103 protein-coding genes and 4 tRNA genes (2 of these 107 only partly in view) are annotated in these 111,455 nt (G+C 64.9%); 43 read left to right on the top strand and 64 right to left on the bottom strand.

The features are described 5' to 3' along the window. From ACFQ3C_RS02395 to ftsW, 4 genes are all read right to left on the bottom strand, one after another. Positions 1–150, bottom strand: the 5' end (the start) of a protein-coding gene (locus ACFQ3C_RS02395) for an APC family permease (RefSeq protein ID WP_380788829.1). It extends 1,041 nt beyond the left edge of the window; the window shows 150 of its 1,191 coding nt (coding positions 1–150); the start codon lies at positions 148–150; the stop codon falls past the left edge of the window. Between the two features lie 101 nt (positions 151–251). Next, the gene (gene murC, locus ACFQ3C_RS02390) at positions 252–1,649 is read right to left on the bottom strand and encodes a UDP-N-acetylmuramate--L-alanine ligase (RefSeq protein WP_380788828.1); all 1,398 of its coding nucleotides are present in this window, start codon (positions 1,647–1,649) and stop codon (positions 252–254) included. Continuing rightward, on the bottom strand, positions 1,646–2,764 hold the full coding sequence (locus ACFQ3C_RS02385; protein ID WP_380788827.1) for a UDP-N-acetylglucosamine--N-acetylmuramyl-(pentapeptide) pyrophosphoryl-undecaprenol N-acetylglucosamine transferase: 1,119 nt from the start codon (positions 2,762–2,764) through the stop codon (positions 1,646–1,648). Before ACFQ3C_RS02385 ends, murC begins: the two co-directional genes overlap by 4 nt. After that, on the bottom strand, positions 2,761–3,927 hold the full coding sequence (gene ftsW / locus ACFQ3C_RS02380; protein ID WP_380788826.1) for a putative lipid II flippase FtsW: 1,167 nt from the start codon (positions 3,925–3,927) through the stop codon (positions 2,761–2,763). Before ftsW ends, ACFQ3C_RS02385 begins: the two co-directional genes overlap by 4 nt. A gap of 130 nt (positions 3,928–4,057) precedes the next feature. On the opposite strand from ftsW, the gene ACFQ3C_RS02375 reads away from it, so the two are divergent. Then, complete coding sequence (locus tag ACFQ3C_RS02375; RefSeq protein ID WP_380788825.1) at positions 4,058–5,239, top strand: BaiN/RdsA family NAD(P)/FAD-dependent oxidoreductase; 1,182 nt, start codon at positions 4,058–4,060, stop codon at positions 5,237–5,239. Positions 5,240–5,459: 220 nt separating this feature from the next. Here the strand turns inward: ACFQ3C_RS02375 and murD are convergent, their stop codons facing one another. From murD to mraZ, 9 genes are read right to left on the bottom strand one after another with little or no spacing between them, the layout of a single operon-like run. After that, positions 5,460–6,863, bottom strand: a complete 1,404-nt coding sequence (murD, locus tag ACFQ3C_RS02370) for a UDP-N-acetylmuramoyl-L-alanine--D-glutamate ligase (protein WP_380788824.1) — start codon at positions 6,861–6,863, stop codon at positions 5,460–5,462. Further along, complete coding sequence (locus ACFQ3C_RS02365) at positions 6,860–7,306, bottom strand: ACT domain-containing protein (protein ID WP_380788823.1); 447 nt, start codon at positions 7,304–7,306, stop codon at positions 6,860–6,862. Before ACFQ3C_RS02365 ends, murD begins: the two co-directional genes overlap by 4 nt. Then, entirely contained in the window at positions 7,306–8,388 is a 1,083-nt protein-coding gene (gene mraY, locus ACFQ3C_RS02360; protein ID WP_380788822.1) for a phospho-N-acetylmuramoyl-pentapeptide-transferase, read from the bottom strand. Before mraY ends, ACFQ3C_RS02365 begins: the two co-directional genes overlap by 1 nt. Beyond that, positions 8,388–9,833, bottom strand: a complete 1,446-nt coding sequence (locus ACFQ3C_RS02355; protein ID WP_380788821.1) for a UDP-N-acetylmuramoyl-tripeptide--D-alanyl-D-alanine ligase — start codon at positions 9,831–9,833, stop codon at positions 8,388–8,390. The genes mraY and ACFQ3C_RS02355 overlap by 1 nt, the downstream gene beginning before the upstream one ends. After that, positions 9,830–11,326 carry a UDP-N-acetylmuramoyl-L-alanyl-D-glutamate--2,6-diaminopimelate ligase gene (locus ACFQ3C_RS02350; protein ID WP_380788820.1) on the bottom strand — a complete coding sequence of 499 codons (1,497 nt, stop codon included), beginning with the start codon at positions 11,324–11,326 and terminating at the stop codon, positions 9,830–9,832. Before ACFQ3C_RS02350 ends, ACFQ3C_RS02355 begins: the two co-directional genes overlap by 4 nt. 23 nt (positions 11,327–11,349) lie before the next feature. Then, positions 11,350–13,134: a peptidoglycan D,D-transpeptidase FtsI family protein gene (locus tag ACFQ3C_RS02345; RefSeq protein WP_380788819.1), complete on the bottom strand. Its 1,785-nt coding sequence runs from the start codon at positions 13,132–13,134 to the stop codon at positions 11,350–11,352. Further along, on the bottom strand, positions 13,131–13,481 hold the full coding sequence (gene ftsL / locus ACFQ3C_RS02340; RefSeq protein ID WP_380788818.1) for a cell division protein FtsL: 351 nt from the start codon (positions 13,479–13,481) through the stop codon (positions 13,131–13,133). The genes ACFQ3C_RS02345 and ftsL overlap by 4 nt, the downstream gene beginning before the upstream one ends. A gap of 1 nt (position 13,482) precedes the next feature. Continuing rightward, positions 13,483–14,475, bottom strand: coding sequence for a 16S rRNA (cytosine(1402)-N(4))-methyltransferase RsmH (gene rsmH, locus ACFQ3C_RS02335; protein ID WP_380788817.1), 993 nt, complete (start codon positions 14,473–14,475; stop codon positions 13,483–13,485). A 3-nt stretch (positions 14,476–14,478) separates the two neighbouring features. Further along, a complete protein-coding gene (mraZ, locus tag ACFQ3C_RS02330; protein WP_380788816.1) occupies positions 14,479–14,982 on the bottom strand; it encodes a division/cell wall cluster transcriptional repressor MraZ in 504 nt (167 codons plus the stop codon). Positions 14,983–15,877: 895 nt separating this feature from the next. Here mraZ and ACFQ3C_RS02325 point away from each other — a divergent pair. Further along, on the top strand, positions 15,878–18,295 hold the full coding sequence (locus tag ACFQ3C_RS02325) for a DEAD/DEAH box helicase (RefSeq protein ID WP_380788815.1): 2,418 nt from the start codon (positions 15,878–15,880) through the stop codon (positions 18,293–18,295). Between the two features lie 93 nt (positions 18,296–18,388). Here ACFQ3C_RS02325 and ACFQ3C_RS02320 read toward each other — a convergent pair whose 3' ends face one another. Further along, the gene (locus ACFQ3C_RS02320) at positions 18,389–19,459 is read right to left on the bottom strand and encodes an Mrp/NBP35 family ATP-binding protein (RefSeq protein ID WP_380788813.1); all 1,071 of its coding nucleotides are present in this window, start codon (positions 19,457–19,459) and stop codon (positions 18,389–18,391) included. Between the two features lie 238 nt (positions 19,460–19,697). Between ACFQ3C_RS02320 and ACFQ3C_RS02315 the strand changes: the two genes are divergently transcribed. Continuing rightward, on the top strand, positions 19,698–19,934 hold the full coding sequence (locus ACFQ3C_RS02315; protein ID WP_380788812.1) for a DUF1127 domain-containing protein: 237 nt from the start codon (positions 19,698–19,700) through the stop codon (positions 19,932–19,934). Between the two features lie 496 nt (positions 19,935–20,430). Here the strand turns inward: ACFQ3C_RS02315 and ACFQ3C_RS02310 are convergent, their stop codons facing one another. Next, positions 20,431–22,797, bottom strand: a complete 2,367-nt coding sequence (locus ACFQ3C_RS02310; RefSeq protein ID WP_380788810.1) for an ATP-dependent helicase — start codon at positions 22,795–22,797, stop codon at positions 20,431–20,433. A 135-nt stretch (positions 22,798–22,932) separates the two neighbouring features. On the opposite strand from ACFQ3C_RS02310, the gene ACFQ3C_RS02305 reads away from it, so the two are divergent. From ACFQ3C_RS02305 to ACFQ3C_RS02290, 4 genes are all read left to right on the top strand, one after another. Continuing rightward, the gene (locus tag ACFQ3C_RS02305; RefSeq protein WP_380788809.1) at positions 22,933–24,069 is read left to right on the top strand and encodes an alpha-hydroxy acid oxidase; all 1,137 of its coding nucleotides are present in this window, start codon (positions 22,933–22,935) and stop codon (positions 24,067–24,069) included. Positions 24,070–24,231: 162 nt separating this feature from the next. After that, positions 24,232–27,678 (top strand): pyruvate carboxylase, encoded by a 3,447-nt coding sequence (locus tag ACFQ3C_RS02300; protein ID WP_380789111.1) that lies wholly within the window; start codon positions 24,232–24,234, stop codon positions 27,676–27,678. After that, positions 27,675–28,064, top strand: a complete 390-nt coding sequence (locus ACFQ3C_RS02295; protein WP_380788807.1) for an MAPEG family protein — start codon at positions 27,675–27,677, stop codon at positions 28,062–28,064. The genes ACFQ3C_RS02300 and ACFQ3C_RS02295 overlap by 4 nt, the downstream gene beginning before the upstream one ends. 113 nt (positions 28,065–28,177) lie before the next feature. Next, positions 28,178–28,252, top strand: a tRNA-Gly gene (locus ACFQ3C_RS02290). A gap of 264 nt (positions 28,253–28,516) precedes the next feature. On the opposite strand, the gene ACFQ3C_RS02285 is transcribed toward ACFQ3C_RS02290, so the two are convergent. Next, the gene (locus ACFQ3C_RS02285; RefSeq protein ID WP_380788806.1) at positions 28,517–28,756 is read right to left on the bottom strand and encodes an Lrp/AsnC ligand binding domain-containing protein; all 240 of its coding nucleotides are present in this window, start codon (positions 28,754–28,756) and stop codon (positions 28,517–28,519) included. 162 nt (positions 28,757–28,918) lie between these two features. Between ACFQ3C_RS02285 and hisB the strand changes: the two genes are divergently transcribed. Then, entirely contained in the window at positions 28,919–29,506 is a 588-nt protein-coding gene (gene hisB / locus ACFQ3C_RS02280; protein ID WP_380788805.1) for an imidazoleglycerol-phosphate dehydratase HisB, read from the top strand. 6 nt (positions 29,507–29,512) lie between these two features. After that, positions 29,513–30,151 carry an imidazole glycerol phosphate synthase subunit HisH gene (hisH, locus tag ACFQ3C_RS02275; protein ID WP_380788804.1) on the top strand — a complete coding sequence of 213 codons (639 nt, stop codon included), beginning with the start codon at positions 29,513–29,515 and terminating at the stop codon, positions 30,149–30,151. A 21-nt stretch (positions 30,152–30,172) separates the two neighbouring features. On the opposite strand, the gene ACFQ3C_RS02270 is transcribed toward hisH, so the two are convergent. Together ACFQ3C_RS02270 and ACFQ3C_RS02265 are read right to left on the bottom strand one after the other, a co-directional pair. Beyond that, a complete protein-coding gene (locus ACFQ3C_RS02270) occupies positions 30,173–30,562 on the bottom strand; it encodes a DUF2147 domain-containing protein (RefSeq protein ID WP_380789110.1) in 390 nt (129 codons plus the stop codon). Between the two features lie 87 nt (positions 30,563–30,649). Beyond that, positions 30,650–31,039, bottom strand: a complete 390-nt coding sequence (locus ACFQ3C_RS02265) for a DUF2147 domain-containing protein (RefSeq protein WP_380788803.1) — start codon at positions 31,037–31,039, stop codon at positions 30,650–30,652. A 131-nt stretch (positions 31,040–31,170) separates the two neighbouring features. Here ACFQ3C_RS02265 and hisA point away from each other — a divergent pair, with 131 nt between their 5' ends. The 4 genes from hisA to ACFQ3C_RS02245 all read left to right on the top strand — a co-directional run bounded on the left by hisA (position 31,171) and on the right by ACFQ3C_RS02245 (position 33,421). Beyond that, positions 31,171–31,893: a 1-(5-phosphoribosyl)-5-[(5-phosphoribosylamino)methylideneamino]imidazole-4-carboxamide isomerase gene (gene hisA / locus ACFQ3C_RS02260; RefSeq protein ID WP_380788802.1), complete on the top strand. Its 723-nt coding sequence runs from the start codon at positions 31,171–31,173 to the stop codon at positions 31,891–31,893. Between the two features lie 15 nt (positions 31,894–31,908). Next, positions 31,909–32,256: a hypothetical protein gene (locus ACFQ3C_RS02255; RefSeq protein WP_380788801.1), complete on the top strand. Its 348-nt coding sequence runs from the start codon at positions 31,909–31,911 to the stop codon at positions 32,254–32,256. A 78-nt stretch (positions 32,257–32,334) separates the two neighbouring features. Next, a complete protein-coding gene (gene hisF / locus ACFQ3C_RS02250; RefSeq protein WP_380788800.1) occupies positions 32,335–33,099 on the top strand; it encodes an imidazole glycerol phosphate synthase subunit HisF in 765 nt (254 codons plus the stop codon). Between the two features lie 10 nt (positions 33,100–33,109). Then, on the top strand, positions 33,110–33,421 hold the full coding sequence (locus ACFQ3C_RS02245) for a phosphoribosyl-ATP diphosphatase (protein ID WP_380788799.1): 312 nt from the start codon (positions 33,110–33,112) through the stop codon (positions 33,419–33,421). A 53-nt stretch (positions 33,422–33,474) separates the two neighbouring features. Here ACFQ3C_RS02245 and ACFQ3C_RS02240 read toward each other — a convergent pair whose 3' ends face one another. The 3 genes from ACFQ3C_RS02240 to rlmB all read right to left on the bottom strand — a co-directional run bounded on the left by ACFQ3C_RS02240 (position 33,475) and on the right by rlmB (position 35,275). After that, complete coding sequence (locus tag ACFQ3C_RS02240; protein WP_380788798.1) at positions 33,475–33,948, bottom strand: CoA-binding protein; 474 nt, start codon at positions 33,946–33,948, stop codon at positions 33,475–33,477. A 220-nt stretch (positions 33,949–34,168) separates the two neighbouring features. Further along, positions 34,169–34,471, bottom strand: coding sequence for a hypothetical protein (locus ACFQ3C_RS02235; RefSeq protein WP_380788797.1), 303 nt, complete (start codon positions 34,469–34,471; stop codon positions 34,169–34,171). 24 nt (positions 34,472–34,495) lie between these two features. Then, on the bottom strand, positions 34,496–35,275 hold the full coding sequence (rlmB, locus tag ACFQ3C_RS02230; RefSeq protein ID WP_380788796.1) for a 23S rRNA (guanosine(2251)-2'-O)-methyltransferase RlmB: 780 nt from the start codon (positions 35,273–35,275) through the stop codon (positions 34,496–34,498). Between the two features lie 168 nt (positions 35,276–35,443). Between rlmB and ACFQ3C_RS02225 the strand changes: the two genes are divergently transcribed. Beyond that, positions 35,444–35,527 (top strand) — tRNA-Tyr (locus ACFQ3C_RS02225). A gap of 311 nt (positions 35,528–35,838) precedes the next feature. Then, on the top strand, positions 35,839–36,753 hold the full coding sequence (locus ACFQ3C_RS02220; RefSeq protein WP_380788794.1) for a hypothetical protein: 915 nt from the start codon (positions 35,839–35,841) through the stop codon (positions 36,751–36,753). Between the two features lie 21 nt (positions 36,754–36,774). Here the strand turns inward: ACFQ3C_RS02220 and ACFQ3C_RS02215 are convergent, their stop codons facing one another. The 3 genes from ACFQ3C_RS02215 to ACFQ3C_RS02205 all read right to left on the bottom strand — a co-directional run bounded on the left by ACFQ3C_RS02215 (position 36,775) and on the right by ACFQ3C_RS02205 (position 39,821). Further along, on the bottom strand, positions 36,775–38,304 hold the full coding sequence (locus ACFQ3C_RS02215) for a pyridoxal phosphate-dependent decarboxylase family protein (protein WP_380788793.1): 1,530 nt from the start codon (positions 38,302–38,304) through the stop codon (positions 36,775–36,777). A 121-nt stretch (positions 38,305–38,425) separates the two neighbouring features. Continuing rightward, positions 38,426–38,710, bottom strand: a complete 285-nt coding sequence (locus ACFQ3C_RS02210) for a nickel-binding protein (protein WP_380788792.1) — start codon at positions 38,708–38,710, stop codon at positions 38,426–38,428. Between the two features lie 25 nt (positions 38,711–38,735). Next, entirely contained in the window at positions 38,736–39,821 is a 1,086-nt protein-coding gene (locus ACFQ3C_RS02205; RefSeq protein ID WP_380788791.1) for a PLP-dependent cysteine synthase family protein, read from the bottom strand. Between the two features lie 257 nt (positions 39,822–40,078). Here ACFQ3C_RS02205 and ACFQ3C_RS02200 point away from each other — a divergent pair, with 257 nt between their 5' ends. Both ACFQ3C_RS02200 and ACFQ3C_RS02195 read left to right on the top strand, forming a co-directional pair. Further along, positions 40,079–41,629, top strand: coding sequence for a winged helix-turn-helix domain-containing tetratricopeptide repeat protein (locus ACFQ3C_RS02200; protein ID WP_380788790.1), 1,551 nt, complete (start codon positions 40,079–40,081; stop codon positions 41,627–41,629). A 199-nt stretch (positions 41,630–41,828) separates the two neighbouring features. Further along, a complete protein-coding gene (locus ACFQ3C_RS02195) occupies positions 41,829–42,245 on the top strand; it encodes a c-type cytochrome (protein ID WP_380788789.1) in 417 nt (138 codons plus the stop codon). A 456-nt stretch (positions 42,246–42,701) separates the two neighbouring features. On the opposite strand, the gene ACFQ3C_RS02190 is transcribed toward ACFQ3C_RS02195, so the two are convergent. Then, a complete protein-coding gene (locus tag ACFQ3C_RS02190) occupies positions 42,702–44,501 on the bottom strand; it encodes an ABC transporter ATP-binding protein (protein ID WP_380788788.1) in 1,800 nt (599 codons plus the stop codon). Between the two features lie 249 nt (positions 44,502–44,750). Between ACFQ3C_RS02190 and ACFQ3C_RS02185 the strand changes: the two genes are divergently transcribed. Then, the gene (locus tag ACFQ3C_RS02185; protein WP_380788787.1) at positions 44,751–45,755 is read left to right on the top strand and encodes a hypothetical protein; all 1,005 of its coding nucleotides are present in this window, start codon (positions 44,751–44,753) and stop codon (positions 45,753–45,755) included. A gap of 75 nt (positions 45,756–45,830) precedes the next feature. On the opposite strand, the gene ACFQ3C_RS02180 is transcribed toward ACFQ3C_RS02185, so the two are convergent. After that, the gene (locus ACFQ3C_RS02180) at positions 45,831–46,244 is read right to left on the bottom strand and encodes a VOC family protein (protein WP_380788786.1); all 414 of its coding nucleotides are present in this window, start codon (positions 46,242–46,244) and stop codon (positions 45,831–45,833) included. A gap of 113 nt (positions 46,245–46,357) precedes the next feature. Between ACFQ3C_RS02180 and ACFQ3C_RS02175 the strand changes: the two genes are divergently transcribed. Further along, positions 46,358–47,650 (top strand): O-acetylhomoserine aminocarboxypropyltransferase/cysteine synthase family protein, encoded by a 1,293-nt coding sequence (locus ACFQ3C_RS02175; RefSeq protein ID WP_380788785.1) that lies wholly within the window; start codon positions 46,358–46,360, stop codon positions 47,648–47,650. A 119-nt stretch (positions 47,651–47,769) separates the two neighbouring features. Here ACFQ3C_RS02175 and ACFQ3C_RS02170 read toward each other — a convergent pair whose 3' ends face one another. Continuing rightward, entirely contained in the window at positions 47,770–48,537 is a 768-nt protein-coding gene (locus ACFQ3C_RS02170) for an SIMPL domain-containing protein (RefSeq protein WP_380788784.1), read from the bottom strand. A 198-nt stretch (positions 48,538–48,735) separates the two neighbouring features. Here ACFQ3C_RS02170 and ACFQ3C_RS02165 point away from each other — a divergent pair, with 198 nt between their 5' ends. Continuing rightward, a complete protein-coding gene (locus tag ACFQ3C_RS02165; protein ID WP_380788783.1) occupies positions 48,736–51,360 on the top strand; it encodes a hypothetical protein in 2,625 nt (874 codons plus the stop codon). A 286-nt stretch (positions 51,361–51,646) separates the two neighbouring features. Then, the gene (locus ACFQ3C_RS02160) at positions 51,647–52,654 is read left to right on the top strand and encodes a hypothetical protein (protein ID WP_380788782.1); all 1,008 of its coding nucleotides are present in this window, start codon (positions 51,647–51,649) and stop codon (positions 52,652–52,654) included. Between the two features lie 373 nt (positions 52,655–53,027). On the opposite strand, the gene hppD is transcribed toward ACFQ3C_RS02160, so the two are convergent. Then, positions 53,028–54,122, bottom strand: a complete 1,095-nt coding sequence (gene hppD, locus ACFQ3C_RS02155) for a 4-hydroxyphenylpyruvate dioxygenase (RefSeq protein ID WP_380788781.1) — start codon at positions 54,120–54,122, stop codon at positions 53,028–53,030. A 145-nt stretch (positions 54,123–54,267) separates the two neighbouring features. On the opposite strand from hppD, the gene ACFQ3C_RS02150 reads away from it, so the two are divergent. Both ACFQ3C_RS02150 and ACFQ3C_RS02145 read left to right on the top strand, forming a co-directional pair. Further along, positions 54,268–54,723: an Lrp/AsnC family transcriptional regulator gene (locus ACFQ3C_RS02150; RefSeq protein WP_380788780.1), complete on the top strand. Its 456-nt coding sequence runs from the start codon at positions 54,268–54,270 to the stop codon at positions 54,721–54,723. A 21-nt stretch (positions 54,724–54,744) separates the two neighbouring features. Further along, the gene (locus ACFQ3C_RS02145; RefSeq protein ID WP_380788779.1) at positions 54,745–56,622 is read left to right on the top strand and encodes a monovalent cation:proton antiporter-2 (CPA2) family protein; all 1,878 of its coding nucleotides are present in this window, start codon (positions 54,745–54,747) and stop codon (positions 56,620–56,622) included. 9 nt (positions 56,623–56,631) lie between these two features. On the opposite strand, the gene cobT is transcribed toward ACFQ3C_RS02145, so the two are convergent. Further along, entirely contained in the window at positions 56,632–57,648 is a 1,017-nt protein-coding gene (gene cobT / locus ACFQ3C_RS02140) for a nicotinate-nucleotide--dimethylbenzimidazole phosphoribosyltransferase (protein ID WP_380788778.1), read from the bottom strand. A 79-nt stretch (positions 57,649–57,727) separates the two neighbouring features. On the opposite strand from cobT, the gene cobS reads away from it, so the two are divergent. Continuing rightward, complete coding sequence (cobS, locus tag ACFQ3C_RS02135) at positions 57,728–58,489, top strand: adenosylcobinamide-GDP ribazoletransferase (protein WP_380788777.1); 762 nt, start codon at positions 57,728–57,730, stop codon at positions 58,487–58,489. A gap of 58 nt (positions 58,490–58,547) precedes the next feature. Here cobS and ACFQ3C_RS02130 read toward each other — a convergent pair whose 3' ends face one another. The 5 genes from ACFQ3C_RS02130 to ACFQ3C_RS02110 all read right to left on the bottom strand — a co-directional run bounded on the left by ACFQ3C_RS02130 (position 58,548) and on the right by ACFQ3C_RS02110 (position 63,631). Then, positions 58,548–59,057 carry a CarD family transcriptional regulator gene (locus tag ACFQ3C_RS02130; RefSeq protein ID WP_380788776.1) on the bottom strand — a complete coding sequence of 170 codons (510 nt, stop codon included), beginning with the start codon at positions 59,055–59,057 and terminating at the stop codon, positions 58,548–58,550. Positions 59,058–59,381: 324 nt separating this feature from the next. Beyond that, a complete protein-coding gene (fdxA, locus tag ACFQ3C_RS02125; RefSeq protein ID WP_380788774.1) occupies positions 59,382–59,720 on the bottom strand; it encodes a ferredoxin FdxA in 339 nt (112 codons plus the stop codon). A gap of 65 nt (positions 59,721–59,785) precedes the next feature. Next, on the bottom strand, positions 59,786–60,160 hold the full coding sequence (locus ACFQ3C_RS02120; RefSeq protein WP_380788772.1) for an RNA-binding S4 domain-containing protein: 375 nt from the start codon (positions 60,158–60,160) through the stop codon (positions 59,786–59,788). A gap of 12 nt (positions 60,161–60,172) precedes the next feature. Beyond that, entirely contained in the window at positions 60,173–63,094 is a 2,922-nt protein-coding gene (locus ACFQ3C_RS02115) for a helicase-related protein (RefSeq protein ID WP_380788770.1), read from the bottom strand. A 15-nt stretch (positions 63,095–63,109) separates the two neighbouring features. Then, positions 63,110–63,631 (bottom strand): tetratricopeptide repeat protein, encoded by a 522-nt coding sequence (locus tag ACFQ3C_RS02110; protein ID WP_380788768.1) that lies wholly within the window; start codon positions 63,629–63,631, stop codon positions 63,110–63,112. A gap of 120 nt (positions 63,632–63,751) precedes the next feature. Between ACFQ3C_RS02110 and ACFQ3C_RS02105 the strand changes: the two genes are divergently transcribed. Beyond that, the gene (locus ACFQ3C_RS02105; protein ID WP_380788766.1) at positions 63,752–64,042 is read left to right on the top strand and encodes an SCP2 sterol-binding domain-containing protein; all 291 of its coding nucleotides are present in this window, start codon (positions 63,752–63,754) and stop codon (positions 64,040–64,042) included. A gap of 3 nt (positions 64,043–64,045) precedes the next feature. After that, a complete protein-coding gene (locus ACFQ3C_RS02100) occupies positions 64,046–65,017 on the top strand; it encodes an alpha/beta fold hydrolase (protein ID WP_380788764.1) in 972 nt (323 codons plus the stop codon). A 25-nt stretch (positions 65,018–65,042) separates the two neighbouring features. Here ACFQ3C_RS02100 and ACFQ3C_RS02095 read toward each other — a convergent pair whose 3' ends face one another. Next, positions 65,043–65,873: a fumarylacetoacetate hydrolase family protein gene (locus ACFQ3C_RS02095; RefSeq protein ID WP_380788762.1), complete on the bottom strand. Its 831-nt coding sequence runs from the start codon at positions 65,871–65,873 to the stop codon at positions 65,043–65,045. Between the two features lie 141 nt (positions 65,874–66,014). On the opposite strand from ACFQ3C_RS02095, the gene ACFQ3C_RS02090 reads away from it, so the two are divergent. The 3 genes from ACFQ3C_RS02090 (at position 66,015) to ACFQ3C_RS02080 (ending at position 70,520) form a co-directional block, all read left to right on the top strand. Next, positions 66,015–67,037, top strand: a complete 1,023-nt coding sequence (locus tag ACFQ3C_RS02090) for a ligase-associated DNA damage response exonuclease (protein ID WP_380788760.1) — start codon at positions 66,015–66,017, stop codon at positions 67,035–67,037. Further along, on the top strand, positions 67,034–68,623 hold the full coding sequence (locus ACFQ3C_RS02085) for an ATP-dependent DNA ligase (RefSeq protein ID WP_380788758.1): 1,590 nt from the start codon (positions 67,034–67,036) through the stop codon (positions 68,621–68,623). The genes ACFQ3C_RS02090 and ACFQ3C_RS02085 overlap by 4 nt, the downstream gene beginning before the upstream one ends. Positions 68,624–68,687: 64 nt before the next feature. Beyond that, positions 68,688–70,520, top strand: coding sequence for a M3 family oligoendopeptidase (locus tag ACFQ3C_RS02080; protein ID WP_380788756.1), 1,833 nt, complete (start codon positions 68,688–68,690; stop codon positions 70,518–70,520). Positions 70,521–70,606: 86 nt separating this feature from the next. On the opposite strand, the gene ACFQ3C_RS02075 is transcribed toward ACFQ3C_RS02080, so the two are convergent. The 3 genes from ACFQ3C_RS02075 to ACFQ3C_RS02065 all read right to left on the bottom strand — a co-directional run bounded on the left by ACFQ3C_RS02075 (position 70,607) and on the right by ACFQ3C_RS02065 (position 73,129). Beyond that, positions 70,607–70,876, bottom strand: a complete 270-nt coding sequence (locus tag ACFQ3C_RS02075) for a DksA/TraR family C4-type zinc finger protein (RefSeq protein ID WP_380788754.1) — start codon at positions 70,874–70,876, stop codon at positions 70,607–70,609. A gap of 78 nt (positions 70,877–70,954) precedes the next feature. Continuing rightward, positions 70,955–71,851: an RNA polymerase sigma factor RpoH gene (gene rpoH, locus ACFQ3C_RS02070; protein ID WP_380788752.1), complete on the bottom strand. Its 897-nt coding sequence runs from the start codon at positions 71,849–71,851 to the stop codon at positions 70,955–70,957. A gap of 252 nt (positions 71,852–72,103) precedes the next feature. Next, a complete protein-coding gene (locus ACFQ3C_RS02065; RefSeq protein ID WP_380788750.1) occupies positions 72,104–73,129 on the bottom strand; it encodes an RluA family pseudouridine synthase in 1,026 nt (341 codons plus the stop codon). Here ACFQ3C_RS02065 and ACFQ3C_RS02060 point away from each other — a divergent pair. Then, a complete protein-coding gene (locus ACFQ3C_RS02060) occupies positions 73,128–73,427 on the top strand; it encodes a DUF6476 family protein (protein WP_380788748.1) in 300 nt (99 codons plus the stop codon). The genes ACFQ3C_RS02065 and ACFQ3C_RS02060 overlap by 2 nt on opposite strands. Before the next feature lie 13 nt (positions 73,428–73,440). Here ACFQ3C_RS02060 and ACFQ3C_RS02055 read toward each other — a convergent pair. Together ACFQ3C_RS02055 and ACFQ3C_RS02050 are read right to left on the bottom strand one after the other, a co-directional pair. Continuing rightward, positions 73,441–73,517, bottom strand: a tRNA-His gene (locus tag ACFQ3C_RS02055). Positions 73,518–73,560: 43 nt separating this feature from the next. After that, complete coding sequence (locus tag ACFQ3C_RS02050; RefSeq protein ID WP_380788746.1) at positions 73,561–74,043, bottom strand: GNAT family N-acetyltransferase; 483 nt, start codon at positions 74,041–74,043, stop codon at positions 73,561–73,563. Positions 74,044–74,124: 81 nt separating this feature from the next. On the opposite strand from ACFQ3C_RS02050, the gene ACFQ3C_RS02045 reads away from it, so the two are divergent. Continuing rightward, positions 74,125–74,313 (top strand): DUF6324 family protein, encoded by a 189-nt coding sequence (locus ACFQ3C_RS02045; RefSeq protein WP_380789109.1) that lies wholly within the window; start codon positions 74,125–74,127, stop codon positions 74,311–74,313. A gap of 1 nt (position 74,314) precedes the next feature. On the opposite strand, the gene ACFQ3C_RS02040 is transcribed toward ACFQ3C_RS02045, so the two are convergent. After that, positions 74,315–74,770 (bottom strand): MmcB family DNA repair protein, encoded by a 456-nt coding sequence (locus ACFQ3C_RS02040; RefSeq protein ID WP_380788744.1) that lies wholly within the window; start codon positions 74,768–74,770, stop codon positions 74,315–74,317. Positions 74,771–75,103: 333 nt separating this feature from the next. Continuing rightward, the gene (locus ACFQ3C_RS02035) at positions 75,104–75,433 is read right to left on the bottom strand and encodes a hypothetical protein (RefSeq protein ID WP_380788742.1); all 330 of its coding nucleotides are present in this window, start codon (positions 75,431–75,433) and stop codon (positions 75,104–75,106) included. 252 nt (positions 75,434–75,685) lie between these two features. Here ACFQ3C_RS02035 and ACFQ3C_RS02030 point away from each other — a divergent pair, with 252 nt between their 5' ends. Beyond that, positions 75,686–76,228: a sigma-70 family RNA polymerase sigma factor gene (locus tag ACFQ3C_RS02030; protein WP_380788740.1), complete on the top strand. Its 543-nt coding sequence runs from the start codon at positions 75,686–75,688 to the stop codon at positions 76,226–76,228. Then, a complete protein-coding gene (locus ACFQ3C_RS02025) occupies positions 76,225–76,920 on the top strand; it encodes an anti-sigma factor (RefSeq protein WP_380788738.1) in 696 nt (231 codons plus the stop codon). Before ACFQ3C_RS02030 ends, ACFQ3C_RS02025 begins: the two co-directional genes overlap by 4 nt. A gap of 12 nt (positions 76,921–76,932) precedes the next feature. Here the strand turns inward: ACFQ3C_RS02025 and ACFQ3C_RS02020 are convergent, their stop codons facing one another. The 6 genes from ACFQ3C_RS02020 to ACFQ3C_RS01995 all read right to left on the bottom strand — a co-directional run bounded on the left by ACFQ3C_RS02020 (position 76,933) and on the right by ACFQ3C_RS01995 (position 82,099). Then, positions 76,933–78,000 (bottom strand): NAD(P)H-dependent flavin oxidoreductase, encoded by a 1,068-nt coding sequence (locus ACFQ3C_RS02020; RefSeq protein ID WP_380788736.1) that lies wholly within the window; start codon positions 77,998–78,000, stop codon positions 76,933–76,935. 81 nt (positions 78,001–78,081) lie between these two features. Continuing rightward, entirely contained in the window at positions 78,082–78,573 is a 492-nt protein-coding gene (nusB, locus tag ACFQ3C_RS02015) for a transcription antitermination factor NusB (protein WP_380788734.1), read from the bottom strand. Next, positions 78,570–79,121 carry a 6,7-dimethyl-8-ribityllumazine synthase gene (locus ACFQ3C_RS02010; protein WP_380788732.1) on the bottom strand — a complete coding sequence of 184 codons (552 nt, stop codon included), beginning with the start codon at positions 79,119–79,121 and terminating at the stop codon, positions 78,570–78,572. The genes nusB and ACFQ3C_RS02010 overlap by 4 nt, the downstream gene beginning before the upstream one ends. Before the next feature lies 1 nt (position 79,122). Then, positions 79,123–80,259, bottom strand: coding sequence for a 3,4-dihydroxy-2-butanone-4-phosphate synthase (ribB, locus tag ACFQ3C_RS02005; RefSeq protein ID WP_380788730.1), 1,137 nt, complete (start codon positions 80,257–80,259; stop codon positions 79,123–79,125). A 106-nt stretch (positions 80,260–80,365) separates the two neighbouring features. Then, positions 80,366–81,352, bottom strand: a complete 987-nt coding sequence (locus ACFQ3C_RS02000) for an MBL fold metallo-hydrolase (protein ID WP_380788728.1) — start codon at positions 81,350–81,352, stop codon at positions 80,366–80,368. Positions 81,353–81,499: 147 nt separating this feature from the next. Continuing rightward, a complete protein-coding gene (locus tag ACFQ3C_RS01995; protein WP_380788726.1) occupies positions 81,500–82,099 on the bottom strand; it encodes a riboflavin synthase in 600 nt (199 codons plus the stop codon). A gap of 189 nt (positions 82,100–82,288) precedes the next feature. Between ACFQ3C_RS01995 and ACFQ3C_RS01990 the strand changes: the two genes are divergently transcribed. The 3 genes from ACFQ3C_RS01990 to ACFQ3C_RS01980 all read left to right on the top strand — a co-directional run bounded on the left by ACFQ3C_RS01990 (position 82,289) and on the right by ACFQ3C_RS01980 (position 86,934). After that, the gene (locus tag ACFQ3C_RS01990; protein ID WP_380788724.1) at positions 82,289–83,614 is read left to right on the top strand and encodes a capsule biosynthesis protein; all 1,326 of its coding nucleotides are present in this window, start codon (positions 82,289–82,291) and stop codon (positions 83,612–83,614) included. A 137-nt stretch (positions 83,615–83,751) separates the two neighbouring features. Beyond that, the gene (locus ACFQ3C_RS01985) at positions 83,752–84,888 is read left to right on the top strand and encodes a polysaccharide biosynthesis/export family protein (RefSeq protein ID WP_380788722.1); all 1,137 of its coding nucleotides are present in this window, start codon (positions 83,752–83,754) and stop codon (positions 84,886–84,888) included. Positions 84,889–84,894: 6 nt separating this feature from the next. After that, positions 84,895–86,934: a capsular polysaccharide biosynthesis protein gene (locus ACFQ3C_RS01980; protein WP_380788720.1), complete on the top strand. Its 2,040-nt coding sequence runs from the start codon at positions 84,895–84,897 to the stop codon at positions 86,932–86,934. A 48-nt stretch (positions 86,935–86,982) separates the two neighbouring features. On the opposite strand, the gene ribD is transcribed toward ACFQ3C_RS01980, so the two are convergent. The 12 genes from ribD to ACFQ3C_RS01920 all read right to left on the bottom strand — a co-directional run bounded on the left by ribD (position 86,983) and on the right by ACFQ3C_RS01920 (position 101,022). Further along, positions 86,983–88,080: a bifunctional diaminohydroxyphosphoribosylaminopyrimidine deaminase/5-amino-6-(5-phosphoribosylamino)uracil reductase RibD gene (gene ribD, locus ACFQ3C_RS01975; RefSeq protein WP_380788718.1), complete on the bottom strand. Its 1,098-nt coding sequence runs from the start codon at positions 88,078–88,080 to the stop codon at positions 86,983–86,985. A gap of 10 nt (positions 88,081–88,090) precedes the next feature. Next, positions 88,091–88,558 (bottom strand): transcriptional regulator NrdR, encoded by a 468-nt coding sequence (gene nrdR / locus ACFQ3C_RS01970; RefSeq protein ID WP_380788716.1) that lies wholly within the window; start codon positions 88,556–88,558, stop codon positions 88,091–88,093. 161 nt (positions 88,559–88,719) lie between these two features. Continuing rightward, positions 88,720–89,160 carry a hypothetical protein gene (locus tag ACFQ3C_RS01965; RefSeq protein WP_380788714.1) on the bottom strand — a complete coding sequence of 147 codons (441 nt, stop codon included), beginning with the start codon at positions 89,158–89,160 and terminating at the stop codon, positions 88,720–88,722. A gap of 30 nt (positions 89,161–89,190) precedes the next feature. Further along, positions 89,191–89,628 carry a hypothetical protein gene (locus ACFQ3C_RS01960; RefSeq protein ID WP_380788712.1) on the bottom strand — a complete coding sequence of 146 codons (438 nt, stop codon included), beginning with the start codon at positions 89,626–89,628 and terminating at the stop codon, positions 89,191–89,193. Positions 89,629–89,774: 146 nt separating this feature from the next. Then, positions 89,775–91,766, bottom strand: a complete 1,992-nt coding sequence (gene rpoD, locus ACFQ3C_RS01955; RefSeq protein ID WP_380788710.1) for an RNA polymerase sigma factor RpoD — start codon at positions 91,764–91,766, stop codon at positions 89,775–89,777. A 158-nt stretch (positions 91,767–91,924) separates the two neighbouring features. Further along, positions 91,925–93,907, bottom strand: coding sequence for a DNA primase (gene dnaG / locus ACFQ3C_RS01950; protein ID WP_380788708.1), 1,983 nt, complete (start codon positions 93,905–93,907; stop codon positions 91,925–91,927). Between the two features lie 90 nt (positions 93,908–93,997). Further along, the gene (locus ACFQ3C_RS01945; protein WP_380788706.1) at positions 93,998–94,327 is read right to left on the bottom strand and encodes a hypothetical protein; all 330 of its coding nucleotides are present in this window, start codon (positions 94,325–94,327) and stop codon (positions 93,998–94,000) included. 39 nt (positions 94,328–94,366) lie between these two features. After that, positions 94,367–94,945 (bottom strand): sarcosine oxidase subunit gamma, encoded by a 579-nt coding sequence (locus ACFQ3C_RS01940; RefSeq protein ID WP_380788704.1) that lies wholly within the window; start codon positions 94,943–94,945, stop codon positions 94,367–94,369. Next, the gene (locus ACFQ3C_RS01935) at positions 94,938–97,868 is read right to left on the bottom strand and encodes a sarcosine oxidase subunit alpha family protein (RefSeq protein ID WP_380788702.1); all 2,931 of its coding nucleotides are present in this window, start codon (positions 97,866–97,868) and stop codon (positions 94,938–94,940) included. The genes ACFQ3C_RS01940 and ACFQ3C_RS01935 overlap by 8 nt, the downstream gene beginning before the upstream one ends. Further along, on the bottom strand, positions 97,865–98,137 hold the full coding sequence (locus ACFQ3C_RS01930) for a sarcosine oxidase subunit delta (protein ID WP_380788700.1): 273 nt from the start codon (positions 98,135–98,137) through the stop codon (positions 97,865–97,867). The genes ACFQ3C_RS01935 and ACFQ3C_RS01930 overlap by 4 nt, the downstream gene beginning before the upstream one ends. A 58-nt stretch (positions 98,138–98,195) precedes the next feature. Beyond that, positions 98,196–99,449 carry a sarcosine oxidase subunit beta family protein gene (locus ACFQ3C_RS01925; protein WP_380788698.1) on the bottom strand — a complete coding sequence of 418 codons (1,254 nt, stop codon included), beginning with the start codon at positions 99,447–99,449 and terminating at the stop codon, positions 98,196–98,198. A 187-nt stretch (positions 99,450–99,636) separates the two neighbouring features. Further along, the gene (locus ACFQ3C_RS01920; protein ID WP_380789108.1) at positions 99,637–101,022 is read right to left on the bottom strand and encodes a Glu/Leu/Phe/Val family dehydrogenase; all 1,386 of its coding nucleotides are present in this window, start codon (positions 101,020–101,022) and stop codon (positions 99,637–99,639) included. Between the two features lie 482 nt (positions 101,023–101,504). Between ACFQ3C_RS01920 and ACFQ3C_RS01915 the strand changes: the two genes are divergently transcribed. From ACFQ3C_RS01915 to ACFQ3C_RS01905, 3 genes are read left to right on the top strand one after another with little or no spacing between them, the layout of a single operon-like run. Further along, positions 101,505–103,244, top strand: coding sequence for a TadE/TadG family type IV pilus assembly protein (locus tag ACFQ3C_RS01915; RefSeq protein WP_380788696.1), 1,740 nt, complete (start codon positions 101,505–101,507; stop codon positions 103,242–103,244). Continuing rightward, entirely contained in the window at positions 103,241–103,807 is a 567-nt protein-coding gene (locus ACFQ3C_RS01910) for a TadE/TadG family type IV pilus assembly protein (protein WP_380788694.1), read from the top strand. The genes ACFQ3C_RS01915 and ACFQ3C_RS01910 overlap by 4 nt, the downstream gene beginning before the upstream one ends. Then, positions 103,804–104,358, top strand: coding sequence for a TadE/TadG family type IV pilus assembly protein (locus ACFQ3C_RS01905; protein WP_380788692.1), 555 nt, complete (start codon positions 103,804–103,806; stop codon positions 104,356–104,358). The genes ACFQ3C_RS01910 and ACFQ3C_RS01905 overlap by 4 nt, the downstream gene beginning before the upstream one ends. Before the next feature lie 34 nt (positions 104,359–104,392). Here ACFQ3C_RS01905 and ACFQ3C_RS01900 read toward each other — a convergent pair whose 3' ends face one another. Further along, on the bottom strand, positions 104,393–104,920 hold the full coding sequence (locus ACFQ3C_RS01900) for a hypothetical protein (RefSeq protein WP_380788690.1): 528 nt from the start codon (positions 104,918–104,920) through the stop codon (positions 104,393–104,395). Between the two features lie 97 nt (positions 104,921–105,017). Then, entirely contained in the window at positions 105,018–105,605 is a 588-nt protein-coding gene (locus ACFQ3C_RS01895; protein ID WP_380788688.1) for a TetR/AcrR family transcriptional regulator, read from the bottom strand. 146 nt (positions 105,606–105,751) lie between these two features. Between ACFQ3C_RS01895 and ACFQ3C_RS01890 the strand changes: the two genes are divergently transcribed. The 4 genes from ACFQ3C_RS01890 to ACFQ3C_RS01875 all read left to right on the top strand — a co-directional run bounded on the left by ACFQ3C_RS01890 (position 105,752) and on the right by ACFQ3C_RS01875 (position 109,614). Then, positions 105,752–106,129: a hypothetical protein gene (locus tag ACFQ3C_RS01890; RefSeq protein ID WP_380788686.1), complete on the top strand. Its 378-nt coding sequence runs from the start codon at positions 105,752–105,754 to the stop codon at positions 106,127–106,129. A gap of 133 nt (positions 106,130–106,262) precedes the next feature. Next, positions 106,263–107,549, top strand: coding sequence for a homoserine dehydrogenase (locus tag ACFQ3C_RS01885; protein WP_380788684.1), 1,287 nt, complete (start codon positions 106,263–106,265; stop codon positions 107,547–107,549). Between the two features lie 100 nt (positions 107,550–107,649). Beyond that, on the top strand, positions 107,650–109,395 hold the full coding sequence (recJ, locus tag ACFQ3C_RS01880) for a single-stranded-DNA-specific exonuclease RecJ (RefSeq protein WP_380788682.1): 1,746 nt from the start codon (positions 107,650–107,652) through the stop codon (positions 109,393–109,395). A 144-nt stretch (positions 109,396–109,539) separates the two neighbouring features. Further along, positions 109,540–109,614: transfer RNA gene (locus tag ACFQ3C_RS01875), tRNA-Glu, on the top strand. A gap of 222 nt (positions 109,615–109,836) precedes the next feature. Here the strand turns inward: ACFQ3C_RS01875 and ACFQ3C_RS01870 are convergent. Further along, positions 109,837–111,261, bottom strand: a complete 1,425-nt coding sequence (locus ACFQ3C_RS01870; RefSeq protein ID WP_380789107.1) for a gamma-aminobutyraldehyde dehydrogenase — start codon at positions 111,259–111,261, stop codon at positions 109,837–109,839. A 44-nt stretch (positions 111,262–111,305) separates the two neighbouring features. Further along, positions 111,306–111,455, bottom strand: the 3' end of a protein-coding gene (locus ACFQ3C_RS01865; protein ID WP_380788680.1) for an ABC transporter permease. The gene runs 660 nt beyond the window's last position; only the last 150 of its 810 coding nucleotides appear in the window; the start codon falls outside the window, past its right edge — the gene reads right to left on this strand; it ends in the stop codon at positions 111,306–111,308.

The raw sequence follows: 111,455 nt of genomic DNA, 5'->3' as shown, positions 1-111,455 counted from the left end.
CGCCGCCAGCGCAAAGGACAGTGGCGCCCAGATGCCGGCGGCCCCGGCGGCGGCCCCGGTCAGCACATAGATGCCCGCGCCCACCATGATGCCCACGCCATAAGCCGTCAGCAGGCCCGGCCCGATCCGTCGCTTCAATGCCTCAGCCATGGCCAGCCCTCCGCCAGCACGTCCGCTGTTTCTTCTTGCTCCAAATATCCATCACGCTCCGGTTCCGCGCAAGCCATCGGGCGCGGACCGGGCGCACGCGCTCAGCCCTGCAGCCGGGCGGGCAGGTTGTTGGCCCAGGCGCTGATCGTGCCCGCCCCCAGGCAGACGACCATATCGCCGGGCCGCGCCTGTTCGCGCACCAGCCGCAGCAGGTCATCCTCATCCGTCACGGCCCGCGCGTGGCGATGCCCGTGCCGGATCAGCCCGGCCACCAGATCGTCGCGGCTGGCCCCCGCGATGGGCGCCTCGCCCGCCGCGTAGACCTCGGCGATGGCGACGACATCGGCCTCGTTGAAACAACCGCAGAAGTCTTCGAACAATGCGCTCAGCCGGGTATAGCGATGCGGCTGGTGCACGGCGATGACGCGGCCCTGCGTGGCCTGGCGGGCCGCCTTCAGCACGGCCGCGATCTCGACCGGGTGATGGCCGTAATCGTCGATGATGGTGACGCCGCCCACCTCGCCCACCTTGGTGAAGCGCCGGTTGACGCCGCCAAAGGCCGCCAGCGCACCGCGGATCTCGTCACCCTTCATGCCCAGATGCCGCGCCACGGCCACCGCCGCCAGCGCGTTCGACACGTTGTGATCCCCCGGCATCGGCAGGGTGCAGCCCTCGATCACGATATCCTCGGCCTGCAATGCGATGTCGAAATGCGCCACACCCGCCTCATAGCGCAGGTTCAGCGCGCGCACATCGGCCTGGGCGTTGAACCCATAGGTGATCACGCGCCGGTCCGTGATACGGCCCACAAGGCTGCGGACCTCGGGGTGATCGGTGCAGCAGACCGCCACACCGTAAAAGGGAATATTCGAGACGAAATCCACAAAGCCCTGTTTCAGCCTTTCGAAATCGCCCCAGTGTTCCATGTGTTCCGGATCGATATTGGTGACGATGGCGATGGTTGCGGGCAGCCGGTTGAAGGTGCCATCGCTCTCGTCAGCCTCGACCACCATCCATTCGCCCTGCCCCATCCGCGCGTTCGAGCCGTAAGCGTGGATGATCCCGCCATTGACGACCGTGGGGTCGATCCCGCCAGCCACCAGCACCTCGGCCACCATCGTGGTGGTCGTGGTCTTGCCATGGGTGCCCGCGATGGCGATGTTGGATTTCAGCCGCATCAGCTCGGCCAGCATCTCGGCCCGGCGCACGACGGGCAGGCCCATGCGGCGCGCCTCGTCCAGCTCGGGATTGCCCGGCTTGATCGCGCTTGAGATCACCACGACCTGCGCGCCGGCGAGGTTCTCGGCCGCCTGCCCTTCGAAGATGGTGGCGCCAAGCCCCGCCAGACGGTCGGTGATCTTGGTTGTCTTCTGATCGGACCCCTGCACGGTATAGCCATGGTTCAGCAGCACCTCGGCGATGCCGGACATGCCGATCCCGCCGATGCCCACGAAATGGATGGGACCGACGTCGCCGGGAAGTTTGGTTGCCGCGTTCATTCTGCGCCTTTCGGGGTCTTGTGGGTCTGGACCAGCGCCTCGACCATATCGGCCAGGGTCTGGGCGGCATCGGGCCGCCCGCAGGACAGCGCCGCGCGGGCCATATCCTCGGCCCCTTGGGGATTGTCCAGTACCAACATCATCTGATCGGCCAGAACCTGCGCGTCCAGCCTGCTTTCGGGGATCAGGATCGCGGCCCCCGCATCAACCAGTCCGCGCGCATTGGCGGTCTGATGATCGGCGGTGGCGGCGGCAAAGGGGATCAGGATCGCGGGGCGACCGATCACGCTCAGATCCGCTACGCTCGAGGCGCCGGCACGGCTGATCACCAGCTGCGCCTCGCTGATCCGGCGCGGCACATCCTGGAAGAAGGGTTTCACCTCGGCACTGATGCCGGCCTGGGCATAGGCGTCCTCGACCCGGTCGACATCCTCGGCACGGGCCTGGTGGCTGACGCGCAGGTTGCGGCGCACCGCATCCGGCAGGGCCGCCACGGCGGCGGGCACCACATCGGACAGGATGCGCGCGCCTTGGCTGCCGCCGATCACCAGCAGCGACATGGGATAGTCGCCCGGCGCGATATAGCCCGCCCCGGCGCGTTCCAGCACCGCCGCGCGCACCGGGTTGCCCACGTCGACGCCCGCGACGCCCGCAGGCAGATCGGTGGGCCAGGTGCCGCAGGCCACCTGATGCACACGCGGCGCAAACAGGCGATTGACCCGGCCCAACACGCCGTTCTGTTCATGGATCATGCGCGGCAGGCCCAGCAGCGTTGCCGCCGCCATGGCCGGGATCGCGGGATAGCCGCCAAACCCCACCACCGCAGCAGGCCGGTCGCCCCGCATCCGCCAGGCCGCGCCCAGGATGCCACCCAGCACGCGGAACGGCACCAGCGCCTTGGCTGGCAGACCGCCCCGCGCGAAGGTGGCGCTGGCGATCTGTTCGACCTCGACCGCATGGGGAAAGCCGCCGGTGTAGCGCGCGCCGCGCGCATCCGTGCTCAGCTTCACGCGCCAGCCGCGCCGCAGCATCACCTCGGCCAGGGATTGCGCCGGGAACATGTGCCCGCCGGTGCCGCCTGCCGCGATGACCAGAAGGGGCGCGTCGCGGTTCATCTGATCCTCCCCCTCAGGATGTCTCCGATCTCGCCCTGCGGACGGGTGCGGGTGAAGGCCAGCAACATGCCCACCGCAATCCCCCCCGCAATCAGCGAGGAGCCGCCATAGCTGACGAAAGGCAGCGTCATGCCCTTGGCGGGCAGCAGCCGCACGGCCACGCCCATGTTGATCAGCGCCTGCACGCCGAACATGCAGGCAAGGCCGGTGCCCGCCAGACGGATGAAGGGATCGCGTTCCCGCATCAGTCGCAGCAGCGACCGCACGACCACGCTGGCATAAAGCACGATGACGCAAAGCACCAGGATCAGACCGTATTCCTCGGCCGCGACCGCGATGATGAAATCCGTATGGGCATCGGGCAGCGACCACTTCACCTCGCCGCCGCCAACGCCGACACCGAAGAATCCGCCCTCCTGGATCGCATTCGTGGCATAGCCAAGCTGCGTGCGCGGATCCAGCTCTGGCGTCAGGAACCCGTCGATGCGGCGCGCGAAATGCTCGGAATTCTCATAGGCGAAAGTGCCGCCCAGCACGACAAGACCGGCAATGGCGACCAGCAGCACCATCGGCGCGCCGGCCACGAAATACATCACGCCCCAGCCGAACAGGATCAGCGCCGCCTGCCCGAAATCGGGCTGAAACGCCAGCAGCAGCACGATGGCCGCCGCCAGCATCAGCGACCACAGCCGCCCCGGGGGGCCGTTGATCTCTTGCCCTGCGGCCAGCATCCATGCGGCCACGACGATGAAGCCGGGCTTGAGGAATTCGGAAGGCTGCACGCTGGCAAAGCCCAGCGAATACCACCGCATCGCGCCCTTGCCGAAATCGGTGCCGAAGAACGGCAGCCCGATCAGCGAGATGAATGCCACGAGAAACCCGATGACCGCCAGCCGCCGGACCAGCAGCGGCGACATCATCGAGGTGAGGAACATCGCGATCAGCGCCAGACCGCCGAACATCGCCTGCCGTTCGACATAGTGAAAAGGCGCAAGCCCGTTCTTCGAGGCCAGCGGCGGCGAGGCGGCAAAACCCAGCAGCAACCCGATCCCGAACAGGATCAGGATGCAGGACATCGACCAGCGGTCGATGGTGCGCCACCATTTGGGAAGAACAGGCTCCGCGTTCCTGACCGGAACCGAGCCATAGACCATCTCTGTCATGGATTACCGCCGTACACTGCCTCGAACATCGCCCCTTTTCGGGGTCTGTCGCGAAGTGTAGCGCGAAAATATCCGCAATGAAAGCCTTATCCCCTTGCCTTGGCGGGCAAATCGCGCCACCTGCCCGTCCATGCAGGTTGACACGCTGATCCTTGGTGCCGGGGCCGCGGGGCTGATGGCGGCCGCCCATGCGGGGGGCCGGGTGCTTGTCGTGGACCACGCCAAGGCGCCGGGCGAGAAGATCCGCATCTCGGGCGGGGGGCGGTGCAATTTCACCAATCTGCACGCCAGCCCCGCCAATTTCATCAGCCGCAACCCGCATTTCTGCAAATCGGCGCTGAAACGCTATACCCAGTGGGATTTTCTCGATCTGGTGGCGCGGCATGGCATCGCCTGGCATGAAAAGACGCTGGGCCAGCTGTTCTGCGACAACTCGGCCAAGGATATCGTGGCGATGCTGCTGGCCGAGATGAAGACGGCGGGCGCCGATCTGTGGCAGTCCACCGCGATCCTGTCGGTCGCCCGTGACGGCGCGGGCTTCAACGTGACGCTGGAGCGTGATGGCCGGCAGGTCATGGTGCAGGCCGCCAATCTGATCGTGGCGACGGGGGGCAAGTCGATCCCCAAGATGGGGGCCACGGGCCTGGCCTATGACATCGCGCGCCAGTTCGGCCATGCGGTCACGGACACGCGCCCTGCCCTTGTGCCGCTGACCTTTCAGCCCGAGCGTTTCGCCCCCCTGGCCGGGGTGGCGACCTCCGTGACCGCCGCCTGCGGCCAGACCAGCTTCGCCGAGGCGATGCTCTTCACCCATCGCGGCCTGTCGGGTCCCGCGATCCTGCAAATCTCAAGCTACTGGGTAGAGGGTGACAGCATCACCGTCAACCTGATGCCGGACGCCGACCCCTATGAGGCGCTACGCAGCCAGCGGCAGGCCAGCGGGCGGCGGCAACTGGGCACGGTTCTGGCGCAGATGCTGCCCACGCGGCTGGCTGATCATCTGGCCACCGAATGGGCGCTGGCGGGCAACCTTGCGGATCAAAGCGACGCCAAGCTGCGCGCGCTGGCCGACCGGCTGACCGGATGGGCCCTGACCCCCACCGGATCCGAGGGCTACCGCACCGCCGAGGTGACGCTGGGCGGCATCGACACCGACGGGCTTTCGTCGCAATCCATGATGTCCAAGACCGTACCGGGCCTTTATTTCATCGGCGAGGCGGTGGATGTCACCGGCTGGCTGGGCGGCTACAACTTCCAATGGGCCTGGTCGAGCGGTGTCGCGGCGGGCCGGGATATCGCGGCAAAGGGATAAGGCCGCGCGGGCGCCGACACACGGGGTGGCAAAGCAACGCCAACGCGAAGGCACTTTATGGCTGCCCGGTCATCCAACCGCAGTTCATGCCGGAACGCTTGCAAAATCGCCGCCCCGATGGGGCATGCCTGCGATCGCGCGGCGGTGTCGCGCACCTTGATTCCGCACGGGGATTCCGCGCGGGAGCGAGGTGTCGGGAATGACACCTCGACAGCGCGCCCTACCCCTGCAATCCCGCCCTGACGCGTGCTGCGAAATCCTCGCCGCGTTTCTCGAAGTTGTCATATTGGTCGAAGCTCGCCGCCGCCGGGGCCAGCAGGACCACCTCTCCGGGTTGGGCATCGCGCATCGCGCTGGCGACAGCCGACTCCATCGTGGTGCAGACTTCGGTCTCGACCTCGGGCAGTTGCAGCGCGAAACCCGCCGCCTCGCGCCCGATCACATAGGCCTTGACCACCGATCCCAATGACGCGCGCAACCCGTCAAGCCCGCCCTCTTTCTCAAGCCCGCCGCAGATCCAGCGGATCTTGTCAAACGCCGCCAGCGCCTTGGCGGCGCTGTCCACATTGGTGGCCTTGCTGTCATTCACATAGCGCACGCCATGCGCCTCGGCGATGGTCTGGCTGCGATGCGGCAGGCCGGGGTAGCTGGCCAGCCCCGTCTCGATCACGCGCGGGGCCAGACCCAGCGTGCGGCAGGCGGCATAGGCGGCGCAGGCGTTCTGATGGTTATGGGCACCGGGCAACCCCTGCATGGGACGCAGGTCGATGGCGGCCACCTGCTTACCCTTGCGCCATTCGGCCAGAAAGCCCTTGCGGGCGAACACGTCCCAGCCCGGCCCCGACAGCTTGCGCGCGGCCGAGACACGGATGACCCGGTCATCCCCCGGCCCTTCCGAAAGTTGATTGGCCAGGTACAGCCCCTCGACCTCGTCCACGCCGATGACCGCGCGGTCCGGCCCGCCTTCGGCGAAAAGCCGGCGCTTGGCCGCGAAATAGCCACCCATCCCGGCGTGACGATCCAGATGATCGGGGCTGAGATTGGTGAAGACCGCCACATCCGGCGTCAGCGCACGGGCCAGATCGGTCTGGTAGCTTGAGAGTTCCAGCACCACCACGCCGCCGTCACCCGGCGGGTCGATGTCCAGCACCCCGCGCCCGATGTTGCCGGCAAGCTGCGCCTCGCGGCCGGCCTGTTCCAGGATATGATGGATCAGCGCCGAGGTCGTGGATTTCCCGTTCGATCCGGTCACCGCAACGACACGCGGCGCGGTATCGAAATCATCCCATTCGGCCACGGCGAGCGAGCGGAAAAACAACCCGATATCGTTGTCCACCGGCACCCCCGCCTCATAGGCGGCGCGGATCACGCGGTTGGGTTCGGGGTAGAGATGCGGAATGCCGGGGCTGACGATCAGGCTGGCGATATCGTCAAAGGCGCCGGGGCGCGTCAGGTCGCGGATCGTGAAACCCTCGGCCTCGGCCTTGTCGCGCGCGCTGGCATTGTCATCCCAACAGACCGGCTCCGCCCCGCCCGCCACAAGGCTGCGCGCCGTCGCCAGACCCGACCGGCCCAGGCCCAGCACCGCCAGTTTCTGCCCCTCATGCCCGCGCACCGGAATCATGTTCTGGTCCTTTTCTGTTGCGCCGCCGCGCCCTGTTTCGCCAGTTCCGTCAGGATCACCATCGCCCGCGCCGCATCGCTTTCGGGCACGAAGGCATGATCGTGATGATAGGCCGCCACCATGTTGCAGGCGATGCCGTGATCCGCAAGCGCCCTTGCCACGGCGGCGGTCAGGCCGACCCCCTCAAGCGCTGAATGCACCGACAGGGTGATGCGGGCCATCGGCGGGCCATCGGACACGCCCGCGCGGCAGGCCGCATCCTGCGGCAGGATCAGCGACAGCCCCTCGGCCTCGTGGAAACTGGCCAGGGCCGCCGCCCGCGTTGCGGCATCCGCGGCCCCTTCGGTAAAGGTACAGAACTGATAGCTCTGCGGATCAAGCACCGGGGCCATGCCCGCGATCATGGCGTCCCTGTCCCGGACCGGACCGCCCGATGCGGCCATCAGCGCACCTTCAGCGTGGCCAGACCGATCATCGCCAGGATCAGCGAAATGATCCAGAAGCGGATCACGATGGTCGATTCCGCCCAGCCCTTTTTCTCATAGTGATGATGGATCGGGGCCATCAGGAAGACCCGCTTGCCGGTGCGCTTGAAGTAGAGCACCTGGATGATCACGCTCAGCGCCTCGACCACGAACAGCCCGCCGACGATGGCCAGCACGATCTCGTGCTTGGTGGACACCGCGATCGCGCCCAGAGCGCCGCCCAGGGCCAGCGAGCCTGTGTCGCCCATGAACACCGCCGCAGGTGGCGCGTTATACCACAGGAAACCAAGCCCACCGCCGATCAGCCCGGCGACGAAGATCAGAATTTCCCCCGTGCCGGGGACGTAATGCACATCCAGATATTCGGTGAAATCGACGCGCCCGACCGCATAGGCGATCACGCCCAGCGTGCCGGAGGCAATCATCACCGGCATGATGGCCAGACCATCCAGCCCGTCGGTCAGGTTCACCGCATTGGCCGCGCCCACGATCACGATCATCGCGAAGGGCACGAACAGAAAGCCAAGGTTCAGCAGCGTTTCCTTGAAGACCGGGAAGGCCAGCTTGTTGGTCAGCGCCTCGGGGTGATACTGCGCCGCCCAATAGCCCGCGATGGCCGCGACCAGCAGACCCAGCGCCATGCGGATCTTGCCCGGCACACCGCGCGTGTTCTGCTTGGACACCTTGGCATAGTCATCGGCAAAGCCGATGGCGGCAAAGGACATGGTGACGAACAGCACGATCCAGACAAACGGGTTGTCCAGCCGCGCCCAGAGCAGGGTCGATGTCAGCAGCGCCCCCACGATCAGCAAGCCCCCCATGGTGGGTGTACCGGCCTTGACGAAATGCCCCTGCGGTCCGTCCTCGCGGATCGGCTGGCCCTTGCCCTGCCGGCGCCTGAGCACGTTGATCAGCGGGCGCCCGAACAGGAAGCCGAAGATCAAAGCGGTCATGAAGGCCCCGCCTGCCCGGAAGGTGATATAGCGAAAGAGGTTGAAGAAATCCCCCCCGTCCGACAGCGCGGTCAACCAATACAACATTACTCTGTCCCCTTGTCTGATTGAGGCGCGGGATGGCCCAGTTTACGCAGCGCGTCAACCACAAGGCTGACCTTGCTGCCCTTGGACCCTTTCACCAGCAGGATATCCCCCGCATCGACAAGACGATGCGCGCGCGCGGCCAGCGTTTCCGCGCTTTCGGCCCATTCGCCGCGCTTGGCCTGCGGCAGCGCCTCCCACAGATGAAGCATGCGCGGGCCGACGCAATGGACCAGCGACAGCTTGGCCACATACGGCAGATCCGCCAGCGCGCGGTGCATCGCCGCCTCGTCAGGGCCAAGTTCCAGCATGTCGCCCAGCACGGCGATCCGGCGGCCCTGGCGCACGCGGCCCAGGCCGTCGCGCGGCAGCGTCGCGGCCAGCACCTCGAGCGAGGCCGCCATCGAGGTCGGGTTCGCATTGAACGCATCATCGATCAGATCGAAGTAAAGATCGTCACTGAGCGGATCGAGCATGTAGCGCTCGCGCGTGCCGCGTCCTGCGGGCGGCTCCCAGCTGCCCAGGTCATTGGCCGCCATCACCGGATCAAGCCCCAGCGCATCGGCCACGGCCAGCACGCCCATGCCATTGACCGCGAAATGCCGCCCCGGCGCCTGCACCTTGAACAGGACCGGGCGGCGCCAGGCGCGGCCATGCACCACACTGGTCTGGTCGCACAGGGTGATATCGGTCACGCGGTGATGCACCTGCGGGGTTTCGCCAAAGGTGATGGTGCGCGCCGCAAAGCGCCGCGCCCAGTCCAGCAGGATCGGCGAGGTATCCAGATCCCCGTTCAGCACCGCCACGCCCCCCGGTTCCAGCCCGGTCAGGATGGAGGCCTTTTCATGGGCGATGCCCTCAAGGTTCTCGAAGGCTTCCAGATGGGCGGCGGCCACGATGGTCACCATGGCCACATGCGGCCGGGCCATCTGCGCCAGCGGCGCGATCTCGCCGGGGTGGTTCATCCCGATCTCGATCACCGCGAATTGGGTATCGGCGGGCATCCGGGCCAGCGTCAGCGGCACGCCCCAATGGTTGTTGTAGCTGGCTTCGGCCGCATGGGTGCGCCCCTGCCCCGACAGGACACAGCGCAGCATCTCCTTGGTCGAGGTCTTGCCGACCGAACCCGTCACCGCGATCACGCGGGCCTTGGTGCGGGCCCGCGCCGCGCGGCCCAGATCCTCCAGCGCGCGCAGAACATCGGGCACGATCAGCAGCGGCGCATCCGCGGCCACATCGTCGGGGCGATGCGTGACCAGCGCCGCCGCTGCCCCCTTGGCCAGGGCCTGCGCCACGAAATCATGCCCGTCCCGCGCCGCCTTGAGCGCCACGAACAGATCGCCGGGCCGGATCGTGCGCGTGTCGATGGACACGCCATGCGCCTGCCAGTCGCAAGTGGTCTTGCCACCCGTGGCGGCCACAGCATCGGCTGCGGTCCAAAGGGTCATGCCAGCCTCCCGTCAAGGGCAGCCACTGCCATGCTGGCCTGTTCCACATCGTCGAAGGGCAGCACCATGTCGCCCACGGTCTGCCCGGTCTCATGCCCCTTGCCCGCGATCAGCAGCGCATCGCCCGGCCCCAGCGCCGCGACACCGCGCAGGATCGCCTCGGCGCGGTCGCCGACCTCAAGCACATGGGCGCGCGCAGCGGCAGGAATGCCGGACAGCACGGCCGCACGGATGGCGGCCGGATCTTCGGATCGCGGGTTGTCATCGGTCACGATCACCTGGTCGGCATTCTCGGCCGCAGCCTGCCCCATCAGGGGCCTTTTGGTGGTGTCACGGTCGCCACCCGCGCCGACAATGGCGATCAGCCGCCCCATCACATGCGGGCGCAGCGCCTTGAGGGCGGTCGCCACCGCGTCGGGGGTATGGGCGTAATCGACAAACACCGCCGCCCCGTTGGACCGCGTCGCCGCAAGCTGCATCCGTCCGCGCACGGTGGTCAGGTGCGGCAGGGTTTCGAAGACGCGGTCGGGATCGGCGCCGCAGGCGATGACCAGCCCCACGGCCACAAGGATGTTTTCCGCCTGGAACCCGCCCAGCAGCGCCAGGTCGGCGCTATAGCTCTTGCCCCGGAACCGGCAGAGGATGGTCTGCCCCGTGGCGTCGAAACGTTGCGACACCAGTTGCAGATCCGCGCCCTCGCGGCGGCCCACGGTGATGACCTCTTGCCCGCGGGTGCGCGCCACCTTGGCCATATCCATGCCGCGGCTGTCATCGACATTGATCACCGCCGTGCCATCCACGCCCAGAACGCGCGCAAAAAGCCCGGCCTTGGCGTTAAAATAATCCGCAAAATCAGCGTGATAGTCCAGATGGTCCTGGGTCAGGTTGGTAAAGCCCGCAGCCCGCAGATGCACCCCGTCCAGTCGCCGCTGCGCCAGCCCGTGGCTGGAGGCTTCCATCGCCGCATGGGTCACGCCCGCCGCGGCGGCCTGCGCCAGAACGCGGTGCAGGGTGATCGGTTCGGGCGTGGTATGGCGCAGAGGCGCTTCATACGCGCCCTCGACCCCGGTGGTGCCCAGGTTGACGGCGGCAAGGCCCATCTCCTCCCAGATCTGGCGGGTGAAGGTCGCGACGGATGTCTTGCCGTTGGTGCCGGTCACGGCCACCATCGTGGCGGGCTGGGCTGCGAACCACAACGCGGCCGCACCGGCCAGCGCCTGGCGCGGATCCTCGGCCACGACAATCGCCGCATCCGCGGACCCAAGCGCATCGGCGGCCAGACGCGCGCCATCCGCATCGGTCAGGATGGCAGCCGCCCCCTGTTCCAGCGCGGTGGGGATGAAAGAGGCCCCATGCACGCGTGTTCCCGGAAGGGCCGCGAAAAGATAGCCTGCGCGCACCTCGCGGCTGTCCACGGCCAGGCCCGTGATCTGCGCGTCGCGCCCGGATTTGGCGGTAAGGCCAAGCTGCGCCAATGATTTTGCCTGCCCCACCCGATACCCCTGCGCGTCGCGTCTCAGTTTGATGTCAGCGTTATACCAGTCAATTCCGCGGGTTCAATCTCGGGGCGCAGGCCAAGCAGCGGTGCCACGCGGCGGATCACCTCGGCGGCCACGGGCACGGCGGTCCAGCCCGCGGTGCGGCGCGGCTCGGAGCCGGATGTCTCGACGGCCTCGTCCAGCGTCACGATCAGCACGTATTTCGGATCATGTGCGGGGAAAGTCGCCGCGAAAGTCGCCAGCACCTTGTCGGTCTCGTAGCCGCGCCCGTCGATGCGCGGCTTGTCGGCGCTGCCGGTCTTGCCGCCCACGGCATAGCCCGGCACATCGCCGAAACTGGCGGTGCCCTGGCTGACGGTCAGGCGCAGCATCCGCCGCAACTGTTCGGATGTCTTTTCCGAGATGACGCGCGGGCCGAATTGCGGGCCGTCCTGCTTCAGCAGGGTCGGTTCCACCCGCGTGCCGCCATTGACCATCGTGGCATAGGCCGCGGCCAGATGCAGCGGCGTGGCGGAAATGCCGTGACCGTAGGAAATGGTCATCGTGGACAGTTCCGACCAGCGCGGCGGCAACAGCGGCCGCCCGCCACGGGCCTCGACCATCTCGAACCTGGTGGTCTCCAGCAGGCCAAGCTGACCCAGGAAATCGCGCTGACGATCCGCGCCGATCTCGATCGCGATCCGCGCGGTGCCGACGTTCGATGACTTTTCGATCACCTTGGACACGGTCAGTTCCGGGCCATAGTTGCGGAAATCGCTGATCCGGTGGCGGCCCCATGTCATCGGGGATTTGGTGTTGATGATCGTGTCGGGGGTGACCATGCCAAGCTCAAGCGCCTGGGCCACGGTGAAGATCTTGAAGGTCGAACCCAGCTCATAGACCCCCTGCACCACCCGGTTGAACAGCGGACTGTCATCGGGGCGGCCCTGCGTCGGCAGCGCGGGGCGGTCGTTGGGGTCGAAATCGGGCAATGAGGCAATCGAGATCACCTCGCCGGTGTGCACATCCATCAGCACGGCGGCCGCACCCTTGGCGTTCAGCAGGCGCATGCCGCCCGACAGCACCTCTTCGGTGGCGGCCTGGATCGTCAGGTCCAGTGACAGTTCCAGCGGTTTGCCCGCCTGCGCCGGATCGCGCAACTGTTCGTCGAACTGACGCTCGACCCCGGCCACGCCGATCACCTCGGCGGCATGGACGCCCTCGCGGCCGAACCCGGCCCCGCCAAGCACATGCGCCGCCAGTCGGCCATTGGGATAAAGCCGCATGTCGCGTGGCCCGAACAACAGCCCCGGATCGCCGATGTCATGCACGGCCTGACGCTGTTCGGGGCTGAGGCGGCGCTTGATCCACAGGAATTTGCGGGTGCCGGTGAAATCCTCGACCAGCTTGTCGCGGTCCAGATCGGGGAAAATGCGGGCAAGTTCGGTCGCGGCATGCGCGGGGTCGATCATCTGCGGCGGCTGGGCATACAACGAATAGGTTTCGAGGTTCGTGGCCAGTACCCGGCCCTGCCGGTCAACGATATCGGCGCGCAGCGCCTCTATCTCGGCGCCGGCGGCGCTGGCGCGCGGCTCTGACGGCTCGGATGCGGCCAGTAGCCCCATCCGCGCACCCACCATCGCGAAGGCGCAGACAAACAGGACGCCCAGCACCAGCAGGCGCCCCTCGGCGCGCTGGCGGGCGCGGTCGCGCATCTCCTCGTGCCGCAGGCGCAGGTTCTCGCGTTCGATCGCATCGGGGTTTTCCCCCTTGGCGCGGGCTTCAAGGACACGGGCCAGCGGGCGCAGCGGTGTGCGGATCATGGCCGGACCTCCGTGTTGGACACTTCGATCGGATCGGTAATCGGCAGCAGGACCTCTTCGGCCGGCGGAAAGGCCACCTGGTCGATGCGGCCGAACTGCTCGGGCGCCATCGGCATCAGGCCCAGACTGTCGAAATTCAGATCCGCAAGGTCGCGCAACCGTTCGGGCCGGTTCAGATAGGCCCATTCCGCGCGCAGCACCGCAAGACGCGCGCGCGAGGCGCCGATATCGCGCTGCAACTGTTCGGTCACGTCCAGCGCCTGTTGGGTGCGATAATTCTCGCGGTAGGCCCAGAAGGCCAACCCGATGACGGCACAGGCGGTCAGCACGAACAGCACGGAGCGCATCCTAGAAATCTCCCTTGATCATTGGCATCCCCAAGGCGGCAGGGTCGGTGGGTCCGGCAGGGGCCTCGGTGCGGATCGCGACGCGCAGCTTGGCGCTGCGCGCGCGTGGGTTCTCGGCCAGTTCCTGATCGTCAGGGCCGATGGCCTTGCGCGTGGTCTGGCGGAATTGTGCATCGGTTTCAGCCTCTTGCGGAGCATAGCGATTGGCGCGCCCGGCCGTGCCGCTGCGCGCTTGCAAGAAGCGTTTGACCATCCGATCCTCGATCGAATGAAAGGTGACGACCGCCAGCTTGCCGCCGGGCTTCAACGCCCGCTCTGCCGCGGCAAGCCCGGTTGCCAGTTCGCGATATTCGTCGTTCACGGCAATCCGCAGCGCCTGAAAGCTGCGGGTGGCGGGATGCGATTGCCCCGGCTTGGCGCGCGGCAGGCATTTCTCGATCAGGCCCGCCAGTTGCAGCGTCGTGGTGATCGGCGCCTCGGCGCGGGCCTTGACGATGGCGCGCGCGATGCGGCGGCTGGCGCGTTCCTCGCCGTAATGAAACAGGATATCGGCGATCACGCCCTCATCGGCGCCATTCACGATATCGGCGGCAGACGGGCCGGACTGGCTCATCCGCATGTCCAGGGGGCCATCCTTCATGAAGGAAAAGCCACGCTCGGCCAAGTCCAGCTGCATCGAGGACACGCCAAGATCCAGCACCACACCGTCAAGGTCATGGCCGTATTCGTCCATGCGGGAAAATACGCCCTCGACCATCTCGATCCGGTCGCCATAGGCCGCAGCCCAGCTTGCCGCCATCTGAAAGGCCAGCGGATCGCGATCCACCGCGATGACGCGTGCGGCGCCCGCCTCCAGCAGCCCGCGCGTATAGCCGCCCGCGCCGAATGTGCCATCCAGCCAGACGCCGGTGACAGGCGCCACCGCCTTCAGAAGCGGACGCAGCAGAACCGGGATATGAGGGGCATTGTCAGGGGTTGGCGCGGCAGCGGCCATGGCTCAATCCCCTTTCGCATTATCCAGATAGATGAGCGGATCGAAATCCTCGGGCAACTCGTCAAGCCATGCCTCGGCGCGGGCCAGCTCTTCGGTCTCGTAGGTTTCGGGCTTCCAGATCTGGAAGGTGTCTCCGGCCGCGATGAAGAAGGCCTCGTCCTCGATCCCGATCTTGGCGCGCAGCTTGGCCGGAAGAACGATGCGTCCGGTCTCGTCCACAGAGGTGGGATAGGATTGCCCGTGGAACATCCGTTCCAGCATCTTGCGCTGCATCCCGCCGCGCGGCAGCCCGGCGATCTTGGCGTCAACCTCGGCGATCGCCTCCATCGTGTAGCATTCCAGGAACTTGCGACGGTGATCGCCATAGACGATGACCAGCTCGGGGTTCAGGCCTTCGGTCCAGTTCGGATCACCAGCTTCAAGCACACGACGAAACAGGGCCGGGATAGACACCCGCCCCTTGCCGTCCACCTTGTGCTGGCTCTCGCCTCTGAACCTGCGAACCACTGTCCCGTGATCCCTCTACCTTGTCCCCCCGAAAATCCGAACCGTCAAAACATCGACCGTTTAATGGAAAACGGCGGATTGAGCTGCTGCCACTGCTCAATCCGCCGCCCTCGTCCCGCTTGGCGGGGTGTCCGACTGCGCGCGCCACCTGGGGGGATGTCTGCTCGCTCGCGCGCCGGATCTCTCAGATCGATGAAAAGCGGGTGCCTGTATGAAACCTGACTTGGGATTTTTACTTCGGGGTCTTTGGCGCCCCTTGTTTGTTCCCGTCCTCATCGTGTTTTCATGGATAGAATGGGAATTCATGGTACGCAACAAAAATATTACCCCGATTCCCACATGATCTTGTTCGCCAGCCCCCTGAAAAACAACATCTTGCGCGAAATTCGCTCAGGCATATACCTTCTGTAGGTGTACGTGGAAAACCAGACACTAAATGTTGATGTGAGCCCATCGCGGTGTACCGGCCCATGATTTCCCAAAAAATTTGCGCTCAGGACATTCACCTTCCCCACACATCGCCTCGGACAGGTCTGCACAGGCCTGGAAACTGCGGATTTACGCCATAATCACGCCGAAAACACGGGAAATCGCGACCAAGTGATTCGTTTTGCCCCGCCGCGCCGCAGGCCGCAGTCACGCTAGCCGCCGATCATGTCCCATAAATTCCCATGGACCGCTTCCAGCCTGCCCTGACCGCGCGCAACCGGCACCGTTGACCCCGCGCAGCCTTTGCCCTGTCACCCGATCCACGATTGCGCTATACATTCGGCAACGAAGGCAGTAAGGCCCAGCGCTTGACCATCCTTCCCCAGCCTATGACACAAGGCGCGCGCGGCCGGTCGCGGGATATCCCGCCCCGCCTCTGCCCGCGCCCAAGGACCCGAGTGATCCCATGACCCTGCCCTACCCGACGACGAAACCTCTGGCCGACGCGCTGGAGCGGCGCGGCTATGTGGAACTGACACCCGTTCAGATCGAAATGATGCGCCCCGACCTGGTCGAGGCCGATCTGCTGGTGTCCGCGCAGACCGGATCGGGCAAGACCGTGGGCTTTGGCCTGGCCATTGCGCCCACTCTTCTGGGCGAAAGCCATGTCCTGCCACCCGCCGCGGCCCCGCTTGCGCTGATCATTGCGCCCACGCGTGAACTGGCGTTGCAGGTGAAACGCGAATTCCAGTGGCTCTACCAGGATGCGGGCGTGGTCATGGCCTCTTGCGTGGGGGGCATGGACATGCGCGACGAGCGCCGCGCGCTGGACCGCGGCGCCCATATCGTCGTGGCGACACCGGGCCGCCTGCGCGACCATATCATGCGCGGGTCGATCGACCTCGGAACAATCCGCGCCGTCGTGCTGGACGAGGCCGACGAGATGCTGGACCTGGGCTTCAAGGACGATCTGGAATTCATCCTCTCCGAAGCGCCCGAGACGCGCCGCACGCTGATGTTCTCGGCCACCGTGCCGCGCGGCATCGCGGAACTGTCGAAGACATATCTCAAGGACAATGCCGTGCGCGTGGCCACCACCACCGGCGCCACGCAACATGCCGATATCGAATACCGCGCGCTGACGGCCGCCTATGACGGCACCGAGGGCGCGATCATCAACCTGCTGCGCTACTACGAGGCGCAGAATGCCATCGTCTTCTGCAACACCCGCGCCACCGTGGCGCGTCTGGTCGCACGTTTCGCCAATCGCGGCTTTTCCGTCGTGGCCCTGTCGGGTGAACTCAGCCAGGCCGAACGCACCCATGCGCTGCAAGCCATGCGCGACGGGCGCGCCCGTGTCTGTGTGGCCACCGATGTGGCGGCGCGCGGCATCGACCTGCCGAACCTGGAACTGGTGATCCATGCCGAACTGCCCAGCAATTCGGAAACGCTGATGCACCGCTCGGGCCGGACGGGCCGCGCCGGGCGCAAGGGGGTGTCCGCCCTGGTGGTCACGCCCAAGACCCGCGCCAAGGCGGAACGGCTGCTCAAATTCGCCAAGATCACTGCCGAATGGGCGCTGCCGCCTTCGGCTGACGAGGTGCGCGCCAAGGATGAGGAACGCCTGATCAACGATCCGGTCTGGCTGGAGCCGCTGAACGAGGGCGAGGAGGATTTCGTCGCCCGCATCACCGCCACCTATACGGCAGAACAGATCGCGGGCGCCTATCTGCGCCTCTTCTACAGCCGCCATTCCGCACCCGAAGAATTGCCCGATCCCGATATCCGCCCCGAGCGCAAGCGCGACGCTGCCCCGCGCAAGACCTTCGGGCCGTCCAGATGGCTGCGCCTGTCGGTCGGCGCCAATGAACGGGCCGAGGCGCGCTGGCTCTTGCCGACATTGTGCAAGGCGGGCGACATCACGCGCGACGATATCGGCGCGATCCGGGTGCAGGCCGATGAAACCTATGTCGAACTTCTGGCCTCGGCCCTGCCCGGCTTTCTGAAGGCACTCGGCCCCGATGCGGCACTTGACGGTGGCGCCAAGGTCAGCGTGATGGACAGCGCCCCCGACCTGGCGTCGATGCCGCGCGTCGCCGCCCCGCCGCGCGCTGACCGTGGCGACCGCCCCGACCGCAAGCCGCATCGCGGCGCCGACCGTCCCGAGCGCACGGAACGCCCTGCCCCGGTGCGCCGCGCCCCGCCCCCGGCCGAAGCCGCGGCCTGGGCCGATGTGCCCGACCGCTTGCCCCCCGCCGAGGTCGCGCCGGCATCCGAGGGCATCAAATCGCATCGCCCGAAGCCCGCCCGCGCCCCCGAAGAGGATCGGCCCCGCCCCGCGAAACCCGCAGGGGTCAAGTCCGCCCCGAAGCCGGAAGGCTTCAAGTCGACCGGCTTCAAATCCCATGGCAGCGGCGCGAAACCGGCCCGCTCCGAAGGGATGAAATCGCATGCCGCAAAACCGCGCAGCGACAAGCCGCGCGAGATGGACCCCGAGGTGCATCGCGGCTTTGACAGCCCCAAACCACGGGCCGACAAACCCTATGGCAAACCGGGGGCAAAGCCAGGGGCGAAACCCTATGGCAAACCGGGCGACAAACCCTATGGCAAGCCCGCAGGAAAACCCGCAGGCAAGCCCGGTGACAAACCTTATGGAAAATCGGCCGGAAAACCGGGTGACAAACCCTATGGCAAGCCGGGCGGCAAACCTTGGGAGAAATCCGGCGACAAGCCGGCAGGTGCCGCACCGGCACGCAATGCCGCCGCCAACACCTCGGCACGGCTGGGACCGGGCGGCAAGCCCCTGCCCGCCGGCAAGGGTGGCAAACCGCGCAGCGGCGCCCCGGCACGCGGCCCCAACGCGGTGCCGCGCCGCAAGCCCTGATCAACCGCGCAACAAACAGCCTGACAAACCGAAAGGCGCGCGACATATGCCGCGCGCCTTTCATCTTTCCCTAAATACTCATGATCCGACGGCTCAGGCCATGCCACCGTCGATCAGGCGACGCGCCAGCGCCGCATAGCTCTGCGCCGCTGCGGTCTCGCCCGCCGCGATCGGCGTGCCCCCATCCCCCGCCAGCCGCGTCTCCAGGTCGATCGGCAATTCGGCCAGTAGCGGCACGCCCATCTTCTCGGCCTCGGCCTTCACACCGCCATGACCGAAGATCGGCGTCTCATGCCCGCATTTCGGGCAGCAGAAGACCGACATGTTCTCGATCAGGCCCAGCACCGGCGTCTTGAGCGTATTGAACATGTCGATGGCCTTGCGCGCATCCAGCAGCGCCACATCCTGCGGTGTTGACACGACGATGGCCCCGGTCAGTTGCGTGCGCTGGCACAGGGTCAGTTGCACATCGCCCGTACCGGGCGGCAGATCGACCAGCAGCACGTCAAGTTCACCCCAGGCGACCTGCCCCAGCATCTGCTGCAGCGCGCCCATCAGCATCGGACCGCGCCAGACCACCGCCTTGTCCGGGTCCAGCATCAGCCCGATCGACATCATCGTGACGCCATGCGCATGCAGCGGGGTGATCGTCTTGCCATCCGGGCTGGCCGGGCGCTGACTGACGCCCATCATGCGCGGCTGGCTGGGCCCGTAGATATCGGCATCCAGCAGCCCGACGCGCCGCCCCTGCCGGGCCAGCGCCACCGCCAGGTTGGATGACACCGTGGATTTGCCCACACCGCCCTTGCCCGAGGCAATCGCCAGGATCCTGTCCACGCCCGAAGGTTTGGTGGGCCCTGCCTGCGGGGTCGGATGCCCGCCGATCTTCAGGCTGGGTGCTGGCGGCTTTTCCGCCGGACCATGGGCGGTCAGCGCGACGCTGACGCTATCGACGCCGGGGATGCGCGCGACGATCTGTTCGGCGGCGACGCGCAGCGGCTCCATCTGGCGCGCGATTTCAGGGCTGGGCGCCTCGATCACAAATCGAACGGCCCCCTCGGAAAGGGTCAGTGCCCGCACCATGTCGCGGCCGATCAGGTCGCCACCATCGGGCAAGGCCAATTGGCGCAGGGCCTGTTCGATCGTCTCTTTCGTGACTGCCATGCCGTTTTCTCCATTTTCGATTCGCCATAGGTGGCAGCTTTCTCGGCCGAGACAAGAGCCACGCGAGATTCGCTTATTTCGCAGGCATCCTGCCCAAATAATAGGTCAGTCTTTCATATGCATTTGCTGCATGGCAGCATTGCGCCAATGGGTATTGTGCTGACGCAGCATCGACGTATCTTGAACACAACAGAGCGAACCCCATATCGCTACCGAGCATGAACGAAAGTGACCGAAAATGGCTTATACATCGGATCTTCGCCTTGCACAGCCCCGCGCCGCTGAAACCGGCCTGGGTGGCAAGCTGCAGGCGATCATGACCGACCTCGCGCAGCGCTACGCCCGTTACCGGGTGTTCCGCGACACCGTCAACGATCTGGCGATCCTGCCGAACAGCGTGCTGGCCGATATGGGCCTGAACCGTTCGCAGATCCGCTCGGTCGCCTATGAATACGCCTACGGGGCGAAAAAGTAACATCGGGATCAGGTGCCCCTCTCCTCCTCCCTGGGGCATCTGTGAACTAGCGGCGGCATCCTCTCCTCCTCCCTGGATGCCGCCGCGCCTTAAAAGAATACGAAAGACTTCCTCCTCCTCCCTGAGGTCTTTCGTTACCAAGAGCGGCGACACCTTCTCCTCCTCCCTGGGTGTCGCCGCGCCTTGACAAGATTGCGAAGCCCTCTCTCCTCCTCCCTGAGGGTCTTCGTATGCAAGAGCGGCGGTATCCTCTCCTCCTCCCTGGATACTGTCGTCCCTACTGACACGCTGGCTCTCCTCCTCCTCCCTGAGGGCCACGTAGCAAGAGCGGCGGCACCCCTCCTCCTCCCTGGGTGTCGCCGTTTTCTTTTTGGGGGTGGGGTATCAGATCAGCACGGAACTGGCGCAAAGCGTCGCAACCCCGGCGCGTGCCGCGCGGGTGTCAACCTCGCTGATCCATGGAAGGCCAATCAGAACGGCCGATCAGAACGGCCAATCAGAACGGAATATCATCCGCCCCGGTGACAAAGCGCGCGACAACCTTCTTGGTTCCGGCCTTGTCAAAGGCGATATCCAGCTTGTCGCCTTCGATCGCCTCGATGACGCCATAGCCGAATTTCTGGTGGAACACGCGCTCGCCCACCGCATGGGCGCTGACGGCCTGCAGGTCGATCACCGTATCGCGCGACTCGCGCGGCTGGCTGACCGGGCGTTGCGCGCTGCGGCTTTGCAGCCGCTTCCAGCCCGGCGAGTTGTAGACATTGGCCTCGGCCACGCGATCCTCGATGCCCGAGCGCACACCCCCGCCCAAGCCCCCCATGCCGGCAGCCCCGAAGCCACCACCATAAAGGCCCGGCGGGGTCAGCACCTCGACATGATCTTCGGGCAATTCGTCGATGAACCGCGAGGGCAGCGCCGATTGCCACTGACCGAACACACGCCGGTTGCCCGCGAAAGAGATCGTGCAGACCTCCTCGGCGCGGGTGATGCCGACATAGGCCAGCCTGCGTTCTTCCTCCAGCCCCTTGGTGCCGCTTTCATCCATCGAGCGTTGCGACGGGAACAGCCCGTCCTCCCAGCCCGGCAGGAAAACGGCGGGAAATTCCAGCCCCTTGGCGGCATGCAGGGTCATGATGCTGACCTTTTCGCCATCCTCCGAGGATTCGTTGTCCATGATCAGGCTGACATGTTCCAGGAACCCTTGCAGGTTCTCGAACTGCTCCAACGCCTTGACCAGTTCCTTGAGGTTCTCAAGCCGCCCCGGCCCCTCGGGCGTCTTGTCGGCCTGCCACATTGCGGTATAGCCGCTTTCGTCCAGGATCATCTCGGCCAGGTCGACATGGCTGATATCGGGATCACCCGCCATCCGGCCCCAGCGGGCGATATCGCTGACCAGCTGGCCCAGCGCCACCGCCGCCTTGCCGGTGATCGCCTTGTCGCCCACCGCGATCTGCGCGCCCTGCACCAGCGGCACGCCATTGTCGCGCGCGATGCGCTGGATGGTCTGCTGCGCCTTGTCGCCCAGGCCGCGCTTGGGCGTGTTCACGATCCGCTCGAAGGCCAGATCGTCGGCGGGGCTTGTCACCACGCGGAAATAGGCCATGGCATCCCGGATCTCGAGCCGTTCGTAGAAACGCGGGCCGCCGATGACCCGGTACGGCAGGCCGATGGTCAGGAATCGATCCTCGAAGGCGCGCATCTGGTGGCTGGCGCGCACGAGGATGGCCATGTCATCGAGGGAATACTGGCGCATCCCGCGGGTGCCGCGTTGCAGCGCCTCGATCTCCTCGCCGATCCAGCGGGCCTCCTCCTCGCCGTCCCAATGGCCGATCAGGCGCACCTTCTCGCCGTCCTGCTCCTGCGTCCACAGCGTCTTGCCCAACCGCCCCTGGTTGCCCGCGATCACCCCCGAGGCGGCAGCCAGTATATGCGGGGTCGAGCGGTAATTCTGTTCCAGCCGGACAACCGTGGCGCCGGGAAAATCCGTCTCGAACCGCAGGATGTTGCCCACTTCGGCCCCGCGCCAGCCATAAATGGACTGATCATCGTCACCGACGCAGCAAATGTTGCGATGCCCGCCCGCCAGCAGCCGCAGCCAGAGGTACTGCGCCACGTTGGTATCCTGGTACTCGTCCACCAGGATATAGCGGAACCGGCTGCGATACTGTTCCAGCACATCGTCATGTTTCTGGAAGATATGGACCATATGCAGCAGCAGATCGCCGAAATCGACGGCATTCAGATCCCGCAGCCGGGCCTGATAGGCGGCGTAAAGCTCCATTCCGCGGTTATTATAGGCCCCGGCCTCGGCGGCAGGCACCTTTTCCGGCGTCCAGGCGCGGTTCTTCCAGCCGTCGATGATCCCCGCCAGCATCCGTGCGGGCCAGCGCTTGTCGTCGATATTGGTCGCGGCCAGAAGCTGCTTGAGCAGGCGAAGCTGATCATCGGTATCCAGAATCGTGAAATTCGACTTGAGCCCGACCAGTTCGGCATGGCGGCGCAGCAGCTTGACGCAGACCGAATGGAACGTGCCCAGCCAGGGCATCCCTTCGACCTGCTGGCCCAGCATGGTGCCCACGCGCTTTTTCATCTCGCGCGCGGCCTTGTTGGTGAAGGTCACCGCCAGGATCTGATCGGGCCGCGCCTTGCCCATCGCCATCAGATGCACGATCCGCGCGGTCAGCGCCTTGGTCTTGCCGGTGCCGGCCCCGGCCAGCATCAGCACGGGACCGTCCAGCGCCTCGACCGCGGCGCGCTGCGCGGGGTTCAACCCCTCAAGGTAGGGGGCTGCAGGCCGTGCGGCCATGGCACGCGCCGAAAGCGGCACAGCGGATGTGGCGGGCATGTCGTCAAAATGGCTCATGCGCGCGATCCTAGCGCGCGACAGCGCCAAGGGGAAGTGAAGTTCTTGTTATGTTCCGGCGATATTTTCCCAGCACCCGGTTTTGCGAAAACTCGGATATGGACAAATCAGGGAAGGCTCAGACAAATGCGCGCCATGGATCTGTTTCAACGCTACCCCGCCCTTTCCGATCTCAAGGCACAGGCCCGGCGCCGTATGCCCTGGTTCGTCTTCGAATATCTCGACAGCGCCACGGGCAGCGAATCCGTGCTGCGCCGCAACCGCGCGGATCTGGACAGCGTGCTGCTGATGCCCTCGATCCTGCATGGCGAATTTCAGCCCGACATGTCGGTCAGCCTCTTCGGCAAGACCCATGCCCTGCCCTTCGGTGTCAGCCCGGTGGGCATGTCGGGCCTGTTCTGGCCGGATGCCGAACGGATCCTGGCGCGCAATGCCACCAAGGCGGGCCTGCCCTATGGCCTGTCCACCGTGGCCAGCCGCACACCCGAGGACGTCGGCCCCCATCTGGATGGCAACGGCTGGTTCCAGATCTATCCGCCGCGCGATACGGGCATCCGCGCCGACATGCTGAAACGCGCCCGTGACGCGGGCTTTTCCGCGCTGGTGCTGACCGTCGATGTGCCCGTAGCCAGCCGCCGCGAACGGCAGACACGTTCCGGCCTGACATCGCCCCCGCGCCTGACCCCGCGCCTTCTGGCGCAGGTGGCGCGCTGCCCGGCCTGGGCGCTTGGCACCGCGCGGCTTGGCATGCCCCGCATGCGGCTGATCGACGGCTATGCGGGGCAGTTGACCGGCCTCAGTTCCACTGAACACGCAGGCTACATGCTGCGTACCTCGCCGGATATGGAGTATCTCAAGGCGCTGCGTGATGCCTGGGACGGCCCCCTGATCGTCAAGGGCGTGCTGGATGCGCGCGATGTGCCGATGCTGGAAAAGGCCGGGGCCGATGCGGTCTGGGTCAGCAACCATGCCGGCCGGCAGTTCGATGGCGCACCCTCGACCATTTCCATGCTGCCGGGGATCCGGGCGGCGACAAAACTGCCGGTGATCTTCGACAGCGGGATCGAGGGCGGTCTGGATATCCTGCGGGCCATCGCCCTTGGCGCCGATTTCGTCATGATGGGTCGCCCCTGGCATTACGCCCTTGGCGCCCTGGGCGAGGCAGGCCCCGCCCATCTGATCGAGATGCTGAAAAAGGACATCGCGTCCAACATGGGCCAGCTTGGCACCCATGCCCTGCGCGACCTGCCGGGGCGGCTGATGCCTGCCTAGGTTCCGACAGGTCTCCTTGTCGCTTTCGGGCAAGGCGGAAATCTTGCAGATTGTTACAGTCGCGCCATGCCCGCACTTGCGCTGCAATGCAGCATGCGGCTACGCATGGGCGCAGTCAAGGGAACCGGGTCACCGGATCGTCACGTCAGCAAGGAGCAGACCATGGCCGAGTTCAAGAAGATCCTCATTGCCAACCGGGGTGAAATCGCCATTCGCGTCATGCGCGCCGCCAACGAACTGGGCAAGCGCACCGTGGCCGTCTTCGCCGAGGAAGACAAGCTGAGCCTGCATCGCTTCAAGGCCGATGAGGCCTACCGCATCGGCGAGGGGCTGGGCCCGGTTGCCGCCTACCTCAGCATTGACGAGATCATCCGCGTGGCCAAGCAATCGGGTGCGGATGCGATCCATCCGGGCTACGGCCTGCTGTCCGAAAACCCCGATTTCGTGGATGCCTGCACCGCCAACGGCATCACCTTCATCGGCCCCAAGGCCGAAACCATGCGCGCTCTGGGTGACAAGGCCAGCGCCCGCAAGGTGGCGATGGCCGCAGGCGTGCCCGTGATCCCCGCGACAGAGGTGCTGGGCAGCGACATGGACAAGATCCGCGCCGAGGCGGCCGCAATCGGCTATCCGCTGATGCTCAAGGCCAGCTGGGGCGGCGGCGGGCGCGGCATGCGCCCGATTCACGGTGAAAAGGAACTGGCCGAAAAGGTCATGGAAGGCCGCCGCGAGGCCGAGGCCGCCTTTGGCAATGGCGAGGGGTATCTGGAAAAGATGATCCTCAAGGCGCGCCACGTCGAGGTGCAGATCCTGGGCGACAGCCACGGGCAGATCTATCACCTGTGGGAACGCGACTGTTCGGTGCAGCGCCGCAACCAGAAGGTCGTGGAACGCGCGCCCGCCCCCTACCTGAGCCAAGCCCAGCGCGAGGAACTGTGCGAACTTGGCCGCCGCATCTGCGCCCATGTGAATTACGAATGCGCGGGCACTGTCGAATTCCTGATGGATATGGACGACGACAAGTTCTACTTCATCGAGGTGAACCCCCGTGTACAGGTCGAACATACCGTGACCGAGGCGGTGACCGGCATCGACATCGTGCAGGCGCAGATCAAGATCGCCGAAGGCAAGACCCTGGCCGAGGCCACAGGCAAGGCCGCGCAATCGGACATCCATCTGAACGGCCACGCGCTGCAGACCCGGATCACGACGGAAGACCCCCAGAACAACTTCATCCCAGATTACGGCCGCATCACCGCCTATCGCGGGGCCACCGGCATGGGCATCCGTCTGGATGGCGGCACCGCCTATTCGGGCGCGGTGATCACGCGCTTTTATGACAGCCTGCTGGAAAAGGTCACCGCCTGGGCGCAAACGCCCGAGGCTGCGATCGCCCGGATGGACCGCGCCCTGCGCGAATTCCGCATCCGCGGCGTCAGCACCAACATTGCCTTTGTCGAGAACCTGCTGAAGCACCCGACGTTTCTGAACAACGAATACCACACCAAGTTCATCGACGAGACGCCCGAGCTGTTCCAGTTCCACAAGCGCCGCGACCGGGCCACCAAGATCCTGACCTATATCGCGGATATCACCGTGAACGGGCATCCCGAAACCGCAGGCCGCCCCAAACCGCCGGCCGAGGCGCGCCAGCCGCGCCCGCCGAAATCCGCGCCCGGCGCGTTGCGTGAAGGCACCAAGACCCTGCTGGAACGCGAGGGGCCCAAGGCCGTGGCCGACTGGATGCTGGCGCAGCAGCGCCTGCTTCTGACCGACACGACCATGCGCGACGGGCATCAATCCTTGCTGGCCACCCGCATGCGGTCCATCGACATGATCCGCGTGGCCCCCACCTATGCCGCCAACCTGCCGGAACTTTTCAGCGTCGAATGCTGGGGGGGTGCGACCTTCGATGTGGCCTACCGCTTCTTGCAGGAATGCCCCTGGCAGCGCCTGCGCGACCTGCGCCGCGCCATGCCGAACCTGCTGACCCAGATGCTGCTGCGCGCCTCGAACGGGGTGGGATACACGAACTACCCCGACAACGTGGTGCGTGAATTCGTGCGCCAGGCCGCGGAAACCGGCGTGGATGTGTTCCGCGTCTTCGACAGCCTCAACTGGACCGAAAACATGCGCGTCGCCATGGACGCGGTGCTGGAGAACGAGCGGATCTGCGAGGCCGCGATCTGCTATACCGGCGATATCCTTGACCCGGATCGCGCCAAATATGACCTGAAATACTATGTCGCCATGGCGAAAGAGCTTGAGGCGGCCGGCGCGCATGTCCTTGGCCTCAAGGATATGGCGGGCCTTCTGAAACCGGCCGCCGCCCGCATTCTGGTCAAGGCGCTCAAGGACGAGCTGACGATCCCGGTGCACTTCCACACACATGACACCAGCGGCATCGCCGGCGCCTCGATCCTGGCCGCCGCCGATGCGGGCGTCGATGCGGTGGATGCGGCGATGGATGCCTTTTCGGGCGGCACCTCTCAGGCCTGCCTTGGGTCCATCGTCGAGGGGCTGCGCCACACCCCGCGCGACACCGGGATCAGCATCGACCGCGTGCGCGAAATCTCGGATTACTGGGAACAGGTGCGCGCGCAATACGTGGCCTTCGAGGCCGGCCTTCAGGCCCCCGCCTCCGAAGTCTATCTGCACGAGATGCCGGGCGGGCAGTTCACCAACCTCAAGGCGCAGGCCCGCAGCCTCGGGCTTGAGGAAAAATGGCCCGAGGTCGCCCGCACCTATGCGGATGTGAACCGGATGTTCGGCGATATCGTCAAGGTCACGCCCTCGTCCAAGGTGGTGGGCGACATGGCGCTGATGATGGTCAGCCAGGGCCTGACCCGCGCGCAGGTCGAAGACCCCGCCACCGATGTGGCTTTCCCGGATTCGGTGATCGACATGCTGCGCGGCAACCTGGGCCAGCCGCCGGGCGGCTTTCCCCCGGCGCTGGTCGCCAAGGTGCTGAAAGGCGAGAAACCGAACACCGAACGCCCCGGCAAGCATCTGCCCCCCGTCGATCTGGACGCGGCCCGTGCCGATCTGGAAAAGCAGCTTGAGGGCAAGAAGGTCGATGACGAGGATCTGAACGGATACCTGATGTATCCCAAGGTTTTCCTGGATTACATGGGCCGTCACCGCGTTTATGGCCCGGTCCGCACCCTGCCCACGCGCACCTATCTCTACGGGATGGAGCCGGGCGAGGAGATCACCGCCGAGATCGACCCCGGCAAGACCCTGGAAATCCGCCTGCAAGCCGTGGGCGAGACGACCGACGATGGCGAGGTCAAGGTCTTCTTCGAACTGAACGGCCAGCCCCGCGTGATCCGCGTGCCAAACCGTCTGGTGAAATCCCAGACCGCCGCCCGGCCCAAGGCCGAATCCGGCAACCACGCCCATATCGGCGCGCCGATGCCCGGTGTCGTGGCCAGTGTCGCGGCCACGCCGGGCGCGAAGGTCAAGGCGGGCGATCTGCTGCTGACGATCGAGGCGATGAAGATGGAAACCGGCATTCATGCCGATCATGACGCCACGATCAAGGCCGTGCATGTGACGCCCGGCGCCTCGATCGACGCCAAGGATCTGCTGGTGGAGTTCGAGGCATGATTCCGCATATCACGGCGCTTTATGCGGGGCTTCTTGCGCTGCTTTATGTCGGCATCAGCGGCTGGGTGATCCGCGTGCGCGTGCAGCAAAAGGTCTATGCCGGTGACAAGGGCGATCCGGTCATGGCCAATGCCATGCGCCTGCATGCGAATTTCGCCGAATACGTGCCGCTGGCGCTGATCCTGCTGCTGCTGGCCGAAATGCAGGGCGCGCCCGCGCTGGCCCTGCATGCTTTGGGGGCTGTCCTGCTGCTGGCGCGGATCATGCATGCGCTTGGGATGGCCCGGCTGCCGCATACCTCGGCCCTGCGCGGCGGCGGTGCGGCCATGACATTCGGCGTGCTGCTTGTGGGCGGCGCGGCCAATATCGCCCATGCGCTGTTCTGATCCGGGGTGTTTTGAAAGCCTGCGGTGAGCTCGGAAAAAGTTTTTGCGAAAAGCCGCAATTTTCCTCTTGCGGGTCACGCGCAGAATTTATATCTCACGCCTCACCCAAGGAAGCGGGCGTAGCTCAGGGGTAGAGCATAACCTTGCCAAGGTTAGGGTCGGGCGTTCGAATCGCCTCGCCCGCTCCAATTATCAAAAAAGCCGGTCCTCGTGGCCGGCTTTTTTGTTTTTGGCGCTTTGGGATTTAATGCTGAACCGTGACACAAGCCGTGCGACCGCCGACACGCGGGGTGGCGGTGCAACGACAATTCGGGGCAGTTTATCCTCGCCCCGCCATCGAACCTCGGTTCATGCCGGAACACATGCAAAATCGCCGCCCCGATGGGGCATGCCTGCGATCGCGCGGCGGTGCTGCGCGCCTTGATTCCGCGCGGGGCGCTGCCCTCGCCCCCTCAGAAAGCCTTGAAGGTCAGCGTGGTCAGCGAACGCTCGATTCCCGGAATATCCAGCAGGTGATCGTTGATGAACTTGCCCACATCCTGCCCCTCGGGAATATAAAGCTTCATCAGCAGGTCATATTCGCCGCTGGTCGAATGCAGCTCTGAATGGATCTCGCGCAGGGCGATATCCTCGGCCACCTGATAGGTTTTTCCGGGTTTGCAGCGCAGCTGGATGAAGACGCAGGTGCTCATGTCTCAACTCTTTCCTGTTTTCCCGCCAGAGGCTGGCACAGCCGGCACCGACGGGCAATGGCCGAATGGACACGCCGCGGCATCTGGTGCCGCCCGGCCCCTTCCCCCGCCCGCCCCATGCGCCTATAAGCGCCCTGACCAAGCAGGACCGGAGCCAACCCCATGCGGACCGCCACCATCACGCGCAAGACGGCAGAGACCGATATCACCGTCCAGATCGATCTGGACGGCACCGGGCGCTACGACAACCAGACCGGCGTGGGCTTCTTCGACCACATGCTGGACCAGTTGTCGCGTCACGCGCTGATCGACATGACCATCCGTGCCACGGGCGATCTGCATATCGACGATCACCACACGGTCGAGGATGTGGGCATCGCGCTGGGACAGGCGCTGACGCAGGCCCTTGGCGACAAGCGCGGCATCCGCCGCTACGGCAGCTGCCTGCTGCCCATGGATGACGCGCAGGTGCGCGCGGCGCTTGACCTGTCGGGGCGGCCCTTCCTTGTGTGGAACCTGGATATCCCCACCGCCAAGATCGGCACATTCGACACCGAACTGGTGCGCGAATTCTTCCAGGCCCTCGCGACCCATGGCGGCATAACCCTGCATGTGGACCGCCTGCACGGCTTCAACAGCCACCACATCGCCGAGGCCGCATTCAAGGCTGTCGCCCGCGCCCTGCGCGAAGCGGTCGAGCCTGATCCCCGCCGTGCCGATGCCATCCCCTCCACCAAGGGCACGCTGTAGGCTGGCATGAGCACCGTCATCATCGATTACGAAAGCGGCAACCTGCATTCCGCCGAAAAGGCCTTTCAGCGCATGGCGGATGAGGTGGGTGCCGGTCAGGTCATCGTGACCTCTGACCCCGATACCGTGCGCCACGCCGACCGGATCGTGCTGCCCGGTGACGGGGCCTATCCCGCCTGCCGGCAGGCCCTCTTCGATCACCGTGGCCTGTTCGAGGCGATGGAAGAGGCCGTGATCACCCAGGCCCGCCCCTTCCTTGGGATCTGCATCGGGATGCAGATGCTGGCGACGCGCGGGCTGGAATATACGCCCACCCCCGGCTTTGACTGGATCCCCGGACAGGTCGAACGCATCACGCCCGCCGATCCCGCGCTGAAAGTGCCGCATATGGGCTGGAACGATCTGGTGATCGACCATCCGCACCCGGTCTTTGACGGGATCAAGACGGGCGATCACGCCTATTTCGTGCACAGCTACCACATGCATGTGGCCGAACCCGCGCATCTGCTGGCGCATGTGGATTATGCCGGGCCGATCACCGCCATCGTCGGCCGCGACAATATCCTCGGCATGCAGTTCCACCCCGAGAAAAGCCAGCGAGTCGGACTGCGGATGATCGGGAATTTTCTGCGCTGGCAGCCCTGATCAGGGCCGCCAGCCGCAAGGTCACTTGAGCCGCGACCAGCTGCCACCGTCGCGGCAGATGCCCAGCACGCAGCCGCTGACCTTCAGCGTGTCGCCGGTCAGTTCCAGCCGCGAATTATAGGTCTTGTCGCGATCGGGCGACCAGACCTTGCCCTTGTAGGACCCGCCTCCCGCATTCACGGTCTCGGAAATGATCTGCCTGCCGGTGTTGGGGCTGGCCATCTCCTTGCCGGCGCTGTCGAAGCTTTTCACCAGCGTGCCGCAGATCTGCTGCCCGCAGGGGGCCACCTCGATCAGGCCGGTATTGCCATTGTCATCGGGCGCCGTCCGCCATGTGCCCAGAAGCGGCTCTGCCAGCGCGCCCCCTGCCCCCATGATCACCAGAACCGCCGCCATCATCGTCTTGCGCATGCCATCATCCTCCCTGATGCCTGCCGCGATCTTGGCCTGCGCCCCTGCACCGATCAAGCCTGACATCGGGTCAAATGCCGTCAGGAATCACTCCACCCGGCGCCAGCGGCCTCCGTCGCGGCAAATCCCCAGAACGCAGCCACTGACCTTGAGGCTATCGCCCTCTAGCAGCAACCGCGAGGCATAGGTCTGGTCCCGATCCGGCGCATAGATCTTGCCGCGATATTCGCCGCCACCGGTGGCGCGGGTTTCGGTCAGGATGAGCATGCCGTTTTCCGGATTTGCCACTTCCTTGCCCGCAGGATCCAGCGAGACCACCAACGTCCCGCACAGCGCCGCACCGCAGGGGGCGATCCGGACATGACCCATGGTCCCGTCATCCTGTGGCGCCGTGCGCCATGTGCCCAGAAGCGGCTCGGCCAGACTGGTCCCGGCGGTCGCCATCAGGATCAGGGCCGCCATCGTGAACTTACCCATGTCGTCACCTCCTACCATACTGCGCCAAATGTGCGGCGATATGCCTGTCCGATCAAGAGGCACCGCCGCGCGTTGCATTTTCCCGCCACTCATGATCAAAGCGCGCCAATCCCGGACAGACAGGTGCGCCCATGATCCTTTATCCCGCCATCGACCTCAAGGACGGCAAGGCCGTGCGCCTCTACAAGGGCGAGATGGACCGCGCCACCGTCTTCAATGACGATCCGGCAGCGCAGGCGATGGAATTTGTCGCGGCAGGCTGCGAATGGCTGCATCTGGTGGATCTGAACGGTGCCTTCGCAGGCGCGCCGGTGAACGCCGCCCCGGTCGAGGCGATTCTGGAACGCACAGGCGTTCCCGCACAGCTTGGCGGCGGAATCCGCGACATGGCCACCATCGAACACTGGCTGTCAAAGGGCCTCGCCCGCGTGATCCTTGGCACTGTCGCCGTCGAGAACCCCGCCCTGGTGCGCGAAGCCGCCCGCGCCTTTCCCGGACAGGTCGCTGTCGGCATTGATGCGCGCGATGGCCGTGTCGCCACCAAGGGATGGGCGCATGAGACCGATGTGATGGTCACCGATCTGGCCCGCAGCTTTGAAGACGCAGGCGTGGCCGCGATCATCTATACCGATATCAACCGCGACGGCGCGATGCAGGGCCCGAATATCGACGCCACCGCCGCATTGGCCCGCGCGGTCAGCATCCCCGTCATCGCCTCGGGCGGCGTGTCGTCCCTGGCCGATCTTATCGCCCTGCGCGACTGTGGCGCGCAGCTCAACGGCGCGATCTCGGGCCGCGCGCTCTACGACGGTGCCCTCGACCTGCGCGAGGCGCTGGCCGCGCTGAAAGCCTGACGGACAAGCCCGGTCATGACCGTTGTTCTGGTATTGGTATTCCTCCTGGTTCCCTTTCTGGTCTGGCGTTACTTTCGCGCCCGCCGCGTGGCGATTGCCGTGATCACCCTGTGGCTGGGCCCGGTGCTGTTCCTCATCGGCTTCGACCTTGCCATGTCGGGTTGCGCGAATGTGCCCTATACATCCGTCGCCGGTTACCTTGATTGCCCGACCAGGGCGCATGAGCTGGCCTATGCCGTCTTCGGCCTGCCTGCCGGGCTCATGGTGGTGCTCATGCTCTCGCATGGCCTCGCAAGCCTCGCCCTCTTCCTGACACCCCTGATCCTTGGCATCGGGCTGGAACTGATCCTGCGCCGCCGTTAGCGGCCCGCCGCGCCGTTGCATCGCCTGCCCGCCCAGAGTAAACGCAGGGGCGTCCCCGTGGAAAAAGGCCCGCCCCGCATGCTCAAGGTCCGTATCATCCCCTGCCTCGATGTCGCCGATGGCCGCGTGGTCAAGGGTGTGAACTTCGTCGATCTGCGCGATGCGGGCGACCCCGTGGATGCGGCCCGCGCCTATGACGCGGCCGGCGCGGACGAGCTGTGTTTTCTGGATATCCACGCCACCCATGAAAATCGCGGCACCATGTTCGACGTGGTCCGCCGCACCGCCGAGCAATGCTACATCCCGCTGACCGTGGGCGGCGGCGTACGCACCCCCGCCGATGTGCGCGCCCTGCTGCTGGCCGGCGCCGACAAGGTCAGCTTCAACTCCGCCGCCGTGGCTGATCCCGATGTGGTGGCCAAGGCAGCCGATCAGTTCGGCAGCCAGTGCATCGTGGTGGCCATCGACGCCAAGACCGTATCCCCCGGCAAATGGGAGATTTTCACCCATGGCGGGCGCAAGCCCACGGGCATCGACGCCGTGGACTTCGCCCGTCTGGTCGCGTCCAAGGGCGCGGGCGAGATCCTGCTGACCTCGATGGACCGCGACGGCACGCGCGCCGGCTTCAACCTGCCGCTCACCCGCGCCATTTCGGATGCGGTGGATATTCCCGTCATCGCCTCGGGTGGGGTCGGCAACCTCGATCACCTGGTCGAAGGCGTGACGCTGGGCGGGGCCTCCGCCGTGCTGGCGGCCTCGATCTTCCATTTCGGCGATTACACTATCGGCCAGGCCAAGCGCCACATGGCCGCCGCCGGGATCCCGATGCGACTTGATAGCTGAGGCTGAACCAATGACACTTGATGACCTCGCCACCCTGATCGCCGCCCGCGCGGATGCCGACCCGGATACCAGCTGGACCGCAAAGCTGCTGTCCAAAGGCCCCGAGAAATGCGCCGAGAAATTCGGCGAAGAAGCGGTGGAGGCCATCATCGAAGCGGTCAAAGGCGACCGCGACGCCCTGACGTCCGAGGCCGCCGATGTCCTTTTCCACCTGCTGGTGATGCTGCAATCGCGCGGCGTGGCGCTGTCGGATGTCATGGCCGAACTCGCGCGCCGTCAGGGCACATCCGGCATCGTCGAAAAGGCCGGTCGCAAGGGCTGACAGCCCCGCATTCTTCTTGCTTCAAATATCCATGCGCCACATGCGCCGCAGGATCACAGCTTCGACGAAATCACTCCGGTCGCGAAGCCGCCCATACGCAATTCGCCGAACAGCCGCTGGTATTCGATCTTGGGGCAGCGGTTCATCACCACATCGACGCCGCGCGCGCGCGCAAGGGCGGCGGCCTCTTCGTTCTCGACCCCGATCTGCATCCAGACGGTCTGCAGCTTCGGGAAAAGCCGCAATGCCTCTTGCACGATCGGCGTCACATGTTCGGACCGGCGGAAGATGTCCACCATGTCGACCCCGCCCTCGATATCCGCCAGATGCCCCATCACGGTCTGGCCGAACAGCCGTTCGCCCGCATGACCGGGATTGACCGGGATCACCGTGAACCCTTTCAGCGACAGGTAGCGCGCCACGTAATAGCTGGGGCGCACGGGGTTCATCGACACGCCCACCACCGCGACGCGGCGGGTGCGTTTCAGGATATCCTTCAGGAAGGCGTCGGAATATGTCTCGCTCATGGGGATGACCTTATCGCCTCGCCCCCCGCCCGAGAAGGCCCGCAACGGCGCTTTACAGAAAAAAGCGCCCAAGGAAAGCCTTGGGCGCCAGTCACGGAACGAGGGACAGTGAAGAAAGCGCGCATGTTCCGATCACGCGCCTTCCGATTAAAGATAGGAAGCATGAACGGAATATGAAGATGCGGTAATAAACCTGTGATCCGCGCGCGATCCGGCCGGATCAGTCGAAGACATGCTCGATCAGGTCAAATATCTCGCCCGCAAGCCAGCGCGCCGCACTTTTGCGCTTTTTCGGCTTGCCGTAATGCTTGGTCGGCCCCGGCCGATTGCGCGGCCCGCCACGTTCGGGTTGCGGGGTGACAACGGGATGATCCTGCACCACCTCGGCGCGCAGGGATTTCATGTTGTGCAGCGGCGCCCCGCAAGAGGCACAAGACAGCTCGTGCCGTTCCTTGCCCCGCAACACCAGCGCGGCGCGGGTGCCGCAATAGCAGCAGGTCGCCACTTTCGTCCCATAACTCATGCGCCGTCCTTCAATACCCGTCTCTCAATGCTCCATGGAAGCATATAGGGCAACGGCCGCCGCATTTGAGACGTTGAGCGAGCCGAATTCCCCCGCAAACGCGATTTTGACCAGTTGGTCGCAGGTCTCGCGCGTTCTTTCGCGCAATCCCGGCCCCTCGGCCCCCAGGACCAACGCCACGGGACGGTCGCGCCGGCCTTCCAGCGCCTGTTCGATGGTCTGTTCTGCCGTGCCGTCCAGCCCCAGCAGGATATAGCCCATGGCGCGCAGCTCCTGCATCGTGTCGGCCAGGTTCTTGACCCGCAGATAGGGCTGCCGCTCCAGCGCGCCGCTGGCGGTCTTGGCCAGCGCGCCGGTCTCAGGCGCGGAATGATGCCGTGGCCCGATCACCGCACAGGCGCCGAACACCTCGGCCGAGCGCAGGATCGCCCCCACGTTATGCGGATCGGTCACCCGGTCCAGCAGGATGACACGCGGCACCCGCCCCGGCACACCGGCGCAGATATCGGCGACCCGGCCCCAATCCAGCGGCCGCACCTCAAGTGCGGCCCCCTGGTGCACGGATTGCGGATCAATGGGAACCGAGAATTTGCGCGGATCGACCACTTCGGCCTCGATCCCGCTGGCGGCAATCGCCTCGGCCAGTTTGTCGCGCGCGTTCAGCGTGACCACCAGCCGCAGCTTGTCACGCGCGGGGTTCATCAGCGCATCGCGCACCGCATGCAGGCCGAAAAGCCAAAGTGTTTCATTGGCATCGGCCTTGCGGGCCTGTTCTTTTTCGACGACCCATTTGGGTTTTTTCATCGGTTTCGCCCCCGTCCGGTTCGCGTCTGTCACATTGCGCCTGTTCATGCGCTGCGGGTCGCGCATCTGCAAGGTTTTTCACGCCGGTCGGCTCGACGGTTTTTCCTGTTGACGTCCCCCAAGCGGAGCATTAATCAGCCCCTCACGCGACGGGCAACCGGCGCAAGTGGGCGACAGGCCGCAAGGTGTGGCAGGGGACTGTAACTCCCTCGCGGAGACGCACGCCTGGTTCGATTCCAGGGTCGCCCACCATTTTCCTCCCTAAAGCAAATATGCGTCGCGAAAGCGATTGAACTGGCGCGTCCCGTCGGCGTGTATCCGGTTGTCCTTGGGGGTGTCCGGCCTGATCCATGCCGCATATGGGGGCTTCGCGGGGCCGGTTTGCTTCAGTGACTCAACCGCCACAGTTGATTTGAATGATCCACAGGGCCGGCCGGACGCGTTGAAGATTTCAAGATGATCTGCCAATACTCAATTTAAAGACGATTAAAATACAAAAATAAAAATCCAGGCTTGTTTATGCCTGGCAATAAAAACCGAGCAACTAATACAGGAGAAATCTGATGAAAAACCGTTTGACGATTGTGATGGGCGTGCTTGCCGCATTCACCCCCGTAATGTCTTCCGCGCAGGAAGTCTCTGGCGCGGCGACGTTGGGACTGGCCGAGACAAGCTCGCCATCCGGCGTGCCTGATTATTCGGCCATGTCACTGGATGGCAAGCTGGACGTGACCTATGCCGGAGTTCTCTCTTTCGGGGCGAATATTTCCACAGGCAAAATAGATATCGACGGGGTTTCCGAAGACCTGAGCGCCACCATCATCGGTCTGAACGCAGGCTTTCCGCTGGGCAGCATGTGGAATGGCGGCGCCTATTACGAACATGCCGAACTGGATGTCGACGGCCTGGGCAGCGAGTCGATAAATTCCTATGGTTTGTTCGTAGGCTACAAGAGCGACCTGATGGCCCTGGAACTCTTCGGCGGTGAAACCGACGGGGACTCCCTGACCGGCACGGGCGTTGATTGGTTCGATATCGGCGGGCAGGCTTCCTTTGCAGTCGGCCAGGCCGGCGAAGTGGGCGGTCACATGATCCGATCGCGCCTGTCAAGCGGCGGCGTCGACGTTGACCTGACCTCGGTCGGGATTGGCGGCAGCTTCGAGATGGCGCAGGGCCTTACCGTGTTTGCCGGTCTGAATCGCGCCGAGATCGATGTTCTGACAGGCGATGTCACCACATTCGGCCTTGGTGTCGGCTATGATCTGGGGGCGATGGTCAATTTCCCCGCGACCGTATCGCTGGAACTGTCCCGCTCGCGCATCGACGATGGCGTTGACGACTACGACTCGGACACCATCCGTTTCGGGATTACCATCCCGTTTGGTGGCGCCAAGGCTTCCCCGATGAACAGCGTCGCCTCGGCGGCGATGGCACCGAACCGCAATGCCCTGACCACGGTCATCAACAGCGATTTCTGATCGCGTCACACAGGGCCCGGATCAGAGCGGCGCAATCGCGCCGCTCTTTTTATGTGGCGCCGCTTGCTTGCGGGTGCGCTGAGCTGAAACGGCCTGACGCTCCCTGACCTGCGCGCCGATCCGCAGCACCGCATCCACCAGCAGGTCCAGATCATCTTGCCTTGTGCGGTGATTGCAGATCGCAACGCGCAGGCAGTGCCGGTTGCGGATGGTGGTATCGCCAATGACGGCAAGGCCGCTTTCCTGCAGGTCCAGCATGATTTCGGTGTTGTGGGCGCGCAATTCGGCTTCGGTCATCCCGCCGGGATTGTGACGGAAACAGACGATTGTCGTGGCCGTGGGCGCCATCAGTTCAAGATCGGGCCGGGCGTCAATCAAGCCGGTCAGGTAGCTTGCCTGCGCCACGGTGCGGTCCAGAATGCGCCCGAACGTGTCGGTCCCGTGATGCCGCAACATCATCCAGACCTTGAGAGCCCGAAAACCGCGGGTGGTCTCGGGGCTGTAGTCATGCAGGAATTCCGCGGCCGCAAGCCCCCGGGTCGCGACCTGAAGATATTCCGCGCTTTCGGCAAAGGTCGCGCGATGTATCTTGCGGTCCCGCAGCAGGGCGCACCCCACATCGAAAGGGGCGTGCAAGCCCTTGTGCAGGTCCAGCGCCAGCGAATCCGCGCGCGCCAGTCCCGTCACAAGATGCCGGCTTTGCGGGGCGATGGCGAACAGCGCGCCGATGCAGCCATCGACATGCATCCACAGACCCTGCTCACGGCACAGATCGGCAATGGCGGACAGATCGTCAATTGCCCCGGTATTGGTGGTGCCGGCTGTCGCGATGATGCAGGCGGGCCTTGTGCCGTAATTGCGGTCCGCCTCGATTGCCGCGCGCAGGGCGTTGATATCCATGCGAAACGCTGCATCGGTTGGCACACAGGTCAGGGCCTCGCTGCCAAGCCCCAGCAGGTTCATCGCCTTCATGTGGCAGCTGTGAACCTGGTCCGAGGCATAGAAGCGCAACGGCGCCTCCATCCCGGTCAACCCGACGCGGTGCAGATCTATACCCGCCATGCTGTTTCTGGCAGCCGTCAGACCGACGATATTGGCCATGGAGCCGCCATTGACCAGCGTTCCGCTGGCGCCATCGGGAAAACCCATCATCTGGCGCAACCAGTCCGTCACCTGTTCATCGACGAGGGTCGCGCCCGTATTGCCGGCCCCCAGGTTCGATCCGTCGATCGCGGCCAGAAAATCGGCCAGCGCCCCGGTCAGGCAGCCCGATCCCATGTACCAGATCCAGAAGCGGGGATGCACATTGCCCATCGCATGCGGATAAAGCTTGCCCACGACATCGGCATAGACATCTTCCAGGGGTTCGGGGCCGGCGGGCGGCGGCGCATCGAATTGCTGGCGCATGGCCTGTGGCATGGGTTGCCAGACGGGGCCATCGCCGATGCCTTTCAAGCGGTCCACCGCATCATCCAGCATCTGATGCGCCAGTTGACGCATGGCGTTCCAATCGTCCGGGTCAAGCGTATCCGTCAGGGTTGGGTCGGTCATGATGTCCTCTTTGGGTGCAAGCCAGCAAGGCACCGCATTCGCCAGGTGTCAGCGGCGTCAGCAGCCTGTGCGGCATGGGGGGGGCGGCATTGGGGGGGGGGCGCAGCCCGCCCCCATTCCGTCAGCCGGGATCGGGCCGGATCACGACAGTCGCGCCGATCGGGGTGATATCCTCGCCCGGCATGCCGACGCAGCGGGCATGTTCGCGCAACGCGTCCTCGTTCACGGCTTCGTAGATGCAGCAGGTGCCCAGGCGTCCGTCGGGTTCGCTCAGGACATAGGACCGGATCCAGCGCACCTGATCGGGCATCTCTTCATCGCCGATCCGCGCGGAAATCGCGGCCGTCTTTTCCAGGTCAGCCTGGTCGGCCCAGGCGCTGGGGCGTCGTATCATGTAGAGGTTCATCTTGTCTCTCCCTTGGTGTGGAATGTTATCCGGCGGCCATCTGGTAGCCGGGTGTCGAATTGGACAGCGCGCGTTCCTCGTCATCCATGTCCTCGGGGATCCCCTCGAACAGCGGTGTTGAAAGGTAGCGCTCGCCGGTGTCGGGCAGCATCGCCAGAATGACCGAACCCTTGGGCGCCTGTTCCGCGATCTGCATGGCGATCGCGAAGCTGGAGCCGCCCGAAATCCCGGTCAGAATGCCCTCGCGGGCGGCAAGCTGCCGGGCCCAGGCGATGCCATCGGTCCCTTTGACGGGGACCAGGCTGTGGTAACCGCCGCTGTCCAGCACCTCTTGCAGCACAAGCGGAATGAAATCCGGCGTCCAGCCCTGGATGGGATGAGGTTCGAATGCCGGATGGCTGCCAACAGGCGCACCGTCGGGGCCGCGTCCCTGGGCGACACCGCTTGCGATCAGCGCGGCGTTTGCCGGTTCGCTGAGGATGATCTTCGTCTCGGGCCGTTCCTGTCGAAGCACGCGGGCCAGACCGGCAACCGTGCCGCCCGTGCCATAGCCGGTGACGACGTAATCCAGCCTGTCCCCCGCGAAATCATTAATGATTTCCCGGGCGGTGGTGGCTTCGTGGATATCTGCGTTGGCTGAGGTCTCGAACTGGCGCGCCAGGAACCAGCCATGTGTCCTGGCAAGCTCGACCGCCTTCATATACATCCCCGTACCCTTCTGCGCGCGCGGCGTCAGAACGACCTTGGCACCCAGAATCCGCATCAAGCGGCGCCTTTCGACCGAAAAGCTGTCGGCCATCGTCACGACCAGCGGGTATCCTTTCTGGGCGCAGACCATGGCAAGGCCGATACCGGTGTTCCCACTTGTGGCCTCGACAACCGTCTGGCCAGGCTTCAGCGTGCCGGCGCGTTCGGCCGCCTCGATGATGTTCAGCGCCAGACGATCCTTGACCGAGGCGCCGGGGTTGAAGAACTCGGCCTTCACGTAAAGCCGCACACCCTCAGGTGCCAGGTTGTTGATCCGGATTGCGGGCGTGTCCCCGACCGTATCCAGGATCGTGTCATAAAGCCGTCCGCGTCCCTGCGTGGTTCGGATCGAGGCATGTGTCATCTCTGGTCTCCCTTGTGTCTTTTTCGACCGTGCCGCGACGCGAAAGGCGGCAGGGCGCGTGGTGTTGCAGTGATCGTACTCGGGTGGTGCGGACAGCATGGGCCTGATCTTGATCACGTCGATGCCGGCCCCGCTGCGTGGGACAGGACCCGCCCGAACCGGAGGGTCCCGACAATCTGGGCCGCCCGCCCGCCGGGTGCTTGAAGCGTTCCTGAAGATTTCCTGTAGAAATCCCCGAATTTGAGGTATCTTGCCGCATGGCGTGGGAATTCGGCGAATACCGGCTTGATCCGGAGCGTTTCGAACTGCTTCGAAAGGGCATGGTCGTGCATGCAGAACCGCAGGTTCTGGCGCTGATCATCCATCTTGTGCGGCACCATGACAGAATGGTCGGCAAGGACGAGATCGCAAAGGTGATCTGGCCGGACCGCATCGTGACGGATGCCAGCATATCCAGCCGGATACGGTCCGCGCGCAAGGCGCTTGGCGATGACGGTGAAAGGCAGGCGGTGATCCGCACGATCCACGGCAAGGGGTTCCGCTTCGTGGCCGAGATCACCGAAACCCTCGCCGCGCGGCCAGCCAGCGCCCCGGCCCCGACCGGCCCAAGCAATGCCGACCTGTCGCGCGTATCGGTCGCGGTGCTGCCGTTTCAGCCCCTTGGCACCTCGCCCGACCTTGCCGTGCTGGCCGAGGCCGTCCCGCATGAGATCATCCAGGCGCTGTCGCGGCTGCGCTGGCTGGCCGTGATCGCGCGGGGGTCTTCGTTTCGCTTCAGGCAGAGCGGCCCTGATCTTGATCTTGTCGGCACGGCCCTGGGGGCGGGCTATGTTCTGACCGGCATGATCGAAGGGATGGCCGGCTCGGTCGTTGTTGTTGTCGAACTGGTCGATGCCAGCCGGGGCGAGGTGATCTGGGGCGATCGCCTGACCGCGCCGATGGACGGGATCGAGGATCTGCGCCAAAGGGTCGTCGCGCATGTTGTGACAGCGCTTGACCTGACCGTCCCGCAGCATGAGGCGCGTCTGGCCGGGGTCACGGGCTTCGACCGTCTGGATGCCTGGAAGAACTTTCACCTTGGGTTAAGCCAGTTGTACCGGTTCACACCGGCGGCAAACCGGCTGGCGGCGGCGCATTTCGAACAGGCGATCGCGCTTGATCCGCGGTTTGCCCGCGCCCATGCCGGCCTGTCCTTCACCAGTTTTCTGGATGCTTTCCTGCACCTCACTCCGGATGACGCCGCAGCGGCCCGGCAGGCCAGGTATCATGCGGAACGCGGGCTTGAACTGGATCCGCAGGACCCGTTCACCCATTACACGATGGGCCGGTCCTATTGGCTGACGGCCGAGCCCGAGATCGCGGATGGATGGTTCAACCGCGCGATCGAACTCAATCCCAACTACGCGCAGGGGTTTTATGCCAGCGCCTTCACGGCCATGCTGAACGGGGATATCGCCAAGGTCGATGCCGGTCTGGATTCAGCGATCCATCTCAGCCCGCTGGATCCGTTGCTTTACGGGATCCATGGCGTGCGCGCACAGGCGCTGATCCAGTCGGGCGACCTGCGGGGGGCGGCCCGCTGGGGCGACCGCGCCGCATCGACGCCGGGGGCGCATTACCTGATTTCGATGATCGCCGCTGTCGCCAACGGGCTTGACGGACGGCATCAACAGGCCGCGCGGTGGCGACAGGATGTGCGACGGCGCAAAGCGGACGCATCCGCCCATCAGTATTTCGCGGCCTTTCCGATCCGCGACGAAGCGGCCCGCCGCCTGATCGCCGAAGAACTGACGCGCCAGGGGTTCTGATCGCCTGATCCCCCGATCCTCCGCCCCCCGTTCACGGCTGCGGCGGTTTGTGGGCCGCATTGACCCTGCATTGATATGGATCAACGCCAGAAACCACCGGCGCGTCTTATTATATTCAGGTTTCGGCAGGCATTCTGCGAAACGAAAGACAGTATTGGTACAGATATTTTTTTCTGACTCTGATCCAGGGAGAGAGAAAATGAACATGAAGGCAATCCTTGCAATCGCTGCCATCGGCATTTCGGCAGGCGCGGCGCAGGCGGATGAATCCGCACTCGTGCTGGGCAGATCAGCCTATGGCGCGCTGTGCACCGTGTGTCACGGCGATGATGCGAAAGGCACCGGGTCGGTCGCGGAACTCTTCGCGGTCAAACCACCTGACCTGACGACACTGACCAAACGCGCCGGCGGAGAATTCCCGTTCTCGGATGTCTACCAGGTGATCATGCTCGGGATGGACGCACCGGGGCACGGCACCTCGGAAATGCCGATCTGGGGCGACTATTTCATGACTGACGCCCTGGAAGATCGCGGCGTCAACAAGACCGATGCGATGTATATCGCGGCCGGTCGGGCGCTGTCGGTCACCTATTACCTGGAATCGCTTCAGCAATAGCATCGCAGCTGTCGGCCATGCTTTCCGCAGGCATGTAAGCGCGGATTTCTGACGAATTCCGCGCCTGCACGCCTTCGCGTCGCAAGAAATCGCACCAGCGCGCGTCACGCCTGCGCCTGTGGCGAAGGGTCAAGCATTTGCCGTCGCTGACAGTGCCCGCAACGGGCCTTGCCTCTCGGTGTTGAGGCATCAAGGATCGGCGGTCTATTGCTATGGCTTCGGTACATCTGTCGACCTTCGCAACGATGGGTCCGCCTGTCTTGATCACGGGTGCGGGCACGGAGTCGCTTGCGCCGCCACGTCATTTGCCCAGCACCCCGACCACAGCCTTTGATGGCGTGGCGCTGGAACGGACGGGACACAGAAAGCGCTCAACCGGGGCTTTTTTTCAGACGCGGCAGGCGTTGCCTGCAGTCGGGATGCGACCTGGGTTCTTTTGATCCGGCAGACAGCGGCTCAACTGCCGGTCATGGCCTGCCCGCCGCCGAACTGCACATCATGCAGCGCCTTGAAGCGACCGCCCCTGGCCAGCAGCTCTTCCACGCTGCCCTGCTCAAGGATCTGTCCCGCCTCGACATAGCAGATGCAATCCGCGTTCATCACCGTGGACAGCCGGTGCGCGATCACGATGGTTGTCACACCTTCGGTGATCCGGGCCAGCGCGTCGCGCACCAGAACCTCCGAATGGCTGTCCAGCGCGCTTGTCGCCTCGTCCAGCAGCAGGATCGGCGCGCGGCGCAGCACGGCACGCGCAATGGACAGCCGCTGACGCTGCCCGCCGGACAGGAAGGACCCGTTCTCACCGATCTGGGTCTGGTAGCCATTGGGCAGCTTCTCGATGAACTCATGGGCATGGGCGATCTTCGCGGCCTCGATCACCTCGTCCTCGGTGGCGTCGGGCCGCGCCAGGCGCAGGTTGTCCATCACGGTCGCGGAAAACAGGAACGTGTCCTGCCCCACAAAGGCGATCTTGCTACGCAAAGAGGCGAATGTCGCCTTGGCGATATCCTGCCCGTCGATCAGCACGCGCCCCGTGTCGGGATCGTAAAGCCGCAGGATCAGGTTCAGCAGCGTCGACTTGCCCCCGCCCGAGGGGCCGACAAGGGCCGTGGTCTTGCCGGCGGGAAAATCGGCGGTCACGCCGTTCACCACGGCGGTCTGTTCGTTATAGGCGAAATGCACATCTTCAAGCCGCACGGCGCCGGGTCCATCCTTCAGCTGCACCGCTGCGGGATCCTCGACCATGGTCATCGGCTGGTCCAGCAGGTCATACATCATCTTGATCCCGACCATGCTGCTTTCGATGATCACCCGCATCCGCGACAGCCGCTTGGCAGGCTCGTAAGCCATCAGGAAGGCCGTGACGAAAGACATCAACTGCCCCGGCGTGCCGGGGGCCTGACCGAAGATGTTGACCGCGCTCAGGATCACGATGGACGCGATCGCAAGCCCGGTGATCACATCCAGCAGCGGCATGGTGGCGGCTTCCAGCTGCACCATGCGGTTGGCCCGCTTTTCCACTTCGCGCACGGCGGTGTTCATGCGTCCGGCCATCCGCGGCTCCAGCCCGAAAGCCTTGACCACACGTGCGCCGGTCGAGGTTTCCTGAACCACCTTGATGATCTCGCCCAGGCCCGCCATTTCCTGCGCCATGATCGCGCGCACACTTTTCAGGATCTTCTGCAGGCCGAAAAGGGCCGCAGGCCCCACGATCAGGCTGACCATCGACAGGAACGGTTGCTGGTAGAACATCACCGCCACCAGACCGATCAGTGTCAGAAGGTCCCGGATGAAACCGGTCACGATCGTATCAATCGCCCGCCGCGCCGCCTGGGCGCTTTGCGTCACCTTCAACAGCAGGTCCGAGGATTCGTTGGTATTGAAGAAGGCAACGCCCTGCATCAGCATGCGCTGGTAGAGCTGCATCTGTTTCTGCGCCACGATCCGGTTGCCCGCCCGTGCCATCAGAACGGCCTGCGCGTAAAAGGCGATGCCCTTGAAGGCAAAGATCAGCGCGACACCCAAGCCCACCATCAGCACGCGGCGGCGATCCTCGGGGGTGTTCAGCGTATCGATGATCTCGCCCATCATCCAGGCCGACAGCGCGGTCGAAGCCGCAACCATGATCATCGCACCCACGGCCGCCAGGTATTTCCAGCGGTGTTCGTGGAAACTTTCCAGCAACAATCGCAGAAGCAGCCTGTCGGCAGGCAAGGTTTCCAGCAGGCGTTCGGTCCAGGGTTTCTTCTGTGTCATGCGTCCGTTACCGATATGCGTCGGTCCTGTCGTGCTTGCGGTCCCACCTAGCAGCTTGGGCCGAGGGGGTCGATACGTAACTTGCCCGACCATCCTCGAACGCCCAGACTGCCCCCGCCTTTCGCTACCTGTTCATCGCGACGCTGTAATGCAAGACCGACACTTCGTCACAACTATCGCCTTCCCTCTTCTGCCCCGGCCAGAACCCGCCTATAGTCGGGCGCAACAGGCAGTAGTGGGCAGACGAGTATGGCGAAACGGGCGAAAAAATCCCAACCTTTCAACATCCTCATCGTGGCCCAACGCGGACGGTTGCAATATGAGGCCCTGCTGTTCGCGGCAAGCCTGCGCCACAGCAACCCCGATTTCGCGGGCCGGCTGATTGTCGCCGTGCCGCAACCCGGCCCCCTGTGGCCCGCCGATCCTGCGGTGACCGACCCCGAGGTACTGTCCCTTCTGGCAGAGTTCGGCGCCCAGGTCGTGCCCTTCCAGAGCCGTCATTTCGGCGCGCCCTACCCCTATGGCAACAAGATCGAGGCGCTTTTCGCCCTGCCCGAGGGCGAACCTTTCGTGTTCTTCGACACCGACACGCTGATCACCGGCGATCTTAGCGATGTCCCCTTCGATTTCGACCGTCCCACCGCCTCATTGCGCTGCGAGGGCACCTGGCCACAGATCGAACTCTATGGTCCCGGCTACACGGCGATCTGGAAATCGCTCTATGACCGCTTCGGGCTGGATTTCGAAAGCTCGCTCGATCTGGCGCAGCCTGACGAGTATTGGCGCAAATACCTCTATTTCAACGCGGGCTTCTTCTTCTACCGATGCCCGCATGTCTTCGGGCAGAGGTTTCTGGACATTGCGCTGTCGATCCGCGACACGCCGCCGCCCGAACTGGTCTGCCAATCCCTTGATCCATGGCTGGACCAGGTGGCGCTGCCGCTGGTGATCCACGGCCTTGGCGGCGGGCGTGACACGCTGCCCGCAGGGCTGCTGGATGGGTCGGTCAGCTGCCATTACCGGCTGCTGCCGATGCTCTATGCGCGCGAAAGCGACGCGGTGGTGCAGGTGCTGGAAACGGTCAGCGCCCCCAACCGCGTCAAGCGCGTGTTGAAGGAATACGAGCCCGCCAAACGGATGATCTATCAGGGACGCGGGCAGAAGGTGCGCGATCTGTTCGACCGCAACGCCCTGCCGCGCCGCGAACAGATGATCCGCAACCAGATCAAGAAAGCCGGTTTCTGGATGCGCTGAGGCGCGCCGCCCGCGGGATGCGGGATGCGCGCCCGGATCACGTGCCCTGCATGGGCTTGACCACGCAACCTGTTGTCAGGACGCGAAAATACCTGTGGTATCGGCGAAACCCTTGACCTCGATCGGGTTGCCCGACAGGTCGCGGAAGAACATCGTCCATTGCTCGCCCGGCTGACCCTCGAAGCGCACGGAGGGCGGGATCACGAAATCCACGCCCGCATCTTCCAGCCGCTTGGCCAGAACCTTCCAGTCCGCCAGCCCCAGCACGATCCCGAAATGCGGCATCGGCACCATGTGATCGCCGACCTTGCCGGTATTGGCGGTCGCAAAAGGCGTGCCCCTGTGCAGGCTCAGCTGATGGCCGAAGAAATCGAAATCCACCCATGTGTCGGTGCTGCGCCCCTCTTCCGCCCCCATGATGCCGGAATAGAATTCCCGTGCCGCATCAAGATCGTGAACATGAATCGCAAGATGGAAAACCGAACGCATCCTTTGTCCTTTCCGGGTCGCTGCCCGCCTGTTGCCACGCGCTGCCATGTTGTGATGCGGCGCGCGTTGTCCTACTGATGTGCGCAATTCATTATAAACGGGAGGAGAGTTCAATGACAGATACACCCAGCTACGGTTTCGACACGCTGCAAATCCATGCCGGCAGCCGTCCCGACCCCGCCACCGGCGCGCGCCAGACGCCGATCTACCAGACCACCGCCTATGTGTTCCGCGACGCCGATCATGCCGCGGCCCTCTTCAACCTGCAGGAGGTGGGCTATATCTACTCGCGCCTGACCAACCCCACCGTGGCCGTGCTGCAGGAACGCATTGCCACGCTCGAGGGTGGCGTCGGCGCGGTCTGCTGCTCTTCGGGGCACGCGGCGCAGATCATGGCGCTTTTCCCGCTGATGGCGCCGGGGCGCAACATCGTGGCCTCGACCCGTCTTTACGGCGGCACCGTCACCCAGTTCAGCCAGACCATCAAACGCTTCGGCTGGTCCGCCAAATTCGTCGATTTCGACGATCTGGACGCGGTCAAGGCCGCCATTGACGATGACACGCGCGCCGTCTTCTGCGAGGCGATCGCCAACCCCGGCGGCTATATCACCGATCTGGACGCGATCAGCGCGATCTCGGACGCCGCAGGCGTGCCGCTGATCGTCGACAACACCTCGGCCACGCCCTATCTCTGCCGCCCGATCGACCATGGCGCCACGCTGGTCGTGCATTCCACCACGAAATACCTGACCGGCAACGGCACCGTCACCGGCGGCGCGGTGGTCGATAGCGGCCGCTTCGACTGGTCGGCCTCGGACAAGTTCCCCTCCCTCTCGGCGCCCGAGCCCGCCTATCACGGCCTCAAGTTCCACGAGACCTTCGGCCCGCTGGCCTTCACCTTCCACGGCATCGCCATCGGCCTGCGGGATCTGGGCATGACGATGAACCCGCAAGCGGCGCATTACACGCTTATGGGGATCGAAACCCTCAGCCTGCGCATGCAGCGCCATGTGGAAAACGCCGTGACCGTCGCAAGCTGGCTCGAAACCCATCCGGCGGTGGATTACGTGACCTATGCGGGACTGCCCTCCTCGCCCTATAACGACCGCGTCGCGCGGATCTGCCCCAAGGGTGCGGGCGGCCTCTTCACCGTGGCGCTGAAAGGCGGCTATGCAGCCTGCGTCAAGTTCGTCGACAGCCTTGATCTGTTCAGCCATGTCGCCAACCTCGGTGACACGCGCAGCCTTGTGATCCACTCCGCCTCGACCACGCACCGGCAGCTGTCCGAGGCGCAGCAGGTCGCCGCTGGCGCAGGCCCCAACGTGGTCCGCATCTCCATCGGGATCGAAGATGCACAGGACCTGATCACCGATCTGGATCAGGCGCTGAAAAAAGCCTCGGCCTGATACACAGGACGTCAAACAGCAAAAGGGGGGCACCGCGCCCCCCTTCTTCTTGCCGAAAATATCCCGGGGGGCGTTCAACGCAGTTGAACCTGGGGGGCAGAGCCCCCGCCCGTCCGCTGCTATTCCAGCGCAAAGACCATCTGGACCGAAGCGGCAATCCCCACCTCGCCCGCGGCGATCGGCACCGCATCCGACCGCATCGCGGCCATTTCCATCATCTGCGGACGCGGCACGCCGCCGCCGGTTTCGGACAGGCTCAGAACCGGGCCAAGCGTCACGCCGGCAGCTTCGGCAAACAGCGCGGCCTTGCGCCTTGCATCGGCCACGGCAAGGCGGCGGGCCTCGTCCATGGCGCTTTCGGGATCCTGAAGGCCGAAGCTGACCCCATCAAGGCGGTTGGCCCCGTCCGAGACAAGCGCATCCAGCACCGTTCCCAGCGCATCCAGGTCGCGCAGGCGCAGGCTGACGATATTGCTGGCCTCGAAACCCCAGGGCTGTAGCTGCTCCTCCCCACTCCGGCGGTCACGCCAGACCGGGGTCAGTGACAGGCCCGCGGTCTGCATGTCCCGCGCGGCGACACCCAGCTCCTGCAGCCGGGCCAGCATCGCCGCCACCGCATCCGAGGTCAGGCGCAGCGCCTCGGCCGCAACCTCGCCCTGATGCGTCACACCGATCCGCACCATGGCCATGTCGGGCGCCAGGTCGACACGGCCGGTGCCGCCGATACTCAGGGTGCGGGGCGCCTCGGCAGGGCTGGCAGCCTGGGCCATGGCGGCCCCGGCCGGAAACTGGCGTGTCTCGCCTGCGGATCCCCCGCCCAGCGGGGCAAACATCAGCGCGGTCAGCGCGCAGCCTGCCAGGAACATCGGTTTGGCCATCAGTCTCATCGGTCATCCTTTCACGTCACGCAATCTACGCAGGCCATCCGGCCAGACGATCAGCTTGCACCAGTCAAAACGCGTAACCAAGGGGGCGCTGCTCTCCTCAAGGGTGTTTTTCTTCCCCTCGGCAAGAAGCTGCTGTAAAACTGCGACATGACCGGCGGGGACTCCCTGTCGCTGATCCGGAATGATAGTCAGGCGTGAATGAAACCTAATTTTGCACTTGTCCTGTCCTTTGATGGCATCGGGCTGCTTCACCGCGCCGCGGGCGGTTGGCACATGGTCGGGGAAGTGGCGCTGGACACCGCCGACCTGGCAGCAGAGCTGGCTGTCCTGCGGCGCACGGCCGTGCAACTGGACAACGAGGGCCTGCGCAGCAAACTGGTCATTCCGAATGAACAGATCCGCTATCTGACCCTGCCGGCACCAGCGCGGGGCACGGATATGGCGGCCCATGTCGCGGCCTCCCTGGACGGGACCACACCCTATGACGTGTCCGACCTGCGGTTCGACTGGGTCAGTGTGGGCGACCAGCTGCACATCGCGGCCGTTGCCCTGGAAACACTGGACGAGGCGTCAGGCTTTGCCGCCGAACACGGGTTTGCCCCGGTCAGCTATGTGGCCCTGCCCCCCGCCGATACCTTTCCGGGAGAGCCGTTCTTCGGTCAGACGGCACAGGCCGCCGCACTGATCGCCCCCGGCGACAGGCTGCTGCGCGACACCAACGCGATCCGCATCCTGGGGCCGGCGGACCTGCCGACCGCCCCGGAACTGCCCGCCCAGGAACCGGATGAGGAACCGGATGAGCTTCCGGATGAGGCACAGGCTGAAACACCGGATGAGGCACCGCACGAGGAACCGGGCGAGGCACTTGCGGACACCCCCGAGGAGACACTCGCGGAAACACCAGGCGCGCAGGAGCTTCCCACCGCGGCGATCACGGCTGACGCAGCGATCCCGGGCGACGATCCCCTGCCCCCGCAGGATGCGGATGAAAAGGCCGAACCTTCTGCCGAGGCCGAACCTTCTGCCACGGTCACCGCGACCACGCAGCAAGACACCCCGCCCGACGATGCGCCATCCCGCCCCGTGTTTTCCACCCGGCGCGAGCGTGACGATCCGCCCCTGACGGCAAGAAAACCCATCGTGGCAGAGCTTCCTCCGCTGCCCGCATCCGGCGATCTGGCGGATAGCCCGGACATCGCAAGCAGCGACGCGGCGCCGCAAGGCGCGCACCCCGATCCTGTAGGCCCCGACCCCACGCTGACGCCCGCACCCTTCATTTCCCCGCCCGCGCCCGCGCCAGAGGAGACACGCGACGACCCGGCGGGGCTCACCGGCGCGCTTCTGGCGCGTCTGGCCGGAACCGCGCAGCCCTCGGCCGATGACCAACCCGCCCCGAAAAGCCGCAAGAAAGCAGCGCGGACAAAGGTCAAACCCACACAGAGCGAGCGGCAAAGACTGACCATCTTCGGCGCGCGCGCGCCCGAATCCGACGCATCCGCCATCCGTGCCAAACCCCGCTTGCTGGGTCTGGTGATGACCGGCGTGCTGCTGTTGTTCATGGCGGCCGTGGGCGCATGGTCTGCGATGTTCGGCGAAAACGGGTTGGGCGGTCTGTTCGGGCAAAGCCAGCCACAGATCGCCAGCCAGGACCAGACCCCGGAGGCGACAGCGGACACAAGCTTGCCAACCGATCCGGTGGCGCAAGGCACGCGGCAGGACACGGCGGATGCTTTGCCGGGCACCGAAACCGCGGCTGTCCCCGATGACGCCGCCTCACCCACACCGCTGCCGACAGGCGACCTGCCATCGGACCTTGCCCAACTGCCGCAGCCTTCCCCGCAAGAGGCCGCGCAGGCCGCACTGTCCTCCTATGCCGCCACGGGCATCTGGCAGATCGCGCCCGCCCAGCCCGAGGCGCCGGTCTCGCATTCGCTGGATACGCTTTACCTCGCCTCGATCGACAGCAGCCTGCAGAACCTTGATGCCGTGGCCCTGCCCGATATCAGCCGCGCCCTCAGCGATGTCCGCCCCGAGGCGCAATCAAACCCCGCGGCCCCCGGCACGCAGTTCGATCTGGACGACCGCGGGCTGGTGATCGCCACACCCGAAGGCGCCGAAACCCCCGAAGGTGTCATCGTCTATGCCGGACGCCCGGCGCTGACGCCCCCGGGCATGCCGACACGGTTTGCACAGACACCCCAGGCGGATGCACAGCCCGAACCGGATCTGGCCGCGGTGCGCCCGCGGCTGCGCCCGGACACCCTGATCGAAAGCAACGAACGCGCCACGCTTGGCGGTCTCAGCCGCAGCGAACTGGCCGGTGTGCGCCCGCGGGCACGCCCCGAAACCCTGGCCGCCGTGGCCCTTGCCCTGCGCGCAGCAGATGACGCCGAGGCGGATGCGGACGAGGCAGACGCCCAGGACACCGGCACCGATCAGGCCATCGCCACCTCGCTCAAGCCGCTGGCCCGCCCGCGCGATCTGACCACGAATACTGACAGCGCGGGATCGTCGCGACAGCAGGTCGCATCAGCCGCCGCACTGGCGCCGCAGCGCAACGCGGCGCCGCAAATCCCGTCATCCGCCTCGGTCGCGCAACAGGCGACAGTGCGGGGCGCGATCAACCTGCGACAGGTCAACCTGATCGGCGTCTACGGCCAGCCCTCCAACCGCCGCGCGCTGGTGCGCCTGTCCAACGGCCGCTACCAGAAAGTCCAGGTCGGAGACCGCCTCGACGGAGGCCAGGTCCGCGCAATCGGCGAAAACGAGCTGAGCTACGTCAAGAACAACCGCGCGATTGTGCTGACCATGCCGAACGGGTGAATGGGGGGGGAAGCAAACGGCCCATAGCGGCCGGTCAGCCTCTAGCGCGAGATTTCCGATAGCTGCCATGCAGGCGCGGAGCAGTATCTGAAAGCTGTCAGGCCCTTGATCGCCCTCGCTATCAATCTGAAATCGCTCTTTCCTGCGGGCCTGTGCGCGCTGGGAGCCGGCTACCATTAATGTTCAGACGAAGTAAACACATGTGATGAAGTGGCCGCGGTTGCTGCTTGCAGTATTTTGAACTACTGGTTCCAATGTTACTCTAAGAGTGAGACTGGAACTTTACATGTCGACCAAAAGAATTTTAGTCCCTGATTTCTCAACAGGTAATAGAATAATGGAGTTCAACCACGAGCTTATGGAGTGCGAAAGCGCCATTCTCGACTTCTCGGGAATAGGATTCGCAAAGCCCGCTGGTATGGTTTTGCTTTCCCAGATCATCCGAAACTCAGTTAAGGCAGGCAAGATATCAGGATTTGAAGGAGCTTCTCCATATGGATATCCAGCGAATGTCGGTTTCTTTGATGGCTGTCTTTTAAATGTTCCCAAACATGAAGCGGCGGGCGGGGAAACCTATCTCCCGCTACAATGTGTTGATCTGGAAGAATGGAAGATAAGCGCCGTTAAAGGCAATATTCCATTCGGCGAGCTAGCAAATCAAAAGGTTGGCCGGATGGCGTATTTAATTTCACGTCAGGCTCGCGGTGATCTTTTTGATCTTATTAAGTATTGTTTGCGAGAAATTGTTAGGAACGCAATGGAACATGGGGATGGAAAAGAAATGTGGCTTTCTGGCCAGTACTGGCCGGGCAACAACGAAGTTGAGTTATGTATATTTGATAACGGGATCGGCATACGATCATCTCTTGCAAAGAATGAGAAATTCTCAAAGGTTGCGAGCGACCTTGATGCCATCCGGTTAGCCATATTGCCGAGTATCTCTGGAAATAGAGCTTATGGTAGCGCGGACGAAATCGACGCCGAAGACGGCGCAGGACAGTGGAGTAACTCTGGCTTCGGTCTGTACGTTACAAGTCAACTTTCGAAGAACTGCGGGTACTTTGTAATAGGATCCGGAGACGGCTACCAACAGTTAAGCGGCGTTGAGAGCAAAAAAGGCTTTTTCGGGTTGTCAGGAACGTATATTGCGATGCACTTCAATGTGGCGGAGCTAGGTCGAACTGCCGCAAGAGTTGATGAGGTAGTCAAGATTGGAGAAAGCTTCGCAAAGCGACACTTCGCATCTGGCGCGGAAGTTCTGGCCTCTGCAGCTTCCAAGATTTTGATCCAGTAGATTTTAATTGCAGACAGAGTATACTGACATTTCTTGATGTAAAAGTCTCCGTGACTTACCTTTTCGACGTTTTGAAGTCGCAATGCGGTTATTTGTTTCCTAAGAACTGAGACGGTTCAAAGGTGATATGGTGTATGGCGCTTTTGCCTTTTCTAAGAATGCTATGATGTACGGACAAAGTCGGCTAACCGTCCTTTACGTTTGCCCCTCACACCACAACCCCACACCCCCAACCCCCTAACAAACCGTAAACACCCCCGCCCAACCCATTGATATCATTGGCCTCGGAAAATGTCCCATCATGGGACGCACCCCCAGGACAGCAAAACGCCCCCGGCGATGCGGGGGCGTGGGGGTCCGTCCGGGGGCCGGGTTACTCGGCCGCGATCTCTCCGCTGTCGATCTGTTCCTGTTCGATCGACTCGAACAGCGCCTTGAAGTTCCCCTCGCCGAAGCCGTCGTCGCCCTTGCGCTGGATGAACTCGAAGAAGATCGGCCCGATCACCGTCTTGGAAAAGATCTGCAGCAGGATCTTCGTCTCGCCCCCGTCCACCACGCCTTCCCCGTCGATCAGGATGCCGTGCCTGGCCATCCGCTCCAGCGGCTCGGCGTGGCCCTGCACACGTGTCTTGCTCAGCTCGTAATAGGCCGCCGGTGGCGCCGGCATGAAGCGGATGCCGCGATCATAGATCTCGTCCGTCGCGTCATACAGACGCTCGGTCCCCACCGCGATATGCTGGATCCCCTCGCCCTTGTACTTCTTGAGATAGGACACGATCTGCCCCGTCTCGCCCCGATCCTCGTTGATCGGAATGCGGATGCGCCCGCAAGGCGAGGTCAGCGCGCGGCTGAACAGGCCCGTATACTTGCCCTCGATATCGAAGAACCGGATCTCGTGGAAATTGAAGATGGAACTGTAGAAGCCGAACCACTTGTCCATATTGCCCTTGTAGACATTGTGGGTCAGGTGATCGAGGTAGTAGAACCCCACGCCCTCCGGCTTGGACTGGGTCAGCCAGTCGAATTCGCGGTTATAGGGGCTGGTGTCGTGATACTGGTCGATGAAATAGATCAGCGACCCGCCGATGCCCACGATCGCAGGCACGTCCAGCGTCTTGTCCGCACCTGTGTATTCTTCCGCCCCCTTGGACACCGCATGGGCCAGCGCCTTTTGTGCATCCACCACGCGCCAACCCATCGACGGCGCGCAGGGCCCGTGTTCCTCGACAAAGCGCGTGGCCATCGAACCGGGCTCGGCGTTCAGGATATAGGTGATATCGCCCTGCTGCCACAGCTCGATATCCTTGGTCTTGTGCCGACCTGTCAGCGTATAGCCCATCTTGCCGAACAGATCGCGCAACTCCTCCGGGTTCGGATGGGCGAATTCCACGAATTCGAACCCGTCGGTGCCGGCCGGGTTCTGGGCCGAGATGGTGGCTTGCGGGGCGTCGTGGGGGAAAGGTCCCATTGCGATATCTCCTGTTGGCTGTCCTCTTGCGCTGGCGTCATCATACACGCAAGCAAACCGCATATTCGCGCATTTTGCGGCTGATAATTTTAGATAACCGCGCTAGAATGGCGAAAATTCAAGAGATCATGCGGGAAATACGCATATGCTGGATGAGACTGACAAGCGCCTGCTGGCCGCGCTGCAGAAAAACGCGCATCTGACCGCGCAGGAACTGGGCGAGGCGCTGAACCTGTCGCCAAGCCAGGCCGGACGGCGGCGTCAGCGGCTTGAGGCCGAGGGCATCATCACCGCCTATGCCGCGAAACTGGACCCGACCCGCCTTGGCCTGCGCGTACAGGCCTTCGTTCAGGTGCAACTGGCCACCCACGGCCCCGAACAGTCGCGCAGCTTTGCCCGGCTGGTGGCGACCCAGCCCGCGATCATTTCGGCATGGACGCTGACAGGCGATGCGGATTACCTCTTGCGTGTCTATTGCGATGACCTGCCCGCGCTGAACCGATTGATCCACGAGGTGCTTCTGCCCCATCCCGCCGTGGCGCGCGTGCAAAGCCAGATCGTGATGGACCAGTTCAAACAGGACGCGCCCCTGCCCACCTGAGACACAGCCCAAGGAGCGACGATGGAAAATTTCCTCTACCAGGCCTCGATCTACCTGGCTGCCGCCGTGATCGCCGTGCCGATCGCGGCGCGCCTGGGCCTTGGGTCGGTGCTGGGGTACCTTGCCGCGGGGATCATGATAGGTCCTGTTCTGGGCCTTGTGGGCACGGAAACCCAGGATCTGCAGCATTTCGCCGAATTCGGCGTGGTGATGATGCTGTTCCTGATCGGGCTGGAGCTGGAGCCGCGCGCGCTATGGGACATGCGCCACAAGCTGCTGGGGATGGGCGGCGCGCAGGTCGGCCTGACCACGGCGGCGGTGATGGCGGCGGCCATGGCCTTTGGCCTGGATTGGAGCACGGGCCTGGCCGTGGGGCTGGTCCTGGCGCTGTCCTCGACCGCGATCGTGTTGCAGACCCTGTCGGAAAAGGGGCTGATGCAGACCGGCGGCGGGCGATCCGCCTTTTCGGTGCTGCTGACGCAGGATATCGCGGTGATCCCGATGCTGGCGCTGATGCCGCTGCTGGCGATGCCGCTCTTGGCGCGCGTCGGCCCCAATGGCGAGGTGCTGCGCCCCTCGCAGATCGAGGATCACGGCCATTCCATGTCGCTGGTCGAGGGCCTGCCCGGCTGGGGCGTCACGCTGGTGACGCTGGGGGCGGTGGCGCTGGTCATCCTTGCGGGGGTCTACCTGATCCGGCCGCTGTTCCGCTTCATCCACCATGTCCACCTGCGCGAGATGTACACGGCGCTGGCGCTGCTGATCGTGCTGGGCATCGGCTTTCTGATGATGCTGGTGGGCCTGTCGCCCGCGCTTGGCACCTTCCTGGCCGGCGTGGTGCTGGCCAACAGCGAATTCCGCCATGAGCTGGAAAGCGATATCGAGCCCTTCAAGGGCCTGTTGCTGGGCCTGTTCTTCATCACCGTGGGGGCCGGCATCAATTTCACGATGCTGTTTGCCGAACCGCTGCTGCTGATCGGCATGACATTGGGGCTGATGCTGCTGAAGGGGGTCATCCTTTACGGGCTGGGCCGCGCCTTCAAGCTGACGGGCCGCGATCAGTGGCTGTTCACCCTGTCGCTGGCGCAGGCGGGGGAATTCGGCTTTGTGCTGCTGTCGTTTTCCGTGCAGCAGAACGTCCTGCCGCCGCATCTGGCAGACCAGTTGCTGCTGGTTGTGGCGCTGTCGATGCTGATCACGCCGCTTCTGTTCATCCTTTACGATCTGCTGTCGCGCCGCCTGACGGAGGGGCCGGATGCAACGCCGGAGGACGAGATCACCGAAAAGGGCGCGGTGATCATCGCGGGCATCGGCCGCTTCGGGCAGATCGTCAACCGCCTGGTACAGGCCAGCGGGTTCAAGACCGTGGTGCTGGATCATGACATGGCCACGATCCAGTTGATGCGCCGCTTCGGCTTTCGCGGGTTCTTTGGCGATCCGACAAGGCCCGAACTGCTGCATGCCGCGGGCCTCGACAAGGCCCATGTGCTGGTGGTGGCGCTGGATGATCCCGCCGCCGCCATCCGGCTGGTGACCTATGCGCGCCAGCAGCGCCCCGATCTGCACATCATCGCGCGCGCCCGGGATCGCACCCATGTGTTCCAGCTGTTCCAGGCGGGTGCCAATGACATCGTGCGCGAGCTGTTTGACAGCTCGCTGCGCGCGGGCCGCTACGTGCTGGAGAACATGGGCCTGACCGAATACGAGGCCGCGCAGGCCGAAACGGTGTTCTACCACCATGACCGCGACGCCCTGCGCCAGCTTGCCGAACTCTGGGACCCAAGCCTGCCCGCCGAACAGAACGCAGCCTATATCAAGCGCGCACGCGAGCTGAACAAGGAACTCGAGGTGCAGCTTCTGGCCCGGATGGAACAGGACCGGCCCGCCGAGGCGGGCTGATCGCCGCATCTAGCCTTCGGATACGCCTGCTTCGGCAAAGGTGGCCATGCCCGAATGGCAGGCAACCGCGCCCTTGATCACGCCGATCGCCAGCGCCGCACCCGATCCCTCGCCCAGCCGGAGGCCAAGCGACAGGATCGGCGCCTTTCCCAGATGCGCCAGCAGGGGCGCATGGCCGGATTCGGCACTGACATGCGCGGCCAGGCAATGATCCAGCGCGCCGGGTTTTGCCGCATCGAGAGAGGCGGCGGCGGCGGTGCAGATAAACCCGTCCAGCAGCACCGGGATACGCAGATGCCGCGCGCGCAGGATCGCCCCCGCCATCGCGGCCAGTTCGCGCCCGCCAAGACAGCGCAAGGCCTCGATCCCGTCAGCGCGTGCCTGGGCATGCAGGGCGACCCCTTCGGCCACGACCTGCGCCTTGAGGGCAAGCCCCGCATCATCCACGCCAGTGCCGCGCCCGACCCAATCGGCAGGCACACCGCCACAGATCGCATGGGCCAGCGCCGCGGCGGAGGTGGTGTTGCCGATCCCCATCTCGCCCGTGACCAGAAGGTCAGACGCCGGATCGACCGCATCCCAGCCGGTTTGCAGGGCCTCCAGCAACTCTGCCTCGGTCATTGCGGGTTGAATCGTGAAATCGGCGGTAGGCAGTTCCAGCGACAGCGCATGCACATCCATCCGCGCGCCAAAGCAGCGCGCCAACTGGTTGATCGCAGCCCCGCCCGCGCGGAAATTCAGCACCATCTGTTCGGTCACAGCCGCCGGAAAGGCCGACACACCCCGCGCCGTCACCCCGTGATTGCCCGCAAAGACAATCACTTGCGGTGCGTCCACATGGGGCCGGTCGGTGCCCTGCCAGCCTGCCATCCAGATCGCCAGATCCTCAAGCCGGCCCAGGGCGCCAGGGGGTTTGGTCAATTGGCCGTTGCGCGCCATGGCCGCCTGAACCGCGGCTGCATCAGGGTCCGGCAGATCCCGCAGGATAGCGCGAAAACTGTCGAGGGTGGGAAGGCTCTGGGTCATGCGCTCACTCATTGAACAGGGGTGCGATCCCGTGTTTAACCGAAGCACCCCCAAGAGCAAGACAGCGAAAGACCCATTGATGCCACAGCACGACACCCCCCTGGCCCGGCCCGGCGATATCGCGGCAGGCTTCACGCTGCTGACGCGGCTTCCGGTGCGCGCATCCGACGCCGCCCTGGCGCGCGGCGCGGCGGCGGCCTGGGCCTGGCCGGTGGTGGGCGCGCTGCTTGGCGGCATCGCAGGTCTGGCGGCGCTGCTGGCCATGTCCCTGGGCTTGCCCGCGCCGCTGGCGGCGGGGCTGTGCCTTGGGCTGATGGCAATGATGACCGGCGCGATGCACGAGGACGGTCTGGCCGACACGGTTGACGGGTTCTGGGGCGGCTGGACCCGCGAACGGCGGCTTGAAATCATGAAAGACAGCCATATCGGCAGCTATGGCGTGATCGCGCTGATCCTGTCGCTGGGCCTTCGCTGGCTGGCGCTGAGCCTGCTGTTCGAAACCGGGCTGGCCCTGCCCGCCCTGATCGCGGCCGGGGCCCTGTCGCGCGCGGTGATGCCCGCGCTGATGCATGCCTTGCCCCCGGCCCGCGACGGCGGTCTGTCGCGTTCGGTCGGGCGCGTTTCCTTCGACACGGCGGTTCTGGCGGTCGCCGTGGCGATGGTTCTGGCCTTGCTGGCGCTGGGTCTTGCGGCCCTTCCCCTGGTGCTGGCGGTCACGGTTGCCGGGTGGGGCATCGGGGCGCTGGCCCGCGCCAAGATCGGCGGACAAACCGGCGACATCCTGGGCGCAGCCCAGCAAATGGCCGAGATTTCACTGCTGCTATTGCTCGCAAGCTTCTGAGACAAAAGAAAAACCGCGCCCCGAGGGACGCGGTTTCATTCCTGTCGAAGCTCTGCGATCACGCGGCGCGCGACACCAGAACGTCATCTACCTGCTTGGCGGCCATCACTTCGTCGCCACCGCTGACGGCGGCCACTTCGCGGGTCAGACGCTCAAGCGCGGCTTCATAAAGCTGGCGCTCGGAATAGCTCTGTTCGCGCTGATCGTCGTTGCGGTGCAGGTCGCGCACCACTTCGGCGATGGCGATCAGGTCACCCGAATTGATCTTCTGCTCATATTCCTGCGCGCGGCGCGACCACATCGCCCGCTTGACCTTGGCCTTGCCTTTCAGCGTGGACATCGCCTTTGACACGACATCCGGGCTGGACAGGGACCGCATCCCGATTTCGGTGGCCTTGTTGGTCGGCACCCGCAGGGTCATCTTGTCCTTCTCGAACGAGATCACGAACAGTTCCAGCGCGATACCCGCGATTTCCTGCTCTTCGATCGAGATGATCTGACCCACGCCATGCGCCGGATACACCACGTAATCATTGGGACGAAACTCGGACTTCTTCGTTTTGCTCATGCAATCTTTCCTCGCAGCGATCCCTTGGCCCTGCGCGACAAAATCACCGCCGAGATTATCGCTAATCTCGCTTGCCGGGTCATGTCTCACAGAAAATCCGTCCTCAGGCAGCGCTAGGCGGGACGGGGGCCATGGATCCACATCATGTCAGAGGATCATATCACAAAAATTACACATACGGAAGCACGACGCGATGCGCGGCGCAGGGCAGAGGGCCAAACCCGTTCAATTTCAGAGGCTTCCGCTATTGCCGACTGTGTCAAACACGGGTCGCGTGCGGCATGGCGGTGCCTCCCTTGCCGAATCGGGTCGCGGCGCGGGCGGTCAGCCCCCCTCGCCGGGCGCTTCGGTGAAATATTTGTCCAGTTTGCCGGTCTCGCCATCGCGCGCCTCGGCATCGGGCAGAGGATCCTTCTTCGAGATGATCACCGGCCATTTTTCCGAATATTTGCGGTTGAACTCGACCCATTTTTCCATGTCCGGTTCGGTATCCGGGCGGATCGCATCGGCAGGGCACTCAGGCTCGCACACGCCGCAGTCAATGCATTCGTCAGGGTGGATCACCAGCATGTTCTCCCCCTCGTAGAAACAGTCCACGGGGCAGACCTCGACACAGTCGGTGTATTTGCAGGCGATGCAATTGTCGATGACGACGTAAGTCATGGCAGTCTCTCAAATCTGCGGCCCGCGCCGGACCCTTTCGGGACTAGCTAGAACAGGCGCCGCCGTCATTCAAGCATCCGACGACGATCAAGGTCAAATATCCGGCGCTCGCGCTTTGTCGGGCGCCCCCCGTCCTTCGGTTGCGGTGCGGATGGAACATCCTCCCGCGCAGGGGTCAGGTCTTCGTATAGCGTCTGCGCCTCGGTGGCCGGACCACGCCGGACACCATGGGCCAACACCCGCACAACGCGGACGTGATCGCCCTGCATGAAGGTCAGAACGTCACCCGGCGCGATACCCTGCGCGGGTTTCGCGGCCTTGACGCTGTTGATCCGCACATGGCCCGCGCCGACCATGGCCGCGGCAAGTGTGCGGGTCTTGAAGAACCGCGCATGCCACAGCCATTTGTCGATCCGCATCCGTGCCGCAGGCGCGTCCAAGGCTCGCCCGCGTCAGGTCTTGTCGCGCAGGCCCATCAGGGCGGCTGCAAAGGGGTTGTCCGGGTCGATCCGGTCCTTGGCACGGGGCGGACGCGCCTCATAGGTCTTGGCGCCCTGCTGCGGCTTGTCGCCGTCGCGGTTGCGGTCCCTGCCCTTGCCACGGTCCTTGTTGCGGTCCTGTCCGCGCGCATCGCCCTGCGGTTTGCCCTTGCCGCGCGGCTTGCCGCTGCGCTCGCCACGGTCCGGGCGCGCCTCGCCTTCGGCTTGCGGCTGGTCGGCCTGTGCGCCCTGTGCGCCCTGGCCCTGACGTCCGCGTCCGGGACGACCCTGCTGCGACGGCGGCTTGCGGCCCCAGGTGAAGCTGTAGAAGACTTCCATCTCGGCAGGTTCGGCCGGTGCTTCTGCAACAGGCGCGGCCGGGGCGTCCACTTGCGGCTCTGCCTGTGCCTCGACTTCGGCCTCGGTCGGCGCTGGCGCATCTTCCGGCGCCGCGGCTTCGGTGGTGCCTTCGGCGGCGGTTTGCGTCGGCGCTGCGGCCTCTGGCGCCTCGGCGGCCTTGACCTTGGGTCGCTCGCCCCGCTCGGCCTTGTAGCCCAGGCCCTGCATCAGGTCGGCGAACTGCTCCAGCGTCATGCCGGTGATCGACAGCATGTCGGCCTTGGCCTCGAACCCGGTGCGGCTGTCTTCGGCGCGCAGCATGTCGGCCAGGCGTTCCAGCATGTCGATGCGAATCGCCCGCTCACCTGCCGCGCGATAGCCCGACATGATGTGAAACTCGGGATGCGCGTCCTTGATCGTGGGCACGGTGACCAGACCCGGTGGCGGGGCTTCGGGGAATTCGTCCAGACCGCGCGCCAGCGACCACAGCACCAGACGCAGTCGCGTGGGGGCGGGTTTCAGCAGCAGCGGCATGAAGACGGTGAACTGACCAAAACGGATGCCGTGCTTGCGAAGGGCGCCGCGGGCTTCCTGATCCAGGGCCTTGACCTCTTCGGCCACGCTGGCGCGCGGCAGGATGCCCAGGTTTTCGACCATGCGGAAGGCAAAGCCGCGCGCCAGACCGTTCAACGCCTCGTCGCGGCTGAGGGCCAGCAGGGGCTCGAACAGGGCCGCGATCTTGCGGTCGATGAAATGTTGCAGGCGGCGCTGCACCTTCTGCGCCACCTCCGGGCCCGCCTCGTCATCGACGAAAGCCGCGACCTGCGGCTTGAGCGGATCAGCCCCCGCCACCAGCTTGCCCACCGCCTGATCGCCCCACATGAGGCCACCCTGTTCGGTGAAATCAATCTCGGTATCGGGCGCGTTGTAGAAACGGTCTGCCCTGAGATTGAAATGTGGCGCAAGCGCGGAAATGCTGGCCTGACGGATCGTCTTGGCCTCCTGCGCGGTGGCGTCGCGGTCCTGACGGAACCGGAACCCTTCGAGACGGCCGACGAATTCACCTTCGACGGTCACTTCACCCTTGTCGTTCACTTCGGCCAAAAGGGCCTCCTTCTGCTTGAGCCGCCGCAACAGAACGGACGTGCGGCGGTCCACAAATCTCTGGGTCAGCCGCGCATGGAGCGCGTCCGACAAACGATCTTCTACAGCGCGCGTCGCCTCGCGCCAATGACTTTCATCGCGGACCCAACCGCTGCGCTGCGCCACATAAGTCCATGTCCGGATAAAGGCCAGACGTTTCGACAATGTGTCAATCTCGCCCTCGGTGCGGTCGATCCGCTTGATCTGGGTCGCCAGCCAGTCATCCGGCACGCGGCCCGACTGGTGCAGGAAGTTGAAGATCGCCTCCAGCAGGCTGGAATGTTCGGCATGGCTGATCCCGCGAAAGTCGGGAATGCGGCAGACATCCCACAGCAGCCGGACCGATGCCGCATCCGAGGCGCGGGCGCGCACTTCGGCCACCTGGGACAGCGATTTCAGCGCCATCAGGTCATCCGCCTCGCGCACCCGGACCAGCAGATCGTCCTGCGGCACATCCTCGAGAGAGGCGATCAGCGCATCCAGTTGGCCGAACTGCAGCGCGTGATTGCGCCATTGCAGTTTGCGGATCGGGGTGAAGCGATGCTCCATGATCGCCTCGGCGACCTCATCCTCCAGCGGTTCCGCCTCGCCGGTCACGCCGAAAGTGCCATCCGCCATGCCGCGCCCGGCCCGGCCCGCGATCTGGGCCAGCTCGTTCGGGGCCAGATGCCGCATCCGCCGGCCGTCGAACTTGGTCAGCGACGAAAAGGCGACATGGTTGATATCCAGGTTCAGCCCCATGCCGATGGCGTCGGTCGCCACCAGGTAATCGACATCGCCATTCTGATAAAGTTCGACCTGCGCGTTGCGGGTGCGGGGGGAAAGCGCGCCCATGACAACCGCGGCACCGCCCTTCTGGCGGCGGATCAGCTCGGCAATGGCATATACATTATCAACCGAAAATCCCACAATCGCGCTGCGCGCAGGCATTCTGCTTATCTTTTTCGAACCTGCATAGGTCAGGCGCGACATCCGCTCGCGGCGCATGAACTGCGCCTGCGGGACCAGCGCCGCAATGGTGCCGCGCATCGTGTCGGACCCCAGAAACAGCGTCTCGTGAAGCCCGCGCGCACGCAGCAGACGGTCGGTGAAGACATGGCCGCGTTCGGGATCGGCGCAAAGCTGGATCTCGTCCACCGCCAGGAAATCGACGCCCATCCCCTCGGGCATCGCCTCGACCGTGCAGACCCAATACTGGGTGCGCGGCGGCACGATCCGTTCCTCGCCAGTGACAAGCGCCACCACCGAGGGCCCGCGCGCCGCGACGATCTTGTCATAGACCTCGCGCGCCAGAAGCCGCAGCGGCAGGCCGATGATGCCCGTCCGGTGCCCCAGCATGCGTTCGATGGCGTAATGCGTCTTGCCGGTATTCGTCGGCCCGAGGACCGCCGTGATCCGTGAAGGCTGCCCCATGGGCCTGTTCCCCGATCAGAGTTTGAGACCCTCGACTTGGGCCTTGAGCCGCGTCACCGCCTCGGCGGCGGGGTCGTAATGGGGATGGATGGAAAGCACAAGCTGATAGGCGGCATAGGCCTGCTGCGGGCGGCCCAGTTCTTCGAACACCACGGCAAGGCCATGGGCCGCCTCGTAGTGACGCGGATCAAGGGCAAGCGCCTTTTCCAGATCGGCGACGGCAGGACCGATCTGATCCATGCGGAAATAGGCACGCGCCCGGGCATGATAGCCCTCGGCCACATCGGGCGCGTGATCGGTCAACGCGGTCAGATGCGCGACGGCGGCCGCGAAATCGCCCCGTTCCAGCGCGTCACGTCCGCGTTTGAGGAGCAGATCCATCGCCGCAGAGCCGGTCTTGCGCCATTCCAGGCGGATTTCACGCTCGATCCCGGTGGCTTCTGCCTCGGTCGCGGTGGCCAGACGGTCGTAAAGCGTGTCCAGCGGCACAGAGGGCGCGGCGGCGCCCTGCCCCTGCAAGGGTAAGGAAAAAAGCACTATCGCGCAAAATGCCGCAACGACAGGTTTGAGATTGTGAAAGAACGCGATCATAAAACAAGAGTGTAACGCGCGGATCGGGAATTGTTAGCCCCCGCGCAGGAAAAAAGGACCACGCGAATGAGCGATGTGATTGCAGCGGCAGTGGCCGCGCTGAACGAAAAGATGGGAAGCGGCGGCTTCGCCGGATCGGCGAAATTCGTGATCGAAGGCGAAGGCGCGGTCATGGTCGATGCCACCGGCGCACGCGCCGCGGATGAAGAGGCCGACGTGACCCTGACCGCCAGCGCGGAAACCTTCGAGGCGATGATGAGCGGCGACATGAATCCGACATCGGCCTTCATGAGCGGCAAGCTGGCCGTGGATGGCGACATGGGTATGGCGATGCAGCTTGGCTCGGTCCTGAGCTGACCTTTGGACCAGGCACCGCTTTTCCACGATGTTGCGGACGGGCCGACAGGCGGACAGGCCTGGTGGCTTCGCACCGCGGACGGGCCACGCATCAGGCTGGGGCACTGGCCCTGTGACGCGACACAGGACCGGCGCGGCACGGTGCTGCTGTTCCCCGGTCGCACGGAATACATCGAGAAATACGGCCGTGCCGCGGCCGACCTTGCGCGGCGCGGGTTCGACACGCTGACGGTAGACTGGCGCGGCCAGGGTCTGGCCGACCGCCTGCTGGCGGACCGGCGCACCGGCCATGTGGGGCGGTTCACCGATTACCAGAAGGACGTGGCCGCGATGGTCGATGCGGCGCGGGCGCTGGACCTGCCGCGCCCCTGGTACCTGCTGGCGCATTCCATGGGCGGCTGCATCGGCCTGCGCGCCCTGATCGAAGGGCTGCCGGTGGCCGCTTGCGCCTTTACCGGGCCGATGTGGGGGATCCAGATGGCCATGGCGACGCGACCGGCGGCCTGGTTCGTGTCATGGACCGGCGCGCGGCTGGGTTTCGGCCATCATCTTGCCCCCGGCACGAAGGCGCAAACCTATGTGATTGCGGAATCTTTCGATGACAACGCCCTGACCCGCGACGCCGAAATGTACATGTACATGCAGCGCCAGATGACCAGCTATCCCGATCTTGCCCTGGGCGGCCCAAGCCTGCGCTGGCTGAACGAAGCCCTGGTCGAGATGGCGCATCTGGCGCGCCGACCGGCCCCGCCCCTGCCCTGCCAGACCTGGCTTGGCACAGGCGAAAGCATCGTCTGCCCCGACCGGATCACCGCGCGCATGACCGGCTGGCCGGGCGGCGCGCTTGTGATGGTGCCGGGTGGCGAACATGAGGTGATGATGGACACGCCCCAGACCCGCGCTGCAGTGTTCGATGGGGTGGCCGCGCATTTCGCCGCCCACCCCGGACCTGCCGCAGACCGGCCAAAGCCTTGATCTGACTTGTAAAAATGCAGCACCCTCAGGCGTCGCGCCGCACCTCTTGGCGCTGCTCGCCCAGGCCCGCGATACGCAATTCCATCACGTCGCCCTCGGCCAGGAAGCGCTGCGGCTTCATGCCCATTCCCACGCCCGGCGGCGTGCCGGTGGCGATCACGTCGCCCGGTTGCAGGCTCATCAACCCGCTCAGATGCGCGATGATCTGGGCCACGGTGAAGATCATCGTGTCGGTGTTTCCGGTCTGCACGCGCGCCCCGTTCAGATCCAGCGACAGATCAAGGTTCTGCGGATCGCCCGCCTCGTCCGGCGTCACCAGCCAGGGGCCGATGGGGCCGAAGGTATCGGCGCTTTTGCCCTTGGTCCACTGGCCCACAAGCTCCATCTGGAAGGCGCGCTCGGACACGTCATTGACCACGCAATAGCCCGCCACGTGATCCAGCGCCTCGGCCTCGGATACGTATTTGGCGGTCTTGCCGATCACGACGCCCAGCTCCACCTCCCAATCGCCTTTCTTCGCGTTGCGCGGAAGGTAGACCGGATCGTTCGGCCCGCAGATCGAGGACGTGGCCTTCATGAAGACGATCGGCATGGCGGGCGCATCCATCCCCGACTCGGCCGCGTGATCGGCGTAATTCAACCCGATCCCGATGAATTTGCCCACCTGTCCCACTGGCGGTCCAAGGCGCGGGTTGCCCGGCACCAGAGGCAGTGTCTCGGGATCAAAGCGCGGCAGATCGGCCAGAACGGCGCCTGCCAGATCGGGGATCACGCCCGACAGGTCGCGGATACGGCCCTGGGCATCCAGCACGCCGGGCTTTTCGGCCCCCTTCTCTCCGTATCTGACAAAACGCATCCCTGTGTCCTCCTTGTGAATGGCGCGCGAACCTTATCCAGCCCCGCGCGATGTGCAAGACCGCTTGGGGCTGGTCGCAGCCCCCTTCGCGCCCTACCCTTGGGTTGACTTCGGACAGGGACAGAAGACAGGGACAGGCGCATGGCGACCCCGGTGCTGACATTGACGGATCGCGGGCTTTACTGCGCGGCGGGGGATTTCTTCATCGACCCCTGGCGGCCGGTGGATCGCGCCCTGATCACCCACGCCCATGCCGATCATGCGCGGCCCGGTCATGGGCGCTACCTTTGCACGGATGCCTCGATGCCGGTGATGCGGCACCGTCTGGGGGTTATCACCGGCGACACGATCCGCTACGGCGAAACCCGCCGGATCGGGGATGCGCTGGTCAGCTTTCACCCCGCGGGTCATGTGCCGGGCTCGGCGCAGATCCGGGTCGAGGTCGCAGGACAGGTCTGGGTCGTGTCGGGCGATTACAAGACCGAACCCGACGGCCTGTGCGAGGCGTTCGAACCCCTGCGCTGCCACACGTTCATCTCGGAATGCACATTCGGCTTGCCGGTCTTTCGCTGGCAGCCGCAGGCCGTGGTGGCGGATCAGATCAACCGCTGGTGGGCCGAGAATGCCGCGCAGGGTCGCGCCAGCCTGCTGGCGGCCTATAGTTTGGGCAAGGCGCAGCGCCTGCTGCATCTGCTGGATCCCGCGATTGGCCCGATCCTGACCCATGCGGCGGTGGAAAACACGAATGCGGTGCTGCGTGACCAGGGCCTGCCCCTGCCAGATACGCTCAGGATCACCCCCGATCTGGACCGCAAGGCAAATCCCGGCGCGCTGATCGTGGCGCCGCCCGCCGTGCTGGGCAGCGCCTGGGCGCGGCGTTTCGGGCCGCTGTCCACCGGGTTCGCCAGCGGCTGGATGCAGATGCGCGGCGTGCGGCGCAGACGGGCGGCCGACCGTGGCTTCGTGATCTCGGACCATGCGGATTGGGCCGGGCTGCTGGAGGCGATCAAGGCGACCGGCGCGGAAACCCTATACCTCACCCATGGTTACACCGAGATCTTCACGCGCTACCTGCGCGAGTCCGGCCATGATGCCCATGTGCTGGCCACCGAATACGGCGGCGAGGATGCGGATGACACGGCCGAGACGGGGGATGCGGCATGAAACGCTTTGCCACCCTCTTTACCGCGATCGACCAGACCACCCGCACATCGGCCAAGGTCGCGGCACTGGCCGACTATTTCGCCAGCGCCCCTGATGACGACAAGCTATGGACCATCGCGATATTTTCCGGGCGCCGCCCGAAGCGCGCCGTGACCACGACTCGCCTGCGCGACTGGGCAGCCGAGGCGGCAGGCATCCCGCTGTGGCTGTTCGAGGACGCCTATGCCGTGGTCGGCGATCTGGCCGAAACCATCGCCCTTGTCCTGCCCCCCGCGCAAGGCGGATCGGATCACAGCTTGTCCCATTGGATCAACCATTTGCGCGCCCTTGGTGATTCAGAAGACGAAGCGCGCAAGACAGCCGTCCTGGCGGCCTGGGACCGGCTGGAGACGACCGAAAGGCTGGTGTTCAACAAGCTGCTGACCGGCGGGTTCCGGATGGGCGTCAGCCAGAAACTGATGACCCGCGCGCTGGCACAGGCCACCGGGCATCCCGAGGCGGAACTGGCCCACCGCCTGATGGGCAACTGGTCGCCCGACACCACCAGCTTTGCCGATCTGATCGAGGCCGAGGATCCCGCCGCCGACCTGTCGCGCCCCTATCCGTTCTGCCTGGCCCATGGCATCGACGATCTGGATGCGCTTGGCCCGGTCACCGACTGGCAAGCGGAATGGAAATGGGACGGCATCCGCGCGCAGGTCATCGCGCGGGGTGGCGCCCTGCATGTCTGGTCGCGCGGCGAGGAATTGATGACCGATCGCTTCCCGGAACTGGCGCGTCTGGCCGCTGATCTGCCCGATGGCACCGTGCTGGACGGCGAGCTTGTGGCCTGGGACGGGGCCGCGCCCCTGCCCTTTGCCGCTTTGCAAAAACGCATAACGCGCAAGTCGGTGCCGAAAAAGCTGCTGGCCGAGGCGCCGGTCATCCTGCTGGCCTATGACCTGCTGGAAGCGGGGGGGCAGGACCTGCGCGCGTCCCCACTGGCCGACCGCCGCGCCACCATGGACCGGATGCTGGCGCGCGTCCCGCCTGATGCGCCATTGCGCCCTTCGCCCCTGATCCCCGCCACGCATTGGGACGCGCTGATGGCCGCCCGCAGCACAGCCCGCAACCAGAAAGCCGAAGGGCTGATGATCAAGCGCCTATCCAGCCCTTATCACCTGGGCCGCAAGCGCGGCGACTGGTGGAAATGGAAGCTGGACCCGCTGACCGTCGACGCGGTGATGATCTATGCCCAGGCCGGGCACGGGCGGCGCGCGAACCTGTTTACCGATTTCACCTTTGCGGTCTGGCAGGGCAACGATCTTGTGCCCTTCACCAAGGCCTATTCCGGCCTGACGGACGCGGAATTCAGCCAGATCACCCAATGGGTGCGCCGCAACACGCAGCAGCGCTTCGGCCCGGTGCGGCAGGTCACGCCGCATCATGTCTTCGAAATCGCCTTTGAAGGGATTCAGGAAAGCCCGCGCCACAAATCCGGCATCGCCCTGCGGTTTCCCAGGATGCTGCGCTGGCGGCAGGACAAGACCGTGGATCAGGCCGATACGCTGGATCACCTGCGCGCGATGCTGGCGCAATATGGCTGATCCGGCTTGAGGGACCCGGCCCAAGCCCCTATGTCTGTGGCAACGCAACAAGACAGGTGATCCCATGTTCCATCTTCCCTTTCCCGTCTCTGGCCCGATCTGGGACGCCAATGCCAGCCGTGGCAGCAAGGATCTGGGCGATCTGCCGGAATGGGACCTGTCGGATCTTTACACCTCCGAGGATGCGCCCGAGCTGAAGCGCGATCTGGACTGGCTGGAACAGGCCTGCGCCAGTTTCGCCGCCGATTACGAGGGCAAGCTGGCCACGCTGGACGCCAAGGGGATGCTGGATTGCGTGCTGCGGAACGAACGCATCAGCGCCATCGCGGGGCGCATCATGTCCTTTGCCGGCCTGCGCTACTACCAGATGACGATCGACGCGACCCGCGCCAAGTTCATGTCCGATTGCCAGGAAAAGATCACCAATTTCACCACGCCACTGGTCTTCTTCACGCTCGAGCTGAACCGGCTGGAGGATGATCACGTCGCGGCCCTGTTCGCCGCAAACGCAGAATTGGCCCGCTACAAGCCGGTGTTCGACCGCATCCGCGCGATGAAACCCTACCAGCTGTCGGACGAGCTGGAAAAATTCCTGCACGATCTGGGCGTGGTCGGCGACGCATGGGAGCGGCTTTTCGATGAAACCATCGCGGGGCTTGGCTTCGAGGTGGATGGCGAGCCCTTGAACATCGAAGGCACGCTGAACCTGCTGACCGATCATGACCGTGCGAAACGCGAGGCGGCGGCACAGGAACTGGCCCGCGTTTTCGGCATGAACATCAAGACCTTTGCCCGCGTGCACAACACCCAGGCCAAGGAAAAGGAAATCGTCGATCGCTGGCGCGGCATGCCCACCCCGCAGACCGGGCGGCACCTGTCCAACGATGTCGAACCCGAGGTGGTCGAGGCGCTGCGCAATGCCGTGGTTGCAGCCTATCCACGCCTCAGCCACCGCTATTACGAGCTGAAACGCAAATGGCTGGGTCTGGACCGGATGCAGGTCTGGGACCGCAACGCCCCCCTGCCGGTGGAAGAGATCAAGACGGTGGACTGGCCGACCGCGCGCGGCATGGTGATGGATGCCTATGCCGGCTTTGATCCGCGCATGGCCGATATCGCCGCGCCCTTCTTCGACAAGGGCTGGATCGACGCGGGCGTGAAACCCGGCAAGGCCCCCGGCGCCTTTGCCCATCCCACCGTGACCGAGGTGCACCCTTACGTGATGCTGAACTACCTCGGCAAACCGCGCGACGTGATGACCCTGGCGCATGAACTGGGCCACGGCGTGCATCAGGTGCTGGCCGCAGGCCAGGGCGAAATGCTGTCGTCCACCCCCCTGACGCTGGCCGAAACCGCAAGTGTCTTTGGCGAGATGCTGACCTTCCGCAAGATGCTGGAGGGCGCGAAGACGCAATCAGAGCGCAAGACCCTGCTGGCCGGCAAGGTCGAGGACATGATCAACACGGTCGTGCGCCAGATCGCCTTTTACGATTTCGAATGCAAACTGCACGCCGCCCGACGCGGCGGCGAGTTGACGCCCGACGACATCAACGACCTGTGGATGAGCGTTCAGGCCGAAAGCTTGGGGCCCGCCTTCGACTTCATGGAGGGCTACGAGACCTTCTGGGCCTATATCCCGCATTTCGTCCATTCGCCCTTCTATGTCTATGCCTATGCCTTCGGCGACGGGCTGGTGAACGCGCTTTACGCCGTCTACGAAGAAAACCCCGAAGGCTTTCAGGACAAATATTTCGACATGCTCAAGGCAGGCGGATCCAAGCACCACATGGACTTGCTGGCCCCCTTCGGTCTGGACGCCACCGATCCTGCCTTCTGGGACAAGGGTCTGTCGATGATCGAGGGCATGATCGACGAGCTGGAGGCGATGGAGGGCTGACGCGCCTTCATCGTTCCGGAAATACTCCGGGGGGCACGGCGAACACGGTTCGCCGTGGGGGGCAGCGCCCCCCACCGCTCCGCCTGCTATTTCAACTGGCTGTCCTTTGATCCGCGCCGGTTTATCCCGCCGCGTTGGGCTTGCGCCGACTGGCGTTCGGTCTGGCAGTCGATGCAGAGCTTCACGCCGGCAATGGCCTGACGCCGCGCCTCGGGGATGGGTTCCTCGCAATCCGCGCAATGGGTGAGGCTGTCGCCAACCGGGCCGCGGCGCGCCTTCAGGCGGGCCAGCTCGTCCTGGATCGAGGCTTCGATCTGCTCGTTTACCGCGCCGTCGCGCGCCCATCCTCCGGCCATGATCAAATCCTTTCCCGCGGAACGCAAAACGGCACCAGCATGCGTGCCGGTGCCGTTCATTTCAAGCCTTGTCCGCGATCAGGCGCTTTCCAGCATCCCCTTGGCTGCCGCCAGGTCGCGCATGCGTTTTTGCAGCTTCTCGAAAGCCCGCACCTCGATCTGGCGGATCCGTTCGCGGCTCACGTCATATTGCGCGCTCAGGTCTTCAAGCGTGACGGTCTCGTCGCTCAGGCGGCGTTGGGTCAGGATATCGCGCTCGCGCTCGTTCAGCACATCCATCGCCTGCACCAGCAGGGCGCGCCGCGCCTCCATCTCGTCGCGCTCGGCGTAATCGGTGGCCTGGTCGGCATCCTCATCCTCAAGCCAGTCCTGCCATTGCATGGACCCTTCGCCCTCTGATCCGACAGTGGCATTCAGCGAGGCATCGCCGCCCGACAGGCGACGGTTCATGCTGATCACCTCATCTTCGGTGACGCCCAGGTCGGTCGCGATCTGCTTGACGTTCTCGGGGCGCAAATCGCCTTCTTCCAGCGCGCCGATCTTGGCCTTGGCCTTGCGCAGATTGAAGAACAGCTTCTTTTGCGCCGATGTGGTGCCCAGTTTCACCAGGCTCCAGGACCGCAGGATATATTCCTGGATCGAGGCACGGATCCACCACATCGCATAGGTGGCAAGACGGAACCCCTTTTCGGGGTCGAACCGCTTGACCGCCTGCATCAGGCCGACATTCGCCTCCGAGATCACCTCGGCCTGCGGCAGGCCATAGCCGCGATACCCCATGGCGATCTTTGCCGCCAGGCGCAGGTGGCTGGTGACCATCTTGTGCGCGGCCGCGGTATCCTGTTCCTCGACCCAGCGCTTGGCCAGCATGTATTCTTCTTCCGGTTCCAGCAGCGGAAACTTGCGGATTTCCTGCATGTAGCGGTTCAGACCGCCTTCGGGCGTCGGTGCCGGAAGATTGGCATAGTTGCTCATGGACTCCGTCCCTTTCATCTGGGGTCCCCTTGTCAAGTTAAGGGGCTTAACATTCCATTTATGGCGCGCTCCCGACCCTTTCAAGCCTTGTGACGCGAAATGTTTAAGGAAGGATAACCGATCCGCCGTCGCCTGGGACAGTCCTTGACATGACTTGTCACGCGGATGTGCGAAGTCGTGCACGCCGCACCGCCTGCGGGTTCCGGCCCAAAGGGTCCGCCACGCCCCTCAACGGGCCTGTCGGGGACCGGATCAGCCTTGCAAGGCTGCGATCAGATCAAGCATATCTTGCGGTATTTCTGATTCGAACCGCAACATTTCGCCACTGACGGGATGAATGAAGCCCAAAAGTTGCGCGTGTAGCGCCTGGCGCGGAAACGCGTGCACGGCCTCTTCGGCGGCCGGGGTCACCGCCCCGCGCGCCAGTTTGCGCCGCCCCCCATAGGTCGGATCACCGACCAGCGCATGGCCCGCATGGGCCATGTGCACCCGGATCTGGTGGGTGCGGCCGGTTTCCAGCCAGCAATCGACCAGGCAGGCCAGCGGCGGTGTGCCGAAACTTTCCACGACTCGCGCCCGCGTTATCGCATGGCGTCCGCCCTGAAACAGCACCGCCTGCCGCTGCCGGTCGGTCTTGTGCCGCGCCAGTTGCGTGGTGATCTTGAGGATATTGCCAGGCTCGAAACTGACGCCCCTGACACCGCGCAGACGCGGATCATTGGCGTCGGGCAGGCCGTAAACCACGGCCTTGTACTGCCGCTCCACGGTATGTTTTTCAAATTGCGCGGCAAGGCCGTGATGGGCGCGGTCGGATTTCGCGACCACCAGCAAACCCGATGTGTCCTTGTCGATGCGGTGCACGATACCGGGGCGCTTCATGCCGCCCACACCCGACAGCGCATCGCCGCAATGGGCCAGCAGCGCATTCACCAGCGTCCCCGAAGGCGAGCCTGGCGCGGGATGCACGACCATGCCTGCGGGTTTGTCGATCACGATCAGGTCGTCATCCTCGAACACCACCGACAAGGGAATGTCCTCGGGGCCGATATGGCTGTCTTCAGCCTCCGGCACGGTGATGGCGACGGTATCGCCCGCGGCCACCCGCGTCTTGGGATCCGTGACCACCGCGCCATTCAGCATCACCTGGCCATCGGCGATCAGCCGCGTCAGCCTTGTGCGCGACAGGTTCGCATCGTCTGGCACATCGCGCGAAAGCGCCTTATCAAGGCGAGGCGGCGGATCGTCCTGGATCCGGACAGAAAGGTGGCCTTGGCCCATGAGCGATCAATCCCCTCTGCCCGAACCGGGCAATCTGCGGTTTCTGCGCCTTCTGGTCACGATCCTGACCGGCACGATGATTGCGGGGCTTCTAGCCATCATAAGCCTGCTTGTCATCCGTTTCCCGACGGCGACGCCGGCCTTGCCCGATGTCATCACCCTGCCCTATGGCACCCGCGCCCAGGCGTTTACCGCGACCGCCGGATGGTATGCGGTGGTTACGACAGATGACCGCATTCTGATCTACGACCGCGCAAGCGGCACCCTGCGGCAAGAGATTACCGTTCTCAACCAGTGACTTGAGGGAAGGATGGTACCACCTCCCCGGCTCGAACGGGGGACCTCTTGATCCACAATCAAGCGCTCTAACCAACTGAGCTAAGGCGGCACTGGGGCGGATTTAACCCCAAGCCCCGCTGAATGCAAGAGCGTCAGAGATCAATTTTCCAGCTTTGCTCGACCAGATCGACGCCGAAGGAATGCACCGGTTTCCACGCGGCCAGTCGCCAACCGTTCGCGGCATAAAGCGCGCAGGCCGCCTTGTGGCTTTCATGGGTCCACAGCTCCATGCGCGCATAACCGGCCTTGCGGGCAAAGCCCATGCAATGCGCCAGCATCCGCTGCCCCAGCCCCCGGCCCCGCATCACGGGCTCTAGCAGGAACAGGCGCAGCTTGGCGGTGTGATCATCCAGACGCACGCAGAAGATGCTGCCGACGGCCTTGCCACCCGCCTCGACGATCCAGCCTGCTTCCCGTGCCGGGTCGTGATCCGCGATGAAATCGGCCAGAATGCCCGCCACCAGCGGGGCAAAGGTGTCGTCAAAGCCTTCGGCCTGGGCATAAAGCGTGCCATGCCTTTCGGCCAACCAGGCCGCATCGGCGGGGGTGAAGGGGCGAAACGCAGGATCGGCCATGCCCTGATATGACCCCGCCCGCGCTTGCCAAGCAAGATCGAAACCGATAGCACCATGGCCCATACACCCGGAGAGACCGCCATGGGCATCAACAGCGAACGCGACATCGAGGCAAACCTTCAGATCGGCCCGACCGACCAAGGCATGGTACGGATTTTCGTGGAATCGCAGGGGATCGAGGTGCCGATGGATTTCGACCCAGAAGAGGCCGAGGAAATCGCCGAAGAAATCCTGGCCGCGGTGGCTGCCGCCCGCCAGATGAAACGCTGACTCACAGACTGACCGAAAACCCGCGCCTTGCATCGGGATCACGCAGCAGGTGCAACCGCTGCGCCGCATGTCGCGCGAACATCTGCGTCAGCTTGCGCCGCCGTGCCGGCGCCAGCGGCGTTTCGGGCGCCATGCGCAGGATTTCGGCATCATAGGGATCGGACAGGATCAGCCCGCTGTCATCGGGCAGCAGATCCACCGGAAAATCCGCATCCACCGCCCAGAAGAACCTGTCGCACCATTCAAGATAGCCCTGCCATTTGCTATCCTGCATGAAATCGGCCCGGCAGGACTTGCATTCCACCACCCAGATTTCGCCCTTGGGGGTCAGCCCGATCAGGTCCACGCGCAACCCGCGGGCGGGCACGAATTCTTCCAGCGTCACGATGTCATGCCCCAACAGATGCCGGGCCACGCCGCGCGCCAGAAGCCGTCCATGCTGTATCATCTCGCTCATTACGGCAGTATCGAACGGAACGGGAACATCTGCAACCCCTTGCCGTGGGCACACGGAGCGCCTAACTGTTGCTGTGGCGGGTGCTGCTCTTCACGTGAACGGTTACATTCCAGTGGCCTTAAACACTTCCGAGGGAGTTGGCTCTGATCTGACCCTGGTCTTATTACCTGACGCCCACCTGTACACACAGGCTCTCGGGAATGCGTCAACCACACGGCCGCTGCGGGCCCGCCACTTTTCACCCCCCTGCCCCGGCACTACACCCTTGCGGATCCTGTCACGCAAAGAAAAAGGGGCCGCAAGGCCCCTTGGATCGACGCAGATCGGTGTTAATCAGCGCCGCTGACCGCGCCCGCCACGTGCCGCGACACGCACCGGGATCATGCGCGATGTATCGACGCGGATCGGGCGGCGATGCCCGCCACGCGGTTCGTCATCGTCATCATCCTTGATCCGCATCACCGAAATCGCGAATTGCACACCGCCAAACACGACGCCATTCGACACCCAAAGGGCCAGAACGGCCAGCAACCCCATGTCGGAATGGGTCACGAGATGCCAGAGATTTGCGATATTGAACCAGAGCAGCATCGCCACGAAGACGCCGGCAAGGCCAAAGCCGATGGCGGCCTGGGTGATATAAAGGCGTATGAGCTTGGGCATGGTGTCCTCTCTGATGCGCTTGGGTCCAATGTAACCCGAATTGCGCACGTCACAAGGGGGCAGTCGCAGGTCGGGGTGCCGCAGGCTGTTCCTTGCCTGAAAAAACCGCAAGACGCCGTCCGGGAAGGCTGAAAACCCGTTCTTGCCTTTGCAGTTGCCCGAGATAGATGCAAGCGGGGCGGGGATTTCCTTGTTATCTCACGCGTCTGCGATAGGATCGCACGCGATATAATTGACCAGAAAGCTGTCAACATGGCGACGATGGACGATATCGAGAACCTGATCGCGCGCAGCGCATTGGGTGACCGCGCCGCTTTTTCACGGCTTTACGACCGCACCAGCGCGAAACTTTTCGGGGTCATCCTGCGTGTCTTGAAAGACAGGGCCAGCGCAGAGGACGCATTGCAGGAAGCCTTCATGAAGATCTGGCGGCATTCCGGTCGCTACAGTGTGAATGGGACCAGCCCGATGACATGGATGATCACGATTGCGCGGAACACCGCCATCGACCACCTGCGCCGGGTGAAGGAAACCGTCGATGTCGATGATGCGGCAGACCGTCTTGTCTCTGCCAGCCCCACGCCCGAACAAAGCGCCGTCGCAGCGGGTGAGGCGCGTCGCATCACCGCCTGCCTGGACGAGCTGGAGCAGGATCGCGGCGCCGCCGTGCGCGGTGCCTACCTGGAGGGGCACAGCTATGCCGAGCTGGCCGAGAACTTTGGCGTCCCGCTGAATACCATGCGAACCTGGCTGCGGCGCAGCCTGCAACGGCTGCAGGAGTGTATGGCAAGATGACGACCGCATCGGACGATATCCCGCAAGACGACAACCTGCTGGCGGCGGAATATGTGCTGCGCCTGCTGCCCCCCGCCGAGGAGGCTTCCTTTCGCGCTCGCCTGCCGCACGAGCCGGATCTGGCCGCCGAAGTCGCAGCCTGGACCACCCGCCTGTCCGGCCTGGATGCCGAAGCGGCCGAGGTGGCCCCCGCCGCGCGCGTCAAGACCGGGCTGGAACGGCGGCTGTTCGGGCAGCCCCCGCGCGCGCTCTTCTGGCAGCGTGCAGGGCTGTGGCAGGCGGTCAGCCTGGCCTCGATCGCCGTTGCGGCCTTCTTCGCCGTGCAATCGCTGCAACCGCCCCAGCCCGTCGTGCCGACACCGATGTTCGTCAGCGAGATCGCGGCCGAGGATCAAAGCCTGCGTCTGCTGGCCGTCTATGACAGCGCATCGGGCGAAGTTCGTCTGACACGCACCGCCGGCCGCGCCGCAGAGGGGCGTGTGCTGCAACTCTGGGCGATTGCGGGGGATGCTGCACCCGTCTCGCTGGGCGTCTTGCCAGAGGCGCGGACAACGGCCGTCACCCTGCCGGCCCCCCTGCGCGCGGGGCTGCAAGGTCTGGTCCTGGCTGTCAGCGACGAGCCGCCCGGCGGCTCGCCCACAGGCGCGCCCACGGGTGCGGTGCTGGCCGTGGGTCAGGTCAGCGCGCTCTGATCCTTTGGCGCGTCAACGCGCAAGCAGGGCTTGCGCGTCCGCGGCCAGGCGGCGGGTCAGTTCCGCCGCTGATGCGGCGCGGCACAGCCCCGCTGATTGCCCGGACCAGAGCGGCATGAAATCGCCCGATCCCGCCGGTTCGGTGGCCGCGCGCAGGGGGGCAACCGCGCCGCCCGCCAGCGGAAAGGCGGGGGCCACATCCGACATGATCCCCTGTTCGCGCATCAGGCGGTTGACCATGCCGCGCGCCGGGCGGCCCGTGAAGACATTGGTCAGCGCCGTCTCGCGCACGTGACCTTCGGCCAGCGCCTTGCGGTGCGGCGGGCTGATCGTTGCCTCGGGGCAGAAAAGATAAGCCGTGCCGATCTGGACGGCTGCCGCCCCCAGCATGAAGGCCGCAGCGATCCCGCGCCCGTCCGCGATGCCGCCCGCCGCGATCACCGGGCAACGCACCGCATCCACGATCTGGGGCACCAGCGACAGGGTGCCGATCTGGGTCGCCACATCCCGGGTCAGGAACATGCCCCGATGCCCGCCAGCCTCAACCCCTTGGGCGATGATGGCATCGCAGCCGCGACCGTCCAGCCAAAGCGCCTCGGCCACGGTGGTCGCCGAGGCCAGAACCCGCGCCCCTGTTGCCTTGACGCGATCCAGAAGATCGGGCGCGGGCAGACCGAAATGAAAGCTGACGACTTCGGGGCGCAGATCCTCGACCAGAGCGCAGAGCGTGGCATCGAAAGGCGCGCGGTTCGACAGGGGCGCGGGCGTTGCGGGGTCAAGCGCCAGTTCGCGGTAATAGGGCGCGAGGCGCTGTTGCCAGGCCGCCAGGCCTGCCGCGTCAATCACGGGTGTTTCATGGCAGAAGAAGTTCAGGTTCAGGGGCCTGTCGGTCGCCGCGCGAAAGGCTGCGACCTCGGTCTTGATCCGGTCCGGTGTCAGCATGGCGCAGGGCACGCTTCCCAGCCCGCCGGCATCAGCCACGGCGACCGCCAGCCGGTGATCCCCTGCCCCGGCCATCGGCGCCTGAAGGATCGGCAGGGACATACCCAGAAGGCTCAGCATCCTGTCATCTGCCCACATACCCGTGCCCTTTCCTGTTGGCGTCATCCGGCCATAATGACCGATGGCGCGGCACGGGAACAGGACGGATCGCGCGCAGGATCAGAACGCCTGCGGCTGCGCCTCGCGCGCCATGTGATCCAGCACCGCATTGACGAATTGCGGCTCTTTGGTTTCGGGAAAGAAGGCGCGCGCCACGTCCACATATTCGGTGATCACGACCCTGGGGGGCGTTTCATCCTGCACCAGTTCGGCCCCCGCCGCGCGGAACAGGGCCCGCAACACCGGGTCGATCCGGGCGATGGGCCATTTGGCAACCAGGGCGCGATCGGTCATCTGGTCGATCTTCGCCTGACGGTTCACGGCCTCATCCAGGATATGGCGGAAAAGATCCACATCGCCGTCGCGCATCTCGTCACCCTCGTAGGTGGCGCCGAAACGGTGCTCCAGGAATTCGCGACGGACCAGTTCGACGGTCTGGCCCGAATGCTCCATCTGGAACAAGGCCTGCACGGCATAAAGCCGCGAGGCAGCGCGCATCTTGCGCTTTTGATTGCCAGACAGGGCTTGCGGCTTGGCGGTATCGTCGATCATGCAGAGGGTGTGCCTTTGGTGCTTCCGGCCAGGCGGTATTCTTCCGAGGCGGGCTTGAACCCGACCCCCTTGCTGGCAGTGCCCCACTTACGGGCCAGCGCCACCAGATGCAAGGCCGCAGCAGCGGCGCCGCCGCCCTTGTTCTGCCCCGCCGGATCGGCGCGCACCTCGGCCTGGGGCCGGGTCTCGACCGTCAGGATACCGTTGCCGATGCACTGGCCCTGAAGGCCCAGCAAACTGATCGCGCGGCTGCTGTCGTTGCAGACCGTGTCGTAATGCGTGGTCTCGCCCCGGATCACGCAGCCCAGCGCCACGTAGCCGTCGAAATTGCCCATCCGCCCGGCGATGCCGATGGCGGTGGGGATCTCCAGCGCGCCAGGCACCTCGACCAGGTCCCAGGTGCCGCCCGCAGCCTCGATCTCGGCCTTGGCGCCGGCCACGAGGTTGTCGGCGATATCCTTGTAATAGGGTGCGACGACGATCAGGATCTTCACCGGCTTGTCGAATACCGCGCGCGGCAGCGTGTAATGGGTCTCATGCCCGGCCATGTCAGTGCCCTTCCGTGATCTTGCGCGTGCCCGTGATCTCCAGCCCGTAAGCCTCAAGCCCCACGATCCTGGGCGTCGGCGAGTTGGTCAGCAGCACCAGTTTCGACAGACCAAGCGAGGACAGGATCTGCGCGCCAAGACCGTATTGCCGCAGGGTCTGCGGGCTGACCTCGGCCCCGGTCGCCAGTTTCATATGCGTGTCGCGCAGCAGCACCACCACGCCGCGCCCTTCGGCGGCGATGGTCTGCATCGAATTGGTGAACTCGAAGGCGCGCCCCCTGGGCCCTGCCCCCACCATGTCCTTGAGCGGGTCAAGCGCATGCATCCGCACCAGAACGGGGGCGTCAGTGCTGATATCGCCCTTGATCAGCACGATATGCTCGGCGCCCTGCGTCTCGTCTGTGTAGATCCGCAATGTCCAGTCGCCGCCGAATTCAGACTGGATCACCTCTTCGGAGCGAACCTTGACCAGGTTGTCATGACGGCGGCGATAGGCGATCAGGTCGGAAATCGTGCCGATCTTCAGCCCGTGTTTCTGCGCGAACCCCACCAGATCGGGCAGCCGCGCCATCGAGCCGTCCTCGTTCATGATCTCGCAGATCACGCCCGAGGGGTTGAGCCCCGCCAGCCGCGCCACATCCACCGCCGCCTCTGTATGGCCCGCGCGCACCAGCACGCCGCCATCGCGCGCGCGCAGCGGAAAGACATGGCCCGGCGTGGCGATATCGGCCGCCGTCTTGCCTGCGTCGATCGCCACCGCGATGGTGCGCGCACGGTCATGGGCGGAAATGCCGGTGCTCACGCCTTCGCGCGCCTCGATCGACACGGTGAACGCGGTTTCGTGCCGCGAGGAGTTGTAGGAGGCCATCAGCGGCAGGCCCAGCGCATCGACCCGCGCCCCCGTCAGGGTCAGGCAGATCAGACCGCGCCCGTGCATCGCCATGAAATTGACGGCCTCGGGCGTGGCCATCTGCGCGGGGATGACCAGATCGCCCTCGTTCTCGCGGTCCTCATGGTCGACCAGGATGAACATGCGCCCGTTGCGCGCATCCTCGATGATATCCTCGATGGAACTGATCGCATCGCGCCAGTTTTCCTCGACCGGGCCGGGTGTCTCGAAAGGGGCGCTGTCAGCCATGGGATATCCTTTTCCTGTTGCCTCGCCAGATAGCGCAGCGCGCCCTCATTGGCCAGAGGCAACGCGGCGGCACAGCACCCGTTTGCGACAGCGCGCCCCGCCGGCCCTACCCTTCGAACTGCCACAGCGCGGGCAGAAAGCGCCAGCTTTCGCCCTCGCGCAGGACATGCCCCACACCGGGAAAAGGGAAATGGTAGCCCAGCACCGCGATCCGGTCAGCCGCCGCCATGTCCAGCAGGCGCATCCGGGTGGCGACGGTCTGATCGCCATCGGCGTCAAAGCCGTTGTACCATTCGGGATGGGCAAAGTTCGTGTAGGCATGGCTCATCGCATCGCCCAGCGCCATCAGCTGCTTGCCGCCGCTGTCCAGCATCACGCTCATATGGCCGGGCGTATGCCCTGGCGTGGCGATCATCCGCACACCCGGCACCACCTCGTCGCCATCCTCCATCAGCCGCCATTCGACCCCGTCCAGGGTCAGCGAGTTCACCGCCCCAAGCACGAATTGCTGATCCTCGGGGGCCACCTTGTTGACCAGGTCATCCTGCAACCAATGGGCATGTTCGGCCGCACCGATCACGTATTCCGCATCCGGGAACAGCGGTTCGTCGAAATCGTCGCGGATGCCCCAGATGTGATCGGGATGGGCGTGGGTGATCACCACATGGGTGATGCTGGCCGGATCGATCCCCGCCGCATCCAGGTTGGCCATCAGCCGCCCCGTGGTCGGCATGAAGCGGCTACCCGACCCCACATCGACCAGCACCACGGCTTCGCCCGCCTCGATCAGCAGGTGGTTGGTATGGGAATATCCCTCGTCGGGCGACAGGTAGTGCTTCTCCAGGAAGGCGCGCACCTCGGCCGGATCGGCATTCACGCCCAGCCCCGATGTCGGCAGCGAGAAATAGCCGTCCGACAGGATCGTCAGCCGCGCCTCACCCAGCGTGAACCGGAAATGCGCGGGATTGTCGGCAGCAGGCGCGCCAAGTTGCGCAAGCGCTGCCCCCGGCCGTCCCAGCGCGGGCAATGCGAAAGCGGGCGCCATCGCGGCCAGTTTCATGATGTCACGACGGCTGGGCTTGAAAATCGTCATCTCGGTCCTCCCTGTTGCGCGCGCAGGATAATCCCGCCCCCGGCTAACGCAACCGATTTCGTGAATATGAAATCCCGGCTTCTTCTTGCCGAAAATATCCCCGCCGGAGGCATCCGCCCTTTCAACCCGGCGCACCCACTGCGCGGCTCAGGACATCTCGGCCAGCCGCGCGACATAGCGCGCCAGCGTGTCGATCTCCAGGTTGACGCTGTCACCCACCGCCACATCGCCCCAGGTCGTCATCTGCTTGGTATGCGGAATGAAGTTGATCCCGAAATCGCAGCCATCGACCTCGTTCACGGTCAGCGATGTGCCGTTCAGCGCCACCGACCCCTTGGGCGCGATGAAGCGGGCCAGCGCCTTTGGCGCGCGCAGGGTGACGCGGGTGCTGTCGCCATCCTCGCGGATCGCTACCACCTCGGCCAGCCCGTCCACATGGCCGGACACGATATGTCCACCCAGCTCGTCCCCCACCTTCAGCGCGCGCTCCAGGTTGACGCGCCTGCCGGTCGTCCAGCCGGACAGGTTTGTCTTCGACACGGTCTCGGCCGAGATATCGACGTCGAACCAGCCGCCCTTTTCGTCCGTGCCCTTGGCCACCACCGTCAGGCAGACCCCGTCGCAGGCGATCGAGGCGCCAAGATCAATCCCCTCGACCCGGTATGCGGTGCCGATGCGCGCGCGCAGGTCGCCGCGCTGCTCCACCTTCCGCAGGGTTCCGATATCGGTGATGATGCCTGTGAACATGTCGTCCCCTCATGCGTCCGCTGATGCGCCGGTTCTGCGCCGGTTCCGCGCGACGCTCTTGACCTCGGATCGACGGCGGTGTTCCGTCGGTGCTACCCGAGACCTAGCCCTTGCCCGCACCGGAGACAAGATGCACCGCAACACAGCCTTATTTTTGCCGTGGAAACGGTGTAGGCAGGGATCTGTTTGATGGTGAAACTGGTTGTGATGAATATGAGTGAACCTCCCGCTGGGCTGACGGGTGACCGGGTTTTCCTGTTCTTGCAGGGGCCGCACGGGCCGTTCTTTCACTCCCTCGCGCAGATGTTGCGGCAGGCCGGGGCGCAGGTCTGGCGCGTGGGTTTCAACGCGGGCGACCGGGCCTTCTGGTTCCATCCGCGCAGCTACATCCCTTTTCGCGCATCCCCCGAGGAGTGGCCGGACCGGATCCGCGCACTGATCGCCGAAAAGGGCGCAACCGATCTGGTGCTATACGGCGATACCCGCCAGATCCATGCCCAGGCGATCGCGGCCGCCAAGGCCGCGGGCCTGACCGTGCATGTCTTCGAGGAAGGGTATATCCGTCCCTACTGGATCACCTACGAGAGGGGCGGATCGAACGGGCATTCGCGGCTGATGAACACCAGTGTGGACGAGATGCGCGCGGCCCTGTCCACATCCGACATGGACGCCCCCGAGCCCCCCGCGCGCTGGGGCGACATGCGCCAGCATATCTTTTACGGCGCGCTCTATCACTGGTTCGTCATGTTCCGGAACGGGCAGTACCGCCACTTCCGCCCGCATCGCGAACTGGGCGTCACGCAGGAATTCCAGCTTTACCTGCGCCGCCTGATCGGGATGCCCTGGCGCGCGCTGGAACGGCGCGTGGCCCAGTGGCGCATCCGGCATGGCGGCTTTCCCTATCACCTGGCGCTGTTGCAGCTTGAGCATGACGCCAGTTTCCGCATGCATTCGCCCTTCACCTCGATGACCGAATTCCTCGATGTCGTGATCCGCGGCTTTGCCAAGGGCGCGCCCGCCCATCACCGGCTGGTGATCAAGGCCCATCCGCTGGAAAACGGCCGCACCCCGCTGGCGCGTGACATCCGGCGCATCGCCAGGCAGGAAGGCGTGGAAAACCGCGTCCATTTCGTCAGTGGCGGCAAGCTTGCCCAGTTGCTGCAAGGCGCGCGCAGCGCCGTGACCGTCAACTCCACCGCCGCTCAGCAGGTGCTGTGGCGCGGAATTCCGCTCAAGGTGTTCGGGGATGCGGTCTATGCAAAGCCGGAATTCGTGTCGTCCCAGCCATTGCCGGAATTCTTCGCGGCCGCCACCCGACCCGACCGCCGCGCTTACCGCGATTATCGGCGGTATCTGCTGGAAACAAGCCAGGTGCCGGGTGGGTTCTACTCGACCCGCGGGCGGCGGCAGCTGTTGCGCCAGGTGGTCGACATGATGCTGGCCGCCGAAGATCCCTATGATGCACTGCGGTCGGGCACCGCGGCACCTCGGCAACAGTTGCGCGTGGTGACGTGAACAAGCCGGCTCAAGGCACTGGATTTGCGAGCCTCTTCCGGATAAGGTCATACCATAAACAAAAAAGCGTCGCCGCATGAACGGATGGCGCGACAAAAAATGCGTTGAGGCAGTAATCAGGTCGAGGAGACCGTGCAGTGAAACCCCTGGCAAATTCATGGGCGAAGTCCGTCGCCCTTCTTGTTGTTGTGTCGCTTGTGGCGTCCTGCGGTCTACCCCGTGTCGGCCCCAACAAACGCGAGATTTTCGCAGGCTCCGTGCAGAAAGAGGGCGATGCCTTCGTGGTCAACGTGAATGACCGCGTGACGCGCGCCACCGCCGTCGTGCCCGCACTTGGTTTTTCGGAAAGCTTCATCAAGGCCGGCACGGTGGGATCGGACACGATCTCGGCCGGCGATACGCTGGGCCTGACCATCTGGGAAAACGTCGATGACGGGCTGCTGGCCAGCACCGGCGCGAACTCCACCATCCTCGAAGAGGTGCAGGTGGATGGCGCGGGCTTCATCTTCGTGCCCTATGCCGGCCGTCTGAAAGCGGCGGGCAACACACCCGAGGCGCTGCGGCGCATCATCACCGAACGTCTGAAGGATCAGACCCCGGACCCGCAGGTGCAGGTCCGACGGCTGGCGGGCGACGGGGCCACCGTGTCGCTGATGGGCGCGGTCGGCGGCCAGGGCGTCTATCCGATCGAACGTCCGACACGCACCCTGGCGGCCATGCTGGCCAATGCCGGCGGCGTGTCGATCGAACCCGAAATCGCACAGGTCACCTTGATCCGGGGCGCGCACACCGAAAAAGTGTGGTTCCAGGATCTGTTCCGTGATCCGCGCTTCGACATCGCCCTGCGCGGCGGTGACCGCATCCTGGTCGAGGGCGATACACGCTCTTTCACGGCACTTGGCGCCACCGGCAGCCAGTCGCGGGTCGATTTCGAAAGCCAGACCCTGTCAGGGATCGAGGCAATCGCCCAGGTCGGCGGGCTTCTGACCTCGACCTCCGATCCGACCGGCGTTTTCATCCTGCGCAACGAACCTGCCGAGATCGCCAATACCGTGCTGGGCCGCGACGATCTGCAAGGCGCGCAGCGCATGATCTACGTGCTTGACCTGACCCAGCCCAATGGGCTGTTCATGGCGCGCGACTTCTCGGTTCGCGATGGTGACACGCTTTACGTGACCGAAGCACCGTTCACCCAGTGGAGCAAAGCGATCGCGGCGCTGACCGGATCGCTGTCGGCGGTCGATACGCTGACCACTGCGCCCTCGGGCCTGTGATCCGCGGTGCAGGAACGGACAGTTGACCATGCCGCCGGGGGACCATCCTCCCGGCGGCTTTTCTATTACAACGCAGGCTTCCTGACCCAGCCGCGGATCCGCCGGATCCTGGAACTGGCGGGCCATGAGCTGCGCCTTGGCGTGCCCGCAGACACCGACCGGATCGCGGTCTGGGGCCATTCGCCCTATGCCGCGCGGGGAGAGGCCATGGCCCGCCAGACAGGTGCGGGCCTTGTGCGGATCGAGGATGCCTTCCTGCGGTCCGTCCATCCGGGCCGTGACGGGGACCTGCCGCTTGGCCTGATCATCGACAGCCGCGGCATGCATTTCGACCCGGCCCAACCCTCGGACCTTGAGGTGCTGCTGGCCACCCATCCGCTGGATGACAGCGCACTTCTGGATCAGGCCCGCGCGGCGATGGCGCGCCTGCAAGAGGCCGATCTGAGCAAATACAACACCCATGATCAGGGCGCGCCACTGCCCGCGCCGGGCTATGTGCTGCTGATCGACCAGACGCGCGGCGATGCCTCGGTCCGGCAAGGGCGGGCGGATTCCAATACCTTCCGCGAGATGCTTTTTCATGCCGTGCAGGACAATCCCGGCGCGCGGTTTCTGGTCAAGACCCATCCCGAGACCAACGCCGGTCATCGCCCCGGTTACTTCGATCCCGAAACCCTGGCCCTGGCGCCGGGTGCCGACATCACCCTGCTGGATGCGCCGGTCAGCCCCCGCGCCCTGCTGGAGGGCGCGATTGCCGTGTATACCGTGTCCTCGCAGATGGGGTTCGAGGCCATCCTTGCGGGCCACAAACCCCATGTCTTCGGCCAGCCCTTCTACGCGGGCTGGGGGCTGAGCCATGATTTCACGCCCCTGACCCGCCGACAGCGCCGCCTGACGCGCGCGCAGCTCTTCGCGGCGGCGATGATCCTATACCCGGTCTGGTACGATCCCTGCCGCGACAGGCTGTGTTCGCTGGACACCGCGATTTCCGCGCTGGAGGCGCAGGTGCGCGCCTGGCGCGAGGATAGGCTGGGCTGGCAGGCCAGCGGCATGCGGCTGTGGAAACGCGGCGCGATCAACGGGTTTTTCGGCGCGGTGCGGCCCGTGCGGTTCCGCGATGGTACGCCACGGGATGGGCGGCGCGCGATGGTCTGGGCCGGCAGATCCGACGGCGCCCCGGACGGTGCGGTCAGGGTCGAGGACGGGTTCCTGCGCTCGCGCGGGCTGGGGGCCGATCTGGTGCCCCCGCTGTCGCTGGTCTGCGACGACCTGGGCATCTATTACGATCCGCAGCGCGAAAGCCGCCTGGAACGGATGATCGCCAGCCGTGCGACCTTGCGTCCCGATCAGGCCGCGCGCGCCCGCGCGCTGGTGCAGGCACTGATCGCGCAGGGCGTCAGCAAGTACAACCTTGGACTGGACGCGCCCGACATCCGCAGCCTGGCCACAAACCGACGCGTGGTGCTGGTGCCCGGACAGGTCGAGGATGACGCCTCGATCAAGCTGGGCGCGGGCGAGATCCGCACCAACCGCGCGCTGCTGGAGGCCGCGCGCGCGACTGACCCGGGGGCCTTCGTGATATACAAACCCCATCCCGATGTAGAGGCTGGCCTGCGCCCCGGCGCACTGGCCGATGCGGAGGATCTGGCCGATCTGGTGCTGCCCGGCACAGATCCGGCCCCCCTGCTGGAACAGGTCGATACCGTCTGGACCATGACCTCGCTTCTGGGGTTCGAGGCGCTGATCCGGGGGCGGCGCGTGGTCACCCTGGGCGCGCCCTTCTACGCGGGCTGGGGCCTGACCGATCATCGCGGCCCGACCCTGCCGCGCCGGCAGGCACATGTGAGCCTTGAAGGCCTGGTGCATGCGGCGCTGATCGACTATCCGCGTTACCGCGATCCCGTGACCGGCCTGCCCTGCCCCGCAGAGGTGGCGGTAGAACGGCTGGCCAGCGGCGCCGTGGCGCGCGGCGGGCTGTCCATTCGGCTGCTGGCCAAGGCGCAGGGGCTGTTCGCGGGCTACGCCCATCTGTGGCGGCGCGGCTGAGGCGGACCGGCGGATCCGGATATTTGAAGCAAGAAGAAACGGCATGCGTCAGCCCGCAGGTTGCCACCTGTGCAGGATATCGCCGCCCAGGGGCCGCGTTTCGATCAGGCGGAAACGCGGCGCCTCGGCCAGGCGCGACAGGCCCATGGCGCCAAGGGCGGGCTGTCCTTCGGCGCCGATCATCACACCGGCGGTGAACCCGATCACCTCGTCCACCAGACCGGCCGACAGCAGCGACGCGGCCAGCGCCCCGCCCCCCTCGCAGAAGACCGAGGTCAGGCCAGCCTGCCCCAGCGCCAGCAGCAGTGACGCAGGATCAATGCGCCCCGCCTGAAGCGCGCAGGGCAGCAGCCGCGCGCCCAGACCGCTCCAGGCGGACAGCAGGCGGGGATCGGCATCCGCGCCGTGACAGATCCAGAGCGGGGTTTCTTGCGCCGTGCGCGCCAGTTGTCCGGTCAGGGGCAGATCCAGCCGGCGCGAGACCACGATCCTGACCGGCTGATGGGTCATGCCCAACCCGCGCACGGTCAGCGCCGGATCATCGGCCCGCGCCGTCCCGGCCCCCACCATGACCGCATCATGACGGGCCCGCATCGCATGGACAACGCGCCGCGCCTCGGGCCCGGTGATCCACTGGCTTTCGCCCGTCGCCGTGGCGATGCGCCCGTCAAAGCTGGAGGCCAGCTTGAGCGTGACCAGAGGCCGCCCCGCGCGGATCCGCAGGAAGAACCCGGCCAGATCGCGCGCCGCCTGATCCGCCATCACGCCGGTTGTCACCTCGACCCCGGCGGCGCGCAGCATGGCAAAGCCGCGCCCGGAGACGCGCGGATCGCTGTCCTGAAGGGGGGCCACGACACGGGCGATGCCCGCCGAGATCAGCGCCCCCGCGCAGGGCGGGGTCTGGCCGTGATGGGCGCAGGGTTCAAGGCTGACATAGGCCGTGGCGCCGCGCGCCGCGGCGCCGGCCCGCGCCAGGGCCTGCGGTTCGGCATGGGGGCGGCCACCTGCAGCGGTCCAGCCGCGCCCGACGATGCGCCCATCCTTGACGATCAGGCAACCGACCGCCGGATTGGGCCATGTCCGCCCATGGCCACGCCGGCCCAGGGACAGGGCCAGCGCCATGAAGTCTGTATCCGTGGCGCGCACCGGGGCCGCGTCACGGCTCGGGGGTGGTGTCGGGGCGCAGTTCCGAGACGAATTTGTCGAAATCGTCCGCAGCCTGGAAATTCTTGTAGACGCTGGCAAAGCGCACATAGGCCACGGTGTCGATCCGGGCCAGGGCTTCCATCACGATCTCGCCGATCACCTTCGAGGGGATATCGGTCTCGCCCATGCTTTCCAGCCGCCGCACGATGCCGGACACCATCTGGTCCATCCGCTCGGGTTCAACGGGCCGTTTTTGCAGCGAGATGCGGATCGAGCGTTCCAGCTTGTCGCGATCGAATTCCTCGCGACGGCCATTCGATTTGATCACCACAAGGTCGCGCAGCTGCACGCGCTCATAGGTGGTGAAACGCCCGCCGCACGCAGGACAGAACCGCCGCCGCCGGATCGAGACGTGATCCTCGGCCGGACGGGAATCCTTCACCTGTGTGTCAATATTTCCGCAAAACGGACAACGCATGCCCGGCCCCCTTCATCTTCTCTGCCTCTGGGTATGGGGTTCGCCCCCCACTTATCCACAGGCACTATAGGTGAGCCGCCAAGTCTTGGGTAGCGGGAAAATCCGGTCCCAAGATCAAGCGTGGCCTTTTCGCCATGCCGGGCAAGGGCGCGCAAGGGCGTTCAGAACCGGTGGAACAGATCCTCGATCCGGTCATCGCAATAGCTGAGCGCATGACCGATCGACAGCGAGGCGCCGACATCGCGCAGTGTGATGGTGTATTGCCCATCCCGGCGCGGCCCTTCCGCGGCAACGGGCGCAGGGCTGAAGCGGACCGTCTTGCGGCCATCCGCCAGATCGCTGGGGGCCAGACCGCGCGCGATGTAAAGCCGCTGCGCCGTGGGAATGCGAAGCACGTCGCGGGCATGTTCCGCGGCGGCGCACCAGATCTGGCGGGGCCCGGCGCCATGCTCCTCCACCACTTCGAAGGCGCTACTGTCGGGCGCCTGGATCACCGTCAGATCGAATTGCGGGCGATAGGCCTGCGCCGGCTGCGGCAGGACAAGGCCCAGACAGAACAAGACAAGCAACAGGAGCAGTGCGGATTGTCTGAAATGCGTCATGTCATCCCCCGTTTCATCGCCGCGCGCGGATCAATCCACTTCGATGTGGTCGTTGCAATATTGCAGCGCCTGCACAACGCTGAGGCTGGACCCCACCGGCATCTGCGCCAGCAACAGCTCGCCCAAAAAGGGTTTCTTGGCAGCAGGCGTTGCGTCCAGCTGTTCGGGCGACAGCGTGAAACCCACGGCAGTACGGCCCGGCATCGTCTGGCTGGGCCCGCGCCGCGCCGCAAGATAGATGCGGTCGGTGCCAGCCGCGCCCAGCACCCGGCTGGCGTGATCCGCCGCCACGCACCAGATATGCGCTGGACCCGCGCCGCGCGCCTCGATCACCTCGAAGCTGCCGGGGGCGCCGGTGGGCACCACGTCGAGCGGGATATTGGGGACGATGGCCGCAGCCGGTCCGGCGAGCGCCAGCATGAGAACCGCGGACAGGGCCAAGGCCGGGCGACGTGAAAAGCGGAGCATGGGCGCAGTCCTGATCTGGAAATGGCTACCGCAAGGGTAGAGCAGGCGACGGCGCGAGTAAAACGATCCGCGCACACAGATGCGTGAAGCCCGCATGAAAAAGGCGGCCCCGGTGCGGGGCCGCCCTGATGGCGCCTTGGCGCGGATTACTGGTCCAGGAAGCTGCGCAGCTTGCGCGAGCGGCTGGGATGCTTCAGCTTGCGAAGGGCTTTCGCCTCGATCTGGCGGATACGTTCGCGGGTCACACTGAACTGCTGACCCACCTCTTCCAGCGTATGGTCGGTGTTCATGCCGATCCCGAAGCGCATCCGCAGCACGCGTTCCTCGCGCGGTGTCAGCGAGGCCAGCACGCGGGTCGTGGTTTCCTTGAGGTTTTCCTGAATGGCGCTGTCGAGCGGCAGCACGGCATTCTTGTCCTCGATGAAATCGCCAAGCTGGCTGTCTTCCTCGTCCCCGATCGGGGTTTCCAGGCTGATCGGTTCCTTGGCGATCTTCATCACCTTGCGGACCTTTTCCAGCGGCATCTGGAGTTTCTCGGCCAGTTCTTCCGGCGTGGGTTCGCGCCCGATCTCGTGCAGCATCTGACGGCCCGTGCGGACCAGCTTGTTGATCGTCTCGATCATGTGCACGGGGATACGGATGGTGCGCGCCTGATCCGCGATGGAGCGGGTGATCGCCTGCCGGATCCACCAGGTCGCATAGGTCGAGAACTTGTAGCCCCGGCGGTATTCGAACTTGTCCACCGCTTTCATCAGGCCGATGTTCCCCTCCTGGATCAGGTCCAGGAATTGCAGGCCGCGGTTGGTGTATTTCTTGGCGATCGAGATCACCAGACGCAGGTTCGCCTCGACCATTTCCTTCTTGGCCTGACGGGCTTCCTTCTCGCCCTTCTGGACCTGGGCGACGATGCGGCGGAATTCGCTGATATCAAGGCCCACATACTGGCCGACCTGCGCCATGTCGGCGCGCAGTTCCTCGACCTTGTCGGCCGAGCGTTCGATCAGCGCCTGCCAGCCGCGACCGGGCTTTTCGGCCATCCGGTCCAGCCAGTTGGGATCCAGCTCGTATCCGCGATATTCGTCGATGAATTCACGGCGGTTGATGCGGGCCTGATCGGCCAGCTTCACCAGGGCGGAATCGATCTGCATGACACGGCGGTTGATGCCGTAAAGCTGGTCGATCAGCGCCTCGATCCGGTTGTTGTGCAGGTGCAACTCGTTCACCAGCAACACGATTTCCGACCGCAGGGTCTGATAGGTGCCTTCGTCGTCCGAGCTGAAGCTCGAATCCTCGTTCAGCGTGGCCGAGATGCGGCTGTCCTGCATTTCGGACAGGCGGGCGTAATCCTCGGCGATGCGGTCAAGGGTCTCAAGCACGCGCGGCTTCAGCGCGGCTTCCATGGCGGCAAGGCTCATGTTGGCCTGCTCGTCCTCGTCGTCGTCATCCTCGCGGCTGATCGGGTTGCCGTCGGCATCCAGTTCCTGATCATCCTCGCCCGCCCCGGCGCGCGGGGCGCGGGCGACATTGGCGGCGGCCACGACCGGGGTTTCGCCCACATCGCCATCTTCGCCAAGCTGCGTGCCAAAGGTGGCTTCAAGGTCGATCACGTCGCGCAGCAGAATGTCTTCGGACAAAAGTTCGTCGCGCCAGATCGTGATGGCCTGGAAGGTCAGCGGGCTTTCGCAAAGCCCTGCGATCATCGTGTTGCGACCGGCCTCGATCCGCTTGGCGATCGCGATCTCGCCTTCGCGCGACAGCAGCTCCACGCTGCCCATCTCGCGCAGATACATCCGCACCGGATCATCGGTGCGGTCCAGCTTTTCGGATGTGCCCGACGCCAGCGCCAGATCGCGGTTCGAGGAGATATCGACAACGGCAGTCGATTTCGCCTCTTCGTCGTCGACCTCTTCGTCTTCGATGATGTTGATGCCCATTTCGGACAGCATGGACATCACATCTTCGATCTGCTCGGACGAGACCTGATCCGGGGGCAGGACCTGGTTCAGCTGATCATAGGTGATGTAACCCCGTTCCCGCGCCTCCGCGATCATCTTCTTGACCGCGGCCTGGCTCATATCGAGAGAGACTTCGGTATCCTGATCGTCCTGCGGCGTGTCGTCGGTGTCTTTTGCGGCCATGAAATGCTCCTGCATTGGCTGTCGGTCTGTCGCGGTCGATCTGCGGCACACGAGGCTGTGCTTGGGCTGCCGAATGATTCGTTTTCGAATCAAACTTGATTCGCGATGATTCGCAAACCGTTTACCGTGATTTATTTACCAATTCCCTCATAAAACATTCATCTGCCCCGTTTGGTGAAAGTAATCTTGTCCATCAGCGCATCAAGCGCGCTGCGTTCGTCGCGATTGATTCGTGCTCCGTTGGGGCCGGTCTCGTATTCGGTGCGGTCCTGCTGCTGGCTGCGAAGGGCGCGATTGCGCGCCTCGGCCGCCTGTCCCAGACGCCATGTCACCGCCTCGTCGGCTATTCCCTCAAGATCCTCCTCCGCCTCGGCGATTTCCGACGCCAGCCCCCTTTGGCATGTCAGCTTGGCCAGTTCCTCGGCCATGGTCATACGGGCCATTTCGATATTGCCGGGCTGACGGACCGGGGGCACGATACGGACATGGGGAAGCGCAAAGAGGCTTTCAAGGACATCCGCGCCAACTTCGTCCGACACGGCCTGCCGGAACGCATCCGCATCCTGTGCATGGGATGGCGCCGCGCGCAGGATCGCGTCACGCAGCGCGGCATGCCCCGGATCAAGGCCGTCCATCCGGTCGATCTGTGCCTCGAAATCCTCGATCACGGCGGGGGTCGCGATCAGGGTGGCCATGATCACCGCCTCGCGCAGGTGATCGCCAACATCCTCGCCGGGCTGGGCCAGCAGCGATGATTTGGTGCTGGGCTGCGGCACAGGTGCCGCCTGCCAGCGCGGGCCACCGGGCGTCCATGCGGTGCGTGGCGCGCGGGATGATGTGCCCGCCGCCTTGCGCCTTGTGCCGAACAGGTCCCAGCGCATGTCCTTCAGCGCCTCGCCGTAATGCGCGCGGATCGACGGATCCTTGATCAACTTGATCTTGGCGCGCAAAGACTTGTCCAGCATGGCGCGGCGTTCGGGACTGTCGAACACCTGCCCTTCGGTTTCGCGCCGCCACAGCAGATCGACCATCGGGATCGCCTGATCCAGCAGCGCCTGCATCGCCTTGGCCCCGCTGGCGCGGATCAGATCATCGGGGTCCTTGCCTTCGGGCATGATGGCGAAACGCAGCGAATGGCCGGCCTCAAGCAATGGCAGGGCCAGGTCGATCACCCGCATCGCGGCGCGCAGACCCGCAGTATCGCCATCCAGCGCGATGATCGGTTCGGGCGCGATGCGCCAGAGCAGTTGCAGATGCGTGTCGGTGACAGCCGTGCCAAGGGCCGCGACGGCGGCGGTGAAACCGGCCTCGGACAGGGCGATCACATCCATATAGCCTTCGGCGACGATCAGCGGCTTGCCCTTGCCCGCCGCCTCGCGCGCGGGGCCGTGGTTGTAAAGCGTGCGCCCCTTGTCGAACAATTCGGTATCGGGCGAGTTCAGGTACTTGGCGTTGTCTTTCGGGTCCATCGCCCGCCCGCCAAAGGCGATGCAACGCCCGCGCACATCGCGGATCGGGAACATGATGCGGTTGCGGAACACATCGTAGGGCCGCTTGCCGGTGTTTGACGGCTTGGCCAGCCCTGCGCCCAGGATCAGATCTTCGGGCACGCCCTTGGCGGTCAGATGATCCCACAGGACCTGCCAGCCATCAGGCGCAAATCCGATCCCGAAGCGGTCCAGCGCATCGGGTTTCAGGCCACGTTTCGCCAGGTAGTCGCGCGCCGGCCCCGCCGCCCCGGTCCGCAATTGCAGGGCAAAGAACTGCGCTGCATGTTCCATGACCTCGACCAGCTGCGTGCGCCGGTCAGCCTTTTGCTGGGCCTGCGGGTCACGCGCGGGCATCTGCAGGCCGGCCTCGCGCGCCAGGATCTCGACCGCTTCCATGAAGCCCACGTTTTCCGTCTCGCGCACGAAGGACAGCGCATCGCCCTTGGCGTGGCAGCCAAAGCAATAATAGTATCCCTTGCGGTCATCCACATGAAAAGACGCGCTTTTTTCCTGGTGGAACGGGCAAGGCGCCCACATGTCGCCCTTGCCCTGGTTCGACTTGCGCATGTCCCACATGACCTTGCGCCCCACCACCTGGCTCAGGCTGATGCGGTTGCGCAATTCGTCAAGGAAACCGGGTGGCAGACTCATGGGATGAACTATAGGCGCAGACGGGCCGCAAGACCATGGCCACCGGACCCATCAGTTGTGGATATCGCCCGCGCCCATGTCAGCCGCAGATCAGGGTTTATAGCCCAGGCACTGGGTCTGGAACGCGATCGAGGTTTCAGGCGTCAGCTGTTCGGTGGGCAGCGTGTAGATCCAGCCCACCAGAACCGCGATCGAGGGGGCATATTGCGGATCTATCCCGCTGTCGCTGGCCTCCAGCCGGGCCAGGGTCGCGCCCTGATCGGCCCCGTCCGCCCGAAGATCCACCGCCCGCGACACGATATTGGCCTGACCCGCGCAGCGCTGCGCCCGCTCGGCGTCCGATTCAGCCAGAACAGGCGATGCGGCCAGCGAAAGGCCAAGAAGGCTTGCGGCAAACAGGGCAACAGGATGACGGGTCATGGGTCTTACCTTCGCATGGAACGCTACGGGCGCAAGATGTCAGTCCGCACGGCGGGCTTCAACCCCTGCCATCGCAATCGTGAGGTCATGCACCAGCGTCGCGGCCATGGATCGAAACCCCATGATCAGAAAGCCATCGTCAGACAGCCGGGTGATCGATGCCTGCATGTGCATCAGCTCTGTCCGGGCGGTGTGACCGGCCTGAAACACCCCGGCGCGCAGGTCGATCGGGCTGAGCCGTGCAAGGACATCGGCCGCCCCCGCGCCCTGCAGCCGGACCGAGGCCCAGCCATCACTGACATCGGTCAGACTGGCGTGATCCGACAGCGCCGGATCGGGCGCAGGCCCCATCAGCAGCACATGCGCGTGGCCGAACCAGATCAGGCGCGCGCCATCCCCGCCCGTGGTGCGGTTCGGCGCGGGCCAATCCAGCCCATGTGCGGCCTTGAGTGCGGCGGCAAGTGCTGCGGCCTTGCCGTGCAGGGGCGCGATCACGGTCAGATGGCCGGGATCGGCCTCGGACAGGGTCAGCGCCCCGGTGGTCACGGGCAAAAGACCGGCGCAGGGGGGCAGCGCCACAAGGGACAGGGAAGCATCGGACAGGGAAGCATCAGCCACGGGCGCGCCCTCCTTCGGGATCGAAAAACACCGGATCGCAAACCTCGCACAGCGTTTCCACGCCGCGCAGGTGATCGACCATGCGGACCACCTCGCCATGACGGGTGCGCCCCTGCTTGAGGAACGCAAGGCCAAGGAACGTCTCCAACGTGGGCGAGAAGCCGACCGAGGTGACATAACCCTGGTCGTTTTCGCGGGTCGCAGGCGCGTCGCGGTCGAACAGATGCGCCCCTGCGGTCAGTTGCTTGACCGCCCCCACGGGTCTGAGGCCCACCAGCTGTTCGCGGTCGGGGTCAACCAGACCGGGGCGCGCGGCTGCGGCCTTGCCGATGAAATCCTTCTTGGCCGACAGCATCTTTTGCATCCCGATGTCGAAGGCGGTGGTGCGGCCGTGGATCTCGGCATGGGTGATGAAGCCCTTTTCGATCCTCAGCACGTTCAGCGCCTCCATCCCGTAGGCGCCGCCGCCCAGCGCCGCCGCGCGGCTGACCAGCAGCCGGTAGAGGCTTTCGCCATAGCGCGCAGGCACCGCGACCTCATAGGCATGTTCACCCGAGAAAGAGATGCGGAACAGCCGCCCCGCGACCCCCTGCACCGACACCGGCCCACAGGCCATGAAAGGCCATGCGCCATCGTCAATCGGGCTGTCCAGCAGCCCGTTCAGCAGATCGCGCGCCTTTGGCCCCGCCACGGCGAACTGCGCCCAGTGTTCGGTGACCGAACACAGGCTTGCATCCAGATCGGGCCGCAGCGCCTGATGCACGAATTCGAGGTGTTTCATCACCTGCCCGGCGGCGGCGGTGGTGGTGGTCATCACGAAATGATCCGGCCCCAGCCGCGCGGTGGTGCCGTCATCCATGACATGCCCATCCTCGCGCAGCATCAGGCCATAACGCACGCGCCCCACGGGCAGGCTCGAGAACATGTTGGTATAGACGAGATCCAGCAGCGCCCCGGCCCCCGGCCCCTTGATGTCGATCTTGCCCAGGGTCGAGACATCGCAGACACCGACCGCGTTGCGGACCATCATGACCTCGCGGTCGCAGGATTGCCGCCACGTCGTCTCGCCGTCTTTCGGGAAATAGCTGGGGCGATACCACAACCCCGCCTCGATCATCGGCGCGCCGGTCGCCACGCTGGCGCGGTGGCTGGTGGTGAACCGCTGCGGCGCAAAGCCCGCGCCCTGCGCCCCTGCCCCCATCGCGGCGACGCTGACCGGCACATAAGGCGGGCGGAAGGTGGTCGTGCCGGTTTCGGGAATGCCCCGGCCCGTGGCGTCGGCCAGCACGGCCAGGGCCGCCACGTTGGAATTCTTGCCCTGATCGGTCGCCATGCCCTGCGTGGTGTAGCGTTTCATATGCTCGACCGAGCGGAAGTTTTCGACCGCGGCCTGTTTCACATCCTTGACCGTCACATCGTTCTGGAAATCCAGCCAGGCGCGCCCCTTGCCCGGAACGGTCCAGAGCGGGGTGATCCGGTAGGGCGCATCCTCGGCCTGCGGCAGCGCCATATCGGGCGCTTTCATTCCCAGATCGGCCAATACGGCGGCGGCAACGCGCGCGCCCTCGGCCAGACAGCCATGGGTGGACATGGTCCCGTTGCAGGCCCCTGCGGCGACCAGCCCCGGAATGGCGCCGGGGGTAGGCACGAAACTGGCAAGATCAGCGTTCCAGGTGGGACGGCCGTTCATGTGGCAGGTCAGGTGCACTGTCGGGTTCCAGCCGCCGGACATGGCCAGGCAATCGCTGCGGATCTTCTCGATCCCCGAGGTGGTGGCAATGCTGACCGCCTCAAGCCCCTTGCGGCCATGGGCCTCGCAGACCTGCGCGCCCTTGAAGAAGGGAATGTCCAGATCGGTCACCGCATCCGCGCGGCTGTCGATCAGCGCGGCCACATGCACCCCCGCCGCAAGCAGATCCGCCGCCGTGCGATGGGCGCCGTCATTGTTGCCAAAGACCGTCACGGCGCGACCGGGGCTGACAGCCCAGCGGTTGACATAGGCGCGCACCGCGCCCGCCATCATCACGCCGGGGCGGTCGTTGTTGCGAAAGGCGACGGGCCGTTCCAGCGCGCCTGCCGCCAGCACCGCGCGGCGCGCGACGATGCGCCAGAACGCCTCGCGCGGGGCGCCCTTGCGGGCGGCCATGTCGGGCGCCAGACGTTCCAGCGCGCCGTAAGTGCCCTGATCATAGGCGCCGGTGACGGTGGTACGGGTCAGCACGCGGACATTGGGCATCGCCTCAAGTTCCGCCGTGACAGACGCCGCCCAATCGGCACCGGGCTGGCCTGCAACCTCAAGCGTTTCGGCATTCAGCCGCCCGCCGGTGCGGGTATCCTCGTCGCACAGGATCACATCGGCCCCGGCGCGCGCGGCTGCCAGCGCCGCCATCAGCCCGGCAGGGCCCGCCCCGATCACCAGCAGGTCACAATGGGCGAAGACACGTTCATGATGGTCGGTGTTGTGCTGCCCCGACAGCGCGCCCAATCCCGCCGCGCGGCGGATCAGCGGCTCATAGAGCTTTTCCCAGAACGCGCGCGGCCACATGAAGGTCTTGTAATAGAACCCCGCCCCCAGAAACGGCGCGGCCAGGTCGTTGATGGCCAGCAGGTCCAGTTCCAGCGACGGCCAGGCATTCTGGCTGCGCGCCTCAAGCCCCTCGTGCAGCTCCTGCATCGTGGCGCGGACGTTGGGTTCTTGCGCGCCGCCCTGCCCGATCGTGACCAGCGCATTGGGTTCTTCCGATCCCGCCGTCAGAACCCCGCGCGGGCGATGATACTTGAACGACCGCGCCAGCAATTGCTGCCCGTTGGCCAGCAGCGCCGCGGCCAGCGTGTCGCCTGCGAACCCCTCGTAGCGGTGCCCGTCGAAGCGGAACGCGATCCGCCGGTTGCGGTCGATCTGCCCGCCCTTGTCCAGCCTCATGCCGCACCCCCTGCCGCGTCGCGCGCCAGCACGGCCCCCAGCACCTCATGCGTCACGGTATTGCGCGTGACCACCAGCCAGGCCCCGCAGCCGGTCTCGTGATACCACAGGTCGCGCGTCACCCCGGCGGGGTTGTCGCGCAGGTGCAGATAGGCGTCCCAATCCTCGGGCGTGCCATCAGGGTCGGGGCGGCGCAGCGCCACGGCATCGCCCTGGTAGTAGAATTCGCGGCGGTCCCTTTCGCCGCAGATCGGGCAGGTGATCCTCATGTCGTCTCCGTGTCGGCCGGCGCTGGCCTGGTGTTGCGGTTGAACTGCGTCATCCCGTTCAATGCAGGTTATGCTGCGATCCCGTGCCCTCTTCGTCCATCAGGCCGCGCCCGGTACGGAACCGGTCCAGCCGGTAACGCGCCGCAGGGGCATGGTGACGATCGGTGGCGATCAGATGCGCGAAGGAAAAGCCCGATCCCGGCACGGCCTTGAACCCGCCATAACACCAGCCGCAATCGATATAGAGGCCGTCGATATGGGTCTTGTCGATGATCGGGCTGCCATCGGGGGTCATGTCCATGATCCCGCCCCAGGAGCGCAGCACCTTGGACTTGCCGATCATCGGCATCAGGGTCATCCCCGCCTCCATCACATGTTCGGTCATCGGCAGGTTGCCGCGGCTGGCGTAGGAGGCGTAGAAATCCAGATCGCCCCCGAAGACCAGCCCCCCCTTGTCCGACTGGCTGATGTAGAAATGCCCCATGCCGAAGCTGATCACATGGTCGATCACCGGCTTGATGCCTTCGGTCACGAAGGCTTGCAACACATGGCTCTCGATGGGCAGGCGCATGCCTGCCATCGCGGCCACCTGCCCCGAGCGACCCGCGACGACGATGCCGACCTTGCCGGCGCGGATCGCGCCGCGCGTTGTCTGCACGCCCTTGACGACGCCATTCTCGATGTCGATGCCGGTCACTTCGCAGTTCTGGATCAGATCCACGCCGCGCTGATCGGCGCCGCGCGCATAGCCCCAGGCCACCGCATCGTGGCGCGCGGTGCCGCCGCGCGGATGCAGCAGCCCGCCGTAGATCGGAAAGCGGGTATTGTCGAAATCCAGATAGGGCAGATGCTTGCGGACACCTTCGCGGTCCAGCAGGATCGCATCGTCGCCCTGGTTGATCATCGCATTGCCGCGCCGGGCGAAAGCGTCGCGCTGCCCGTCCGAGTGGAACAGGTTGATCAGCCCGCGCTGCGAATGCATGACGTTGTAGTTCAGATCGTTTTCCAGGTTTTCCCACAGCTTCAGGGAATGGGAATAGAATTCCGAATTGCCCGGCAGGAAATAGTTGGCCCGCACGATGGTGGTGTTGCGCCCCACGTTGCCGCCGCCGATATAGCCCTTTTCCAGCACCGCGATATTGGTCAGCCCATGTTCGCGCGCCAGGTAATAAGCGGTGGACAGGCCATGCCCGCCGCCGCCGATAATGATGATGTCATAGGCGGGTTTCGGGGCGGGGTCCCGCCAGTGCGGGGTCCAGCCCTTGTTGCCGGTCAGCCCCTCTTTCAGCACCCGAAGTCCTGAAAAACGCATCATCCTGTCCCTTCCCTTTCCGGTCAGTCAACCGGTTCGGGGCCGAGTCTTCAACAGCGGATGCGAAATTCCTTGCCCGTTCGCGACACGGATCGTCGCATCCCGTCGCTGCGACAAAGATGGCCGGCCGCAGCGCCCGGCCTGCACACCCGTTGCAAGGGTGCCTGCCGGACGCGGGCGATCCGCCTCAGATCCCCTTGGCGCGGTAGCTGGCCGCGACCTTGCCGATCGACACGATATAGGCGGCGGTCCGCAGATCCTTGACCTCCGGGCGGGCATGCCAGACCTCGCGCATCGACTGGTAGGCGATCCGCATCGTGTCATCCAGACCCGAGCGCACCAGCTCCAGCTCGTCCGAGCCGCGCAGGTACTTTTCCTTGAATTCGGGCCTGAGCGCCCAGGCATCCCCCAGGTAGCGATCCAGCCGCTCCAGCTCGTCGATCAGCAACCTTGTCCGCGCCTCCTCGGCGCGGCGCTGCATCCGGCCGAAACGGATATGGCTGAGGTTCTTGACCCATTCGAAATAGGACACGGTGACACCGCCCGCATTGGCATACATGTCCGGGATGATCACGGTGCCCTTGTCGCGCAGGATGTCATCTGCCGCCGCGGTGATCGGACCGTTCGCCGCCTCGATGATCAAGGGCGCCTTGACCCGCGCGGCATTGGTGCGGTTGATCACGCCCTCAAGCGCCGCGGGGATCAGGATGTCGCAGGCCTGTTCCAGCACCAGCGCGCCGTTCTCGACATATTCGGCGCCGGGAAAACCGCTGACGCCGCCGTGCTTGGCGATCCAGTCGCGCACCGCATCGACATCCAGCCCGCGCGGATCGACCAAGGCACCGTCGCGTTCGATGATGCCGGTGATCAGGCACCCGTCCTCGTCGCGCAGGAAACTGGCCGCGTGATAGCCCACGTTGCCCAGCCCCTGCACGATGACCCGCTTGCCGTCCAGCGATCCCGCCAGACCTGCGGCGGCCATATCTTCGGGGTGGCGGAAGAATTCGCGCAGCGCATATTGCACGCCCCGACCCGTCGCCTCGACCCGGCCGGCAATGCCGCCCGCGTTCAGGGGCTTGCCCGTGACGCAGGCGCGGGCGTTGATGTCGGTCGTGTTCATCCGCGCATATTGATCGGCGATCCAGGCCATCTCACGCTCGCCCGTGCCCATGTCGGGCGCGGGCACGTTCTGGGCCGGGTCGATCAGGTCGCGCTTGATCAGCTCATAGGCGAAGCGGCGGGTGATCAGTTCCAGCTCGTGTTCGTCATACTGGCGCGGGTCGATCCTGAGCCCGCCCTTCGAGCCGCCGAACGGCGCCTCAACAAGGGCGCATTTGTAGGTCATCAGCGCCGCCAGCGCCTCGACCTCGTCCTGGTTCACGCCCATGGCGTAGCGGATGCCGCCCTTGACCGGCTCCATATGTTCGGAATGGACCGAGCGATAGCCGGTAAATGTCTGGATCTGGCCGCGCAGGCGCACACCGAAACGCACCGTATAGGTCGAGTTGCAGACGCGGATCTTTTCCTCCAGCCCCGGCGGCAGGTCCATCAGCGCCACGGCACGGTTGAACATCAGATCCACGCTTTCGCGAAAACTTGTTTCCCTGACTTCGGCCAACTTCCATCCTCCCTGATGTGGGGACCGACGCTGGCACCCAAGACCCTACATTGCGCCGACGACCATGATGGAATCGTTAACAGAGGCCCATCGTGATTGCACCCTTTTCCAGAGGGTAAGGGGATCAAGCCGTGTCGGCCAGGCGGCAATGCGGGGCAGCCGGACCGGGCGCGGACAGTTTTGCAAAGCGTCAGGAAAAAGGCCCGCGCGGCAGGGCAAAGCACAAGGCGTTAACGCACGCGACGCCTTTGTTTCGCCCATGCGGACAATCCTGCGATATTCGGGTTAATGATCACCAAACCACTGTAATAATTAACAAAATTTTTTCAACAAGCCCCAAATCAGCCATATTCGCCGCGCAGATATGATGCTGTTCGAATCTGTCCGGATGTTCGCAATCCTGTCCCGACGGGTCGTTAAAAAGTTTCGAGGTTTACATGGTAACGAGTGCAAACACGGCTGACGGCACAGGTGACATCGTCAAGGACGGTGGCACGGCTGCGTCCTGCCAGCTTGACGCGACAAACCGGCGTGTCTGTCTTGCATTGTTCCGGCGTGACGAGGACGGGGCGCTGGTGATCTTTGCAGCCTTCATGCTGATGATGATCCTGCTTGTCGGCTCGCTTGGCGTCGATCTGATGCGTTTCGAGATGGAGCGCGCGAAACTGCAAAGCACGCTGGACCGGGCCGTTCTTGCGGCAGCGGACATCGATCAGACCCTGAAGCCAGAGGATGTGGTCAACGAATACTTTACCAAGTCCGGGCTTGGCGGGACGGTGACGGGCGTCAAAGTCAGCGAAGGTCTTGGCTATCGCTCGGTCAGCGCCACCGCGCAGAAGTCGGTCAAAACGGTGCTGATCCACATGCTGGGCATCGACACCTTGACCACGCCGGCCGCAGGGGCTGCGGAAGAACGCGTGGATTCGGTCGAGATTTCGCTGGTGCTGGACGTGTCCGGTTCGATGGCGACCAACAACCGGATCACGAACCTGCGGTCCGCCGGACATGACTTCATCGATGCGGTCTTTGCCAATGCGGCGCAGAACAAGGTCTCGCTCTCGATCGTGCCCTACAACGGCCAGGTCAATGTCGGACCCGACCTGATCGACAAGTACAACATCACCGATCGGCACAGCGATACGTTCTGCGTGGACCTGCCCGCCTCGGTCTATACCTCGGCGGCGTTGTCGCGCAGCTTGCCGATGCCGCAGCATGTCTTTGCGGATACCTACAACAGCTCGAACACCAGTTCCAGCTACAACACGAGCAACATGAGCCCCTCGTCCTCGAACCGCTGGTGTGATGCCAACCCGGTGAACCGGATCCGCGTGCACAGCAACAACATCACCCAGCTGAAGGGCCATATCACCAGCCTGCAACCTGTCGGCGCGACCTCGATCGACGCGGGCATGCGGTGGGGCAGCGCCCTGCTGGACCCCAGCGCGCGGAGCGTGGTTTCGGATCTGGTGACCGAAAAAGTGGTGATCACCCCCTTCGCGGGCCGGCCGCTGGATTACAACGATGCAGAGGTTCTGAAAGTGATTGTGCTGATGACCGATGGTGAACATTGGCCGAACGAATACGTCAACGACGGCTTCCGTTCTGGTCCCTCGACCATCTACCGCAACACGGCCGACAATCGCTATTCGATCTTCCATGCGGGTGTGAACGGCGCCAACAAGTTCTGGATCCCCCATAACAGCAGCTGGAGCCAGGTCCCATGGGGCGGGTCGGTGACGCAAGTCTGCACAGGATCCTGGTGGAACAGAACCTGCACCCAGAACCTCAGCAATGGCAGTGCCATCCTTCTTGACTGGCAGACCGTCTGGAAAGAGCTGCGTGTGCAATGGGTCGCAAACCAACTGTATCGTCGGGCCCTGGGCGGCGACCTCAACACTTGGGTCGACATGCTGCGTACCCGCGAAGGAACGGTGATGAACCCTGGTCCGCACGAGGTGACGACCATGAACAACCGCCTGCTTTACCTGTGCACAAAGATGAAAGAGAAAGGTGTCGTGATCTATACGGTGGCCTTCGAGGCGCCCTCGATGGGTCAGTCGTTGCTGCGCGACTGCGCAAGCTCGCCCAACCATGCCTTTGACGTGGACGGCCTGGAGATCGCCAGCGCCTTTTCCTCGATCGCCACCTCGATCCGCAAACTGAGACTGACACAATGACCCGCATTCTGCCCCGCACCACCGGGTTCGGTCGCCTGACAGGTGGCCTGCGGCAACTTGCGCGCCGCGAGGATGGCAACGCCACGATTGAATTCGTCATCCTGTTCCCGATCTTCATCACGATCCTGGTATCCTCGGTCGAGATCGGTTTGATCACGATGCGCCACACCTTGCTGGACCGTGCCGTTGATCTGACCGTGCGTGAAATCCGCCTGGGAACGGGCACCGCCCCGCAATATGACCAGATCCGCGACACGATCTGTGATCGCGCCGGCGCTATCCAGGATTGCAAGGACAACGTGAAGATCGAAATGATCCGCATGGACCTGCGGAACTGGACCCCACCGCCCGCCGATTATGATTGCGTCAACCATGCCGAAGAGGTGCAGCCGGTCCGTACCTTCACCAACGGCATGCAGAACGAGATGATGCTGTTGCGGATCTGCGCCATGTTCAAGCCCGTCTTCCCGCTGTCCGGTCTTGGGCGGGACCTGAAGAACAAAAGCGACTCCGGCTATACCGCCATGATCTCGTCCACCGCCTTCGTGCAGGAACCGCTATGAGACTTCCACGCATTCTCCGCCTGAAAATCGCGCGCCTTGCGCGTGACGACGAAGGGTCGCTGACCATCGAGGCGGTGATCATGTTCCCGCTTCTGTTCTGGGCCATGCTGTCGATGCTGGTCTTTTTCGACGGCTACCGGCAGAGCGGGTTGAACGTGAAGGCGGCCTTCACCATCGGCGACATGATCTCGCGCGAAGTCGCTCCGATCACGCCCGCCTATCTGGATGGGGCGGCCAATCTGTTCAACGAATTGTCACGCTCTTCGACACCGCCCAGGATGCGGGTAACGGTCGTCTATTACAACGCGCCCCAAAAGCGGTTCTACCGCGACTGGTCACAGCAGCGCGGTGGCGTGCCGGTTCTGACCAATGCCGATATCCTGCAGATGCAGAACCGGCTTCCCGTTGTGCCCCATAACGAGCGCCTGATCCTGGTCGAGACCTGGTCGGATTATCTGCCGCCCTTCGATGTCGGGCTGGATCAGCAGGATCTGTACAATTTCGTCTTCACCCGGCCGCGTTTCGCCCCGCAGGTGAAATTCCAGAGCTGAGACGCCGCCGCACCGTTCGTTCAACAGGCAGCGTTCAGGGCTGGCTGTCGGCGCCTTCGGTCAGGATAGCCTGCATCACGTCGGCCATGTATTTGGCCTGCACCGCAGGGGCGACACCGCCGACACCGATGCGCCGGCCCACCCGCCACCACAGACCCGGATTCCATTGCAGCGGCTGCGGGGCATGGGTGATTATGACGAACCCGTTTGACGGCTTGAAGGCAAAGACCCCCCGGTTGACCGTCGCGATCTGGTCCATGCGGACCAGAACCGCACCGCCCTTTTCGCGCAGGGCCTCGCGCGTCAGTTCCAGCACCGTCACCTCGGCGCGGCGCATCCGTTCGGCCAGAACCAGCACGCCACAGCCGACCCCGAGCATGATCAGTTGCCAGCCCAGCGCCTGCGGCGGTTGCGCCAGCGCGATATAGACCAGCACCCCGCCCAGCAGGACCAGCACCGTGATGGCCATGACGCGCCTTGCACCCGTGGCCGAAACTGTCGCCAAAACCTCTTGCTGCATCTGATCCCCGTTCCTGTCTGTCACCGCCCGGTCAGGCGCCATGCCGCACCGATCCTGGGCGCGTAACTAGCCCGCTTGCCCCCGCGACGCGAGAGGGTTTCGTCACGATCAGGCCACGCATCGCCAGAATGGTGGCCGCTCAGGCGCTGACCGCCTTGCGCACCATGTCCCAATAGATGGTTTCGACCTGCGCGACGCTCAGGCGGCCGCCGGCGCGGTACCAGGTCGTCACCCCCGTCAGCATGGCGATCACCGCAAGGGTCGTAATCTTGGTATCGGCCACCGCGAAGAGGCCGGCCTGCACGCCTTCGCGCAGAATCCCTTCAAGCTCGTCCTCATAGGCGCGCCGCAGCCCCTCGATCGTGGCGAAATTCCCGGCCGTCAGGTTACGCAGCTCCATGTAGGACACAAAGACGGCATCGGGCCGTTCCAGGTGAAAGCGGATGTGAAACCGGGTGAAGTCTTCCAGCCGCGCCATCGGATCGCGCGGTGTTGCCGCATTGGCACGCGCCGCCAGCAGCTCGTCCATATGCCCGCGCATCAGGTCGAACAGCAGGCTTTGCTTGTCCGGGGTGTAGTTGTAAAGCGCCCCCGCCTGCACGCCCACCTCGGCCGCGATCTGGCGCATCGACACGGCCGCATAGCCATGGCGCGCGAACAGCTGCAACGCTGCCTGCGCGACCCTGGGGCCGGTAATGTCCGAATGCGATCCTGCCGTACGTGCCATGTCCTTTCTCTTATCTGAACATCCGTTCATATCAAAGCGGCATTCACCGCGCAGCAGGCCGTCAGACCGCACCCGGCCCATCCTGCATGCTTGCAACGCAGCCACACCTGATGCATGACGGGGCCATCATCGAAAGCGCGCCCCCAATGTCCGCATCCGCCCACCAGCACCATTCGCGCCGCACCCCTGTCTGGCGGGTCTGCCTGCTGCTTGGCGCGGGCCTTGCGGTCCTGGGCGCATGCACGGATTTTCCGCAGCTTGACGCACGCCTGACCGCCGCGGATGCCAGCCTTGAATTTCCGGTGCTGAAACCCGCCGAAGAGGTGCTGCAGACGGCTGCGAACAACGCCATCCAGCCCGACACGCCCGCCGCCCTGCAAGACCGCCTGGATGCGCTGAACAGCCGTGCCGCAGCCCTGCGGGACGAGGGCCTTGATCCGGACACGCGCACAAGGCTTGAAACCGGGCTCGCGGCGGCAACGACGCCCGACACAGCGGCAGACACACCCAAGGTCCAGCCCTGAGCGTGACCATCGGGCGGCAACCGGCGCGACAGAGCGGCGCAAAAGCCGCCGCACGACGTTGCAAGGATGATCCGAACCCGATACATCGCGGCTGATCACGGATTTTATCGCATAGCGTTTCACGGAGGCACCGATGACCCACCCCCTGCGCCTTGGCATTGCCGGATTGGGCACTGTCGGCATCGGTGTCGTCAAGATCGTCAAACAGCAGGCAGCCCTTCTGGCCGCCCGCACCGGGCGCGAGATCACGATCTCGGCCATATCGGCACGCACCCGCGACAAGGATCGCGGCGTGTCCCTGTCGCGCTTCGCCTGGGAAGATGATCCCGTCGCACTGGCAACCCGTGATGACGTGGATGTCTTCGTCGAACTGATGGGCGGCTCGGACGGGCCCGCCAAGGCCGCGACCGAGGCCGCGATTGCCGCCGGCAAGGACGTGGTCACCGCCAACAAGGCGATGCTGGCCCTGCATGGCCAGGCCCTGGCAGAAGCCGCCGAAGCCGCGGGGCGCGTGATCCGGTACGAGGCCGCGGTTGCCGGGGGCATCCCCGTGATCAAGGCGCTGACCGAAGGGCTGGCCGCGAATCGCATCACCCGCGTCATGGGTGTGATGAACGGCACCTGCAATTACATCCTGACCCGGATGGAAGCGACCGGACAGGGCTACAACACCCTGTTCGAAGAGGCGCACAAGCTTGGCTATCTCGAAGCCGACCCGAACCTGGATGTGGGCGGGATCGACGCGGGCCACAAGCTGGCGCTGCTGTCCTCGATCGCTTTTGGCACGCGGGTGGATTTCGACGGGATCGAACTGGAAGGCATCCAGCGCGTCAGCCTGGACGATATCCGCCATGCCGCCGACATGGGTTACAAGATCAAGCTGCTGGGCGTGGCGCAGATGACCGGCCGGGGGCTGGAACAGCGCATGTCGCCCTGCCTGGTGCCCGCAGGCAGCCCCCTGGGCCAATTGGATGGCGGCACCAACATGGTGGTGATCGAAGGCGATGCGGTCGGCCAGATCGTGATGCGCGGACCGGGCGCGGGCGAAGGTCCGACAGCCAGCGCGGTGATGGCCGATGTCTGCGACATCGCGCGCGGCTTCCGCCTGCCGGTCTTTGGTCAGCCTGCCAGCACGCTGACCGCAGCACAGCGCGCCCAGTCGGTCCTGCCCGCGCCCTATTATCTGCGGATGATCCTGCGCGACAAACCCGGCGCCCTGGCCAAGGTGGCCGCGATCCTGGGCAATGCGGGCGTGTCGATCCACCGGATGCGCCAGTATGACCATGTCGACGACAAGGCCCCGGTGCTGATCGTGACGCACAAGACTACCCGTGCGGCCCTGGACGAGGCGTTGACCGCGATCTCGGCGACCGATGTGGTGACGGATGCGCCCGTGGCCCTCAGGATCGAGACGGTGTGAGCCATGACACCCCCATAAAGGGGGGCTATCCGCCCCCCGGTGCGCCTCTGGCGCCCTCCCCCCGAGGATATTTCGGGCAAGAAGATAAGGGCGCCCGCACATGAGCTTTCTGGGCGTGGAGATGTCTCTGGGCGGGCGGCGCTGGGTGGGACCCGGCACCGAGATCACCCGCCAGGCCGAAGCCATCGTGCAGGCCACCGGCCTGCCGGATGCGCTGGCGCTGGTGCTGGCCCGGCGCGGCGTGGATGCCCCCGAGGCAGCGGCGTTTCTGGAACCGCAATTGCGCGACCTGCTGCCCGATCCGCGTTCCCTGCGCGACATGGAAAAGGCGGCCGCGCGCTTTGTCGCCGCCGTCGGTAAACGCGAACGGATCGCGGTCTTTGCCGATTACGACGTGGACGGGGGCAGTTCGGCGGCGCTTCTGGTGCTGTGGCTGCGCCAGATGGGCCTTGCGGCCACGCTCTATGTGCCTGACCGCATCGACGAGGGCTATGGCCCCAATGAGCCCGCGATGGCGGCACTGGCGCGCGATCACGACCTGATCCTTTGCGTCGATTGCGGCACGCTGTCCCATGGGCCGATCGCGGCGGCCAGGGGTGCCGATGTGGTGGTGCTGGATCACCATCTGGGCGCTGAAACCCTGCCGCCCGCGCTTGCCGTGGTGAACCCGAACCGGCAGGATGAAAGCGGCGATCTGGCCCATCTCTGCGCCGCAGCCGTCGTCTTTCTGATGCTGGTCGAGGCGAACCGGCAACTGCGCGACAGCGGGCGCGAAGGCCCTGACCTGATCGGCTTGCTGGATCTGGTGGCACTGGCGACGGTGGCCGATGTGGCGCCGCTGGTGGGCGTGAACCGCGCGCTGGTCCGGCAAGGGCTGCGCGTGATGGCGCGCCGCGAGCGGCCCGGCCTTGTGGCACTGGCGGATGTGGCGCGGATGGATGGCCCGCCTTCGACCTATCACCTTGGTTTTCTGCTGGGGCCGCGGGTCAACGCCGGGGGCCGGATCGGCCAGGCGGATCTTGGCGCGCGTCTGCTGGCCTGTGACAATCCTGTCGAGGCCAAGGCGATGGCGGCGCGGCTGGACAGCCTCAACACCGAGCGTCGCGACATCGAGGCGGCCGTCCGCGCCGAGGCCATGGCCCAGGCCGAGGCCCGTGGCCTTGATGCGCCCCTGGTCTGGGCCGCTGGCGAAGGCTGGCATCCGGGCGTGGTCGGCATTGTCGCCGCGCGCCTGAAGGAAGCAACAGGCCGGCCCGCCGTGGTGATCGGGCTGGACGGGAACGAGGGCAAGGGGTCGGGGCGTTCCGTTGCGGGCGTTGATCTTGGCGCGGCGATCCAGCGGATCGCGGCCGAGGGGCTGCTGATCAAGGGCGGCGGGCACAAGATGGCGGCCGGCCTGACCGTGGCGCGCGACCGGCTGGAACCCGCCATGACGCGTCTGGCCGAACTGCTGGCCAGGCAGGGTGCCGGCGCGGCGGGGCCAAGCGATCTGCGTCTGGACGGGCTTTTGATGCCCGGAGCGGCAACGGTCGAGTTGCTGGAGCAGATCGAGGCCGCGGGCCCCTTCGGCGCGGGCGCCCCTGCCCCCCGCTTTGCCTTTGCCGACATGGCGATCCATTTCGCCAAGCGGATCGGGGAAATCCACCTGAAACTGACCATCGGCGACGGTCTGGGCGCGCGGCTGGAGGCGATCATGTTCGGCGCCTTCGACGGCCCGCTGGGCCCCGCGCTGGAAGGCCATGGCGGCGCGCGGTTTCATCTTGCGGGGCGGCTGGAGATCAATCGCTGGGGTGGGCGGCAAAGCGTGCAATTGCGCCTTGAAGATGCGGCGGCAGCCAACCGCTGAGTGGTCGATTGGCCCTGTCTGCATGCGGCAAGGCAGGCCAAGGAGCACGCCTGCCCAAGGATTGCAAAAAATCTGACAAGTGGCGGAAATTTCTGCTTGCACCCGCACGGCGCTTTGCCTAAACACCGCCTCACGCCAAGGCATGGCCCGTTCGTCTATCGGTTAGGACGTCAGGTTTTCAACCTGAAAAGAGGGGTTCGACTCCCCTACGGGCTGCCACTTTCCTCGATCACCATGAAAATACCGATGCACCCTGCCCATGGCGGCGCATGTCTGGTCGCATGATGCGGCCGCCTGTCGCGGACAGCGTGGCATGCGGGTGCAGGTGTCTTTGGTCACAGGCGCAAGGACCTGATCCCACGGCCAAGGCCAGGGATCAGGCGAGGGATCAGGCCCAGTGATCAGACCAGTGATCAAGCCCAGTGATCAGGCCCTGTGATTTCAGCCGTGCTTGACCATCACATGGCGCACGAAGGTGTAATCCTCCAGCGCGTAGGCGGACATGTCCTTGCCGTAGCCGGATTGCTTGATCCCGCCATGGGGCATCTCGTTGACCAGCATGAAATGCGTGTTGATCCAGGTGCAGCCATAGCGCAGCCGCGCCGCTGTCGCCATCGCGCGGCCCACGTCCCTGGTCCAGACCGAGGAGGCCAGCCCATAGTCGCTGTCATTGGCCCAGGTCACGGCCTCGTCCACATCCGAGAAGGGCGTGATCGAGACGACGGGGCCGAAGACCTCGCGCCTGACGATTTCATCGGCCTGGGTGGCACCTGCCACGACCGTGGGGCGGTAGTAGAAGCCCTGGTCCATCGCCTCGCCGCCCGTGGTGATCTGGATATGGTTCATCTCGCGCGCGCGGTTCACGAAGCTGGCCACGCGGTCGCGCTGGCGCAGGCTGATCAGGGGGCCGATCTCGTTCGTGGTGTCATCGGCATTGCCCAGCTGGATCGAGGCGACGGCATCGGTCAGGTCGGCCACCAGCCGGTCATAGACCTTGCGGCCCGCATAGATCCGGCAGGCGGCGGTGCAATCCTGCCCGGCATTGTAGAAGCCGAAGGCGCGCAGGCCTTCGACCACCTCGGCCACATCGGCGTCGTCGAAGACCACGACCGGCGCCTTGCCGCCCAGTTCCAGATGGGTGCGCTTGACGGTCTTTGCGGCGGCATCCAGCATCTTCTTGCCGGTCGCCACATCCCCCGTCAGGCTGATCATGTCCACCTGCGGATGGTTGATCAGGTAGTTGCCCACCGTGTGCCCGCGCCCCGGCAGGATGTTCACGACCCCTTCGGGCAGCTCCTCGGCCAGGATGCGCGCCATCTTGAGCGCGGTCAGCGGCGTCTGTTCGGAGGGTTTGAACACCACCGTGTTGCCGCCCCCGATAGCGGGGGCCAGTTTCCACGCCATCATCATCAGCGGGTAGTTCCAGGGCGCGATACTGGCCACGACCCCGATCGGATCGCGCCGGATCATGCTGGTATGGCCTTCCATGTATTCGCCCGCGATCGCGCCGGTCTGGCAGCGCACCGCGCCCGCAAAGAAGCGGTAGCAATCCACGATGGCGGGGATTTCATCGTTGCGCGCGGCATTGATCGGCTTGCCGCAGTTCAGCGCCTCGAGGGCGGCGAAACCTTCGGCCTCGGCCTCGACCCGGTCGGCGATGCGCAAGAGCACGGCCGAGCGTTCGGCGGGCGTGGTGCGCGACCAGGTCGCGAAGGCCCGGCGCGCGGCGGCCACGGCGCGATCCACCTGGGCGGTGCTGGCCTCGGGCACTTCAAGGATCAGCGCACCCGTGCGCGGATCGAGGATGGGTTCCGCCGCATCCTGTCCCGGCTCGAACCGGTCACCGATCAGCAGTTCGGTATCAATCTTGCCCATGTTGCAACCTCCCTTGGGTCATCTGCGTGTGCGTGTCATTTTCCGCCGCCGGCGGTCTCGGATCCGCCGCGCGTCAGGTAATAGGCGATGAGGATCGGCACGAAGGTGGTCACGAAAACCACGATCGCCACCACATTTGTCACCGGGCGCTGGCGCGGGCGCACCAGTTCGTTCAGCATCCAGAT

The organism is Seohaeicola saemankumensis, assembly GCF_042678485.1.
GTDB classification, from domain to species: domain Bacteria; phylum Pseudomonadota; class Alphaproteobacteria; order Rhodobacterales; family Rhodobacteraceae; genus Seohaeicola; species Seohaeicola saemankumensis.
Note: the sequence above shows the minus strand (reverse complement) of the source record. Positions and strands in the feature narration are given on the sequence as shown.

Excerpts from the sequence above, each read along its gene's own strand:
- murC (WP_380788828.1), bottom strand. The coding sequence starts at position 1,649 with ATGAACGCGGCAACCAAACTTCCCGGCGACGTCGGTCCCATCCATTTC.
- ACFQ3C_RS02385 (WP_380788827.1), bottom strand. The coding sequence starts at position 2,764 with ATGAACCGCGACGCGCCCCTTCTGGTCATCGCGGCAGGCGGCACCGGC.
- ftsW (WP_380788826.1), bottom strand. The coding sequence starts at position 3,927 with ATGACAGAGATGGTCTATGGCTCGGTTCCGGTCAGGAACGCGGAGCCT.
- ACFQ3C_RS02375 (WP_380788825.1), top strand. The coding sequence starts at position 4,058 with ATGCAGGTTGACACGCTGATCCTTGGTGCCGGGGCCGCGGGGCTGATG.
- murD (WP_380788824.1), bottom strand. The coding sequence starts at position 6,863 with ATGATTCCGGTGCGCGGGCATGAGGGGCAGAAACTGGCGGTGCTGGGC.
- ACFQ3C_RS02365 (WP_380788823.1), bottom strand. The coding sequence starts at position 7,306 with ATGGCCGCATCGGGCGGTCCGGTCCGGGACAGGGACGCCATGATCGCG.
- mraY (WP_380788822.1), bottom strand. The coding sequence starts at position 8,388 with ATGTTGTATTGGTTGACCGCGCTGTCGGACGGGGGGGATTTCTTCAAC.
- ACFQ3C_RS02355 (WP_380788821.1), bottom strand. The coding sequence starts at position 9,833 with ATGACCCTTTGGACCGCAGCCGATGCTGTGGCCGCCACGGGTGGCAAG.
- ACFQ3C_RS02345 (WP_380788819.1), bottom strand. The coding sequence starts at position 13,134 with ATGATCCGCACACCGCTGCGCCCGCTGGCCCGTGTCCTTGAAGCCCGC.
- ftsL (WP_380788818.1), bottom strand. The coding sequence starts at position 13,481 with ATGCGCTCCGTGCTGTTCGTGCTGACCGCCTGTGCCGTCATCGGGTTG.
- rsmH (WP_380788817.1), bottom strand. The coding sequence starts at position 14,475 with ATGGCCGCTGCCGCGCCAACCCCTGACAATGCCCCTCATATCCCGGTT.
- ACFQ3C_RS02325 (WP_380788815.1), top strand. The coding sequence starts at position 15,878 with ATGACCCTGCCCTACCCGACGACGAAACCTCTGGCCGACGCGCTGGAG.
- ACFQ3C_RS02320 (WP_380788813.1), bottom strand. The coding sequence starts at position 19,459 with ATGGCAGTCACGAAAGAGACGATCGAACAGGCCCTGCGCCAATTGGCC.
- ACFQ3C_RS02315 (WP_380788812.1), top strand. The coding sequence starts at position 19,698 with ATGGCTTATACATCGGATCTTCGCCTTGCACAGCCCCGCGCCGCTGAA.
- ACFQ3C_RS02310 (WP_380788810.1), bottom strand. The coding sequence starts at position 22,797 with ATGAGCCATTTTGACGACATGCCCGCCACATCCGCTGTGCCGCTTTCG.
- ACFQ3C_RS02305 (WP_380788809.1), top strand. The coding sequence starts at position 22,933 with ATGGATCTGTTTCAACGCTACCCCGCCCTTTCCGATCTCAAGGCACAG.
- ACFQ3C_RS02300 (WP_380789111.1), top strand. The coding sequence starts at position 24,232 with ATGGCCGAGTTCAAGAAGATCCTCATTGCCAACCGGGGTGAAATCGCC.
- ACFQ3C_RS02295 (WP_380788807.1), top strand. The coding sequence starts at position 27,675 with ATGATTCCGCATATCACGGCGCTTTATGCGGGGCTTCTTGCGCTGCTT.
- ACFQ3C_RS02285 (WP_380788806.1), bottom strand. The coding sequence starts at position 28,756 with ATGAGCACCTGCGTCTTCATCCAGCTGCGCTGCAAACCCGGAAAAACC.
- hisB (WP_380788805.1), top strand. The coding sequence starts at position 28,919 with ATGCGGACCGCCACCATCACGCGCAAGACGGCAGAGACCGATATCACC.
- hisH (WP_380788804.1), top strand. The coding sequence starts at position 29,513 with ATGAGCACCGTCATCATCGATTACGAAAGCGGCAACCTGCATTCCGCC.
- ACFQ3C_RS02270 (WP_380789110.1), bottom strand. The coding sequence starts at position 30,562 with ATGCGCAAGACGATGATGGCGGCGGTTCTGGTGATCATGGGGGCAGGG.
- ACFQ3C_RS02265 (WP_380788803.1), bottom strand. The coding sequence starts at position 31,039 with ATGGGTAAGTTCACGATGGCGGCCCTGATCCTGATGGCGACCGCCGGG.
- hisA (WP_380788802.1), top strand. The coding sequence starts at position 31,171 with ATGATCCTTTATCCCGCCATCGACCTCAAGGACGGCAAGGCCGTGCGC.
- ACFQ3C_RS02255 (WP_380788801.1), top strand. The coding sequence starts at position 31,909 with ATGACCGTTGTTCTGGTATTGGTATTCCTCCTGGTTCCCTTTCTGGTC.
- hisF (WP_380788800.1), top strand. The coding sequence starts at position 32,335 with ATGCTCAAGGTCCGTATCATCCCCTGCCTCGATGTCGCCGATGGCCGC.
- ACFQ3C_RS02245 (WP_380788799.1), top strand. The coding sequence starts at position 33,110 with ATGACACTTGATGACCTCGCCACCCTGATCGCCGCCCGCGCGGATGCC.
- ACFQ3C_RS02240 (WP_380788798.1), bottom strand. The coding sequence starts at position 33,948 with ATGAGCGAGACATATTCCGACGCCTTCCTGAAGGATATCCTGAAACGC.
- ACFQ3C_RS02235 (WP_380788797.1), bottom strand. The coding sequence starts at position 34,471 with ATGAGTTATGGGACGAAAGTGGCGACCTGCTGCTATTGCGGCACCCGC.
- rlmB (WP_380788796.1), bottom strand. The coding sequence starts at position 35,275 with ATGAAAAAACCCAAATGGGTCGTCGAAAAAGAACAGGCCCGCAAGGCC.
- ACFQ3C_RS02220 (WP_380788794.1), top strand. The coding sequence starts at position 35,839 with ATGAAAAACCGTTTGACGATTGTGATGGGCGTGCTTGCCGCATTCACC.
- ACFQ3C_RS02215 (WP_380788793.1), bottom strand. The coding sequence starts at position 38,304 with ATGACCGACCCAACCCTGACGGATACGCTTGACCCGGACGATTGGAAC.
- ACFQ3C_RS02210 (WP_380788792.1), bottom strand. The coding sequence starts at position 38,710 with ATGAACCTCTACATGATACGACGCCCCAGCGCCTGGGCCGACCAGGCT.
- ACFQ3C_RS02205 (WP_380788791.1), bottom strand. The coding sequence starts at position 39,821 with ATGACACATGCCTCGATCCGAACCACGCAGGGACGCGGACGGCTTTAT.
- ACFQ3C_RS02200 (WP_380788790.1), top strand. The coding sequence starts at position 40,079 with ATGGCGTGGGAATTCGGCGAATACCGGCTTGATCCGGAGCGTTTCGAA.
- ACFQ3C_RS02195 (WP_380788789.1), top strand. The coding sequence starts at position 41,829 with ATGAACATGAAGGCAATCCTTGCAATCGCTGCCATCGGCATTTCGGCA.
- ACFQ3C_RS02190 (WP_380788788.1), bottom strand. The coding sequence starts at position 44,501 with ATGACACAGAAGAAACCCTGGACCGAACGCCTGCTGGAAACCTTGCCT.
- ACFQ3C_RS02185 (WP_380788787.1), top strand. The coding sequence starts at position 44,751 with ATGGCGAAACGGGCGAAAAAATCCCAACCTTTCAACATCCTCATCGTG.
- ACFQ3C_RS02180 (WP_380788786.1), bottom strand. The coding sequence starts at position 46,244 with ATGCGTTCGGTTTTCCATCTTGCGATTCATGTTCACGATCTTGATGCG.
- ACFQ3C_RS02175 (WP_380788785.1), top strand. The coding sequence starts at position 46,358 with ATGACAGATACACCCAGCTACGGTTTCGACACGCTGCAAATCCATGCC.
- ACFQ3C_RS02170 (WP_380788784.1), bottom strand. The coding sequence starts at position 48,537 with ATGAGACTGATGGCCAAACCGATGTTCCTGGCAGGCTGCGCGCTGACC.
- ACFQ3C_RS02165 (WP_380788783.1), top strand. The coding sequence starts at position 48,736 with ATGAAACCTAATTTTGCACTTGTCCTGTCCTTTGATGGCATCGGGCTG.
- ACFQ3C_RS02160 (WP_380788782.1), top strand. The coding sequence starts at position 51,647 with ATGTCGACCAAAAGAATTTTAGTCCCTGATTTCTCAACAGGTAATAGA.
- hppD (WP_380788781.1), bottom strand. The coding sequence starts at position 54,122 with ATGGGACCTTTCCCCCACGACGCCCCGCAAGCCACCATCTCGGCCCAG.
- ACFQ3C_RS02150 (WP_380788780.1), top strand. The coding sequence starts at position 54,268 with ATGCTGGATGAGACTGACAAGCGCCTGCTGGCCGCGCTGCAGAAAAAC.
- ACFQ3C_RS02145 (WP_380788779.1), top strand. The coding sequence starts at position 54,745 with ATGGAAAATTTCCTCTACCAGGCCTCGATCTACCTGGCTGCCGCCGTG.
- cobT (WP_380788778.1), bottom strand. The coding sequence starts at position 57,648 with ATGACCCAGAGCCTTCCCACCCTCGACAGTTTTCGCGCTATCCTGCGG.
- cobS (WP_380788777.1), top strand. The coding sequence starts at position 57,728 with ATGCCACAGCACGACACCCCCCTGGCCCGGCCCGGCGATATCGCGGCA.
- ACFQ3C_RS02130 (WP_380788776.1), bottom strand. The coding sequence starts at position 59,057 with ATGAGCAAAACGAAGAAGTCCGAGTTTCGTCCCAATGATTACGTGGTG.
- fdxA (WP_380788774.1), bottom strand. The coding sequence starts at position 59,720 with ATGACTTACGTCGTCATCGACAATTGCATCGCCTGCAAATACACCGAC.
- ACFQ3C_RS02115 (WP_380788770.1), bottom strand. The coding sequence starts at position 63,094 with ATGGGGCAGCCTTCACGGATCACGGCGGTCCTCGGGCCGACGAATACC.
- ACFQ3C_RS02105 (WP_380788766.1), top strand. The coding sequence starts at position 63,752 with ATGAGCGATGTGATTGCAGCGGCAGTGGCCGCGCTGAACGAAAAGATG.
- ACFQ3C_RS02095 (WP_380788762.1), bottom strand. The coding sequence starts at position 65,873 with ATGCGTTTTGTCAGATACGGAGAGAAGGGGGCCGAAAAGCCCGGCGTG.
- ACFQ3C_RS02090 (WP_380788760.1), top strand. The coding sequence starts at position 66,015 with ATGGCGACCCCGGTGCTGACATTGACGGATCGCGGGCTTTACTGCGCG.
- ACFQ3C_RS02085 (WP_380788758.1), top strand. The coding sequence starts at position 67,034 with ATGAAACGCTTTGCCACCCTCTTTACCGCGATCGACCAGACCACCCGC.
- ACFQ3C_RS02080 (WP_380788756.1), top strand. The coding sequence starts at position 68,688 with ATGTTCCATCTTCCCTTTCCCGTCTCTGGCCCGATCTGGGACGCCAAT.
- ACFQ3C_RS02075 (WP_380788754.1), bottom strand. The coding sequence starts at position 70,876 with ATGGCCGGAGGATGGGCGCGCGACGGCGCGGTAAACGAGCAGATCGAA.
- rpoH (WP_380788752.1), bottom strand. The coding sequence starts at position 71,851 with ATGAGCAACTATGCCAATCTTCCGGCACCGACGCCCGAAGGCGGTCTG.
- ACFQ3C_RS02060 (WP_380788748.1), top strand. The coding sequence starts at position 73,128 with ATGAGCGATCAATCCCCTCTGCCCGAACCGGGCAATCTGCGGTTTCTG.
- ACFQ3C_RS02065 (WP_380788750.1), bottom strand. The coding sequence starts at position 73,129 with ATGGGCCAAGGCCACCTTTCTGTCCGGATCCAGGACGATCCGCCGCCT.
- ACFQ3C_RS02050 (WP_380788746.1), bottom strand. The coding sequence starts at position 74,043 with ATGGCCGATCCTGCGTTTCGCCCCTTCACCCCCGCCGATGCGGCCTGG.
- ACFQ3C_RS02045 (WP_380789109.1), top strand. The coding sequence starts at position 74,125 with ATGGGCATCAACAGCGAACGCGACATCGAGGCAAACCTTCAGATCGGC.
- ACFQ3C_RS02040 (WP_380788744.1), bottom strand. The coding sequence starts at position 74,770 with ATGAGCGAGATGATACAGCATGGACGGCTTCTGGCGCGCGGCGTGGCC.
- ACFQ3C_RS02035 (WP_380788742.1), bottom strand. The coding sequence starts at position 75,433 with ATGCCCAAGCTCATACGCCTTTATATCACCCAGGCCGCCATCGGCTTT.
- ACFQ3C_RS02030 (WP_380788740.1), top strand. The coding sequence starts at position 75,686 with ATGGCGACGATGGACGATATCGAGAACCTGATCGCGCGCAGCGCATTG.
- ACFQ3C_RS02025 (WP_380788738.1), top strand. The coding sequence starts at position 76,225 with ATGACGACCGCATCGGACGATATCCCGCAAGACGACAACCTGCTGGCG.
- ACFQ3C_RS02020 (WP_380788736.1), bottom strand. The coding sequence starts at position 78,000 with ATGTGGGCAGATGACAGGATGCTGAGCCTTCTGGGTATGTCCCTGCCG.
- nusB (WP_380788734.1), bottom strand. The coding sequence starts at position 78,573 with ATGATCGACGATACCGCCAAGCCGCAAGCCCTGTCTGGCAATCAAAAG.
- ACFQ3C_RS02010 (WP_380788732.1), bottom strand. The coding sequence starts at position 79,121 with ATGGCCGGGCATGAGACCCATTACACGCTGCCGCGCGCGGTATTCGAC.
- ribB (WP_380788730.1), bottom strand. The coding sequence starts at position 80,259 with ATGGCTGACAGCGCCCCTTTCGAGACACCCGGCCCGGTCGAGGAAAAC.
- ACFQ3C_RS02000 (WP_380788728.1), bottom strand. The coding sequence starts at position 81,352 with ATGACGATTTTCAAGCCCAGCCGTCGTGACATCATGAAACTGGCCGCG.
- ACFQ3C_RS01995 (WP_380788726.1), bottom strand. The coding sequence starts at position 82,099 with ATGTTCACAGGCATCATCACCGATATCGGAACCCTGCGGAAGGTGGAG.
- ACFQ3C_RS01990 (WP_380788724.1), top strand. The coding sequence starts at position 82,289 with ATGGTGAAACTGGTTGTGATGAATATGAGTGAACCTCCCGCTGGGCTG.
- nrdR (WP_380788716.1), bottom strand. The coding sequence starts at position 88,558 with ATGCGTTGTCCGTTTTGCGGAAATATTGACACACAGGTGAAGGATTCC.
- ACFQ3C_RS01965 (WP_380788714.1), bottom strand. The coding sequence starts at position 89,160 with ATGACGCATTTCAGACAATCCGCACTGCTCCTGTTGCTTGTCTTGTTC.
- ACFQ3C_RS01960 (WP_380788712.1), bottom strand. The coding sequence starts at position 89,628 with ATGCTCCGCTTTTCACGTCGCCCGGCCTTGGCCCTGTCCGCGGTTCTC.
- rpoD (WP_380788710.1), bottom strand. The coding sequence starts at position 91,766 with ATGGCCGCAAAAGACACCGACGACACGCCGCAGGACGATCAGGATACC.
- dnaG (WP_380788708.1), bottom strand. The coding sequence starts at position 93,907 with ATGAGTCTGCCACCCGGTTTCCTTGACGAATTGCGCAACCGCATCAGC.
- ACFQ3C_RS01945 (WP_380788706.1), bottom strand. The coding sequence starts at position 94,327 with ATGACCCGTCATCCTGTTGCCCTGTTTGCCGCAAGCCTTCTTGGCCTT.
- ACFQ3C_RS01935 (WP_380788702.1), bottom strand. The coding sequence starts at position 97,868 with ATGAGGCTGGACAAGGGCGGGCAGATCGACCGCAACCGGCGGATCGCG.
- ACFQ3C_RS01930 (WP_380788700.1), bottom strand. The coding sequence starts at position 98,137 with ATGAGGATCACCTGCCCGATCTGCGGCGAAAGGGACCGCCGCGAATTC.
- ACFQ3C_RS01925 (WP_380788698.1), bottom strand. The coding sequence starts at position 99,449 with ATGCGTTTTTCAGGACTTCGGGTGCTGAAAGAGGGGCTGACCGGCAAC.
- ACFQ3C_RS01920 (WP_380789108.1), bottom strand. The coding sequence starts at position 101,022 with ATGTTCAACCGTGCCGTGGCGCTGATGGACCTGCCGCCGGGGCTGGAG.
- ACFQ3C_RS01915 (WP_380788696.1), top strand. The coding sequence starts at position 101,505 with ATGGTAACGAGTGCAAACACGGCTGACGGCACAGGTGACATCGTCAAG.
- ACFQ3C_RS01910 (WP_380788694.1), top strand. The coding sequence starts at position 103,241 with ATGACCCGCATTCTGCCCCGCACCACCGGGTTCGGTCGCCTGACAGGT.
- ACFQ3C_RS01905 (WP_380788692.1), top strand. The coding sequence starts at position 103,804 with ATGAGACTTCCACGCATTCTCCGCCTGAAAATCGCGCGCCTTGCGCGT.
- ACFQ3C_RS01900 (WP_380788690.1), bottom strand. The coding sequence starts at position 104,920 with ATGGCGCCTGACCGGGCGGTGACAGACAGGAACGGGGATCAGATGCAG.
- ACFQ3C_RS01895 (WP_380788688.1), bottom strand. The coding sequence starts at position 105,605 with ATGGCACGTACGGCAGGATCGCATTCGGACATTACCGGCCCCAGGGTC.
- ACFQ3C_RS01890 (WP_380788686.1), top strand. The coding sequence starts at position 105,752 with ATGTCCGCATCCGCCCACCAGCACCATTCGCGCCGCACCCCTGTCTGG.
- ACFQ3C_RS01885 (WP_380788684.1), top strand. The coding sequence starts at position 106,263 with ATGACCCACCCCCTGCGCCTTGGCATTGCCGGATTGGGCACTGTCGGC.
- recJ (WP_380788682.1), top strand. The coding sequence starts at position 107,650 with ATGAGCTTTCTGGGCGTGGAGATGTCTCTGGGCGGGCGGCGCTGGGTG.